Genomic DNA, 88,657 nt, shown 5'->3' with positions numbered 1-88,657 from the left:
TGTAATGCAGGTAATTACAATACCAACTATTGATGCGATTATATTAACCGAAACGAGTACGAATCCAACTTGTCCTGGTGCTGCTAATGGTTCTATAACTGTAACCGCCTCAAGAGAATTTGGTAATGGACATACAAATTTTCAATATGTTTTAAATAATGTTACAGATGGCGTAAGTAGTGCCCCTCAAGATGGTAATGTATTCAACAATTTAAATGAAGGCCATTATAATGTAACAGTTATCGATGGTAGAGGATGTGATGTAGTTTCTGCTTCAATAGATATAATTGACCCTGCAGAGGTAACTGTTGATGCAGCCATTACACAAGAGCCTAGTTGTACACCTAATCAAGGTGAAATTACATTATCTGCAACTGGTGGTTCTGGAGTGTATGAATATAGCATGATTGATCCTGCATCAGGTACTTGGACCTCTAATAATGTGTTCTCTAATTTAGGACCTGGTACGTATGAATTCTTAGCTCGTGATGCTGATCCTTTAAATCTTTGTGAGTCTCCAATTTCTGTAATACGTACCATAAATGTGGTGGATCCTCTAGTAGTTACTGTCGATGCAACTAACACCATTATCAACTGTTTTAGTGAAATGGATGCTGTGCTTATTGCTGAAGCTACTGGTGGTTTAGGTGATTACACTTATGAACTACAAGACGGTTCTGGCACTGTTTTAGTTCCGGCTCAAGCATCAGGTATATTTGAAAACCTAGGTGCAGGTACCTATAGAATTAGAGCTTTAAGTGGAATTGATTGTGTGGATATCTCTGATAACATCAGTATTATTGAACCACCATTATTAAGTGCTACATTATCTGACCATAGAGATGTTCAATGTTTTGGTGAGGCTGACGGTAATGCTACGATAACTGTTACAGGTGGTGTTGCACCTTATAGCTATACCATATCTTCTGAACCTCAAAAAACAGTAGACACCAATTTCTTTGAGAATCTTGATGTAGGTAGTTACACCGTAATTGTACAAGATGCTAATGGTTGTGATGTTGAAATACCTATTGTTATTGATGGTCCTACTGAAGCACTTGCCGTAGCAATTACTAGAGTTGAAGATGAACTATGTTCTAGTGATGATAATGGCCTTATTGAATTGCAAATAACTGGTGGTACAGCACCTTACGAATATAGCTTACAAAACACTAGCGGTTCTTTCAGTCCAGTTGGTGACCCAAGCGCTTTGATTATCGATAACCTAGATGGTGGTGCATACATCGTTTATATTAGAGATGCTAATAGTTGTACAGAAAACATCTTACAAGAAATAGAAGTAGGAGCTGATTTAACAGCTACTTATGAAACAATCTATGAATGTAGGGATGGACAACCAGTGAACATTTCAACAGTAACTGTCCAAGACGAAACTATTGCAAGCGATGTTATGTATGCTTTAAATTCTGAAGATATCAATGCAGCTCAAGATAGTCCTGTGTTTGAGAATATCGTTCCAGGAACACATTATATCAGCATCTTACATTCTGGCGGATGTATTGAGCGACTTGAGAGTATTGTAATTGACGCTCCAAATCCACTAGAATTAACAAGTGAACAAGGTGGTATCAACGAAATTAAAGTTGAAGCAACCGGTGGCGATGGAAGTTATACGTATTATTTTAATGACAATGCTAGTAGTGATGGGTCTTACTTTATTAATCATACCGACACCTATAACGTAAGAGTAGTTGATGGTGCAGGTTGTGAAACTTCAATAGATGTGTACTTAGAATTTATAGATATAGAGATTCCAAACTTCTTTACTCCTGATGGTGATGGAACACGCGATACGTGGGTTATTGGAAACTCAGAAGGATTCCCTAACATGTTGGTAACTATTTTCGATAGGTACGGCCGACAGATAAAACAATACATTGGTGTTGGAGAATGGGATGGAACTTATAAAAAAGAAAACCTTCCAACAGGTGATTATTGGTACGTAATTAAACTAAACGGACCAACTGACGATAGAGAATTTGTCGGGCATATGACCGTTTATAGATAAAAAAAAAGCGCCAATAGGCGCTTTTTTTTATTTCTTTCAATCTATATATACCAACTATTGTTTCAAATGAATGTATACATTTAAATATAAGAGGTTAACCTTTTGCCTTCAGTTTTCATAAAGAGAAGCAAATTAATCTTAAAAGCTTTTAATTATGAAAACTAATATAAAAATTATTGCAAGCGGACTACTTCTAATGTCTTTGATGATGACCTCTTGTCAAAAAGAAGAACATGATAATGATATAAGTGTAGAAGAATCCTTAGAAGAAGGTTTTACCAGTAAAACGGGTCACAATGATTCGGAACTCGTGTCAAGTCTAGAAACATTAACTCCCGTATTATATAAACAATATAGTGGGTCTTTAAGTAGAGAAGATGCAGAAAACTCCTTTCTAGAGGACGTACATAACTTCATGATAGAAGAAAAAAGTACCAGCAAATCAGAAGCTTTCATATATTTTAAGGTTGCTATCAGAACTGATACCGATCCTTACAGTCAAACTGATGGTAATGTCTGGGGTAGGATTAATTTTTTAACTAACAATGGAGATTATCAAGTACCTTGGTTCAGATTAAATGATCCCTCAAGAAATGACTTTGAAAATGGTTCTTGGGACTTTTTCTATTTAAGAGTTCATATACCAAGATCAGATTGGATTGAGGTGAAAAATGCCACCTTAGCCCTACAAGGTACTGATGGATGGAATGTCAAATGGTTTGACGTTCATTTACAAGATGATAGTAGATATTCAAGAGCTTCTGGTAGAACCGATATCTATGATAATCCAGAAGTTTGGTTGGATAATACAACTAATAGTGGGTGGGATTTTTACAATACTGGAAATGCCGGTAGAGGTAGGTTAACCTTCTAATAAATATTCTAAAAACTAAAAACCACGGTTAAAATAAACTGTGGTTTTTAGTTTTAATTTAGTACTATTTCTATGTTTCTACTTCCACTAAAATCGGACAATGGTCACTATGCCTTGCCTCAGGTAAAATCACAGATCGTTTCAATCTGCTTTCAAGAGGTTCTGAAACCATCCCATAATCTAAACGCCAACCTTTATTATTATTTCTGGCATTCGCCCTGTAGCTCCACCAAGTATAATTATCTGGCTCATCATTAAAGTATCTGAAACTATCAATAAATCCACTTTTGATGAAATTACCTATCCACTCACGTTCTACAGGTAAAAATCCTGAAACATTCTTTAATCCTACAGGATTGTGAATATCAATGGCCTCATGACATATATTATAATCTCCAAGTACAATTAAATTTGGTCTTTCTTTTCGCAATTCATTAACGTACTCTTGAATTTCATCCATGTAATTCAACTTAAAATCCAAACGCGCAATATTAGTACCTGATGGTAAATACATGCTCATTATAGAAATATCTCCAAAATCAGCTCTTAAATTTCTTCCTTCAAAATCCATAGTTTCTATTCCTGTCCCAAATTCTATGTGATCTGGTTTAGTTTTGGATAAAATAGCAACACCACTATAACCTTTCTTCTGTGCACTATACCAATAATTATATGGATAACCAGCAGCTTCAAAAATTGATAAATCAAGTTGGTCTTCCTGAGCCTTTATTTCTTGAAGACAAATTACATCCGGATTTACCGACTCCAACCATTCAATAAAGCCTTTTTTTAATGCGGCTCTAATTCCATTAACATTATAGGATACTATTTTCATTGATTTCTAATTTAATTCGAAAATAAAGAATGTTTTAAGGATTAAAAAAGTTTGGAACGCAAATTGATTTAGGAAAAATATAAATACATATGAATATGAAAAAGCTATTATTAATTTTATTCATTACTAGCAGTTTGTTTGTAAATGCGCAAGGGTATCGAGATAGTTACAATAATCATGAACTACGATTTAATATGGGACGTTTTTTAGCCACAACAGCAATTGAAAGTTCGTATGAGTACTACTTTACACCAGACACGAGCATAGGTGGAACCATTTATTTTAATGGTGATGCACATAATAATACTGGTAATTTCGGTATAGGGCCAAATTTAAGAGCCTATTTTGGATATAACCCTAAAAGTGGCATTTTTGCAGAAGCTTTTGGGCTATATTACACAAGTGATATTGATGTTACCAATAATCTAGAGACCAGAAATAATGACTATAATTCAATAGCATTAGGTCTTGGATTAGGTAGAAAATGGTCAACTTTTGGTCAAAAATTAACCTTAGAAATTTCTGCTGGACTTGGCAGAAATATTAATGTAGAAGAATATCAAAATAACTTTATATATCGCGCTGGATTGTCGCTTGGTTTCCGATTTTAAGTTTTATTTTTACGTTTCACGAAATTTACATGAAACACATTTCCCTCCTATTTCTTTTAGGCCTACAATTTATTCAAGCCCAAGACATTACCCAAAAAGACAGTATTACACAACTTGACGAGGTAATTCTTCTTGACGCATTAAAGACAAAAAACACTACTGGCATTACTCAATCTGATATTTTAGGCGCAAAAATTTTTCAAAATTATAGTCCTATTGATATGGTTTCTGCTATCAACCAAATATCTGGAGTATACATTCACTCTGGTGCTTTAAACACCAATAGAATCACTATTCGTGGTATTGGATCAAGAACGCTTTTTGGCACGAATAAATTACGAATGTATTATAATGACATACCTATTACCAATGGATCAGGGACATCTGAAATTGAAGCGTATGATGTAGAAAATATTAGTCAAATTGAAGTAGTAAAAGGACCTAAAGGAACAGCTTTCGGAAGTAATTTAGGAGGAGCAATAATTCTAAATCCAAAACAAGCCTTAGGTAAATCTACAAATCTATTCAATAGTTTTACAGTTGGATCTTTTGGCTTAATAAAGAACAATTTATCATTCAATCATTTTGATGGTAAACTTCGGGTTGGTTTACAATATGGCCATACCGAAACTGATGGATATCGTGACAACAACAATTTCGAACGCGACGGGGTACTTTTGAATACTTCTTATTTAATAAATGAGAAAAACAAAATAAGTTTACTTGTAAATCACATGGATTATTCGGCTCAAATACCGAGTTCATTAGGCGCAACAGCTTTTGCTGAAAACCCAAAACAAGTTACCTATACATGGCGTGTATCCCAAGGTTATGAAGCTAATAATTACACCTTATTAGGACTTAATTATGAACATGCTTTTAGCGATAAACTAAAAAATTCAACTAGTGTTTTTTACAACTATTTAGACCATTACGAGCCTGCCCCTTTTGGAATATTAGATGAATTTACCAACGGTTATGGGGTAAGATCTAGATTCATTGGCAAATTAAATATTTCTGATATTGCTGCAGAATACACATTCGGCGGTGAATTACTTAAGGATGAGTATAATTGGAATCAATTTGAAAATTTATATGAAGACAATAATGGAAATGGTAGTTTACAAGGAAATCAGTATTCCGCAAATAAAGAATATAGAAGGCAATTCAATGGATTTGGCACCTTATTAGTTCCTTTTTCTGAAGCGTTTTCTGCACAATTAGGTCTAAATATCAACAAAACAAATTACGATTATCGAGATCAGTTTAATTCCGGAATCAATAATAAAAGTGCAAAACGTAGCTTTAAAGCTATACTACTTCCTAGTCTTGATTTAAACTATTCTTTTAAAAACGACAACAGTTTATATGCGAATGTAAGCAGAGGGTTTTCAAACCCTAGTTTAGAAGAAACTTTAACTCCTGATGGCGTAATTAACCCAGATATTTCTCAAGAAACTGGTGTAAATTATGAAATTGGTTCGCAACTATATTTCGATGACAAAAAGCTGTCGATAAACATTGCTTTATATCAAATGAACATTAATAATTTATTGGTTGCAGAAAGAGTTAATGACGACCAATATATTGGAAAAAATGCAGGAAAAACAAGGCATCAAGGAATTGAATTAGCTATAAGTTATCATTTAAAACTAGGGGCAAATTTACAGATAACTCCATTTATCAACTATACGCACAATCATCATAAATTTGTTGAATTTATTGACGAAGGTGAAGATTTTTCGGGGAATCCTTTAACTGGTGTTCCAAAAAATAGCGCTACATCTGGGCTTCAAATGCAGTTTTTCAATAATTTCTATTGGAATACAACACACCAATATGTAAGTTCAATTCCATTAACAGATGCGAACTCTTTGTACAGTGATTCGTATAATATTGTGCATACCAAAATCGGATATCAAAAGAAAATAACTCCTAAATTCACTTTAGGCGTAGACTTTGGAATAAACAATCTTTTAGACGCTACATACGCACAATCTGTTCTAATTAACACCCAAGGTTTTGGAGGCAGTGAACCACGCTATTTCTACCCCGGTAATGGCATAAATTATTACGGGGGTGTACGGTTAGGTTATCGGTTATAATCAGTTCTGTTAAACCATTTTCATTAACCAAGACTTCATATCCACTGCTTCATGAATAATCTGTTTTAATGCAGCTATTTCAACACGCTCTTGTTCCATAGAATCTCTATGTCTAATTGTTACTGTTTTATCCTCTAAAGATTGATGATCTACAGTAATACAAAAAGGTGTACCATTAGCATCTTGTCTTCTATATCGACGTCCTACAGCATCTTTTTCATCATATAAAACATTGAAATCCCATTTTAAATCTGCTATAATCTCTTTAGCTAAATCAGGCAACCCATCTTTCTTTACTAACGGGAAAACAGCCGCTTTTGTGGGAGCTAATACAGCAGGAAGTTTTAAAACAGTTCGTGTTGAGCCATTCTCTAGTTGTTCTTCTTTCAAAGAGTTTGAGAAAACTGCCAAAAACATTCGATCTAAACCAATAGAAGTTTCTAATACATAAGGCACATAACTCTCTCTTGTTTCTGGATCAAAATATTGTAGCTTTTTACTAGAAAACTTTTCGTGTTGTGATAAATCGAAATCGGTTCTAGAATGAATTCCTTCCAACTCTTTGAATCCAAAAGGGAAACGAAACTCAATATCGGAAGCTGCATCGGCATAATGCGCTAATTTCTCATGATCATGAAAGCGATAATTATCCTCACCCATGTTTAAAGAAAGGTGCCATTTCATACGATTTTCTTTCCATTTCTCGTACCATTCTTGTTGCGTACCTGGCTTAATGAAATATTGCATTTCCATTTGTTCAAACTCTCGCATTCTAAAGATAAATTGTCGGGCGACAATTTCATTTCTAAATGCTTTACCAGTTTGGGCAATTCCGAACGGAATCTTCATACGCCCCGTTTTTTGTACGTTTAAGAAGTTTACAAAAATACCTTGTGCTGTTTCTGGTCGCAAATACAAGTCCATAGCACTTTCTGCAGAGGCTCCTAATTTTGTACCAAACATTAGATTAAACTGCTTAACATCGGTCCAATTTTTAGACCCTGACATTGGGCAAGCAATTTCCAACTCTTCTATAAGTTTTTTTACATCTGCTAGATCTTCATTTTCCAACGATTTACCCAATCGTTTTAAAATAGAAGTTACCTGTCCTTGATATTCAACTACACGTGGGTTGGTAGCTAAAAACTGTTCTTTATTAAATTTATCACCAAAACGCTTAGAAGCTTTTTTGACATCTCTTTCAATCTTGCTTTCAATTTTAGCTACATAATCTTCAACTAAAACATCTGCTCTATATCGTTTTTTGGAATCTTTATTATCAATTAAGGGGTCATTAAAGGCATCTACATGGCCCGATGCTTTCCAAATGGTAGGGTGCATAAAAATAGCCGAATCAATCCCAACGATATTGTCATTGAGCTGTACCATAGCTTTCCACCAGTACTCCCGTATATTTTTCTTTAATTCAGCACCATTTTGTGCGTAGTCGTACACAGCGCTTAATCCATCATATATTTCACTAGATTGAAATACATATCCGTATTCCTTTGCGTGTGAAATTACCTTTTTAAAATCGTCTTCCTGTTTTGCCATTCGACAAAAATAGAATTTTACAATCTAAGGGAATAAATTATTTTAAACGAAATTCAGTTGATGAGAGAAGTTTATCGTTTTCAAATACATTTAAGGTATAAATTCCACCTTCTAAAGATCCTTTTGGTATGGTAATAAAGTCGCAAACTCTCATTTCTTCGCCACTATATAAAAGTTGTACTCTTTTACTATAAACATTACCATTTACTGTAATCGTGTTGGCGTTATCCTCAACAATACGCATGTTTGAATCTAGAAATTGAAAGTATAGAATTTTTTCTTGCTTTTTAGCTTCACTATCTGCTGATATAGTGATACAACCTCTAAGCTTTTCAACTATTGAAGCCTTGGTGGTGATAATAGCACTTTCATCTCTTACACGTAAGCCTGCTCCTTCAGTTTGTTCTTTATCTAATTCTAAGTATTTCTTTTTCTTCAACTCTTCATTGAGCTCTTTCTGTTTTTGACGTTGTAGCGACTCAACCTTAGTCATTTCATTTCTAGCTTCTTGCAACGAAGCAATTTCTCTTTGACTATTCTCATATTTATCAACTAATAAAGAGCTATTATACTTAAGAAAGTTGTTTTTAAGCTTAAGACTATCATTTTGAGCCTCAAGTCTTCTAAGTTCCGATTTATATTCACGTAACTTTTCAACTGTAAAGTTCAATCTCCCAACAGAATCTTGTAATTGTTGTATCTCATATCTAGACCTTTCGAGCTCAATTTCATCAACTTCATTTCTAGAAGCTAGCCTATCTAAATCAGCTTTCATAAGCGTTAGGTCCTTCACTAGAATTTCCTTTTCATTCTCTAGATACAAAATTTCGCTCTGAGACTGGGTATAACTGTAGTAGTAAGCAATTAAAATCGCTATAATTACAGCTACCAAGGCAGCAAAAATTATTTTATTGTTGAATTTTTTATCTTGGGCGTTCATCAAGTAAAATTATAAGTAGGCAACTTTTTATTAGTTTAAAAATAATGTGTGCAAAACTATCAAATATAGTAAATGATATAAGCAGCATCCTAGTCCCAAGGGTGTGTTTTGGTTGTAATACACATTTATTGGGTGGAGAACACCTTATATGCACATCTTGTAGAAATGATCTACCGCTTACCGATTATACTTTTAACGTAGAAAATACCGTTGACCGTATTTTTTATGGGCGAATTAACGTTAAAAAGGCAAATTCTTTTCTATTCTTCACTGAAAATGGGATTGTACAACAGCTTTTACACCATTTAAAATATAAGAACCAAGAAATAGTAGGAGATTTTATTGGCGAATGGTTCGGAAATACTATAAAAACTAATGGTTTTATCGATGCTATCGACTATGTAGTTCCAGTTCCTTTGCACCGCAAAAAATTACAACGAAGAGGTTATAATCAAGTTACACGATTTGCTAAGCACTTAGCCACTAATTTAAATGCTGAGTTTAGGGACGATATATTACTTAAAACATCCAATTCGAAAACGCAAACCAAAAAAGGGAGATTGGGTCGTTGGTTCGAGAACAAATCACTGTATACGCTATCAAATTCAATGGATTTAGCAAATAAAAATGTTTTATTGGTTGATGACATTATTACTACTGGAGCAACAATAGAACTTTGTGCCAAGGCCTTACAAAAATCTAAAAATATCAACATCTATGTGGCTAGTATGGCAGTAGTTCCTTTACGCGCATAAATGATCAAATCATAAAACCTTCCATTTATTTAATTTAAGTCGTTTCTTTGTTATAGAATTACTTTGAAAATATCCCATGACGAGACGCTTTATCGGTTGTGTTTTTATCTTTTTAATAGCCGCTGCACTGGTTAAATGTGCAAACCGGGGTAGTCCAACTGGTGGGCCTAAAGACACTGAGCCTCCAATTTTATTGAAAGCGGTTCCTCCAAATATGTCCATTGAATTTAAAGCCAAACGAATACGGCTTTACTTTGACGAGTACATAACATTAAAAGATATTCAAGATCAATTAATCGTTTCACCACCTTTAGAATATACACCTACGATAACACCGCAAGGAGGTGCAAGCAAATATGTTGAGATACAAATTAAGGATACGCTTAGAGAAAACACTACGTATACCTTCAATTTTGGTCAGAGTATTGTCGACCATAACGAAGGCAATCCAAGCAGTTTTTTAAGTTATGTTTTTTCTACAGGAACTTATATTGACTCCTTAACCGTATCTGGTGTAGTACGAGATGCATTCAAAAGAAAAGCTGAAGAGTTTATTAGTGTTATGTTGTACGAGATTGACACGGCCTATAACGATTCAACCATCTTTAAAAAACCTCCCAATTATATTACCAATACTTTAGACAGCACGGTAATATTCACTCTCAAAAACATAAAAGCTGGCAAATACAGGTTATTTGCATTAAAAGATGAGGCTAAAAACAACATTTTTGATCAAAACGCCGATAAGATTGCCTTTTCTCAAGATACCCTTAGTTTACCTACAGATAGCACGTATCTACTTACTTTATTTAAAGAAATACAAAATTACAGCATACAGGTACCCAGTTTTGAAGCGACAAACAAAATAGCTTTTGGATATTATGGTTTACGAGAGGATTTTAGAATTGAGAATTTAACAGTTTTGCCAGACTCTGTTAATTATCGACTTTTAAAATTACGAAATAAGGATACACTTAATTTTTGGTTTACTCCAACAGATTTAGATTCCATTGTTTTTCTAGCTATAAATGACAAACTTTCAATAATTGACACATTTTCAGTTAAAAAACGAAAGGTAGAAACAGATTCACTGCAATTAAGTCCAAATCAGTCTGGTGGGTTAAATTTTAATAAAGATTTTGCGATAACGTTAAATACACCTATTTCAAAAATTGATACTACCAAATTTAGTATGATTGATAAAGACTCACTTAAGGTGAATTTTAAGGTCATGATTGATAGTATAGAAAACGAAATTGATTTCGATTTTGAAAAAGAACCTAATCAAAACTACGCCCTTAACCTGATGCCAGGCGCAGTAACCGATTTTTTCAATGAGGTTAATGATACTATAAATTATAGTTTATCTACAAACAGTCCAGCAGATTATGGGAATTTAAGATTGAAGGTACAAACCGATTCTACTTCCTACCCATTAGTAATTCAACTTACTGACCAACAAGGCGAGCTTAAACAAGAAATTTACACAGAAAAGCCCGAAATTCTTGAATTCAACAATGTAGAACCTTCTAAATACTTTTTGAGGGTTATTTTTGATACAAATGGAAATAAAGTTTGGGATACAGGTAATTTTCTAAAAAAATTACAGCCAGAAAGAGTTAGTTATTACCCAGACACGCTAGAAATAAGAGCTAATTGGGAATTAGAAGAGACTTTTATCCTAGATAATTAAACAAATTATTCTTCGTTAAATAGCTTTAAATCAAGCACTAAAATTACTGATTTCAGGAGACATTACTCTTATAAGTATTTTTGGACGGTACTACATACTTTTTAAGTGATTTCTTACGTTTAGTAGTAATAAACTAGAATGTTTTTCTGTAGTACATGACCGATTTAGTAACATCATCTATTTCTTTATTTGTAAAAAGTTCACCAAAGGCGGTAGTCGTTGTGGATACGAATATGCATATAATTGGTTATTCGGATGTGTGGCTGAAGGACATAGCTAAAAGTAAAACTTCATTAATAGGTGAGTCATATTATAATATTTTACCTAACACTTCTGATGAGGCTAGACAAATGCACCTACATTGCCTGCAAGGACAACAGATTGCATCGAAAACATTCAAATCAATTGACACCTTTGGTAGAATAAAGTGGACTAAATGTGCCATTAATTCTTGGAATAATGAAAATGGAATAATCGCTGGTTTATCTATAATTGAAGAAGACATAACTGTTGACCGACATCGTGAAGAAGTACTACTTAAAGCTCAAAAAGTAGCACGGATTGGAGGGTGGGAAGTTGATTTACGTAACGGACAAGTACATTGGACAGCTGTTACTAAAGAAATACACGAAGTACCACTAGATTTCCAACCCGATTTAGAAACCTCCATAAACTTTTACAAGGAAGGAACTTCTAAAGACGAAATTACAAGATGTGTAAGTGAAGCTATAGCAGAGGGTACCAGCTGGGATTTAGAACTTCAAATAGTTACAGCAAAAGGCAAGGAGCTTTGGGTTCGGGCAAAGGGTGAAACAGAAATGTTTAATGGAGAATGTATTCGAGTTTACGGCACTTTCCAAGATATTGACGAGAAGAAAAGGATAGAAATAGATTATCATAAAGTTTCTGACCGGTTGGCAATGGCTACTAGTGCAGCCAAAATTGGTATTTGGAATTATGATTTTGAAGATAATAGTCTCCACTGGGATGATATTACTTTTGACATATATAAAGCAGACAAAAACACTTTTGCAGGATACGAAACATTACGTTCTATTTTACATCCCGACGATTACGATAAAAGTGTAAAAGCAATTAAGTTAGCACTTACCGGTCAAAAAGAATTTAATACAGATTTTAGAATTATATGGCCTGATAATACAATCCGGCATATTAAAGGTAGGGGTGCAATAATTTATGATTCCGAAAACAAGCCAATAAAAATTATAGGTGCTAATTGGGATATAACCGAATTTAAAAACACCAAATTAGAGCTTTTACGCAATAACGAATCTTTTACTGCTATCTTTTCAAATTCCAATGTTGGAATGACCAAAGTTAACCTGAAAGGAACTATGGTTGAAGTTAACGACGCTTTTTGCAAAATGTTAGGTTATACTCGTAAAGAACTACTAAATAGAACAGCATTCGACATTACTTTTCCTGATGACATTAAAAAGTCTCAAACATTTAAAAAAAGATTAGTATCTGGTGAAGTATCGAGCATTCAAGCTGAAAAAAGATTCTATCATAAAAATGGTACCATTATTCATTCAATGATATCAATAACTTCGGTAAATGATATAAATGGTAAAATTTCGCATTTAATTGGTCAAATTGTAAATATGACCTCTAGAATTGAAGCTGAAAAGCGACTAAAAACGCTGGTTGAAGTTACCAAGGGTCAGAATGCTAGTTTAATGAATTTTGCACATATTGTTTCGCATAACCTTAGATCACATTCGAGTAATATGTTGATGTTAACTAGATTTTTAAATCTAGAAAGCGACCATTCCGAAAAACAGAACATTGAAAAAATGTTAGGGAATGCAGCTGAAAGTTTAAATGAAACTGTACATCATTTAAATGAAGTTGTTTTAATTAAAACAGGTGCTCTTGAAACAATGAAGAGCGAAAGTCTATTAAATGCAGTCAATCGTGTAAAGGATACGCTTACTGGTCTAATTCAAGAAAAAAATGCTGTTTATGAATTTAACATCTGTAAAACGCATTTTGTAAATGTGGTACCCGCATATTTAGACAGTATTTTACTTAATCTTTTTTCAAACTCACTTAAATATTCATCACCAGATCGCAAGCCAAAAATTAGTATTTCATCAGAAATTAAAGACGAATTCATTGAAATTAAATTTGCTGATAATGGTCTAGGAATTGATTTAAAGCGGCATGGTAAGAAAATTTTTGGTATGTATAAGACTTTTCATAATAATAAAGATGCCAAAGGAATTGGTCTTTTTATTACCAAAAACCAAATTGAAGCTATGAATGGTAAAATAGAATTAACAAGCGAATTAAATAAGGGAACTATCTTTACCTTAAAATTTAAAAAAGCCTAAATAAAACAAAAAAGTATTATGAAAAAAATTCAAACTTCGTGTATAATTGATGATGATGATATTTTCATTTATGGCACTAAACGAATAATTCAAGAAGTAGATTTCTGTGAAGAAATACTTGTTTTCAATAATGGACAAGACGCGCTTACGGAGTTTATTAATCTAACAGAATCTGGCAAAGAATTACCGTCTATTATCTTTTTAGATTTAAACATGCCAATTATGAATGGTTGGGAATTTTTAGAAGAATTCACCAAAATTGAGAACAATAATAAAGATAAAGTTATGGTATACATAATCAGTTCTTCTGTTGACCCAAGAGATTTAGAAAGAGTTGGAAATTATGAAATAATTCATAACTATATTCTAAAACCATTTTCAGCAAAAGATTTACAAAGTATTCTTGTAAATATTGCTGTATAATAATTTGGCTTATATTATTTGCTATATAAAGGTAATCTTAATTTTTTGCCGTACAAACACCAAGGTAGCGCAAATTAATTTGTGATGGATTTGTTTAGGCTTTAGATGTTAGTGCAACCTAAATAAATTTAAAATCGTCTTTATCTTCTAAAAACATAAGTTTTTTTCGAGTATTTATAAGCTGACTTTTTTCAATAGTGCTATAAATAACCTCTTCTTTTGTTGAAAAGCAAAGTTGATTTCCTAGGGCATCAAAAACTGCCGAATGTCCGGAATATTTCAAACCATTTTCATCTTCCCCAATTCTATTAACACCGACACAATAACTTAGATTTTCGATGGCACGTGCCTTTAAAAGAATATCCCAAGCTGCTATTCGTGGTTCTGGCCAATTGGCAACATAAATTAATACATCATAATCATTTTTAAATCTTGCCCAAACCGGAAAACGTAAATCATAACATATCATTGGACAAATATTAAATCCCTTGTAAGAAACAATAAGTCTTTTTAATCCTGACTGATACACTTTATCTTCACCAGCAAGTGTAAAAGTGTGCTTTTTATCATAATTGTATTTCTCGCCATCTGCAGTAATAAAAAAGAGACGATTGGTGTATTTATTATTTTCATAAAAAGGAATACTACCAACAATTGCCATATTTTTAGTAGCGGCAATTTCTTGCATCCAAGCCACAGTATTTTCACCTTCAGAATCTTCTAAATTTTTAGGATTCATTGTAAAACCTGAAGTAAACATTTCTGGAAGAATTATTAAATCAACATCAGATTTAATAGTATTTAATTTTTGAGAAAGGATTGTTCTATTGGCCTTTGGATTTTCCCAAACAATTGAAGTTTGAACCAATGCAATATTTAATTGTTCATTCATTTATTTTTCTAATAAAGAAATCATATCAGCTCCTCCTTGCATTTTGGCGTGGTCCAGAGCACTATTACCTCTAGCATCTTTAAAAGAAGCATCAGCACCATTCTCAATAAGTAATTTGGCAATTTCTATATGGTTAAAAGTTGCGGCATAAATTAAGCATGTTCCTCCCATGGAATTACGTACATTAACGTCTGCTCCTTTGTTAATAAGATTTTCCGCAATATTAGTAAATCCTTTAAAACAAATTCCCATTAAAGCAGTATTGCCAGAAGAATCTTTAGCATTAATATCAGCACCCTTTTCTAAAAGTAAGTTTACAATTTCTTCATGATTATAATAGGTAGCCAAAATTAGCGGTGTAGACCCCCGCTGATCACGAACATTTAATGCCTCTATATTTTCATCCAATATTGCTTTTACTGCAACAGTATTACCATTCCTTATTTCCGTAAACAAAGCTTCATTTTCCATTCATATAAAATTATAAAAAAACAATTACAATAAATTGTTTTTAGGTCCTTCGTTTAGCTAAAATAAGTAGCATTAAAACATTATAAAAAATATGATATAGATAAAATCGATAGTTTAATAATTTAAATCAAGAAAACATCTATAGCATGTGGTCTGCTTTTTTAATAAATTTACAAGAACAGTAATAAAAAACTTCAAATCATGGACAATAATGAAAACAATCCGCACGGAGAAGCTTTTGACATTAACGACTCAAGCAAGTGCCCTTATTTAGGAGGAACCCTAAAACAAAACGCCGGTGGCGGAACAACAAATCAAGACTGGTGGCCCAACCAATTACGCCTTAATGTACTACGTCAAAATTCTGCATTAACAAATCCTATGGATGATGACTTCAATTATGCTGAAGAATTCAAATCATTAGATTTGGAAGCTGTAAAAAATGACATTAAAAAATCCTTAGTTACTTCACAAGATTGGTGGCCTGCAGATTATGGTCATTATGGACCATTTATGATTCGTATGGCATGGCATAGTGCCGGTACATATAGAATTGGTGATGGACGAGGTGGAGCAAGTTCTGGTTCACAACGTTTTGCACCATTAAATAGTTGGCCAGATAATGGTAATTTGGATAAAGCTCGATTATTACTATGGCCTATAAAGAAAAAATACGGTAAAAAATTATCATGGGCAGACCTAATGATATTAACAGGTAACTGCGCTTTAGAATCGATGGGTTTCCAAACGATTGGTTTTGCGGGAGGTCGCGAAGACATTTGGCAACCTGAAGAAGATATTTACTGGGGTTCTGAGTCTGAATGGATGGGCAATGAAGAACGTTTTTCTGAAGGCGAATACAAATTAGAAGCCAATTTAGGGGCTTCTCATATGGGACTTATTTATGTAAACCCAGAAGGGCCTAATGGGTCACCAAATCCTTTAGGAACAGCTAAACTCTTAAAAGAAACTTTTGGCCGTATGGCTATGAATGATGAAGAAACGGTTGCTTTAGCAGCAGGTGGACATACTTTTGGGAAGGCCCATGGTGCAGCTAACCCAGATGAATATGTAGGAGCAGAACCAGCAGGAGCATCGATTACAGAACAAAGCTTAGGTTGGAAAAATTCATTTGGCACTGGAGTTTTAGATGATGCTATAACCAGTGGTATTGAAGGTGCTTGGACACCAAACCCAACAAAATGGGATCATGATTATTTTGAAGTTTTATTAGGCTATGATTGGGAGTTAACTAAAAGTCCGGGTGGTGCAAACCAATGGAGACCTACGGCTGAATCAGCTGCTAAAAAAGCTCCGACAGCAGGTGATGCAACAAAAACACAAGATTTAATGATGACAGATGCCGATATGGCATTGAAGGTAGACCCGGTGTATTTAGAAATTTCAAAACGATTTCATAAAGATCCTGAAGCTTTTGAAAAGGCTTTCGCGAACGCATGGTTTAAATTAACGCATAGAGATATGGGACCTGCTGCTCGATATTTAGGAGCAGAAGTCCCTAAGGAAGAATTTATTTGGCAAGATCCTATTCCAGCAATAGATTATGAATTAATTAATGAAGCTGATATTGCTGAATTAAAAAAACGCCTCTTAGCTTCTGGTTTATCAATTTCTCAATTAGTTTCTACCGCTTGGGCTTCTGCTTCAACATATAGAGACTCTGACAAGAGAGGTGGTGCTAATGGAGCACGTATTCGTTTTGCACCTCAAAAAGACTGGAAAGTAAATAACCCAGCAGAATTAGCTAACATTCTTGGCACATTAGAAGGAATACAAAAGGAATTTAATGAAGCCCAATCTGGAAACAAAAAAGTTTCATTAGCAGATTTGATCGTTTTAGGAGGTAGTACAGGGATAGAAGAAGCTGCTAAAAAAGGTGGTAATGAAATTAAAGTGCCTTTTACTCCAGGAAGAAATGACGCAACAGAAGAGCAAACGGATGCCTTTGCATTTGAAGCCCTTCAACCCAATGCAGATGGTTTTAGAAACTATAAAAATTCTGATTTTAAATCTCCTGCTGAAGCAATGTTAGTTGATAGAGCTCAGTTATTAAAATTAACTGCACCGGAGATGACCGTTTTAATCGGCGGACTTCGTGTGCTAGATACAAATTTTGACAAATCTCGTCATGGCGTTTTAACTAACCAACGCGAAGTATTAACAAATGATTTCTTTGTAAATCTTTTAGACTTAAGCGTTAAATGGGAAGACACTTCTACTGATGAAAGTGTTTTTGCTGGTCGTGATCGCATTACTGGTGATGTAAAATGGACTGGTACTCGTGTAGATTTAATATTTGGTTCCAATACGGAACTTAGAGCTTATGCAGAAGTATATGCATCAGCTGACTCACAGGAAAAATTCTTAAAAGATTTTGTTGCCGTATGGACAAAAGTGATGAATTTAGACCGTTTCGATTTGGTCTAATTTAGAATAACTTTTTATCGAAAGCCGCCTTAGTTAAAAAGGCGGCTTTTTATTTTCAAGATAATTACAAGTCGTACACTACTTTTCAAAGTCGTTACCTACCTTATATAAAAATAACATAGAAATTAATTTATACAGCATAAAAAATAGGTGCTATCTTTGAACTGTGAAATATATATCGTTTTTACTTGCTATCTATATTTTGGCACTTGCCATAAGGCCTTGTTGTGAAGATAGTAATTGTACTGAAGATGATTCTTATCAAACTACACAAGTAACTGACAATCATTTTAATCAAGACAATGATGAAAACAAAGAGCACAAAGGCATTTGTTCTCCGTTTTATGCTTGTGGCAATTGTGTTGGCTTCACCTTTACAACCGTTAATTTTTCTTTGACACCGGATGAAGTTTTATCGACTAATCTAGTTTCAATATATAATCCTTCCTTCTTTTCAGAATTTCATATTGCTATTTGGCAACCGCCAAAAATAGGTTAATGTATTGTGCCTGTTGCGCAAACTAATTCACCTCGGTGTTTTACATCGTTACATTTTCTTATCACATTAACAAATTTATCAGCAATGAAAAAAATTATCATGCTGTTTATTGCCGTTATCAATATAACAGTGGTATTCAGTCAAAACTCACTTAACAATATTATAAGAGACAGTGAAACAAATGAACCTTTAATGGGTGCTACAGTCATTTTAGAAGGTACTACCAATGGAGTTAGCTCCGATATGGACGGATACACAGTGCTAAAAAATATTCCAAATGGAGAACATATTATCGTGTTTAGCTATATCGGTTACGAAACCAGAAAAAAAACGTTCAATTTTCCAATTTCTGCTACAGAGCCTATTGTAATATTATTAAAAAGTTCTAGTGAACATTTAGAAGAAGTCATAATTCAATCTACGCGAAGTAGTCGTACTATTGACAATGTCGCGACGAGGGTAGAAACTATTTCTGGCGAAGAATTGGAAGAAAAAGGAAATATGAAACCGGGTGACATTAGAATGTTATTAAATGAAAGTACCGGCATACAAACACAACAAACCTCAGCTACAAGTTATAATTCGTCTATTCGAATACAAGGCCTAGACGGAAAATATACTCAAATATTACGAGATGGTCTACCATTGTATTCAGGATTTTCTGGTGGTTTGAGTTTAATGCAGATTGCTCCTTTAGATCTACAACAAGTTGAAGTTATTAAAGGAGCATCCTCCACACTTTATGGTGGTGGTGCTATTTCGGGATTGGTAAATCTTATATCAAAAATGCCAAAAGAAGAACGTGAGATAAGCTTTGTTATAAACGGGACATCGGCATTGGGGCTGGATTTAAGTGGGTTTTATTCGCAAAAGTTCAAAAAGTTTGGAACAACTATTTTCGCATCTTATAATTTGGGTAGTCCTTATGACCCAGCCGATATTGGTTTAACAGCGATTCCAAAATTCAATCGATATACCATAAATCCGAAATTCTATTTTTATTTAAATGATCAAACAACTTTGAATATAGGCTTTAATAACACAGCTGAAGACCGTATTGGGGGTGATATAAAATACATTGAAGGTAATGGTAGTAGTATAAACACTTACTTTGAAGAAAATAAAACCAACCGCTTTAGCACGCAATTTGGTATTAATCGCATTATAGATGAAAAATCGAAATTCGCTTTAAAAAATAGCGTCAGTTATTATGATAGAAATATTGAAATTCCTGATTTTGAATTTTCAGGCATTCAGTTGGCTTCTTTTAGTGAGGCAAACTACAATTACAAAAATGAAAAATTAGAATGGATTGGTGGTTTAAATTTATGGACCGATAAATTCACGCAAAGTAATGTTAGCGCAGTAGATGCCGTAGATTACAATTACACCACTGTTGGTGCTTTTGTTCAAAATACCTGGAACCCAACGGAAAAATTTATACTTGAAACGGGCTTGCGTGGTGATTATCAAAATGAATACGGGTTTTTTCTGCTTCCCCGAATTTCTGCTCTATACAAGCTAAACGAGAAGTTTAGCACACGAATAGGAGGTGGGCTTGGGTATAAAACTCCCACTGTTTTTACCGAAGATGCAGAAAGAATTCAGTTCAATAACGTGCTTCCCCTAGATGTTTCCAACACAAACGCAGAAGAATCTATAGGTACAAATATTGACGTTAACTATAAAACAGCACTTTCAGATAAATCAATATTTACAATTAATGCTTTATTTTTCTACACACAAGTTAAAGACCCAATAGTATTGACTCCTATATTAAATAACGCCTATGAATTTCAGCAACCTGATGGTTATATTGATACCAAAGGCGTGGAAACCAATACAAAAATAACCTACGGAGATTTTAAACTTTTTGTAGGTTATACGTATGCGGATGTAAATCAACATTATAATGGTACTAGTACAACTTTTCCATTGGTAGCAAGACATCGCTTAAATAATGTGTTGATGTATGAAGTAGAAGAAAAATTAAAAATGGGATTAGAAGCATATTATTTCAGTCCGCAAAAACTGAACGATGGAACAACTGGAAAACAATATTGGCTCACTGGCTTTATGGTTGAAAAATTATGGGAGAATTTTTCAATCTTCGTCAATTTTGAGAACTTCATAGATACACGCCAAACTAAGTTCGATTCCATCTATACAGGAACAATCACTAACCCTACATTTCAAGATATTTATGCACCAGTAGACGGTTTCGTAGTAAACGGTGGAATAAAACTCAAATTTTAATGAAAGCTAAATGAAAATGTACAAACACTTATAAACTATACAGGCATAAAGGAGTTAGTGAAATATCGACTCCTTTTATGTTTCTCGATTCAATTAAAATAGTTTAAAAGTTTTTTTACTACCGAACGCCCGGCGTAAAATCGTTAGGAGCATTTTGCGGCATAGCTATAGTACCATTAGCACCTGTATCATTTGTAATAATCCATTCTGTATCATCGAATACTGCATTGCCATAAACAATTTCTAACTTTCGTACCGCACGACCATCTTCAAATTCATGATTTGTATTGGAGCCATCTTCACCAATAACACCAAAGGCATCTATTACCTTATCAAATGGGTCTATTAATTGAAAATTATCATCACCATTAGAGTCAGCCGGACTATTATCTCCCGATTCTAAATTGGGTTCAAAACCGTAGACCATGTTAAATTCTTCAGCATTTGCAGCAAATACAAGTGTACTTTCCGCAAATATTTCTAAACTGGTAAGATCAATACTTGATCCTAATTCTTGATTATCATTGGTGTATCGATTAAATTTCCATCCATTCAAGGAAATCGTTTTTGTACTAGAATTATATAATTCTACAAATCTAGCTCCGGCATTATTATCGGGGTCTGCCAATTCAGAAATAAAAATTTGTTCTGATGAAATCTCTTCTTCCAAACCTTCACAACGGTCTTGATCTAAATCTAAATCATCGGTACTCCTAACAACTAATTGATATTCATTTTTATCGCGTACCAACACACCTGTAATGGATCCATTTTCCGCCGGAAGTTTATCCTTATAGAAATCAGAATATCCACTATTTAACATTACAATTTCATTTCCTTCACAATCCATAAGTGTTCGTTCGGTTTCTTCAGCATCTATAGCAAAAGGGAGTCCAACTTCCTCCTCAATGATTTGTACATTTTTAAATTTCACCAATGTATTTATGGGTTGTTTATCCACATCAGAAATTTCTAAAACGCTAGCTTCAACTACCTTTTTATCTTCACAAGAGATAAATATGTGTTGATCTGCAATTGCAGCTGGTAATCTTCCCACAGATACATTTCCAAAAGAAGTAAAAGCGCCTCCAATTTTATAAACCTCTTTACTTTTACCAACATACAAGCCTTTCATTTTAATACTAATTTTACTTCCTACCTCATAAAACAAATGTAAATCTCGCAAATCTATTTCAATTTGAAACCCTTCTACTGGATTACTTAATTTATCTTGAAAGTGTAATACACTAAAAAAGTTACCTGCTGCATCAGATGAAATAACATAACCTTCAATAACTAAATCTTCCTGAATTTGAACAGCTTCATCAACATATAAATTTTTTACATCACTATATATTGCATTTGCTACTATTGATGAACATGTATTCTCTATAGGCTTAAACTCTCTACTTTTAACGCAGCCTGAAATAATTAATAGTAACACTATTAGCGAACTAGAAATAATAAAATGTTTCTTATTCTTCATTTATATATTTTCAAAAGCTATAGGCTACATTTAAAAAATATGTTCGCCCATAACCATACCAATATTTAGGAGCAAAAGAAGGAGTTCCACTTAAATTATCTTGTTTCAATTGCCCATAATTGCCATTCCGACTTTGTTCATAACCACCAGATCTAAAAACCTGGTCAAAAAGATTATTTACACTTGCAAAAACACTTATATATTTTCCTTTTTTTAACCAAGACTTCCCTCCTACTACATTTAATAGATAAAAATTATCCATTGGCTTTTGTATTAAAAGATCATTCACATTTTCTTCTGTAGCATCAGGAAATGGTAAACCAGTTTCTGGATTTATATAAAAACTAGCAGTTCTGGTAATCGCAGAAATATTCGCATAATTTTTCGCCATATAATTAGTCGTAGCAGCAATCCACCAATATTTCGGATCTCTGTATTCTACCCCAATAGCATATGCTTCTTGAGGACCTTGAGCTAATCTATAATTTTCAATTGAAGACTTTCCCAAGTCTATATTCCCATCAAGGTTAATTAAATCTTCTTCCGCACCAGCTGTATCAAAATTAATAGAGACTAATGGATTACTTGCATAAACATATTTACCAATTGCTGATACAAAAGTTAATTTAACTGCTGATGATAATTGATATTCCATTCCCAATTCAACACCTGCATGTAACTTATCTAAATCAGTTAAAACTTCTTGCACAAAATCTGACCCCACTCCAGCATCAACAAAAAAGAAATTAACGTCAGTAGTGTTTTCAAAACGGGTATAATAAGCTGTTAGCCTACCCGTTAATTTAGGTAAGCGCATAAAGTAATTAAAATCCACTGCTGATAAAGTTTCAGCTTGTAAATCAGATACAGTTTGATTATTCTCTCTGGGATTTATAAAAACATTTTGCAAAACTGGAGGGCGATTTCCGTAGTGCATATTTGTTGTAAGCCAATGCCGACCATTAATTTTATATGAAAATCCACCTTTTGCGGCAAAATTTAAAAAATTTAAACTTTTACTTTTTCCTAATGAATTAGATGCATAGCGTTGATTTTTAAAATAACCCTCTCGTAGATAACTAGTATTGGAAACTTTTCCAGAAATAAAAGAATTCCATTTTTCTTTGTTAATTCTAAATTGAATAAAACTGTTAAATAACGATGCACTATACTTAAAATGATAATTAAAGATATCCGACTCTCCTTTTTGAAGATTTCCATTTGCGTCATTTAAAGTATTTGAAAATGGATCAATATCCTCATGAAATTGAGCATTGAATAAATCTTCTATTTGGGCATAATTTTCAGATTTCAAATTCTTGTATGAAGCCCCAATATCAAGCTGCATTCTGTCATTCAAATTATAATTCACTATCGTATTGAATGAAAACTGTTTGTCTTTTACTACATCGTCATAAAGTACATATGCAGCCTTTTCTTGATCATTTGCAGCATAAATAGCCGACCAATTTAATTGAGGGTTATCTACAAATCCTTGTTTAGCCTGATTAGCACTCACAAAATTGGCGCCTATAGCACTATTAATATAATAGCTAGGCAGATATCGGTAATATGTAGGATCCGGATTTGGAGCATTATAATACCCTAATCTACTTTTGGTATAGTTGCCAAATTGATAAGCCATTCCGGTATTTATATGAAGCTTATCTAATTTATAAAAGTGAGAAAACATTAATATTGGCTCAGCAATTTTTCTTTCTCGAGAATTTCTGATTTTATTATTTTGTTCGCCCCAATAGGGGTTGTATTTATTCCCCACGAGATTATAAACCTCTTCTGTTATTGCCGATGATCTCCCTCTACGATTACTTGCTAAAATACCCGTAAAATTGATACTATTTTTCTCGTTAATTTGATATTCTAATCCCGTAAATAGTGAAAATGAATCGTATAAAGTACCATTAATAAAACCTTGTTTAGCCCATCTTCTAGAGCCCGATACTGTATATGCTAATCCATTTTTTTTAAGTCCGGTATTATAAGTGGCCATCAATCTCCCTGAATAGGTTCTATTTGAAAAAGAAGTTGACAGTCGAGTTCCGGATCTTAATCCAGAAGGTCGAATATCAATATTTGTATTCCCTAAAATACCTCCAAAAGTAAAATCTGAAGGTTGCATTCCGTTTGTAAATTGTTGGTTTCTAATAACATCATTTAATCCTCCCCAATTATTCCATTGTGGTCGACCATCAAATAACTTATTCATTGATATTCCATTAATTAAAACTTGACCCTCCTTAGAGTCATAACCCTTAACTCTAAAAAAAGCCTGACCAAAATCAAAAGCAGCTCTATTTAAAAAAACATCTCTTGTAGCTTGCAATAAAGCTGACGAATTAGAATCTGCTTCTTCATCAAACAACTCAGACTCCGTTAATGTTATTAGATTATCCGTTTGTTCTATTGTGCTATCATCTTCCAAATAAATAATCCCTAAATCCAATACGTCATTTTCTATGATTAAAGGAATTCTTTTGATTATAAAATCTGCGGAAGATACCTGTAGTACCAATTCACCTGCCTTCGATATTTTTAATTCAAAATTGCCGGAACTTGAAGTTTTGGTTACATATTGGCTATTAAAAACACTAACGTCAATTCTTGATAATGGTTTTTTTAAACGCTTACCCAACACTTTTCCTTTAACAAGAAAAGTACGCTGAGCTTTCAGCATAAAACTGCTAAAAACTATCAATAAAACAGTGAGAATTAATCTCATTTTAGGCTAGTGTTCTGGTTAGCAAAGACATACAATATATTGATTAACTTGTTAAGTTTTAAGAAAATACCTTCAAAATATTTACTTTTTTCGCTATTTTACCTTTTTACAATTAAAAATGAAGACAATATTTACCTATATTTTTTTTATAATTCCAATCCTATTTTATGCTCAGAAAGAAAAAGAGTATCGTGTTAGAACTATTGCTTTTTACAATGTTGAAAACCTTTTTGACACTGAAAACGATACATTAATTTTTGATGACGATCGTACACCAGAAGGCAAAGACAATTGGACGACAAATCGGTACAACCATAAACTAAACAACATTGCCAAAGTAATTTCTGAGATTGGGTTAGATGTAACTAATAGTGTTCCAGATATAATTGGTTTAAGTGAAATAGAAAATTATAAGGTAATAGAAGATTTAGTTAATCATGAATTTCTAAAAAGTAAACTTTATGAAATAATTCATTTCGATTCGCCTGATGAACGAGGAATTGATGTGGCATTACTTTATAAAAAATCAGCATTTTTACCTACATCTTTTGAAAGCCATCGCTTATTATTAATTAATGATGATGGCGAACGAAATTACACAAGAGATCAATTGGTTGTTGGGGGTCTATTAGATGATGAACAAATCCATTTTATCGTAAACCATTGGCCATCGAGAAGTGGTGGTGAGGCAAGGAGTAAACCCAATAGAATGAAAGCTGCAAAACTGAATAAAAGAATTATAGATTCTCTTCAGAAGTTAGACACAAATGCTAAAATTATAAGCATGGGCGATTTAAATGATGACCCCACTGATGATAGTTTAAAAAAGATTCTACAAACACATGGTAAAACAAAAAATTTGGATAGCACTGCACTTTTTAACCCCATGGAAAAATTATTCAAAAAAGGAATTGGTTCTTTAGCCTACAGAGATAAATGGAATCTTTTTGATCAAATTTATTTTACTGCAAACCTTGTAAAATCAGAAAACAAATATCGGTTTTGGAAAGCCAACATTTTTACACCAAACTATTTAATAACTAAAAAAGGGCAATACAAGGGTTATCCTTTTCGTACTTATGCAGGCGGCAGTTATGCCGGTGGGTACAGCGATCATTTTCCAGTGTACATTTATTTAATTAAAAAAGTGCAAAATTAGACTTCCAAATTTATATTCTTTTATTAATAACTTAGTCGAAAGTAAAATTCAAAATTATGGTTAGAAAATTTAGCATTTTATTACTCGTAACACTTTCTTATACTAGTTGTGATGATGATGATTATGATGGTGGAGGCTGCGAAGATGGCTACATTAAACAATATGGGGCAGATGGCATGGAGTGGTGCATTGAAGGCTATATAGAAGATGAAGTGAAAGAATACAACTCGGGTGAAAGTTATTTTCATAAAGAACATGGTCTAATTACTTTTACCAATGGTATTTGGGTAAACAAGCACAATCAAGTTATTAAACCATAGTCCACAATCTAGCAATTAAAGACAAGGGGCATTTTTTTCTTTAGTTGTACGAATTCAAACAATAAATTAATGATAGCGAAATCTCTTACAATACTGATCTTCTTCTTATTTACATTCGCTAATGTAAGCGCCCAAGAAAATAAAACCTCCATTGAAGAGCACAATAAAATTACCAATTTAATAGCCAATTATGCCCATGCTCGCGAAACTAAAGATGCTGTTTTACTTAAATCTATTTTAACAGATGATGTAGATCAATTAGTTTCTTCTGGGGTTTGGAGAAAGAATATTACAGAATCTATGAAGGGAATGCTAAAAAGCTCCAAAACTAATCCAGGAACAAGAACTTTAACAGTGGATAACGTTCGTTTATTAAATAGCGAAAATGCAATTGTTGATGCTAAATATCAAATAGAAAATTCTAATGGTTCAACACGTAAAATGTGGAGCACTTTTATAGTTGTAAAAAGAGAAGAAGTTTGGAAGATTGCCGCGATAAGAAATATGCTTCCGGCAAGGCCATAAAAAAACATCTCTCTTAATTTTGAAGAGAGATGTTATATATTCTTATAGTTCGGTAAGTTTAATATTTTTCCAACGAACTTTAATACCACCACCATCATGAATCTGCAGTGCTATTCCGCCTTCGCCTTCACCAATTTTAGCATCAGTAATAGTCATCATTTCGGTACCATTTAACCAAGAAGTAACCGTAGAACCTTCTACACGAATCTTCATAGTATTCCACTCACCCATTTTTAATGCTTTATCTTTTTCTGGTGCCGGTTTAATTAACCAACCTCGACCATATGATTCATAAACACCACCAGTATTATGTCCTGGAGGTGCAACTTCCACCTGCCAGCCACTAACTTTTGTGCCATCAACAGTAGAGCGAATAAATACGCCACTATTTCCATTAGCTTCTTGTTTAAAGTCTAATGTTAATTCAAAATCCTTATAATGTTCGTTAGTTCCAAAGTAACCATAACCTTTATCAGGGCCACTTTCACAAACTAAAAGGCCGTCTTCTACATACCACTTTTCGGTGCCATAGATTGTCCAACCATCTAAATTAGTGCCATTAAAAAGTTCTTTTTGATTTGTTGAATTTGCTACGGTTTGTGCCTTAGATTTACATGATACAAATGCAATTGTAAGTGCCAAAAGAAGTATACCTTTTTTCATTTTAAATTATATATGTTATTAAAAATTTGGAATATGTACTCGGATGTTATTATTAGTAAAAAATTATTGTTTTAATTGAACCATTGACCCCAAGGAATTCTGCTCAATAAAAATATTAAGCCAAGTCCATAAAAAATAGCAATGGATTGAAACTTTTTATTTCCCTCAATAAACTTTTTATGTCGTGACCAACCGATTGTGATTAAAACGATTGCAAGAATATTTATAAATGGATGTTCTACTGCTAATAAACGTGATACAGCATTCATACCACCCATACCAAGTGTTTTAACAGCATAAAAACCTTTAGGAGAAACGAAATAAAGAACAAGACCAACTACTAACATTAAGTGGCTTAAAATCAATCCAAAAAGACTTATTCTAAAATCTTTCTCAGGCGTAAACATTTTATTACTAACAAGGCCAATTATAGCATTAGCTACGGCCAATATTAATACGGCCAGTACAATGTAAGCCAAATAAGAATGTAAGGTTAATAACCAACCATAAGAGAGTTCATATTCTTGCATAGAAATTAAATTTAGAGAATGTTAAAAGTAATGAATTTTGGGCATAAAAAAACCCGCAACAATGCGGGTTTTTCTATAATTATGTAGAAATATTAAAAATCGTAACGAAGGGTAACATTCCATGTTCTACCCCAACCAAAATATCCTTGGTTAGAAACTGCAATACCTTCATATAAAGCTTCACCTGCTTCTGGCAAATTAGCTGTTGTTAAACGAGATAAATACTCTGTATCTAAAACGTTATTAATGTTTCCTCTAATTTTTAATCTTTTTGTTTTGTCAGCACCTACTGGCACTTGAAAAGTAAGACCAGCATCTAAAAGATTGTAAGATGGTAACTCTAAATTTTCTTTAATCGCACCAACATCTGAATATAGCTTGTCGTAATATCTCCAATCAGAATCAATTGAAAACTTTGGGCTAATTCTATAGGCAAATCCTAAACCGCCTGAAAGTTGTGCAGCACCCCCTACTTTACCACCATCAACATCTTCATCTTCAGTACTAATTACATTACGCTCTTCATCGGTTACTTGCGTCACTACTTCCCCTTGGTATATCCAATCGCCAATAGATGCAAAACCATTAATAGAAAAATCAGTAATAGGTCTCAATTTAAAATCTATTTCAATACCAGAGTGTAACTGAGATGTTCCAAAGTTACTTTCAAAAGTAACTACATCATCAATAACATCTGAACTTGTAACTACTCTATCTTTCCAAGACGTTCTATATAAGTTAACATTCGCAGAAAAAACTGAGCTTGTAAAACCATAACCCGCTTCTAAACCAAAAATCTTTTCATTTTCAGTCAACGGATTTACCTGATTCGTAAAATTCAAATAGATATTATCATGATAAGGTTGACGATTGTAATAACCTGTATTAAAATAAAAACTATGCGATTGATTGGGTTTGTAACTAAAACCAGCTTTAGCATTGTATCCTAGGTTATTAACTTTTTCAGAATCAACTCCGTCAGTAATTCCAGCTGGCACTGGCTCATCAGTATTTTGAGATGATGTACCATCTATTAAAGCCTGATCTGCATATTGCCAAAAATCAAATCTTTGGTGATATTGATTTGATAATGATCCTTGGAAAAAGGCAGATAAATTATCTGTAGCATATTCCAATTGTGTAAACAAACCACCGTAAGAAATACGTTCATCATTACTATACGCTATTTTCTGATCCTCATCATAAGTACTAAAAGCAGCTTCCCAACCTGATGGCCTAAAACTCTCTGTAGCAGTAGCAATTTTATATGTGCCAAAACCGCCGTATGCTTCATGATTATTATTTTGATCTATTAAACGAATAGTTTCTGTCCACGATGATAATCCGTGATAATCTGAAACTACTCTAAAGTGCTTACCATAATAAGTTCTTAGATCGAAACCTACGTTCCATGAAAGATTTTCAGAAAGTTTAGTTTCTAAGTTTGTAATTAATCCATACCAACTATGCAAATTCATAGAAGATCGAGTTACATAAGCATCTTCATCTCCAAAATAAACACCTGCTCCATCTGTAACTTGTGAATTTTGCGCATAAATAGCATCGTAATCTATTCTACCATCTTCTGTTCTAATTCTATTACCTCGGTTACCAGTACCACCACCATTACCCCAAGATGCGTAAAGTACAGTAGATAAATTGGTAGACTCATTCATAGTCCAATCCCAGTTTAAATTGGCTACTGGTTTATGATAGAAATTTCTTCTTTCTGTCATATACTCCCCATTATATGTACCCCAGTTATTGTTATAACGCAATCCGTACTCTTGATAATCAGCTATAGATTTCGTAAAGTTCTGATCGTGAAATTGAGGTGCACCAGTAATTAAGAAATTAAATCCATGAGTTTCATTTGGTCTATACCCTAACGAAATAAAATACGTTTGACCTTCACCAAAGTTACCTTCGTTATAACCGTCACCTTGCCAATGCGAAAGCATTGCACTTAATCCCCATCCTTTTTCAGAAATACCAGTATTATAGCCAGCAGAAGTTTTTAGGTAGTTATCATTAGCAACTGTTGAATAAGCAAAACCACCTGGTTGCATTTCCGTAGCCTTAGTAACAAAGTTAACGGTACCACCTACAGACGATATTGCCAATTTAGAAGAACCTAAACCACGTTGTATTTGAACACCAGAAGCGATATCATTTAAACCAGACCAGTTAGACCAGTACATTAATCCATCTTCCATACCGTTAATTGGTTGACCATTTAATAAAAAAGCGGTATTATCTTGATCAAAACCACGTACTCTCATATTGGTATCACCAAATCCACCTGCTTGTCCAGATACATATACCGAAGGAGTATTTACCATAGTCATGGTAATATCTTGAGTACCGATTTTTTCTTGTATCACTTTTACAGGTATTGAAGAAACTGCGATAGGCGTTTGTCTGTCATCTGCAAGGTCAATAATACCTGTACCAATAACAACTACACCTTCTAATTCTTCAGCATCTGGTTCTAAAGTTATTGCCTTAATTGCACCAGGACTAGTAAAGGCTATTTTCTTGGTTACAAAACCAATATAAGAAACAACTAAGTTTCCTGTGTTTTTAGAAACTTCAATAGAGAAGTTTCCGTCAAAATCAGTTGAAGTTCCATTCGTGGTTCCTTCAACAACTACACTAGCTCCTGGTAACGGCGTATTTGAATCTCCGTCCATTACAGTACCAGTAATTGTTCCTTGTGAGAAAGCAACAGTGGTTAATAAAAACGCAACCATTGCGAAGTACATTTTTTTCATTTGTTCTTGTGTTTAGAATTTTTGAATTTGCTGCAAAAGTGACGTTATTTTAGCGTGTCTATATTAAGCGAACGTTAAATTTGCATCTGCAATATTAACACAAAATTGGCAAGAACAATGAACTGGCAGATAATAACTTATGCCATTTAACTAATTATAAGGAAAATGAATGATTAACTCTTAAAATATTTCAATAACTGCAAAGTAGAGCCATCATGATCACCAATTTCGGAAGACTCTATTTCATTAAGAATGGTGGTAGCTAGTTGTTTTCCCAATTCAACACCCCATTGATCATAACTAAAGATGTTCCAAATAACACCTTGCACAAATATTTTATGTTCGTAAAGTGCAATTAAAGCGCCCAAACTTTTCGGTGAAAGCTTATCTATTAAAATGGTATTTGTAGGATTATTACCCTCAAAAACTTTAAATGGTGTAAGAAAATCAATTTCGGTATCAGATAAGTTTTTTGATTCTAATTCTTTTTTAGCCTCAGCTGAAGTTTTACCATTCATTAAGGCCTCGGTCTGCGCAAAGAAATTGGCCATTAATTTATTATGGTGATTCATATCACCATGTAATGATTTCTTGAAACCTATAAAATCGGCAGGAATTAGTTTGGTTCCTTGATGTATTAATTGAAAAAAAGCATGTTGCGAATTTGTACCAGGCTCACCCCATATTATTGTTCCGGTTTCATAATCGGTTTTATTACCATTACGATCTACACTTTTTCCATTACTTTCCATAATACCTTGTTGCAAGTACGCAGAAAAACGACTCAGGTATTGTGTGTAAGGAATAATAGCCTCCGTTTCGGCTTCGTAAAAGTTATTATACCACACACTTAATAGCGCTAGTACAACCGGAATATTCTCTTCAAAATCTGCGGTTTTAAAATGCTCATCCATTTCATTTGCTCCAACGAGCAAATTATCGAAATTTTCAAAACCTACAGATAGTGCTATACTTAAACCAACTGCACTCCATAAAGAGAAACGACCACCAACCCAGTCCCACATCGGAAAAACATTTTCTTCAGAAATACCAAATTCTGCAATTTTTTCCGCATTTGTTGAAACTGCAGCAAAGTGTTTTGCTATATCATTTTGAGAAGCGTGCTGTAAAAACCACTTTTTAATTGTAGTAGCATTACTTAATGTTTCTTGTGTAGTAAATGTTTTAGAAACAATAACAAATAAAGTAGTTTCCGGATCTAATAATTTGATAGTTTCGTTTACATGATCCCCATCAACATTACTAACAAAGTGAAGATTTAAATGGTTTTTATAAAACTTTAATGCTTCAACCACCATTGCAGGACCAAGGTCTGATCCACCAATTCCAATATTTACAACATCTGTAAATTGCTTACCGGTATAACCCTTTTTCTCTCCTGAAATAACGGAATCGCAAAAATTCTTAATTTGTGTTTTTACTTGGTAAACTTCGGGCATTACATTTTCACCCGCTACTACTACCTCATCTGTATCTTTAGCTCGTAAGGCCGTATGTAAAACTGCACGACCTTCAGTTTCATTTATAATATCACCCTTATAATATTTTTGAATAGCGTCTTTCAAATTAACAGTATCTGCTAATTGAAATAACAAACTCATGGTGTCATCAGAAATTCTATTTTTAGAGTAGTCAACTAAAAAATCATTCCACCTCAATGAAAATTTTTCTGCTCTTTTCGCATCTGAAGCAAAAAGATTTTTGAGATGTTCGTTTTTAGTTTTTTCGTAATTAAGCGTAAGTTTTTTCCAAATTTCTGTTGCGGTAGGGTTTGTGTTCTTTAAAGCCATTTATTCTTCGAAGTCAATAGATGTTAATAGGTTCTCTTCTGGTGGATAGATATATTCGATACAATCCAATTGATTTTTCTTGGGATTAATATACTCAAAATAATCCGGTCTTAAAGATTCTGCCAAAGGTTCAGCAAGTGGAAGCTTTTCACGCAACGGATCAACCTGACGACCGTTTTTCCAGAAACGATAGCAAACATGTGGTCCGCCAGTATTACCCGTCATTCCAATCCAACCGATAACGTCACCTTGTTTAACATGCGCACCTCTTTTAACTTTTTGCTTTTTCATATGCAGGTACTGCGTAGAATATGTACCGTTATGGCGAATTTTAACGTACTTGCCATTACCACCTTTTCTTCTAGATTCGGTAACTATACCATCGGCGGTAGCCATAATTGGAGTCCCAATAGGTGCAGCATAATCTGTTCCACGATGCGGTCTAACCTTATTGCCATAATATTTAATTCTTCGCTTTAAATTATATCGCGATGAGATTCTACTGAATTTAACGGGAGCTCTAAGAAAAGTTCTTCTCAAGTTATTTGCTTCTTCATCAAAATAATCAGTTATGCTCTTTAGTGAATCATTTTCATAGGCAAAAGCATAAATAGGACGACCCTCATGCTCAAAATATGCAGCCTCAATAGGTTCTGCACCAGCATAAATACTATCATTTATATATTTCTCTCTATAAATAACTTTAAACTTATCTCCTTTTTGCAATCTAAAAAAGTCGATTGTCCAAGCATATATCTCAGAAAGGTCATTAGTAACATTATAGTCTATACCTTGATCTAAAATAGCTTCGGACAAAGAGGTTTTAATGACACCTGAAGCTTCTCTCTCAACATATTTTACTTCTTTCTTTTCTTTGTATGCCTGTACACTATCTCTTAAATCAATAACAGTATAGTTAATGGGATCATTTTGATAAATAAATACTTCGGCAGTTTCTGTAGTATCTTTTGACTTTAATATTAAATACGGTCTACCAACTCGTATTTTACGAACATCAAATGTATCTTTAAAATTTTCGGATATTTTAGCAATTTTAGGATAATCAACTTTGTTTTGCATCATTAATTCCCCAAAACTATCACCGCGTTTTACGGTATCGTGTTTGACTGTAAATTGGTCGAGGTTAAAACCGTATTCCTTTTTAATTATGACGGGTTTTACTTGCTCCTTAACAACAGCTATTTCATTTTTTGACTCGGTAGCATCTGTTTTATCATCTTTACAAGACAATAAAGCAGCAAACAAAAAAACAAGGCCCCACAATTTTCGCATTTTACTTTTTTAGTTTATCAGGGTTAAAGATATGGTCAACCCACTCTTTTCCCCAATTATTTAACTCTTCTTTTGTATAAATACTCGGAAAGAAAACAACTTTCTGAAAGCTAGGCGGCAAATAGGTTTTCCAATTTGTACCTCCTGTAGCATCAATTTCACCGCTTCCATGGCCAAGATATCTATGAGCAGAACCCATATGCATTAAAGGCCAATTGATATTTGCATTCATATCCAAAGTCTTTAACGCTTTTATTAGGTCTTTATTATTCTTTTTGCTGTCTGGCAATTGCAAGTATTTATCGTAAATAGTAGCATTTTTCACCTGCTTTGCAGTACGTACAAGCCTTGGCGTATAGCGGTATTCAAATTGCTTTAATGTTAAAGTTTTTTCCCCTGTATCAATATCGGTTGCTCCTTTTTTCCAATAAATGTTTTCGTACAAATCTTCGAGCGAATCTTCTCCTGTAAATTTTTCACGAACGGTATGATGTACTAGATTTTCTAATGGTGCCGAATAAATCTCAATCATCCGGTACTGCACAGACTGAAATCCACTAGCAGGCAATAATGCCATTCTAAATTTCAAGAATTGTTCGCGTTCCATTCCTTTTATCATTATGTAAAAGGAAGAAATAAGGGATTCGAAGTAGCTATTCATTCTTCGAATCTTTTCTACAAAAAAATCAATATTTTGAGATTTATCATCAACCAATTGCTTTTGCTCATGAAGTATAAGCTTAAAAAAGAGCTCTGTTATCTGATGATACATTATAAAAATCTCTTCATCAGGAAAATAAGTGCGGGGTACTTGCAAACTAAGCAAGGTATCTAAGTGTATATAATCCCAATAAGTAAGGTAGCGTTGATGAAGAAGACCATCTAGATAGGAATTGACATCCTGACCTGAGTCTTTATACTTCTCTTCAAGTTTCGAAATCTGGGAATCAATGCGATTCTTGTCTTTCATCTTAAATTTTATAATTGCTATAAGAAACCAAATTTAGCAATTAGTAATTTAAGATTAATCCATTATAATTTTAAACTGATGTTTAAGCCCATTATATTGGTCTAAATCTGCTTTAATAGAGCCTACTGCTAAATCAGCTTTAATGCGTATTGGAAGTTTATTCTTGTCTGCAGAAACCCATAAAGAAAGGCTTTCTTGTTCTTTAAACACTCTACCGGATTGCACATACGGTCTAAATTTGAAACATTTCACCTTTCCGAATTTAGTTTTCACAACCTCATCACCTAAATACTTAAGCTTAAAATTGAAGATCCCATCATCATCGTACAACATTTTTAAGGTAATCGACTCGCCCTGTACTAAATCTTTTGGCTCGTAATAGTTTCTTAAGTAATAAAAAGCTGATATAAGATCTTGAATACTATCTTGAAGCTCAAATTCTTTCTTAAACTTATTTTTCTTATCGTTTAAGACTGCTTTATCATTCGTATGGTCAAAATCAATTTCAACATCTTTAGTGTATCCACCTTCATCAATTTTCCGTACAAATTTATAAGGCTTACCTTCTTCTTTATCAAAATAGCTTTCATAACGATCATCTACATTAAAAAAGATACTTGCGAAACCTGAAGTTCGACCCTTACCTACTACATGATATACTGATTTACCATCAATTTCGGCATTTTTCACTTGTAATGTAGCATAGCTTGCATTTAAAAAACCATAATGCAATCTAAATTTCAACCATTCTCCTGGTTTAAATGCAGATTCTTTTTTTTCAAATTTCTTTTTACTAGAAGGTTTATGTTGGCTTGTATTCATAGCCAAATCTCCACCAGAATAACTTTCTTGTGCATTGACCGTTATGCCAACAGCTAATAAAACAAGTAATATATATCTCTTCATAGCCTTAGAAATTAGACTAAAATTAAACAAAGTGTATTAAATTTTAGTATTGTCACTGTTATTAAAACAAAATTTATTCCAAAGTATTGTTCGATTCATTTAAAATTGACTCTTGGGGGATATTTATGATTAGAAAAATGATTTATATAAAAAAAGCCCAGTTTTTTAAACTGGGCTTTTCCTAAATAACCAACCAAACTTTAAATTATGAAAAACCAATACTTAAAGTTGTAAGGGAACCACCCCTTACTCCTACAAATTTACAGCAAAGTTTATTTCAAAAAAGTCTTTTAACTTACTTTAACTAAAGCATTAACATATTTTAGCTCAAATGGATTGAATTTTGGAATTTTTTAAGAAAAACAGGGCCTTAACAGCAAACTTACAAGTAAAAATATATGCCATCTTCACCTTTTATTTATGCATAAAACAATACCAAATGAAGACAATTTACCTAAAGAGCAAAGCACTAACATTGTAAGGTATTATTAATTAGGGTTTAGTGATGTTTTTACAAGAAAAACTAGAACCAATAACCTATACTGAAAAAGAAATTACCCTCATTTTGTTCTGGAGTCCAGGAGTAAAAAACTTGCATGGGCCCAATTAAAGATTCAATACCATATCCCACAGCATAACCAGAATAATTGGGAGCAGTAAACCACTCCCCAGTTCGAAATAAATCATCATCTACATTCGCGAAATTCGCTGCCAACAAAACATGATTCTTCGGAGCTATTTCCAAATCGAAACGACCATATGCTTTCACAAAACTATTTCCTGGTAAGGCTATAAAATCATATCCGAAAAATGGTCTGATATTGTTAATTAAATCAGTACCATACCCCCCTAAAACAAAGTCCATTGCAGTAACTGGCGAGGTACCTAGTTTAAAACCACCTTCAGTTTCAATATTAAAAGATAGATTATCTAAAAGCGGAAATGCAGCTCCAAAACGTGCTTTGGCCACAGAAAACTCTCTAAAATTATTATTGAAATCGGAAGAGAAAAGATACACATGATAATCACCGTCAAAAAGCAATCCTTTTGAAGGAAAGTATTTATCATCATAAGTATCCAATGTAAGCTGACCATATAAACTATAATAATTACTTTTCTCAAAAATAGTTTTACCATCTTCAACAATTAAATCTTCTGTCAGCTCTTCTTCGGTTACTTCACCTATTGTTTTGGTACTAAATTTTAAATATTTATGTTCAGCACCCAAACGAAAAGCAAATTCTTCTTTTACTACTGTTTGCACATAAATTTGATTGGTAAAATCAGTTAAATCCAAACTTATATTATTGATAATTAGTCCAGGACCAACATTAAAGTTCGATTCAATTAATTCATAACTAACATCTTGTTTAAAATCGTTGTAGCGGGAATTAAATCCAAAGCTCCAGTAGGGACCTTTATCAACAAAATAATGAAGATTATAACGAATATTATCCCCAAAAATAAAGTCGAATGAACCTACGTCATCCTTCATAAACAAATTTTTGTGCGAAATATTTATGAGTGCCGATGTTTTATACAAATCATCGTAATGCCCACTTAACCGCAATAATGTTTTTGTTTTATTTTCCCTCAGGTCAATTACAAGGTCAACGCCATCACCATTAGTTAGCAATTCATACCTAATTGTTTTAAAGTTATCTGTAGCAGATAAATTGTTTATGCCCTGTTGTAGTTTTTCAAAAGTAATTTTCTCATTATTCTCAAAACGCAATTTCCCTTTAACATAACCGCTTGTATAACTCTCATTGCCTTTTAGCACTACTTGCTTAACAATTAAACTATCTTTCTCGCTTATGGGCACAAACTTGCTTCTAGTCCATTCCTGCTCATCGGCAATTTTTTCTAATTCGCTTAATTTATCTTGTGCAGCCTGCACGCCGCTATCTATAATATTAGTACTTGAATCAAAATCTACTACCGTATAATTCGTTATTTCAGGTTTAATATATATATCGGTCTTTTCAACTTTATCAACCATATCAACAGCAGACCTATAGTTATTTATTTGAAGTAATATTTCTGTTGCTGACAGGAGTCCTTCTCGATCCGACAAACCTTGTTGCACATCTACGCCAATAATTACATCAGCACCCATTTTACGCACCTCATCAATTGGGTAATTATTTACCACACCGCCATCAATTAATATTTGATCACCTACCGGGGCAGGTTCAAAAAGTGAAGGGAAAGTACCACTAGCCATTATTGCTTCGGGTAAATATCCACGATCCAACAAAACTTCCTCTCCCGTTTCAACATTCGTAGCAATACATAGAAAAGGAATTGGTAATTTACTAAAATCACCTACATCTTTAACATGGTATAAAACTCGAACAAGTTCACTGTAAATATTTTGACCGCCAGAATAGGCCGAAGGAAAAGATAGTTTGAAATTATTAAAAGGTAAGGTTAATGCATATTTTTCAGATGCAGATTTCTCATAAAAAGATTTAGCACCCCTTGGAATTTTATCTTCTATTAAATCTGGAAAATCTAAATTCCGAAATAAAGAGTCCAATTGTTTAGCATTATAACCAGATGCATATAAACCGCCAACTATGGCACCCATACTAGTACCACCGATAAAATCTATTTTAATACCTGCTGCTTCAATTACCTTTAAAGCACCTATATGGGCTAAACCTTTTGCCCCACCGCCACTTAATACAACTCCTACTTTAAGGTCTTTTTTTTCAACAACAGATTGGCCATAATTATGGCTAATAATTAAAAAAAAGAGTATGTAAAATAGTCTCCTAACCATATATTATAAACGTGTAATCTAATGAAAAGTTTTATAAATTTTTTGTGCTTTTGACATACCAACAGTTTTTACTAAATCGTCTAAAGTTGCTTCTTTAATTCGTTTAACAGATTTAAATTGTTTTAAAAGGTCCTGGGCTGTTTTTTCACCTATGCCTTCAATAGCTTCTAAAGACGAGTTTATTGCTGCTTTACTTCGCAATTGCCTATGAAATGTAATTCCAAATCGGTGTGCTTCATTACGTAATTGCTGTATTATTTTTAAACTCTCAGATTTTTTATCGAGATAAAGCGGTATAGGATCTTCAGGAAAATAAATTTCTTCGAGTCTTTTAGCAATACCTACAATTGCAATTTTACCACGCAATCCAAGATTATCCAAACTTTTAACAGCAGATGACAATTGACCTTTACCGCCATCAATTACAATTAATTGTGGAAGATTAGCTTCTTCGTTTAATAATCGTTTATATCTTCTGTAAACAACTTCCTCCATTGATGCGAAATCATCCGGCCCTACAACCGTTTTTATATTAAACTTTCGATACTCTTTTTTTGCTGGTTTTCCATTTATAAACACAACACAAGCAGCAACTGGGTTGGAACCTTGTATATTACTATTATCAAAGCACTCAATATGGCGTGGTTCTTCAGAAAGGCGAAGATCTTTCTTCATTTGAGCCATAATGCGATTAGTATGCCTATCAGGATCAATAATTTTTATTTGCTTAAATCTATCTTGTCTAAAAAATTTAGCATTTCGCTCAGATAATTCTAAAATTCGCTTTTTATCTCCAGTTTTTGGCACACTAATTTTTAATTCAGGATCTACAGCAACCTCAAATGGCAAATACAATACTTTGGAGTGTGAATTAAATCTTTGCCTAATTTCTATAATTGCCATTTGTAATAGTTCATCATCCGTTTCATCAAGTTTCTTTTTCATCTCTAAGGTATGTGAACGAATTATTGCACCATGCGAAATTTGCAAAAAGTTTACATAGGCAAAATCTTCATCAGAAATTATGGTAAAAACGTCTACATTATTAATTTTAGGGTTAACAATGGTAGACTTAACTTGATAATTTTCAAGCACTTCAATCTTCTCTTTTATTTGCTGAGCTTCCTCATACAATCTTTTATCAGCTAGAGCAATCATTTGTTTTTTAAAATAATGCAAAGAAGATTTAAAATTCCCCTTTATAATATCTCGTATATCATTTACTTGTTGTTGGTAATCTTCTTCAGTTTGTAATCCTTCACAAGGACCTTTGCAATTCCCTAAGTGGTACTCCAAACAAACTTTATATTTTCCATCGGCAATCTTTTTCTCCGAAAGATCATAAGTACAAGTTCGTAATGGATAAATGCCTTTTATCAAATCCAATAAAACACGAACAGTATGCATATTTGTAAATGGACCGAAATACTCCGAGCCATCTTTAATATATTTTCGAGTTGGGAATATTCTAGGAAAGCGCTCTTTTTTAATACAAATCCAAGGATAACTCTTATCATCCTTTAGTAAAACATTGTATTTCGGCTGATACTTTTTAATTAAATTATTCTCTAATAATAAAGCATCGGTTTCTGTGGATACAACAATATGCTTTATAGAACATATTTGCTTAACAAGAATTCTTGTCTTACCATTTTCATGATTTTTAGTAAAATATGATGAGACCCGCCTTTTTAAATTCTTGGCTTTTCCAACATAAAGAATTTTATCGTCTTTATTATAAAACTGATAGACTCCAGGAGCATTTGGGAGTACACTTATTTGTATTTTAAGGGAGTCGTCTTGAGGCATGTAGTATAAACAAAATCTCTTTAGCGATATTAATGGTTAAATTACTATGTTTTTTTATTCTCTGAAGGATGTTTACGAGTTTTTAACGCTAAAGCATCCAAAAAAGATTCCATGTAAACTTTTATAAAGCTGCTTTTTAATCTAACTCTATATTCACAAATAAGAATTAACCCCTAATTGACTGAAAAATAACAGTTAAATAAAATATAAAATATGTCTCACAACAATGGTAAAAGTTAATAAAAAATTAAAAGTGTGCATTTCATCGATAAAAAGTTGCAGTTAATAGGGTTTTAACGATTTATTTTATTTACATTTAGCCATATCAATTACAAAAAGCATGGACAAATATTATATCATATTGGGACTTTATTTGGTCTTAATGGTTTGCTTCAAACTTTATTTCTCTTCATCCGTTAAAGAAATAGAGTAGCAAATTTTTACCCCCAAATTTAGCTAGTTTAATCTAAAATCATGAATAAAAAAGATTTAAGATTTAACTTTAAAAATCGCAGAAAAAGTAGTTCTCCTCAATTTTTGGCAAACGCTAGTTTAAGTATTGCCAATAACGCACTTAAAATTCCAATCTGGAATTTTGAATATTATCACATTTTTTTACCTATTTCTGAAAATAAAGAACCAGATACTTCATTTCTACTTTCGGTATTACAGGGAAAGGATAAAAATATAATCCTTCCCAAGGTTTTTGATAATAAATTAAAACACTTTTTACTTACTGATAGTACACGACTAAAAAATAGCAGCCTTAATATTCCAGAACCAGTGGATGGCATTGAAATTTTGCCTGATAAAATCGATGTAGTTTTCGTGCCCTTATTGGCATTCGACAAACTCGGAAATCGTGTAGGATATGGGAAAGGGTTTTATGACGAATTTCTTGCAAGCTGTAAGCCAGAAACTATAAAAGTAGGTCTATCATTTTTTGATCCTGTAGAAAAAATAAGTGATGTTTACGAAAAAGACATTCCGTTAGATTATTGCATTACTCCAAATAAAAATTACTCTTTTGCCGATAAGTAGTCTTCTTCAGAAGTAATTGATGTATCAACCTCTTCATCATGTTCTCCAAAAACTCTTTTATTAAACACAATTAAGATCCCTACACCAGTACTTATTGCGGTGTCTGCGATATTAAAAACGGGTTCAAAAAATCGGAATCTACTACCGCCAAAATAAGGCATCCATTCGGGCCAAGTAGTATCAACCATTGGAAAATATAGCATATCCACTACCTTACCATAAAAAAGACTTCCATAAGGCTCGTCAGAAAAAAGTGTTGCCACATTACCGTTACTAGCATCAAATAAAACACCATAAAATACCGAATCTAGGATATTCCCTAAAGCACCGGCAAAAATTAAACAAACTGCCAGAATATAAGTTCTTGGAGATTGTTTCTTTATTATATCAAATAGCCAATAACCAATTCCTACAATTGCAAATAACCTAAAAATAGTGAGTACAAGTTTTCCGGTATTATCAGAAATTGGCAATATATCGCTTAGTTTAGCACCCCAAGCAGCCCCTTCATTTTCAATAAAAAGAATTTTAAACCAATTATAAACATCTACAGACTCCCCTAAAACAAAATTGGTCTTGATATAGAACTTACTGACTTGGTCAATAATTAATATTAAAATGATAAGCAAAATTGACTTTTTTAGTCCCATATTATTTTATTCTCGGCAAAAATAACTCTTTAATTACAATTTCGAATTATTCACTTTTCATGAAATTAATGTCACCAGTGATAGTTTTTAAATCAAAATAATTGGTACCTACAGGAATAACGTTTTTTTCCACAATACCATATTTACTATTTGCATTTATTTCAGCTTGAAAAGCAGAAATATTAATATCACCACTTTGTGTTAACACCAGTGCATTATGCGAAACCTCCTTTAAATTACAAACACCGTCATTTAAGGTAACTTTTAAAAGCTTAAAAACACCCGTTGCGAAAATATTACAACTTGTACCATTGAGTTGTAAATTATGGTTTTCGGGTACACTTATATCTAAAGAAATTGAAATAACCTTATGCGCACTTAATTTATCATTAGGATTACGAAAATTTGGAGAAAAACCAGTACTTACTATTATATTCGAGTGTTCTTCTTTTAAATTAAGAATTAAATCTTGCTTGTATTCACCATCAATTGTTGCTTGCACCAACATTTCATCTGAATCAGAAGTCTTTAAGTTAATTCTAAAACAATTTTCAGCATCTATTTCAATGGCATCTATTTCATTATTTATTATAGTCTTCCTTACAATCTTTTGAGCACTTAAAAGATTAACAGCTAAAACTATAAAGAGAATTTGTTTATACATATATCAAAAAAACCTGCAAATTACTACTCTGCAGGTTTTAAAATTATGATTGCGTTCTATTTTACTTCTGCATGTTCTTAGCCTCTATGCTTAAGGTAGCATGTGGCACAAGTAAAAGTCGATCCTTATTTATTAATTTACCAGTTACACGACAAATACCATAAGTTTTGTTTTCAATACGTAACAAAGCATTTTTCAAGTCTCTAATAAACTTTTCTTGTCGAATTGCCAATTGGGTATTCGCTTCTTTACTCATTGTTTGTGATCCTTCTTCAAAAGCTTTAAAAGTAGGTGAAGTGTCATCTGTACCATTATTACCATCATTCATGTATGAACTTCTTAAAAGTTCTAGATGGCTTTTAGCTTTTTCAATCTTCTCCTCAATTACAACCCTGAACTCTTCCAAGTTTTTGTCAGAATATCTGACTTTTAAGTCGTCTGCCATTTTTTTAGTGTTTTTCGATAAATAATTTCGTTTTTACTTCATCAAAGGCAATTTCTGTGCCTTCATCCAATTTCTCCTCAAAAATAAGGTCTGCTGTTAAAGTTTCTGTTTTGATATAGTTAATATTACTTTCAACGGCTTTTTCTACAAATCCATCTTTCAATATTTTTACATCAATTTTATCAGTAACTTCATAACCAGAATCTTTTCGAATATTCTGAATTCGATTTACTAATTCCCTTGCAATTCCCTCTTTTCTTAGGTCTTCGTCTATAGTTACATCGAGTGCTACAGTTAAAGCACCAGAGCTAGCAACTAACCAGCCTTCAATATCTTGCGAGGTAATCTCTACATCTTGTAACTGTAAATTAATGACTTTATTTCCAATATTAAGCGATATTTCGCCTTCTTGTTCTATTTTTTGGATATCATCCGGACCAAATGCACTAACACTTTGTGCTATTTGCTTCATTTCTCTCCCATATTTGGGACCTAAGACTTTAAAATTAGGTTTAATTTGCTTTACTAAAATATTTGAGGCGTCATCTAAAAGCTCTATTTCTTTTACATTTACCTCAGACATTATTAATTCTGATACTGCCTCAATATCTTCCTTCTGTTCTTCATTTAATATGGGAATCATAATTCTTTTAAGTGGCTGGCGAACTTTTATTCTTTCTTTCTGACGAATGGATAATACCAAAGAAGAAATAGTTTGTGCCTTTTCCATTTTTCGTTCCAGTGCCACATCAATAAAAGATGTGTCGCATACTGGAAAGTTCGCTAAATGAACACTTTCAAATGCTTCTTGTTCAGTTGCTGCCATTAAATCCTTATATAAACGATCCATAAAAAATGGAGCAACAGGAGCTGACAATTTAGCTACTGTAGTTAAACAGGTATATAATGTCTGATACGCTGATATCTTATCTTCTTGATAATCTCCTTTCCAGAAACGTCTTCTGCACAAGCGTACATACCAATTACTTAAATTTTCTTGCACAAAATTAGAAATAGCCCTAGTAGCTCTTGTTGGTTCATAATCACCATAAGCTTCATCAACATTTCTTATTAAAGTATGAAGTTCTGATAAAATCCATCGATCAATTTCTGGCCTTTTTTCTAAAGAAACATTCTCTTCAGCATACTTAAATTCATCAATATTAGCATACAGCGAAAAGAATGAATAGGTATTATATAATGTGCCGAAGAATTTTCTTTTTACCTCAACAATACCATCAATATCAAATTTCAGGTTATCCCAAGGGTTTGCATTAGAAATCATATACCAACGGGTAGCGTCTGGACCATGAGCGTTCATAGTATCAAAAGGATCTACGGCATTCCCCAATCGTTTAGACATTTTCTTTCCATCTTTATCTAATACGAGTCCGTTAGAAACTACATTTTTATAAGCTACAGAATCGAAAACCATGGTAGCAATAGCATGAAGTGTATAAAACCATCCTCTTGTTTGGTCCACACCTTCTGCTATAAAATTTGCTGGAAACGTTTCACCCTCATCTATTAAATCTCCATTTTCAAACGGATAATGCCATTGTGCATAGGGCATAGATCCACTATCAAACCACACATCAATAAGATCACTTTCTCGTTTCATGGGTTTACCAGCCTCTGAAACCAAAGTAATTTGATCAACAATATTTTTATGCAAATCTATTTTATCGTAATTCGCCTCAGACATATCACCAACGACAAAATCTTCAAAAATATCCTTATCTAAAACTCCTGCTTTAACAGCTTTAGTCATTTCAGTCTTAAGCTCTTCAACCGAACCAATCATTAACTCTTCGGTTCCATCTTCAGTCCTCCAAATTGGCAGCGGAATTCCCCAATAACGCGAACGAGATAAATTCCAATCGTTAGCATTTGCCAACCAATTTCCAAATCTTCCTTCCCCAGTTGCTTTTGGTTTCCAATTTATGGTTTTATTTAAGTCGAACATTTTGTCTTTAACATCCGAAATCTTAATAAACCAAGAATCTAGTGGGTAATACAAAACGGGTTTATCGGTACGCCAGCAATTAGGATAGCTGTGAACATACTTTTCGACCTTAAAGGCCTTATTCTCTTCTTTAAGTCGAATCGCTATCTCCACATCTACAGAGCGGTCTGGAGCCTCACCATCTTCGTAGTATTCATTTTTTACATATTTTCCTGCTAGTTCATCCATTTCCGGACGAAACTTTCCTTTAAGGTCTACTAATGGAACCGGGTTGGCATTTTCATCTAAAACCAAAAGTGGTGGAATTGGCGGCACCGCTTTTTGCGCTACAAACATATCATCTGCACCAAAGGTTGGCGCAGTGTGTACTATTCCAGTTCCGTCTTCAGTAGTAACAAAATCACCTTCAATAATTCTAAATGCATTTTCAGCGGCCTCATAAGGCAGGGCATAATCAAGAAGTTGTTCGTATTTTATTCCAACAAGGTCTTTACCAACGAACTCTTTAACTACGTAATACGGAATTTTTTTATCACCAGAAGCATACGCTAACAAATCAGACTTTTCATCAACCTTTACAAACTTTCCAGCAAATTGTTTTGAAACTAAACTTTTTGCCAAAACAACATTCATTGGTTGAAACGTATATTGGTTATAGGTTTCCACCAACACATAATCAATTTTCGGTCCTACCGTCAAAGCTGTATTTGAAGGAAGTGTCCAAGGAGTCGTCGTCCATGCTAAAAAGAAAATTGTTCCTTCATTCTTAAGAAAATCCGGCAATGATTCTTCAACAGCTTTAAACTGAGCAACTACTGTAGTATCGGTAACATCTTGATAAGTTCCTGGTTGGTTTAATTCATGAGAGCTTAATCCAGTGCCTGCCTTAGGTGAATAAGGCTGAATGGTATACCCTTTATAAATAAGGCCTTTATCGTAAATCTGTTTGAGCAACCACCAAACAGTTTCCATATATTTAGACTTATAGGTAATGTATGGATCATCCATATCTACCCAATAGCCAACTTTTTCTGTCATTTCATTCCAAACATCGGTATAGCGCATAACAGCCTTTTTACAAGCAGCATTATATGCTACAACCGAAATTTTCTTACCAATATCTTCTTTAGTAATTCCAAGTTCTTTTTCTACCCCCAGTTCAATTGGCAATCCATGAGTATCCCATCCAGCTTTACGTTTTACCTGAAAGCCTTTCATAGTCTTATATCTAGGAAATATATCTTTTATAGTACGTGCCATAACATGATGAATGCCCGGCATACCATTTGCGGAAGGTGGTCCTTCATAAAAAACATAACTTTCTTTCCCCTCTCGAGTAGTAACACTTTTTTCAAAAATGTCATTCGTTTTCCAATAACTTAATATTTCATCAGCTATATGGGGTAAATCTAATCCTTTGTATTCCGCGAATTTCATGTTTTTACTACTAAAATTAAGGCTGCAAAATTAGTGATTTTTTAAGGAAGTTAAGCGCAATAAACAAAAAGCACACCCCTTTTCTTATGGGTTTCAGCAAATTATAAATCACATTAAGATTAAAGTGCTAATTGGAAATAATTAATAGCCAATTGTTGTACACTTTACTATGCTAACATATTCAAAATTTTAAGCTGCAAATTTTAACAATTACACATAAATTTCTGTTAAAGAATCTAAAACCGCTTCTATTGCGTATATCCAATGATCATTAACAGTAAAACACTAATAACAAAGCAAATGAAAAAAGTAATTTTAAGTTCGATTTTAATGGTAGCAATGAGCGTATCATTTATTTCTTGTAGAGAAACTGCTGACAAGGCAACCGAAGCAACTGAAGCTGCAGCTGACGCTGCTGAAGAAGCGGGAGAAGCTATTGGCGATGCTGCTGAAGGCGCTATGGATAAAGCTGGAGAAGCAGTAGATGCTGCTAAAGAAGCTGGTTCTGATGCTGTAGATGCTGCGGGTAACGCAGTTGATTCTGCTAAAGATGCTGCTGGTAACGCGGTTGATTCTGCTAAAGACGCTGCTGGCAACGCAGTTGACTCTGCTAAGGATGCTGCTGGAAGTGCTGCAGATAAAGCAAAAGCTGTTGGTTCTGATGCGAAAGCAGCTGCTGGTGATGCAGTTGAAAAAGCTAAAGGAGCTGCAAGCGACTTAAAAAAAGACGCTAAAGATGCTGTGAACTAATTCACACAGCTAAACGTATTGAAAACCCTGACTTTTACGAGTCAGGGTTTTTTTTATATACCTTATCAACCTATTAAAAACTATAACCTAATCCTAAAATTAAATTTCTTCCAGGAGCTACAATACCCGAAGAATAAGTTCGATAGCGTTGATTGGTAATATTCTCAAAATTTAATGAAACCTTCCAATTATTATTAAAATTATACTGCGCTCTAGAATTAAGTGTATACCAAGAAGGAGAAAATGGATTTCCTTGTTCGTCAAGGGCATAGATATAGCTTTTACTTGTCTCAGAGGAGGCCAAATCTTCATTAGCTATTTCTCCATTATAGTTTACAAATAAATCCGTTTGTAATTCTTGGTTTTTCCATAAGATGTGGAAGTCACCAAAAGTTGGAGAAACATGGCGAGCTGGAGTTTCTGTGCCATCAGGCTCTTCTTCAATACCATCTGTAAAAGTTAAATTAGAAGACAAGGAAAGGTTATCCGTTAAAAAAGCTTCGAACCCAAATTCTACACCATATACAAAAGCTTTAGCAGCATTTTGAATAGCTTGAACGTTGCTCAACTCACCATTGTACATTATTTCAGATTGTCCATTAAACTCAAAATCTCTACGCACAAGCGCATCAACTAAGTACGTGTAGTACGTAGCTGCTTTGAAAACAACTTTATCCTTAAAATTCTTTCGCACACCTAATTCTGCATTATAGGCGTATTCTGGTTCTAAATCTAAATTTGGTACAACCACCGAGCCAGGTTCAGAATCAAAAACTTTACCGATATCATCCACATTTGGCGATCTAAAACCTGTAGAACCATTTAGAGTTAATTGCAAATCTGCTTTAGGAAACCAACTAAATCCAATACTACCAGTTAAGGCACCATTATTTAAGCTTGCCTCATCAAATGGAAACGGATAAAAAGTTTTATCAAAAACTGCATTTAGCCAAACATGACTATATCGTAAACCTGTTAATAAAGAAAAATTTGGTTTAGCTTTATGTTCAGCATTTATATAACCAGCCAAGGTTTGCCAACTAGCCCCATCAGGATACCGAGAAGCCGCATCTAACGTGATATTAGTTTCAATATTCCGTTGTTGGCCTTCCGAACCAACTTTATTATAAACATATTCACCTCCGTAATAAATTCTAGATTTTCCAATTTTCTTATTCTCAAAATCTACATTTAAAGAAAAAGCATCCACTTTTTCTTGAGTGCTAAACAATTCTAATTCTTGAAAATTCCTATCGTGCCTACTTTCTTCAAAATGCTGATATGCGGCAGTAAGCTTTAAACCATCGTAAAACCTTCCTTTTCCAATTTGTTTCACCTGAAAGTTACTCATAAACCATTTTTGTGGTCCATAATACCATTCAGATGATCTCAAACTTGTTCCATCTGAAGAAGGGCGAATTAATCTATCATATCTTGAATAATCCGTAGTTTCAGAATAATGAGTACCAAATTTAAAATCCCAATTATTATTTGGTTTAAATTCAATTTTTTGCATCAGATTGAACTGATTATAAGCAGTAGGATTCTGGTTTTTAGGATTACTGTTCGTCACTTCTACATCTTCACCAGCTATTCGTTCAACATAATTAGTTCTTAAATACGACTCAGGACCGTGTTCTCCCATGGCTAAATCTCCATAATTATTATAGGTTAAACTAGTTAAGAAAGCCCATTTCTTCTTACCAAAATTAAAGTCTGCATGTATTGTATTTTCGGTATTTGCGGTTGCGAAGCGGTAGTTCCCATTACCCTGAATTAAAAGACTATCATTCGTTGAAAATTGTGGTGTTTTAGTATAAAAATTCATTACACCTCCAATGGCATCACTTCCATAAATTACAGAGCCGGGTCCAAAAATAATCTCTGTGTTTTTTACTGAAAATGGATCAATAGAAATAACATTCTGAATATTACCGCCACGAAAAATTGCATTATTCATTCGAACACCATCAACAGACAACAAGAGACGATTGGTTGCAAAACCCCTAATCATAGGACTTCCTCCCCCCATTTGACTTTTCTGAACAAATACTTTTCCACTGCTTTGTAGCAAGTCGGCAGCTGTTTGCGGGTTATTAAAATCTATCTGTCTAGCATTGATAGATGTAGTTTTATGCGGAATATCTTTTTTCTGTTGTTCCCATTTAGAGACAGACATTACCACCTCCTCTAACTGTTCTGCTTTCATTACTAATGACACTACGTTGTGTTTACGAAGTATTGCACTTTTAACAATCCGCCTAACTTGATAGCTCAAATGCTTAAACGTAATTCTTTCGTTATTATCGAAAATAGAAAGCTCACATTTTCCATCAATATCGGAAATAGAAGTTTTGGTATGGTCAAAATTATAAACGGCTACATTTGACACAGGTTCGTTAGTATCACTATCTAAAATAGTAATCTCTTGGGCTATTGTAATTTGAAAGCACAAGAAAACAAAAAAGAATAAGGCCTTTTGCATCAACTAAATACTTCATTTAAAACAGCAAGTGATTTTGGCTTACGAAATCCTTGTAAATGGAGCTCAAAATAAAGCACAATTGACTTCAATAATTCTTGCCTGTTGGTTTTTTTCATGGTTATGTCATGAATTGCATCAAAATTTGTGCCTAACAACTGTTTAAATAAGACTAAATTTTCATTTGTAATAAAAGCATTCCCAGAAGGAAAATCAACAAAGACACCATCAACAAGGTCAAAACAATTCATTGAAATATTTTCCGTATCCGGGTAAAAACCTAAATATTTAGTAAGATTCAACAGGAAAATTAAATGGAAATTAGCAATTTTATCATGATTATCTAACCATTGCAAAGATGCTTCTAAAAATTGAAATAATTCGCTATTCGCCTCCTCCTCATGAATAGAGTTTCCTAACATTTCTGCCAAAAACAGTACTACAGAATTCTTCGTCATTTCGGTATGTAACGACTGATAATGATACGTTACTTTTACTTCTTTAATACTTTCTAAAGTGCCTTTATTTTTATGATTTGCATTAATTTCTAATTGCATTAAAGGTTGAAAATATGCCGCTTTAAGTTTTCCTTTTTTAGCCGTTAAAACTCCTTTTAATAAATAAGATTTTAAACCGTCTGAAGCAGTGTATATTCTAGAAATTAAACTTGTATCGCCATACTTTATTGAAGAAAGAACAATGCCTTTGGTAGATACTTGCATAAAAATTATTCGGTTTTTAACAAAGATAACCCCGAAAGTACGAAGTACATGTTTATAATAACAAAGTATCAAAAAGACCCATAGTTTTTATATAAACCATGGGTCTCAAAATATTCAATTTTGCCCTTTAAATCAGGAGCGCTTTATTTATTAGATTACACCCTGCGCCAACATTGCGTCTGCCACCTTAACAAATCCAGCAATATTTGCTCCTTTCACATAATTACAATACCCATCTTTTTCTTTACCAAACTCAATACAAGAAGAATGAATATCCTCCATAATATCTTTTAATCGCTCATCAACTTCTTCGCGAGTCCAGCTAATACGTAAAGAGTTCTGTGACATTTCTAAACCAGAAGTAGCAACGCCACCTGCATTTGATGCTTTACCCGGCGCGAATAATATTTTCGCATTTTGAAATTCGTGAATTGCTTCAGGCGTTGAAGGCATATTTGCCCCCTCTGCCACACAAATACATTTATTTTTAATTAATGTCTTAGCGTTTTTCCCATCCAATTCATTTTGAGTGGCGCATGGCAAAGCCACATCACAATTCACTTCCCATGGGGTTTTACCACTAATAAATTTAGCAGACTTATATTTCTTTGCATATTCTGAAATACGACCTCTTTTGTTATTTTTTAAATCCATAACAAAAGCCAGTTTCTTTTTATCAATTCCATCGCTATCATGTATGTATCCACCAGAATCGGAAAGTGTTACTACTTTACCACCCAAATCAAGCACCTTTTCGGCTGCATATTGAGCCACATTTCCTGAACCTGAAATTACAACGGTTTTATCTTTAAAACTTTCATCGATAGTCTTTAACATACTTTGTGCAAAATAAACAGTCCCATAACCCGTAGCCTCTGGTCTAATTTTAGAACCACCCCACGAAAGTCCTTTACCTGTTAATACACCAGTAAATTCGTTACGCATTTTCTTATACATTCCAAACAAGAAACCAATTTCGCGAGCTCCTACTCCTATGTCACCAGCGGGCACATCAGTATTTGGCCCAATATGTCTGCATAATTCGCTCATAAAAGCATGGCAAAAACGCATAACTTCATCGTCTGACTTACCTTTTGGGTCAAAGTCAGACCCACCTTTACCACCACCCATAGGCAGCGTAGTTAAACTATTTTTAAATACTTGCTCAAAAGCTAAAAACTTTAGAATACTTGCGTTAACGGAAGGGTGAAAACGGAGTCCGCCTTTATATGGGCCAATGGCCGAATTCATTTGAATTCGATATCCTCGGTTCACATGAATTTCTCCTTTATCATCAACCCAAGAAACTCGAAATGAAATTAAACGTTCAGGCTCAACCATACGTAACAAAATATTTTTGCCACTGTATATTTTTTTACGAGCTATATAGGGGATTACTGTTTCGGCAACTTCTTGAACTGCCTGTATGAATTCAGGTTCATGACCATTTCTGACCTTAACCTCATCCATAAATTTATCAATTTTAGATTGCATTTTTGCGTCCATAAATTCTAGTAAATAAATTTACTCAGCATAATAAATGCTAAGTTTAGATTATTGAATTTAAAATTAAACGGCAAAATTATGATATTCCTATATTTTAATGTGTCTTTTTTTAAAAATAATGCAAAAAATCTATCCAATCGCCTGTTCTAAGTCTTCGATTAAATCTGAAGCATCCTCAATTCCAACGCTCAACCTAATTAACGAATCTACAACGCCACTTTTTTCCCGTTCTTCTTTTGGAATACTTGCATGCGTCATACTTGCCGGATGCCCAGCTAAGCTTTCAACACCACCTAGAGATTCGGCCAATGTAAATACATTTAGATGCTCCACTATCTTAATCGCGTCATCATAAGATGCTCCTTTAGGTATAAAGGAAATCATTCCTCCAAAGTCATTCATTTGTTCTTTAGCTACCAAATGGTTTGGGTGTGAGTCTAATCCAGGCCAATATACTTTTTCAATTTTTGGGTGATTTTGAAGAAATTCAGCTATCGCTCTACCATTTTCACTATGGCGTTGCATTCTTACATGCAAGGTTTTAATACCTCGTAAAACAAGAAAACTATCCATAGGTCCGCAAACCGCACCACTAGCGTTTTGAATAAAATATAATTGATCTGCCAATTCTTTATCCTTAACAATTAGTGCGCCTAGTACTACATCCGAATGACCACCTAGATATTTTGTAGCGGAATGCATAACTAAATCAGCTCCCATTTCCAACGGACGTTGTAAATATGGTGTAGCAAATGTATTATCAACAGCCAAAAGCACTTTATGCTGTTTTGCCAATTTTGATACCGCCTTAACATCTATAATATTCATCATAGGATTGGTGGGTGTTTCTACCCAAATCAATCGTGTTTTTGAATTTATTTTCTTTTCAATTTCGTTTACATTTTGCATAGCTACAAAATGAAAAACTATACCATATTTTTCGAATATTTGTTTAAAAATTCGATAGCTGCCACCATATAAATCATTAGTAGAAATAACTTCATCCCCCGGATTTAGTAATTTGATTACAGCATCCATAGCAGCAAGTCCGCTCCCAAAAGCAAGTCCGTAATTACCACTTTCAATACTAGCCAAAGAATTTTCTAGTGCAGTACGCGTTGGATTACCACTTCGCGAATATTCAAAACCTTGATGTCCGCCTGGTGTAGTTTGGGCAAAAGTTGATGTTTGATAAATTGGTGGCATAACCGCCCCATAGGCCTTATCAGGTTTTTGCCCACCATGAATTGTCTTACTGTTGAATTTTAATTTTTTTTGGCTCATAAAATTGTATTAATGTTGCAAATGTATCGTTATCTTTTGTAGGATACAATGATGTATTAGTTATGAAAACCCCAAGTATTTACATAGTAATTTTAGTCTTACTCATTGGTTGTAAAAATGAGGATAAACTTACCTTGGCTCCCCAAATATTTTCTGGTGAAAACTGCGAGGGTTGTCCACAAATTTCCATTAATATTCCACAAGTTCTTGAAGAAACTAGACTTGCAGAAAATATCAATTCGAGTATTTCAAATGAAATTACTTCAATTCTACTTTTTGAAGATACTGATAATAGTCAATCTTATACTATTGAAGAAGGGATTGAGGCTTTTAAAAAGGAACATAGGGAAATAACAAAATTGTACCAAGACGAAGTTGAAACATGGGAAGCCACTATAGAAGGGGACGTATCTTATGAAGATAAAAACATGTTAACAATAATCTTAGCGTCATATTTATATTCAGGTGGTGCGCATGGTTATGAATCGATTCGGTTTTTAAATTTTGAAAAAAAAACTGGTAAAAAATTAAAAAATTACGAGTTATTTAAAGACGAGGAAGCCTTTAAAAATTTGGCAGAAAAGGCATTCCGTAAAGCTGAAGGTATCGCAGAAAATAAGTCTATAAACGCAACTGGATTTATGTTCGAAGGCGAGACATTTTACCTGCCAGAAAATTTGGGTTTCACTAAAGAAGGAATTAAATTACTGTATAACCAATATGAAGTAGCTTCGTATGCAGATGGACCTATAGAAATTATTATTCCTTATGAATCTGCTAAAAGTCATTTAAAAGGAGCGCTTAAAAAAGCACTTGCTACAACAACTTTTGAAGACTAATTATAGCTCCTATGTGCAATCCTTCATGTAAAACGTTAAATGCTATAGCATCTTCTGCATTTCCTAAGGTAACATTTGCACTAGTGGTATAGGCTTTATAATTTTTAAAAATCCCTTTATTATAATCTGCCTTTGTCTTTTCAGCCGTAGCAATCAATAAATCTTTTACTAGTTGTATATCATCATCTGAAGCAGTACCATCCGGCACAGTACCCTTTCGAAATTTATCTACCAAATGCTCTGGTATTTGCAATTCTAATCCACTGAATTTATAAACCAACAACTGTTCAGTAACCAAAACATGAGCAATATTCCACCAGATATTATTGTTATGGCTTGTTGGTATCTTTAAAAGGTCAGCTTTCGAAGTTTCTTCTAAAACTTTATATAATCGGTGACGACTTTTAAGTGTAATATCAAAAATTTTGTTCATGGTAGAAAATGATTTAGCCTCAAATTTAGAGCAATTACTTTAAAAACGGTTTCTTTGTAGTCTTAAAATTTTTTTTCTAAAATACATGAAAATGCATTTTCAGTTTATGTCATTTCAAATGGAAATAAATTGGGTAATACTTTAAATAAATAGCTTCTTTCAAAATGAAAAAAATATACCATTTAGCCTCTTGTTCAACATGCCAACGGATTATTAAAGAATTAGAACCTTTGGATGATTTCATTTTCCAAAATATTAAATCGGAAAGTATAACTGAAAAACAACTTGAGGAAATGAAAAACCTTGCCGGTAGTTATGAAGCTCTATTTAGCAGAAGAGCTATGCTTTTTCGAAAAAGAGGTTTACATGAACAAACACTTACTGAAACCGATTATAAAAATTTAATTCTTGAACATTACACCTTTTTGAGTCGTCCGGTAATTCTATTCAATAATCAAATTTTTGTAGGTAATAGTAAAAAAGTTGTTGAAGCTGCCAAAGCAACAATTCATTCGTGAGCAAAAGAACATTAGCAATATTAGCTGCTATTGCGGCAACAACAATCTATGGATTAAACCACACTATTGCAAAAGGGGTTATGCCTAACCACGTTCAGCCTTTTGCATTTATTATTTTTAGAGTTGGAGGAGCGGCGTTACTTTTTTGGCTTATTTCTTTTTTTGGTCCCAAAGAACGGATTGACAAAAAAGACTATCTACGAATGTTGTTATGTGCCATACTAGGTATGGGCTTTAATATGCTTGTCTTTTTTAAAGGTTTATCATTGTCAACACCAATTAACAGTGCCGTTTTAATAACCATCACACCAATAATCGTATTAATTCTATCCGCTTTATTAATTAAAGAAAAAGTATCAACCCGGAAAATTATTGGAATCGCAACCGGGTTAATTGGTGCTTTAGGACTAATTTTCTTTAGTACAGAAAGTCGACAAGATGCACCAAACATTCCATTAGGAAATTTCTTTATCTTAATGAATTCTGTTTTTTACGGCGCATATTTAATTACAGTTAAACCATTACTTGCTAAATACCATCCCTTTACATTTATGAAATGGCTTTTTACTCTAGGTATTATTATTTGCCTGCCTTTCGGTTATCAGGAATTTACAGAACTAAACTTCTCTAACCTACCTGCCAACGCAATTTGGAGTATTGTTTACGTAGTTCTTGGAACTACATTTTGCACTTATCTATTCAATATTTTTGCACTTACACAATTAAAAGCATCAACGCTTAGCGCATTTGTTTATGTACAACCACTTATTGGCATTCTATTTGCCACTATAACTGGGAAAGACTCCCTAACAACTTTAAAGATAATGGCTGCATCCTTGGTACTCTTAGGAGTATATTTGGCAAGTAGAAAACCTCTTGGACCTAAAAAACAAGCATAATTTCAAACAAGAGAGCGAAGATTTTTACTTTAATTTCTAAAGCTCAATATCTATCGGCACCTTAGCATATTTACGTGTATTTTCTTTGGTCAATACGCGAAAACCTTCTGGACGCTCAACTTTATTAAACAAAGCTAGAAAATCATCAGGCAAACCAATTAGATTTCTCGTTTCAAGACTTATCCAAGCCCCCATCATTTCGCAATGTGCTACATTTCTACCCTTAGCATCGTAAAAATTATGATGAAATTCAAAGAATTTACCATCCTCACTCATTCCCATAACTTCTAAAGAAACTTTTATAGGTTTTCCAGGTAAAACTTCTTTAAAATAATACATGTGTTCATAAAAAACTACTGGACCTATATTATGTATAGCAAGGTTTTTTTGATTTATACCCAATTCTAAAAGAAATGCCATACGCGTATGACTCATATAATTTATATATGCACTATTAGCTAAATGCCTGTTTGCATCAACGTCACTCCATCGAACTTCAAAATCTTTTAAATACATTCTTTATATTTTATTTTTATTATGCATGCATAGGAATGACAAAAATAGTATAGTTTTGAAAAACAACAGAATTTAAGTACATTAATTAATTGTTTAAAAAAACTTAATAATGAGTCAGAAACCCACTTTTATAAAAGACCTCTCCTTACCGGTGATTGCAGCACCCATGTTTTTAATTTCCGGTCCTAAATTGGTTATAGAATGTTGTAAAAATGGTATTGTCGGCACCTTCCCAGCACTCAATCAAAGAACTAGTGAAGGTTTTGAAGAATGGCTTATAGAAATCAAAACTTCGTTACAGAAATTTGAAGAGGAAACAGGCAAAAAAGCAGCACCTTATGGTGTAAATTTAATTGTGCATCCAACCAATCCTCGTTTAGAAGCTGATATTAAACTCTGTATAAAACATAAAGTTCCAATAGTCATAACCTCTTTGGGAGCGGTATCTATGGTTGTTGATGCTATACATAGTTATGGCGGGTTAGTTTTTCATGACATTATAAAAAAGCGTCATGCGGAAAAAGCTCAAGAGGCCGGCGTTGATGGATTAATTTTAGTTGCAGCAGGGGCTGGTGGCCATGGAGGCACTATCAACCCAATGTCTTTAGTTGCGGAAATCAAAAAATTCTTTAAGAAAACTATTATTTTATCAGGATGTATTAGTACGGGTCGCGATATAGCTTCAGCCTTACAAATGGGTGCAGATGTAGCCTATATGGGTACGCGTTTTATTAATACAGCGGAAAGCATGGCTCCTGAAGAATATAGGGAAATGGTTATTGATGCAGGTGCTGGCGATGTAGTTTATACGGCAGCAGTATCTGGAGTTCATGCAAACTTTTTAGGAAAAAGCTTAAAAGCAGCTGGACTTACAGATGAAGATCTTAAAAAGGATACTAAAATCGATTTTGGAAAAGAATTGGATACCGAAGCAAAAGCTTGGAAAACTATTTGGTCTGCAGGTCAAGGTGCAACTATGATAGAGAGTACTTTGCCTATAACAGATCTGGTAGCCAAGTTAAAATCAGAGTTTAAAGCGGCCATTGAAGACCAATATAAAATCTTAGAAAATTATCCAAAGTAGTTTATAAATTTTATTTAAAACTAGTCTAAAATGCCCATTTTAGAATCAACCTATAATCCTCCTTTTTTGTTTAAAAATGGCCACTTTTCGACCATTTATAATGGATTATTTCGAAAAATAGACGATTTTGAGCAAAAAAGAGAAAGAATTGAATTGCCAGATTCTGACTTTTTAGATCTAGATTGGAGTTATTCTAATTCTAAATCTGATAAGGTAATTATTTTACTTCATGGGCTAGAAGGACATGGTCAACGACCTTACATAACAGGTAGCGCCAAAGCATTTAATAGTGTAGGATACGATGCATGTGCAGTAAATTTTAGAGGTTGTAGTGGTGAAACCAATCGATTATTTAGAGCTTATCATTCGGGTGCAACAGAAGATTTAGATGCCGTAGTACAGCATATATTAATTAACAAATCATATTCTAGCATCTGCATAAAAGGAGTTAGCCTTGGCGGAAATATGGCGATGAAATATGTAGGTGAAAATAGAGAACTTCCCAAGGAAATTAAAGGAGTTGTTGGCATTTCAGTTCCCTGCGATTTACATAACTCTTCTGATCAGCTCTTAAAATTAAAAAATAGAGCTTATGCAATTCGTTTTAAGAGACACCTAACTGATAAACTAGTATATAAGGTAGCGCGATTTCCCGATGATATAACTAATAAGGATGTTAGAGCTATAAAAACGCTTAAAGATTTTGATGACATATATACTAGTAGAGCTCATAACTTTAAAAATGCATTAGATTATTACGATAAAAGTAATTGTCTACAATTTCTGCCAAATATTAAAGTCCCTTCGTTGATAATAAATGCAAAAAACGATTCATTTTTAGGGCCAAGTTGCTATCCATATAAAGAGGCAAAGGAAAATCCAAATTTATATTTAGAAACCCCTAAATACGGTGGTCATGTTGGGTTTTACGGCAAAAACAATATAACATATACAGAAAAAAGAGCCATAAAATTCCTTGAAAAAGTAGTTTAAATGGGGTGATTCATTATATTAGTGGCTTAAATTAACTCAAATACTGAACTAGTTTCAGCACAAAAATTAAACATAGATGAAAAAATTTCTATTTGTACTAGCTCTTGGCGGTTTAATGGTCAGTTGTGGCGGAAAAGAAAAGAAAGAAGAAAAGGAAGGTTTTGAAATAAACCGAAAAAAAACGGAGTCAAAGGCAGCTGAAGTAGAAGAAGGTGTACCTGTTGATTTAGACAATAAAGGTGTTGGGCCAATTAAGTCTGTTTCATTTGATGATGCAGTTGATGCAGATTTAGCAGCGAAAGGAGCTCAAACTTTTAATACAATTTGTATTGCTTGCCATGCATTAGACAAAAGAATGATTGGTCCTGCATTATCGGGTGTGTATGAAAGAAGGAGTCCAGAATGGGTAATGAACATGATTCTTAACCCTGATGTGATGTTGAAAGAAGACCCAATTGCTAAGGCCCTTTTAAAAGAATATAACAATGCTGTTATGTTGAATCAGAATTTAAGTGAAGAAGATGCTCGTGCAGTTGCAGAGTTTCTTAGAGATAAATAAAATTTATTTGATAAATTTAAAAAGCTCCTTATCTTTTGAAAGGGAGCTTTTTTTATGTTATTTAGTCGCTTTACTTTTTATTTTGCACCAACGCTATCTACTGCCACTTTATAAGTTGGATCTTCTAAAACATTAACAACGATTATATCATCAGCATTTTTTAAGAGACGAATACAATCTTTACTTAAATGTCGTAAATGAACTTTCTTACCTGCCTTTGCATATCGTTCAGTAATCTTATTTAATGCTTCTATACCAGACATATCAGCAATTCTACTTTCTTTAAAGTCAATTATTATCTCTTCAGGATCTTCTTGTATTTCAAACTTCTCAGCAAAAAGTGTTGTTGAACCAAAGAATAATGGGCCATATATTTCATAATGCTTTACACCGTTTTCATCAACATGCTTTCTTGCGCGTATGCGCTTTGCATTCTCCCAAGAATAAGCCAAGGCTGAAATAATTACCCCTAGTAAAACAGCTACTGCTAAATTATGTGTAATTGCCGTAATCAAAGTAACTAGAACCATTACAATAACATCCGATTTGGGCATTTTTCCAAAAGTCTTAAAGCTTGCCCATTCAAAAGTTCCAATGGCCACCATAAACATTAAACCAACCAATGCTGCCATTGGTAAACGTTCAATAAGGCTTGATCCAAACATAATAAAAACTAGAAGCATAACCGCAGCCGTTATTCCAGAAAGTCGAGCTCTTGCACCCGATGAAGTATTAATTAAACTTTGACCAATCATAGCGCAACCGCCCATACCTGATAAGAATCCTGATAAAATATTGGCAGTACCTTGTGCTACACATTCTTTATTACCACTACCACGTGTATCGGTTATTTCGTCTATTATGTTTAGCGTTAATAAACTTTCAATTAAACCAACACCAGCAACAATTGCGGCATACGGGAAAATGATTTTAAAAGTCTCTAATGTAAATGGTATTTGTGGAATAGATAAAGGTGGGAACCCCCCTTTAATACTTTCTCCTTCACCCATCGTATCTGCAACTGTAAGCGTATCAACTCCAAAACCAATTACTATTGCAGAAACAACTATAATAGCTACTAAAGAGGAAGGAATAGCTTTGGTTAACTTTGGCAAACCCCAAATAATTACCATAGTAAGTATTGTTAAACCTAACATTATTATCATGGGCGTAGCACTTAAAAGACTATCTGTTCCTTTCACATAAAAGTTAGGAAACTGCGCCATGAAGATTATAATAGCCAAACCGTTTACAAATCCAAACATTACGGGGTGCGGCACTAAACGAATGAATTTACCCAGTCTTAAAAACCCAGCTAAAATCTGTAATAGACCTGCTATAATAACCGTTGCAAAAACGTAATTTAAAATTGTCTCTGGTTCTATTCCCGGAAAATTTCGTTTCAACTCGAGGATTAGCCCAACAAAAATTACTGCCACGGCTCCAGTTGCACCAGATATCATTCCAGGTCTACCGCCAAAAATAGCCGTAATTAAACAAAGTATAAATGCTGCATATAAGCCTGTTAACGGAGAAAATCCAGGAATTAACGCAAAGGCAATCGCTTCTGGCACCAATGCCAATGCAACTGTAAGACCTGAAAGAATTTCAGTCTTATAATCTACTTTCTGCTTAAAGTCGAACAAATTAAGATACTTCTTCATACTGCAATGAATTTAAGCGGGCAAAAATACACTTTATTATCTTGATGGCCTGTATATGAGGACATAAATGAAGGTTTGTCCATCTAGAATATTCCAAAAACGACTCTAAATACCTGAAATTTTAAATGGGCTAGTATTTAAACCAATTAAGCTAATAAAACACCAGATTTGGCTGTATTATGTGTCAAAATAATCTATGATGAATATTAAATCAATTTACACAATTTGCATAACGGCTTTATTAATAGCGACTTCTTGCTCTCATCGATTAGTAGGGAATTGGAATGTTAAAAACTTTGACCGCCAAACTCCTGGTGAAGAAGGAATGTCCGTTGAAAATATAGGTACCATCACTTTTGATAGAAATGGTACGGGAACTAAAAACCTAAACTATTCACTTTTAGGAATTTCATCCTTAGACCAAACACCTTTTGAGTGGTCTACTACCGATAATTTCGTCACTATAGATGACAATAATTCTGATTTATCCAAGACATGGATTTACATTGAAAACAAGAATAAATTACAAAAATGGCAGTCAACTGACGGTAATAACCAAATACAAACCTTAGTATTGGAGAAGGAATAAAAAAAACGCCTTGAGTACCATACTCAAGGCGATTTCTAACTAAATAACCAACCAAAAAATTGTTATAAATTGCGCTTAAAGCGCGTATTTATTATGTTCTTAGCGACATTTGCTTTTGTTTACATTTGTCTGAGATAATAACGCAGGTGTTCCTATTTTCATTGCTCGATGAACGGCAAACCCTGTTAAAATTTTAGGTATTTCATCGTTTTTTTAACAAAGTTATGTCGTTCATCGAATAAATATGAAGCCAGCGATTTTGATTACTTTTGATTTCTAATAATTCGATTAATTAGTATAAAATGAATTTTGCTGTTTTAGGAGGTGGAAGTTGGGCGACTGCTATAATAAAAATGTTATGCGAAAATCAATCTAAAGTTGGTTGGTATATGCGTAATACAGAAGCTATTGACTATATAAAACAACATAAGCACAACCCTAACTATCTTACTTCGGTTACATTTGATACTAATAAACTTCAATTAACGGATAATATTAATACAGTAATTAAAAATGCTGATCTATTAATATTTGCGATTCCATCTGCCTTTTTAGGTCCAGAGATGAAAAACTTAGAGGTTTCATTACAAAACAAAATTATTTTCTCTGCTATTAAAGGTATAGTACCCGAAACAGGATTAATCGTCGGTGAGCACTTTAATAAAAAATATGATATTCCATTTGAGAACATAGGTGTAATTACGGGTCCGTGCCATGCTGAAGAGGTAGCCATGGAGCGACTCTCCTACTTAACTATTGCTTGTGCTGATGAAGAAAAAGCTAAAATTGTAGCCAATAATCTTTCATCTGACTATATAAAAACGAAAGTATCTGATGATATTATTGGTACTGAATATGCCGCTATGCTTAAAAATATTTATGCTTTGGCCGCTGGTATCTTTCACGGACTTGGCTACGGTGATAATTTTCAAAGTGTTTTAATGAGTAATGCCATTCGTGAAATGGGACGCTATATTAAACGTGTACATAAAATGAAACGTAATATTAATAACTCTGCATATTTGGGCGACTTACTAGTTACGGGATATTCTACGTTTAGTCGAAATAGAATGTTTGGCACTATGATAGGTAAAGGGTACACTGTAAAAAGTGCTCAAATGGAAATGAAAATGATCGCTGAGGGTTATTATGCTGCAAAAAGCGCTTTCACTATTAAATCAAAATTTAAGAAAAAAGCGAAAACTCCTATAATCGATGCAGTGTACAACGTGCTCTATGAAAATGGGAATGTAAAAAAAGTTTTCAAAGAATTGACTGAGCAGTTAGATTAATATAGACATCTTCACCTATTACTTTAATTCATCAAGCTTATTTCCTGTTAGTTTTTCGACATTTCCAGTAATTTTTTCAATAGGCCAATCCCACCACTTTAGCGAAAGCAAACTTTCAATTTCAGCGTCAGAAAAACGCTTACGAATGAGTTTTCCAGGATTTCCGCCAACAATTGAATACGGTTCCACATCTTTTGTAACTGTTGTGTTACTAGCTATAATTACCCCATCACCTATTTGTACTCCAGGCATTATTGTAACATTATAACCTAACCAAACGTCATTCCCAATTATTGTATCTCCTTTAGTAGGATACGATTTATTATCCATAGCATGTTGCCAATCACCACCAAAAATAGCAAACGGGTATGAAGATATTGCATTTGTTAAATGATTGGCTCCATTCATTATAAAGGTAACATCAGAAGCAATCATACAAAATTTACCTATAATTAGTTTATCACCTATAAAATCGAAATGGTATTTAACGTTCTTCTCAAAATTAGCAACGTCTCCAAAATCATCATAATACGTATAATCACCCACTACAATATTTAGATGTTTAATACTATTTTTAAGAAAACAGAGTCGTTTATAGTTCGCTAAAGGAAAAAGTTTGTTTTTATCAGGAATATTCATATCTAAAAATAGTTACTTTTTTAAACTATCCATTTCACTTTGAAAAAAATTAGAAAGACGATGTGTGCCGTAACGAGGAGCAATTGCATCTTCAGCCATTAAGGTTAGGAAAAATTCGTAAGGCCCATAAGTTTTGGAAGAGGTAAAAGTTCTTAAAAACCAAATAACCAATTTCCTTATCCAATGTGGCAGATGTACTATTTTAATAGGTTTACCACAAACAAGAAGCGCCTTTTTAGCAACTTCAGTATGAGTTAAAATATCTGGACCTCCGATATTAATCTCAGGTTTTATAGCTTCTATGGCTGAAACGCAAACTATGGCCAAATCAGCACCGTGAATGGGATTAAATTTTTGTTCACCACTACCAAAAAGATAGACTTTTCCTTTCTGCGCCATTTCTAAAAAGTCTTTCATATCAGAAAAAAAACCATTGGGGCGAATGATAGTATATTCGATATTTGATGCAATTAAGGCATCTACAAAAGCTTCTTTAGCCTCCAGTATTTTAAGGTTGCGATGCAGATTTCCATTAAGTACAGATACATAAACAAATTTTCGAACTCCACTTTTAACAGCTTCTTTTAGCAAATTAATATTTGCTTGAAAATCAACATCCATATAAGTAAGTCCCTCTTTTTGGCGAGTAATCCCTACCGTAGAAATAACAGTATCCACCCCTTTAAAATGGCCTTTTAAGGTTTCAGAATTTGTAACTTCTGCCTTTATAATTTGAGTATTTTCTGAAGTTAGTTTAGCTGCCTTTTCAATATTTCGTACTAGTATTTTCGTGGAAATTTGCCTTGTTTCCAACTCCTTAGCAATATAGCCACCTAAATAACCAGTTGCTCCAGCCAATAAAACAGTGTTATTTTTCATTTACAAGCTTTTTAAATTCGACAAACTTTTCAGCACCTCCAACACCTGAAGCATAAAAATCACATGCTTTTTTTTATAAGAAGTTTGATTGAAAGTACCCGTTAGGTACACGTCCAATTCAGGGCTGTAATACATAAAAGCTCCGGAAGTCCCTGAATGCCCTATAAGTGAAAGATTCCCAACTAAAGGGTTTAATTTTTTCAATTCAAACTTCCGCAATCCATAACCATACTCGAATCCATAAGATTCCTCAATCCATTCTTGCATTTGCTTTAAACTCTTATTTGTAATTAAAACTTCTTCATTTAATGCCTTATGAAATTGTAAAAGGTCTTGAGATGTAGTTGCCAAACCACCACCAGCCCAATCTGCACTCAGACTTTTAAAAGAACTAATTTCAGCGTCATCTACATACAATTCGGCCAACTTGCCAATGTTATTATTTATAGGTTTTGAACGTAAATGCATGTACGAATTTTTCATTTGTAGCGGACTAAAAATCTTTTCAGCAAGAACATCATGCAACAATTTACCTTCCAATTCCTCGATTAATAATCCCAACAAAACATATTCAGTATCAGAATAATGATAGCTATATCCTGGAGCAAAATGCGGAGTTAATTTTGTTTTAGCGAAATTGATGGTTTCCAATGGTTGCCACATTTTATCCGAGTCTGTAAATAAGAGCTCCATAAAACCCGGACCTTCATTAGGGGCATCTTCAAAATAATCTGGAATTCCTGAAGTATGCTGCAACAATTGGCTTATTGTAACTTCTTTAGAATAATCTACACCTTGGTAAATATGTAATCCATCAATTATTTCTGCAGACAAGTATTCCGAAATTGAATTTTCCACTGCTAATTTTCCTTCTTCTTGCAGCATCATAATTAAAGTGGCTGTAAATGTTTTTGCTATACTTGTAGATAAGAAAGGAGTTTGGTCAGTTACTTCTGTTCCATCTGTAAAACTTCCTTCAGCATAATTCCAATTGATACCAAATTTATCGGAGTAAACTTTTAAGAAACTATTCTTTACATTTTCTTGATCCAGCTGTACTTGAAAAAGGGAATCTACTTTTTTATGTGCGTTCTCCAACTTTTGCGCAAAGGTTGTACTACTTGCACATACCAAAAGAATAAATATTTTTAGGTTCATGATTTTATATTTAAGTGTTAGATAAGGATGTCGTAGTAAATACTCTTTTTTCAAATTACTTTTGACATCCTATCCGTGTCCATTATTTTAATTATCCTCTAAAAAGGCTTGTACGCCTTCAGTAATTTTTTGTTTAACAATTGTCCAATTCTCTTCGTTTTCATAAAATGTTCCATCCATATTAGTCACAACAATAAAACCGTTACTCCCATTTTTGGTTATTTCCATATGAGTAGATAATCCGAGACTATTTCCTCCATGCATCCATTTTCCATTTTTCGTATACCAATACAATCCATGATTTTCAGCAAATTCATTGGGTACAATATTGTCTGCTAATTGTGGAGTAAAAAGCAAGTCGTAGTACGTAGAACCAAATAAAACAGACGACTCACCTTTTAGTCCTCTCGTCATATCCAACAAAAACTTTCCTAAATCTTCATTTGTCGCATGGATACTTCCTTCAGGGTAACCCTGATTTCCATAGAATGGAAACGCTGTATCCTTATTTAAATATGGTGTTGCCATATTATTTAAATCCACTTCTAAAACATTAAAGGTTGATGAACTCATTTGCAAAGGGTCCAAAACATAAGTTTTCACATACTGATCAAATGACATACCGGAAGTAGTTTCAATAATAAAGCCCATTAAATCTGTAGCCGTATTAGAATAAGCCCAAGTACTACCAGGAGCTGCATCAATATAGCTGTCTGTACTATAAAACTCGCCGTCCTCTAAAAAATATTCCCCCATATAATCTGCAAGTGATACAGGGTTAGATGCTTCCATACCTATTGCTTCTTTAAGAATATTTGCACCGTTAGTATTTAAATCTTGACCAGGTAAAAAGAAATAGTCATAAGGAAGGTAAAATTCCATATTATCTACTATACCAGAAGTGTGGGTAACTAAATGCTTTACCTCTATAATCGCCTCCGGTCTTTTTAAATTTATTACTTCTACAGGAAGTAAATCATTAATAGGAGTTTCTAAAGTAAATAGGTCTTGTTCAATTGCTTTCGCTACTGCGGCTCCAACGAAAGTTTTGCTAATAGACGCAATACCATTAATGGTTTGATTGGTATATGGATTCTGATTTTCAATATTGGCAAGACCAATCGCATTTTGATATACAATAGAACCGTCCTCTACAATACTGATAGCCAAACCGGGTAATTCTGTGGATAGGGTTAATTCTTCAAAATATGTCGTTAATTCTGCAGCCGTCATAGCATTTGATGGTGCTGCTGGAAGTGCTACAACATTGTCGTCGTTAGTACATGAGGTTAAGAAAAATAGTGATAATATTATTGAAATAATAATTCTTGCTAATACTGCCATGATTTTTGGTTTTTAAGCCCTTCCTTGATTATTAGAAGGGCATTTGTTGTTTATTGATTGATGATTAAAATTGATGTTAACTTCTTTAATGGCTGTAATTACGATATTCAGCCCAGCGAACTCTTTTACTGTTTTTAAAATTTGAGAATACTCTAAACTCTCTTGATGATGTTGGTGTTTTTCTTGATAATACTTTCATGATTTTATATTTATTTGATTAATTATTCTGATGCAAATATTCAATGAAATGCATCTCCAGTCGTTCGTATTTATGATTCAGTACTTATTAAAAAGGTTCTAGAATTCACACCTCTAATTAAAAGGAAGAGACAAAGTGAAAATTCTCCTAGGTCAGCAGGCAAGGTTAACCATGTTGAAATAGGATTGCTTTCTATTGGAAAAAGGAAATACAGCACTACATCTATTAAATAACCGAAGCAACCCATAATTAGCATAGCTCCAATAATTCTAGGAAACAATGGAGACTGGTTAATTAAAAGTCCTAATGGTAAGAGCCACAACCCAAAAAATATTTGTGCAATGTGGTAACCATCCTTATGCAATTGCAAATACAGTAACACCTGTTTTTGCAAAACTTCGCTACTCATTTCTGTTTGTTCAATAAGTAGGAATGACATGTAGTGGTTAAGCATATTTACACACATTATGGCCACAGCTACCGATACGCTTAAAACCATAATTTGTGCCAGCCAATTATTTGTGTTTTTTAAAATGTGATAAAGAAATAAAGGCAATAGAAAATAAGCCAATTGCATAAGTAGGTCACTTACAAATCCTAATCGGAATAAGAATTCGTTTTGCGAAATATTCTTAATAGTCTGAAGACCATCAGATAAATCGACTAAGTTTAAGCGGACATATTTCTCTGCGAATATTCCACATACAATTACAATTAAGTACAATATGCCCGCTACTCTCGCTGTTATTTTGATTGATTTCATGATGAATAAACTCCAATAGTATTAGTTAAAATCGATTGATGATTGGTTATCGATTTCTTGCCATAAGGTTAAATCTCTTCTCTTAGCTTTAGATAATGGATTTGTTTTCCATTTTTTAGCGAGCAATAAATTCATGTTGAAGTATCGATTGTACATAGCTGTTCCATTCCCCATGTCTACCATACCATAATGGTATCTCATATCTAACAGCAGTCTCGATTTCTTCCATTGAAACCCATATCCCAATCCGAATTGTACTCCAGCATCCCAACGACTATAATCACCTGAATCTGATCCAAATGTCATCCTCGTTTTACTTCCAGGCAAAGTTTCATTAGCTTCTGTTTTAACTCGACCATGCAAATTATAACTCACCACCGGGCCAGCATTTAAATAAAACTTCTTCCAATGCATGCGAGCAAGTATCGGCAAGTCTAAAGTGTTAAAGCGAATACGAGTTTCTTGTCTCGTTAAAGGGTTATTGTTTTCTAATTTTGTGCCTTTCATTACAAAATAAAGTTCCGGAACCAGAGAGAAATAATCTGAAATCCCCATTTGAAAAGAGGCGCCAGCTTGTAAACCCCAATATCCTTTTTTAAAATCCTTTAAATCGTCGTTATTACTACCAAAACTCATAGAGGTTGGGGTATAATTGACAACCACATCTAAGTAGGTTTCTTGACTATTAGCATTGATACCAAACAATGCCATAGTCATAAGAAGTAAAATTTGTTTTTTCATTTTTTGATTGTTTTAAGGTTAATGATGTAACAAAGATGAAAATGATGGGAGTGCTAAACGCTCGTACTTACGTATCCGAACTTCTTAAATGAGATTTAGAACTTTTTTATAATGTCTCGATAATTTAAAACTAGTTTTGCATTCCATTTTAGACCAAAGAGCGGCTTTAAGAAACTTATCCGTCTGATAATAAATTCATAAATAAAGCCACTTATTAAAATCGTGAATATTGTTACTGCAATAAATTGCCATGTAGGATGTATATTCAATGGCAAAAAAAGTGAGGCACCAGCAAATAACACGAACATATGAATTATGTAAACAGGATATACTGCTTTACTTAAATAGCTAAGTGTTGTACTTGGTTTATTCAGATGTTTATATCCAAAACCGAATACAGCTAAAATCCAACATATAGATTCAATAGCCATGAGATAGCTTGGAGCTTCCATATTAAATTCTATGAATCTTAAACCATATAATAGGATTGCTATACTGGTATAAAGCCATCTCCATTTTAATACCGTTTGCCAGAATGCGTTACCACTGTAAACCAATATGTACCCAAAAAAGAAAGCGAGAAATCCATTAAAAAATCCATGCCAAGTTTGGGCGTATAAAGCGAATATTTGAGGTTTTACTATTAGAACCTCAGCAATAAAAAAAAGAGTAATCGTCATAGGTCCGATAGGGTGACTCATTAACCATGACAACCCTTTTTTAAATTTACAACGCTCATACTTTTTTAGGCAAATACAAATTGGCAACAATAAAAACACGTACATAAAAATATTTCCTAGAAACCAAAGGTGACCCACACTCGGAAAATACGTTAATGGCAAATTATAGTACTCCTGAAAAATAAACATATGCAATGGTGTAATAGCCACAAAACCAAAAACAAAGGGCAACAAAATTCTATTTGTTCGCTCGAGTAATAATTGCTTCCAATTCCGTTTTCGCATTGCAAAATAGAATCCCATACCCGACACAAAAAACAATAATGGAATACGCCAAACATTTAGCATGGTCATCGGTTTCCATAACCCTTCCAAAGATTCATTACTCTTAATAAATCCAATAAGCATAGCCCAGGGTTGAAAAATAATGGCAATATGATAAATAAGTAATAAACCAATAGCAATAACCCGTAACCAATCGATATCATGTCTTCTATATGCTTCCATTGCAGTTGTTTTTAAGATACCTATTGAAGCATTATTGCGATTACCGGACGTGTTTTTTCGATTTCATTCAAATCGAGTTGTAACCCAAGAGGTCCCAATTGTTGTTGTAGCATTTCATAAATAGGTTTTACTTCGGCAAAAGAGCCTTGTACAGTCTCTCTTGCTGTAGCCCCAAAATTATTACGCACATTCTTATCGGCTTTAACATCTAGAAGCATTTGAACCATTTCTATACGCCCAAAAAAAGAAGCTACATGTAATGCTGTAGAACCATCATTATTCTTAATATTTAAATCGACATCGGCATTGATAAGCGCTTTCGCAATGTCATTTTTGTTAAAAGTAATGGCAGTGATTAAGGGAGTAGACCCACTCATAGCATCTTTTTTATTTAAATCTGTACCTGCCAAAATATGCTGTTTAACAACATCCACATTTCCTGACAAAACAGCTGTTTGAACATCCATTTTTGGTTTCTCAATAACCATTTTAACCGCATTACTTTTTACGGTATCAGGTTTAGGCTTATTATTTGTCTGAGCGCATGAAGAGGTTAGAAGAGCAATAGCCAACGAAATATTTACTACGCTTTTTAAAGAATTGAATTGAAAATTTTTCATGATTTTAAAATTTATATATGTTTATATTTTTGTTGCCACAAAGATGAGATGACCATGTAAGCAAGGCCTATGAGCTATGCGGAGGATTGTATAAATTTTTCAAATCGATATAAAAACTATGACGCAAGCATATAAATTATGACGCAAATGACTAATTATTCAGTAAATTGGTATCGCTCCCTCCTCAGTATATTTACATAAATATCTACATTCGTTGAAGCAAAAAAAGCATGTCGAACAATCAGAACATTGATTCTAAATTTCTTGAACAAGCAGAGGTTATAATTTCTGAGAATCTCTCTAACGAACAGTTTGGTGTATCAGAATTAGCGGCAGCAATGAATATGAGTCGTTCGAACCTTCTTCGAAAAATCAAAAAACAAACCGAACTTTCTGCAAGTCAATTTATTCGAAAAGTCCGTTTAGAAAAAGGCAAGGAATTACTTAAAACCTCATCTTTAACCATTTCTGAGATATCATATCAAGTTGGTTTCGGTAGCACTTCGTATTTTATAAAATGTTTTCGTGAGCAGTATGGTTACTCACCTGGCGAAATGAGCAAACAAAAACAGGAAGAAGAAACTATCTCAAAACCTTTTACAAATAAGTATTGGAGACCTATAATTGCAGTAGCTACCTTAATTATACTTGCAATAGTATTTGTGAACTACACTAAAAAGAAAATAGAACCAGAACTAAAAGTTGAAAAATCCATTGCTGTATTACCTTTTAAAAATGAAAGTAACGATTCCACCAATCTCTACTTTGTAAACGGGCTAATGGAATCTGCTTTAGGTAATCTACAGAAAATAGAAGATTTACGTGTAATTAGTAGAACCTCGGTAGAGAAATATAGAAATACAGGTGTTGGAATTCCGGAAATAGCTGAAGAGTTAAATGTAAATTATTTAGTAGAAGGCAGTGGGCAAAGGATCGGAAATAAAGTTTTACTTAACATCCAATTAATAGATGCTTCAAGTGACCGACCAATTTGGATGCAACAATATACACGAGAGGTTAAAGATGTATTCGCTTTACAAAATGAAATTGCCAGTAAAATAGCAGTCTCAATTAAGGCTATTGTAACCCCTGCAGAATTAGAACAAATTGAGAAAGTACCCACAGAGAATCTTATCGCTTACGATTATTATCTTAAGGCACTTGAACCATATTATTCAAGAACTAAAGAAGGTCTAGATAAAGCAATACCATTATTTAAAAAAGCTATCGATAACGACCCTAAATTCTCACTTGCCTATGCACATCTTTCAATATCATATTATTATTTAGACGTTTTTCAAAATCAGAAACAATACGAAGAAGAAATAAATAATTATGCGGACAAGGCGCTACTTTACGATTCAAAATCTGATATAAGTCTAATTGCAAAGGCCCTTTATTACATGTATACTAGTGAATATCGATTGGCCCTACCACATCTAGAAAAGGCATTGGAATACAACCCTAATTCGGCATCTGTAATTCAAGTGCTCACTATGATATATTCTAATTATTTACCAGACACTGGAAAACATTTAAAATATGCATTAATGGGAAATCAGATTGATATCGCAGCCAACGACTCTATAGGAAAAAGTTTTATTTACTTAAACCTTAGTAATGCACTTATTCAAAATGGATTTACTGATGAAGCTTACGCCTATATTGAAAAATCACTCGATTATAATCCTAATAACAATTATTCCCCTTATTTGAAAACCATGATTTTATATGCTAAAAATAGGGATCTAAAAGCGACTACAGCACAATTAAAAAATGAATATCAAAAAGACACAACACGTCTAGACATTTTGCAAGAAGTTGCCAAATTTTATTACTACCAAGAAAACTATGAAAAGTCCTATAAGTACTTTAATAAATTTATAACCATAAAGGAAAAAAACGATTTAAATATTTATCCTCATGAAAATATCAAAATAGGAATATCATATAAAAAAATGGGATTTGAAGAAAGGGGAAAGCACTTTTTAAATGCCTATGCTGATTATTGCGCAGAAGATAATTCTATTTACAAAAGTGCTAGCTTGGCTGTAAAATATGCTTATGAGGGTAAAAGAGATAAAGCTATTGAGCAACTAAATATATTTGTAACCAAAGACAACTATCAATATTGGATGTTATTATTTATGAGATTAGATCCGGTAATGAAATCTATAAAAGACCATCCACAATATAACGAAGTAATGGAAAAAATTGAGAATCATTTTAAGGAAAATCAATCTAATTTAAGAAGGACCTTAGAAGCGAAAAATCTTATCTAATAAAAGTTTATACAAATGAATTGGCCTAAGTACTTAACTATTTCTGCGCACCCATTGCTTTGGAGTCATACCAGTTTCTTTTTTAAAAAAAGTATTAAAAACGGTCTTAGAGTTAAAACCGCTATCGTAAGCTAATCCTAAAAGAGTAATATTTTTATTATCTGGATTTACTGAAATTTCTTTGAAATATTCTAGTCGATACGTATTGACAAAATCGTTGAAATTTTGTCCGATTTTATCATTCAGCAACCATGACAATTTATTAGGGTGCAGTTCTAGTTCAGCAGCTAATTCTCTTAATGATATGGTAGGATTAAGAAAAGACTTGTTTGCACTTATATAATCTTTTAAAAATATTAAAAAATGATTTGCATCTTCATTTGAGAGTAAGTTGGACTTATTTTTTTCAGGTTCTTGATAGTTCTGAACGTCAGAAAGTGCAAATATTATTTTAAGCGCATTTTTAAAACGATCTTGAGCATATAAAGGTTTCAACAAAGGATCAACTTTTAATAAAGTCATTAAAGGTTCTTTTCGTTTTATACCTTCATCTATTAAATCTAAAGCCATTTCATATTTATTCAATAGGGTATAAATAAAAATCAGGAAAAAGCGCACACGTTCGCTACTATCAGACCCTAACAACAGTGTTAATTTATCCAAACTAGACTCCATTTTTTCATTAGGATTTTTTGCAGCTGTTGCCAATGTTTTCATTATTAACTGTTCTGTAGCTGCACCCTCAATTTCTGGAATGGTATCAGCAACATCAAATATCAAATCTGGTTTATTTTGATCCACTAAGGCTAACGCATAAATACCATACCCAACGATAAATTTATTGTTAAGTTCAAAGCATTTTTCAAAATAAAAATTTGTCTTTTTATGATTCCGATTCACATAGTTATTATACGCCATAAAGTAATTGTTCAAATCACTTAATGGATCTAAACGCAATGATTCTTTAATATGAAAATCAGCTTTTTTTAAATCACCTTCGAGTATAAGTGTAATAAATAATTTCTGATGTGCATCGGAATAATTTGCCTTTAATTCTAGTGCTTTATTCAAATGATTAACCGCACTTTTAAAATCCCATTTTCTATTTAATTCGTTCCAACCCAATGAATGGTGTACTTCGGGCAACGCCATGTCCAATTCTTGAGCTTTTGCTAAATAAACTTCACCTAAATCAAACGCCTCTTTTACATGCATTAGTCCACCAGCAGCCATACTATTGTATGCATAATGAATATGTATATATGCTAAAGCGAAATTCGGAAAACGATTAATCACCGTTTCCAACAGGGCAATACCCTTTTTAAAATCACTTTTATTAAATTGACTAATAAGTGAGTTTGCCCTAAGAAAATCGTTGTAAGCATCAGTTGAAATATTTGGATTAGACACTAGTGAATCTTGTATTTCAAAATGACCAAAATTCTCGCGAATCTTATCAGCGATGAGTAAACTTATCTCGTCTTGCAATTCGAATATATCTGATAAGTCTCGATCAAAATTCTCCGACCAAATATGAAACCCGTTATCTGTTCTAATTAACTGGGCTGTAATTCGAACACGTTCTTTTATAATACGAGCGCTTCCCTCTAATAAGGTTTCTACACCTAATTCGTTTCCTATATGTCTTGCATCTAAAGGCTTATTCTTATAAAAAAAAGAAGAGGTACGAGCAGTAACTTTTAGACCGTCAATTTTAGTAAGTGCATTTATGATTTCTTCAGTAATTCCATCTGAAAAATATTCGTTTTCCTCTTTTCCAATATTCAGAAATGGAAGTACAGCAATAGACTTGGTATTAAAAGGAGTTAGCATTGGTCCAAATAAAAATTAACTACTTGGGGGATAATAAACTTACTCAAAAAATCCAAATTTTAAAAGAAAATGCAAAATGATGAAATATCAATTCGTAATTGCAAACAATTCTATACTATTTTCTTTCCCTCGTAGTGCCACCTCATTTCCAACACCACTAGCTTTATAGTTAGTATTCGGTTGTAATTCATCATTTAATGCTGCAGAAATAAGTAAATCCGACCCATATTCATTGCATAAGCTTTGAATTCGGGCAGTAGTATTAAGTACATCTCCAGTAAAAATAATTTCTTTTTTTAATGCTCCTATTTCTCCTGTTGTAACTTCTCCATAATGCATTCCTGCTTTAAAAGTAGGGTGCACCCCAAAAGTTCTGGCATACCACGCTTCTTTTTTAGCAAGACTATCTTTCATAGCAAAAAAGCATTGAATACAATTGTTTTTTGCAATACCATTCTTATACTCCCAGGATATTACAATTTCATCTCCTACATATTGATACACCTCTCCATAATGTTGAATAATGGCATTAGAGAAATCGGAGTAATATTCTTTTAATAATTCGAAGTATTTAATATGCCCCAATTCTTCTGCAATTGTGGTTGAAGATTTCATATCTAAAAACATAAAAACCCGCTTCTCTACGGTAGGCTTATGGTATTTTCCAGTGAAAAAATTCATAAGGACTCCATAGCCTAAATTCTCACTTATTTCTGAATAAAAAAGGGATAAAAAGAGACTAAAAGTTAAACTAACTATTGTGCTGTAGAAATCTAAACTTTTTAAAAAGTTTCGAAATTTTTGCCAGACTTCACTGTGTAAAGGGGAAACATCTAACTCGATACTCGCTGCAATTGGGTACAAAAGAAGAATTAACACTAAAAAGAATAGCATATAAAAAAACATTTTATAGATAATATTTTTGAAAAAACTTTTCTTTTTGAGAAGGTTTCGCAACCAGAACATCTCAATGGCACCAACCATAAAACCAACCAAAACTACCGCCACACTTGCAAAAATAAAAACCTCAAAAGTCAGTGAAATTGCAGAACTAGGATTCACATTTACATTGCCTATCGCTGCTTCTTGTGTAAATAAAACAAACCAGCCTACCAACAACCATATAATCCCAAAGGGTGCGATGCGTGAGATATTTCTCTTTGTTTTTGGCTTCATAGCAATAGTATAATTCTATATAAAAGTGATGGAAATAAAGTTAAGGAGATTGTTTGAAACATTTATTTACTATAAACTAAACAATTGATTTTCGGCTACTTTCAATTTTGATTAACTTGTGGCTCCCTCTATTATAAATTAATCCAACGAGTTAAAGCCGTATACCGCCTATGGAGATTGAAAGTAATCCATCGAAAAATACGCTGGTTAACAAATTAATAAAAGAAATTGAGTCTAATTTAAACAATGACCAATTTGGAGTTGATAGTCTCTCCCAAGCCGTTGGTATGAGTCGATCGAGTTTACATCGAAAATTACAGAAATTACTGGGCGTTTCTGCAAGCCAATTTATTCGGGAATATCGTTTAAAAAGAGGATTTGAAATCCTAACCACCGAAGATATTACAGCTTCTGAAGCTTCCTATAGAGTAGGCTTTAGTAGTCCTACTTACTTCAACACTTGCTTTCATAAGTTTTATGGTTTTACGCCCGGTGAAGCAAAATCCAGAATTACAGCAGATGTTAACGATTCATCCGTAGACCAAAAAATCGAAACCAACTCCGGTGCTACTTTAAACAACATACCCAAAAAAGAGAGTACCAAAAAATTAATCTGGGCCACTCTAATAGCATTTTTACTAACAATAATTTATATTTTTTATTACACCAATTCTCAGAAAAACAGCGTTCCAACAAATGTTGTGGAAAAGTTTGAAGAGAAAACTATTGCGGTACTACCTTTGAAGAACTTTACAGGGAATCCTGATTTAGAATATATTTCTGATGGAATGACTGATGCAATTATATCTAGACTTACCAAGATAAAAGCCATTAAAAATGTAATACCATTTACATCAATCCAATCATATAAAAAGTCTGATAAAAGCCTAAAAGACATCACTCAAGAATTAGGAGTAACCAACATTTTACAAGGTAATCTTCAAATCTCTGGTAATCAGATTAGGGTTAATCTGCAATTAATTCATGGTAGTTCTAATTTTCATCTGTGGTCTGAAGAATATACAAAAGAATGGAAAAGCGATGAGATTTTTCAATTACAATCTGAAGTAGTAGAAAATATTGCTTCAAACATGAATGCGGTAATTGCAAAAGAAGAATTAGTCGATATTAAAAGAGTTCCAACGAAAAGTAAAGCTGCTTATTCATATTATCTTCAAGGGGAATTCCAAAGACAAAAAGGAAACGAACTATCTTATTCCAATGCTATAAAACTTTATAAGAATGCTATTGCGTCAGATTCCAGTTTTGTAGAACCCTATATAGACATGGCTAATGTTTGGCATATGGGCGGATCAGTTTGGGGGTTTTACGATGAGCAAATAGCTTGGGGCAATGCAAGAATCTTATTAGAGCAAGCACTAAAATTAGAACCCACAAATTTACGCGTTGAAGAAGAGCTTAATACAGGACGCTTTTTTTATGATTGGAATTTTGAACTTGTTGAGAAATTTTATCAAAAATTAGTAAACAATTCCCTCCTCAACAAACCATCTGTTATTTCTCTTGATTACCCCATAAAAACTGGAAGGCCTGAACACACTCTTAAAACTGTTGAGCATCTTGCGATAAACGATCCCTCCAATGTTTTTTATCCATTCTTTAAAGCAGAGGCTATGTTCTTTTTAGGTTCCAATGATGAGAGTTTAAAAATTTTAAATCAAACTGACCCTCTATTTAATGACAATTGGTTTTATCTGCGGGAATCCACTAAACTATATTTTTATTTAGGCGAATATGATAAATCCAAAATTCAATTAAAAAAAATAATAACTCAATTCCCTGATTACCCTCCAATTTTAATGTGGTTTAATACTGTCTATGCTATAATGGATGGCGATACAGAAAAAGCAAATAAGCATTTAGACGAAATGCAAAACGCGTATAAAAAAGGTTCATCAGGAAGCCCTGCTTGGTTTATAGCGCTGTACTATGCCCATAGTAGCGATTACGAAAAGACCTTCGAATGGTTACAAAAATCATATGATCGTCATGAGGTTGAAATGACATGGCTACGAGAAGAACCCTTATTAGCTCCAATAAGACAAGACCCACGTTATAAAAATTTATATAATAAAATTGGATTCTCTAGTATTGATATACCAATAAAAACGCCTTTAAAAAATTGAACTATTAGGTTGAGATTGAAACAACATTGATACATAAAGCACTTACATTATAGTTATTATTCCATCAATTGAAGCCAATAACACATAATATTTTGCATAACACATAAATATTTACTTATTTTAATTCTTCCCCCCTTGAACATAACTTACTATACAAATTGTCGTAAGTCATAATATATTTTCATTATCGGAGTAAAATCTTCGTAAGAATATTTCATTCTAGTTGTGTAATCAATTTATAAATATGAAATTTCTTTTCACATTCATTTTCTCTCTATTTTTTACCGGAATTTCTTTTTATGCTCAAACTAATGAATTCAACTTTCAAAAAGTAAACATTGAAATTGAAGGAGAGAAAGTTTATAGTGTTTCAGCAATAGCTCAAGATCAGCAAGGATATATTTGGATGTTGTCAAATTTAGGCGTAATAAAATACAATGGTATTGAGGCTAAGACATATAGAGATGACTCTCATATACCTGGTGATAATAATCAAGCTTTATATGTTGACTCTAAAGGCATTCCGTGGGTAGGATCTATATCTATTCTTAGAAAGTATAATCCAGATTGTGATTGTTTTGATAAATTCCCTCCAATCGATTACCATTCAGCATTAACGGATATTATCGCTATAACTGAAGACCAAAATAAAAATATCTGGATTGGCACAAGAAATGGTGGTCTTTTTCAATATGATAAAGAAAATAACAGCTTTACCCAATTATTATATAAACCTTCTGATCCTATATCACTCGATAATAAAAGTATAGACCATCTAATAGTAGATCGAAATAATAATTTATGGATAGGAACAAATTCAGGGCTGATTTGTTTTAGTATCAGTTCGGGGAACGTCACCCAAATTTTACATGACCCTACCAATCCAAATAGTCTGGTAGATAATCGGATTAGTGCACTTTATGAAGACCAAAAAGGTCAAATATTAATCGGTACCTACAAATCTGGGTTTCATTTATATAATCCAACGTCTGCTTTATTGAGTAGAATTAATATTGATGAAAATAAGCCTAACCAAATACATGCACCATATTCAAAAGAGAGTTATAGGAGTAAAGACCCACAGGTCAATCTTATATATCAAGGCAAAAACGGCGATTATTGGATTGGAACCACAGGTAAGGGAATCAATTATTTTAATACCAAAACCAATACTTTCAAAAACTATGATTTGAATCTTATTAGCCCTCAGACCTTATCGGCGATATGTGAAGATAGGCAAGGTACTTTATGGATTGGAGGTGCTATGGGTAGCGGCCTTTTTAAAAAAGATCTTTTTGCATTAAAATACCATTTGAACACCAATTTTATGAACGCCGAAGCGGCCTATGAATCGTCGCTAAATCCGGGAATTTTATGGATTGAAACTGTGGGACATGGGCTAGGCAAAATGAATTTACAAACAAACGAAATCAACTATTATCTGCATAACAAAGATAATACTAAAAGTATAGGACATAGTGTAGTGCGTTCAATCTATCAGGAAAACGAAAGTACACTTTGGGTAGGTCTAGGAAATGGTGATGTTCTTACTCAAGCAGGGGATGGTGGCATCGACCGTATGAATATTGAAACCGGTGTATTTACACATTTTAGATTAACAATAGATGATGAAGGATTGGATAAACTTAGTTATACCCCTTATGGTATCTGTGAAGATAAGGAAGGGTATTTATGGTTAAGTGCAGGCCCGGGTGGATTATTTCGTTCTGATAAGGAAAAGAAGACGTTTAAGCGTTTTAAGATATTAGAAGGTAACCAATTATCCGATGACCTTGTTATAAACAAAGTATTAATTGATTCAAACGGTGATCTTTGGGCATCAGATTTCAAAGATGACGGCACTTTATACTTATATGATCGTCAGCGCGATAAGTTTAATCAATTTCTAAAAGGATTTAAAATGGTTAACCTAATCGTTGATGAAAAAGGATGGTTCTTGATTAGTACATGGGGGAAAGGTTTGATTCGTTTGAACCCTTTAGACAAATCTTATATACAATACACCAAAAAGGATGGACTTCCGAGCAATGATGGACTATATATTACAAAAGGCGATCAAGGTATATATTGGGTTAATACAAAAGTCGGGCCTGCAAAATTTGATATCAAGACTGGTGAGATATCTGCCGTTGGTCTTCCTAAAGCCTATTACCATACAGGTATCATGTTGGCAAGTGATGATCAATTATATGTTGGAGGCGTTAATGGTTTATATTCTTTTCATCCTTCGCAAGTTCAAGGCAATCCTAATCCACCACAGGTAACTATAAGTGATTTATTGATTTCGGAAGAGAATTTTTTAATCAATAAAAATGAATATGATGCCCTTAACTTTATGCATAATCAGAATGATATTTCATTCAAATATATTGGTTTGCATTATAGTAATCCCGAGAAAAACTCTTATCAATATAAACTGGCTCCATTAGATGATGAATGGATAAACGCAGGGAATGAACGTGCAGTTCGATTTGCAAATTTAGCGTCGGGCACTTATAATTTTCAGGTGAAGGCGTCGAATAGTGATGGTGTTTGGAGTGATAAAACAAAATCTATTCAATTTACTATAAAGCCACCATGGTGGACGACCTGGTGGGCTTATCTTATATATGCGGGAATTGCAGTTGCTATTGCAGACCGATTCTATCGTTTTCAACTTTCAAAGAAACTAGCTATTTCTGAAAGCAATAATCTTAGGGAAGTAAGTCAACTAAAAAACAGTCTTTACACAAACATCACCCATGAATTTAGAACACCACTTACGGTTATTAAAGGCATGACAGATGCAATTAAATCTGATTTACAAAACAAAAAACCTGAAGGCGTTCAAAATTCATTAGAAATGATTGAACGTAATAGTAACAACTTACTTCACTTGGTAAATGAGATGTTGGATCTTTCAAAAATCGAAAGTGGCAATATGGAATTACAATTAGTACAGTCCAATGTTATTCCGTTTATAAAATATTTAGGTGAAAGTTTTAGTTCTTTTGCACAAGAAAACGAAATAAATTTAACTATTTACAGTGAAATAGATTCCTTATTAATGGATTTTGACGGTAAAAAACTCACCTCTATTCTAGCTAACTTACTTTCAAATGCCATTAAGTTTACAGAAGAGCAAGGTAAAATTATTGTTCATATCAATAAAATAAATCAGAAAGACCAATCTTATTTATCCATAAAAATAAAGGATAATGGTATTGGTATCGCAAGTCACGAACTACCAAACATATTTAATCGTTTCTATCAAGTAGATGCCTCAACTGTCAGAAAAAATGAAGGCACAGGCATTGGTTTAGCACTTACAAAAGAGCTTGTTGAATTAATGAATGGTACTATAAAAGTTAAAAGTACACTTGGTAAAGGAACAGAGTTTAGTGTTAGAATACCTGTTACTAATAATGCCTCAACAACATCGCAAGTTTCACATTCGTTAGATTCGACCTTTCCAATAATCAAAACCAAATCGAAAAAAGTATCTGTAAATACAGAAACCACTAACGAATTACCTTTGGTACTAATTATTGAGGACAATATGGATGTTGCTCATTACTTAAAAACCTGCCTAGGCAAGACATATAATACTATTCATGCTGCAAACGGAATCGATGGAATTACTATGGCTTTCGAAAGCGTGCCCGATATCATCATCAGTGATGTAATGATGCCTGGCAAAGATGGTTTTGAGGTTTGTAAGACCCTAAAAAATGATGAACGATCAGATCATATTCCTATAATTATATTAACAGCTAAAGCAACTTTCGAGGATAAATTAAAAGGTTTATCGATTGGGGCAGATGCCTATTTAGCAAAACCATTTAATAAAGAAGAACTTTTTACCCGACTAGATCAATTGATTTTAGTACGCAAAAAGCTCATAAACAAATTAGGGAAAGGCGGATTCTCTTCATTGTTGAACGAAGAGTTAGAACATCCGCAAACAAAATTTTTAAAGCATATTATTGAAAGTATTCATAATCATTTAGACGATGCAAATTTTGGCGCAACACAATTAGCAAAAGAATTGAGTTTAAGTGAATCTCAGATCTATCGTAAATTAAAAGCTATTACCGATAAATCTACCGCAATTTTTATCCGATCAGTTCGCTTAGAAAAAGCCAAAGAACTGCTTCAAACCACTTCTAAATCTGTTTCCGAAATAGCATATGCTGTAGGTTTTAACGATACCTCCTGGTTTAGTCGAGCATATAAAGAAGAATTTGGCCATCCACCAAGCGAAGAGACAAAAAATTGATTTATAGTAATTTACACACTCACTATTGCACCGAATGCAATAATAACACACGCATTTTACACCAAATTCACAAATACTACATCTTATTGAAAAAATGGTGAACACCATTTTTATAGAAGTATAATATCATTGTATCATAATACTAAAAACAAATATTATGAAAACAACAATGAAACTTTTCGCATATACTTTAATCCTTTTTTCATTAGCAATTACGTCATGTTCTAAAGATGGCGTAGATGGAGCTGTTGGCCCAGCCGGCACAGCTGGAACAAACGGTACAAACGGAATTGATGGAACCGATGGCGCAGATGGCGCAGATGGTGAAGATGGTACAGATGGAAATGCAGATGTTCTATTATTGGAATATGAATCAGAAACCATTACTAATGGCACTGTTACTTATGCTATGCAAGGTATCTCTCTATCTGATATAGATGAAAATCTAATATTAGGGTTCTATGCTAATATCTATCAAACACCCAATGCTGGGAATTCTTTTATTACTAAAAAACAATGGATTCCTGTTCCAGGGAGAGGAGCCGGCGGTTTATTTGAATCAAGGGTGGCAGTAGACGGAAGCAGTGCTATATTGTCGGGTGGCCCTAGTTCTGATTTTAAGGTAACACTATATCAGCTAGGTAGTCAAATAGCATATACTACAGAAGTAACTTTTGATGAATTCAAAATATTTATAATTCCTCCTTCTTCAATTGTATCTGGTAATAATAATTCTTCTGGAGTTTCCAATAAACATAACATTGATTTTAACAAAATGACTTATGAAGAACTAATAGCTCACTTCGAATTTGAAGAATAGTGCTATTTCCAAATTTGTCTTTTACCCAATCATATAAATGGTCATGTAAAAATGTTACCTAGTTGAAGTTTTGATGCTTTAATACATCCTAATCAAAAGTAGGTCTTCAAGTTTAAGCAGACTTGTATAATTAAGCAATTGTCACATTATTTAAAGGTTCTGCACCATAATTTAAAGGCCCGAGTTAAAGCTTAACAAGAGTGAAACATGTTTGTTAGACATTGTATATGCTTTCTCTTCATCTTTAACGACTATTGGATTTATAGGACCCAAGAGTAAAATTCACTTTCATTATTAAAATAACTAATATGAAGTCTAAGAAAAATAATATCGAGTTTCTGTTAAGTTTCACATTCGCATTTACACTTTTCAATTGTAGTAGCGATGATAATCAAATAACCAAAGAGAAAACAGAAACGCCAATTGAGAAGATTGAAACCCCCAACCGAGCACCTGAAACCTTTGCATTAATAGCGGTTATAGATGAAGCAACTGAAGTAACGGTAACACCTACATTTAGCTGGAATGCCGCTGTCGATCCTGATGGTGACCCAGTAACGTATAAAGTTTTTGTAGATAGCCATAGTAATCCAACTACTACTGTTGCAAGTTCTATAACTGAAACCAGCTTCGCCTTAGAGGAAAGGTTGCCTCTAAACCAAGACTTGTTCTGGAAAGTAGAAGCAGATGATTCAGAAGGGAATACGACTTCTAGTGCGGTTTTTAGTTTTACCACAAGAGATTTGCAAATCTCCGAAACCGCAGTTACCGAAAATGCAGCCTTCTCAAAAAGAAGAAATCATACAACCGTCGTCTTCGATGATAAAATGTGGGTCATTGGCGGTTATGATGGTACATCAACCTTAAATGATGTATGGCAAAGTACCGATGGAGAAACTTGGACTCAAGTTACCGCAGAAGCACCTTTTCATAAAAGAAGGTTTCATGCTACCGTTGTCTTTGATAATAAAATATGGGTAATTGGCGGACATAATGGCGCAGATTCATTAACTGATATTTGGCAAAGTAGTGATGGTGAAAACTGGACCTTAATTAATGGAGCCCTTCCTTTTACTCTAAGTCTTGACCAATCAGTAGTAGTCTATCAAAATAAATTATGGTTCATTGGTAGTCTCTCTGGGCCCGCCAAATCAATGAATACAATTTGGCAAAGTAGTGATGGTGAAACATGGACTAATGTAGATTCTCAAGTACCCTTTTCTGATAGGTATGGCTATGCTACCCAAGTCTTTAATGATAAAATATGGATTATAGGAGGAAGTGATTTCAATGGTCTTTTAAACGATAGCTGGCAAAGTAGCGATGGTAAAACTTGGACCCAGGTTAGTTCTAGTCAACTTTTCTCCAAAAGAAAAGATCATACCACCTTAATTTTTGATAATAAAATATGGCTCATAGGTGGTTATGATGGCTCATCACGCCTAAATGATATATGGCATAGCTCCGATGCTGAGACCTGGACCCAGGTTATTAAAGAAGTCTCGTTTAGGGGGAAATTAGCATATACTGGCATCTCATTTAAAGACAAAATTTGGGTAATTGGTGGGTCAACAGGGACCGATTTATTAAATGATGTATGGTCTATGGATTAAAAAGTATTGCAGATCACTGCACGAACAAGCAATTAATAATCTTTTAAACAAAAATCATGAAAAAAGTACTCATAGTAATTTACGGAATCATCGCTTACCTTATTTTTTTAGTAGCCTTTCTTTACGCAATCGGCTTTGTCGGAAACCTTTTCGTACCAAAATCGATAGATTCTGGGGAAGAAATTTCTCTGATACCTGCGCTTCTTATTAACCTTGGTCTTTTAAGCCTCTTTGCAATTCAACATAGCATTATGGCACGGCCTGCTTTTAAAAAATGGTTCACTAAGATTATTAATCCGGCTATGGAACGCAGTACATATATCTTACTGTCCAGTTTGGCACTATTACTCATTTATTGGAAATGGCAGCCAATGACAGCTATAGTCTGGGAGACCGAAAATGTTACTTCAATTATAGTAATGGCGGTGTTCTTTTTGGGTTGGACAATTGTATTTCTCTCCACTTTTATGATCAATCATTTTGAGCTTTTTGGACTTACCCAGATTTATCAAAATTTTAAAAACGAAACGATAACATCACCGAAATTTCAAGTCAATTGGTTTTATAAATTGGTGCGACATCCATTAATGTTGGGTTTTATAATAGCATTTTGGGCAGCCCCTACTATGACCTATGGCCGATTACTCTTCGCCATGGTTACCACAGCCTATATTCTAATTGCCGTTAAATTTCTAGAAGAAAAAGACTTGAAAAAAATCTTAGGTAAAGATTACGAAGCATATCAGAAACGAGTGCCGATGATTTTCCCGTTTACGAAATTCAAAAAAGGTTAGAAGCGTTAAAGTTTAAGGCATTGAAAATGAAACTTTCGCATATACAAAGGTTTTTATTCATCCTATTTTATATTGGAATAGGGCAAGTTGTACATGCTCAAAACAGCTCGATTACTGGTAAAGTTTATGATGCTAATAACGAACCAATTGTATTTGCGAATATTCTATTACTACAACAAAAAGATTCTGTTTTAATTAAAGGAGTTACGAGTAATGAACAAGGCGACTATTTAATCGAAAATATTTCGGTAGGAAATTATATTCTTAAAATTTCGCTTCTTGGTTTTAAGCCTTATTTCAAAAAGGTACAAATTCAAAATTCGGAAGAACTTTCGTTAGGCAACACCCAATTACAAATACAAAATGAGGAATTAGAAGGAGTAGCAGTTGTGGGTCGAAAATTACTTTTTGAACAAAAAAATGATCGCTTGATATTGAATGTAGGCTCCCTACCAACTTTCAGCGGAAACAACGCACTACAAGTACTTCAAAAAGCACCAGGAGTAATTGTACAAGAAAACTCGAACAGCATAAGTTTGAATAATAAAGGTGAAGTTTTAATCATGGTTAATGATAGAATTTCTCGAGTACCTACCGGAGCCTTAATTCAACAACTAAAAGCCATGCAGGCCGAAAATATAGATCGAATTGAACTTATTCATCAACCCTCTGCAAAATACGATGCTAACAACGCTGCCGGTATTATTCATATCGTAATGAAAGAGAATAATTTATTAGGTTTAAATGGGACTGCAAGTCTAACACTTGGTATAGGAAAAAAGGAAAAAGGGAATGGCAGTATTGACTTAAACTATAGAAATAAAAAATTAAATTTATATGGCACGCTTACTGGTTCTCAAAGTAAATCGCCATTGTGGCAAATAAATCATTATCGAGAATTTGAATATTTAGGAGATCAATATTATTACGAAAACAAATTAAGATTCACTAAGCCTAACAACAATTCTGTTGGATTTACTTTAGGTGCCGATTTTGAAATAGATCAAAACAAAATCGTTGGTGCAATTTTTGGATACACGAAAAGTAATATGTCTGGTCGAGATTACACCAGTAATTCAATAGGTAGTGTGAACAACATAATTAATACTGAATTAAATTATTTACTTAATATCTCCAATCCAAACTCAAATACTTTCGCCAATCTAAACTATTTTTGGCAATTGGCCCCTTCAAGTTCATTAAATGTAGATCTAGATAGAGTATCGTTAGATGTAGTAAATTCTTCACAACTTTCATATTTAGAAGTTCAGGATAACATTGATGCTACAGAAGCAAATCGCGATTCAGCATTCGAAATATATACTATAAAAGGAGATTTTGAATGGAAAAGCAAAAATGAAACTACTATACAAACAGGTCTTAAAGGCACCTTCAACAATTCGAACACCGTCTCAAATATTCACAATAGAGATTCAGGTATTTGGGTTGAAGATGAATCCTTTGGAATGAATGATGACATTAACGAAAAGATTTTGGCCGCCCACGGTTCTGTACAAAAAAAGTGGAATGATAAATGGGAAAGTAACTTAGGAGTCCGTTTAGAGCAGTATAACTATGAACTAAAAGATAGCTCTGGAGACAATGACTACAGTATATCCTACACCAATTTATTCCCAGTTGTTCGAACTAGTTATGCAATAGATTCTATAAAGACCTTAACGCTTTCTTTTAATCGACGAATAGAACGTCCTGCTTTTTGGAATTTAGCCGGTTTCTATTTATTAATGGATCCGAGTTTATTTGTAACCTCAAATACACGTATTAGACCTTCTTTTACAAATGCTGCTAGATTGGCCTTTACTCAAGGTTCTTTTCTAATTGCTTTTGAGGTTAACAGAACAAAAGGTGCAATATCTTTTTACAACACTGTAAATAAGGAACAGAATTTACAAACCAGTATTCCCATAAATTTCGATTATATGGATGGGCTATTGCTAAGTATGAGTTTCCCAATAAAGGTTGGCAAACTATGGAAAATGAACTGGAATCTAGATGGTGCATACAAAAAAGTAAAAGACGCATCAAATCGTCCCCTTCCTTTCGAGAAAGACCTTTTTACAATTACTGCTCAGCTTACCAATGTTTTTGAATTAGGGAATTCTTGGACAGCTAATGTTGATGGACGGTACATGAGTCCGTACTTATCGGGTGATCAAGAGTTATTTAAGAAGCATTATATCAACTTAGGAATTAGTAAAAAATTCATGAATTCGAGTACACTCACATTTAGCATTCAAGACCTTACTGCCACTGCTGGTACCGAAAAATGGGAATACCATCAGCCAGAATTAGGTGTAAGAACCTTTGGCGATAATAATTTATCAGAAAGAGTTTTTCAGGCAACGTATTCTTTTCCTTTTGGAAATCGAAAATTGAAAGAAAAAAGAGATCGTAAAATAGGATCACAAGAAGAACGAAATCGGATGTAATCAAATAGTTATATTGAAAATAGTTTTCTATCTTAGGTAGCCATCAACTAAACCTATGAGATTCTTTTTACTTCTTTTATTTTCAATATTCTTTTTTGCTTGTTCTTCTGATTCAGAGGGGATAATCATAGATGGTATTTTAGAAGTTCCTGAAAATAGAGATAATCCAAATTCTAGGACACTCAATTTAGAATACAAAATTTTAAAAGCAAAAGATACTACCTCTAGAAAAAATCCTATCGTTTATCTGCAAGGAGGACCCGGAGGTGCAACCATAGTAATGGAAGGGTTTTGGAAAAATCATTCACTAAGAAATGATAGAGATATTATTTTAATGGATCAAAGAGGGACAGGGAAATCTGAAGCAAATTGCACCGACATTGGCAAAGCCATGATGACCATTTTAAGAAAAGATTTAAATTCACATCAAGAGATTAAGTTACAAGACTCCATATTATCCATTTGTAAAGAAAATATGAAAAGAAAACGTATAGATCTTGCAGGATACAACAGTAGAGAAAATGCCGCGGATTTTGAAGATTTACGAAAGATATTGGGTTACGAAAAATGGAATCTTTGGGGTGTTTCTTATGGTACTCGACTAGGGCTTACAATTATGCGCGATTATCCTAAAAGAATACGAAGTGCAGTACTTGCGGGAATTTTAGCTCCAGAAACAGCTCACCTAAACAATTCTATAATAGACTTTGAACATTCTCTTTTTTCAGTTTTAAAACGTTGTGAGGAAAATGAAAGTTGTAATGAGCGATACCCAAATTTAAAAGAACGTCTATTAAAAACATTTAAAAATATAAAATCACAACCTTTGCGCTTCAATTATAAAGGAATACCGTTTACACTTAATTATCAAGACGCATTATTAG

At 33.5% G+C, this 88,657-nt stretch carries 69 protein-coding genes; 32 read left to right on the top strand and 37 right to left on the bottom strand.

The window, feature by feature from the left end; genetic code table 11:
- Both ABJF52_RS17515 and ABJF52_RS17510 read left to right on the top strand, forming a co-directional pair.
- A partial coding sequence (locus tag ABJF52_RS17515) for a T9SS type B sorting domain-containing protein (RefSeq protein WP_348153229.1) occupies positions 1-2,029 on the top strand: 2,029 nt, incomplete at its 5' end.
- 154 nt (positions 2,030-2,183) lie between these two features.
- Entirely contained in the window at positions 2,184-2,903 is a 720-nt protein-coding gene (locus ABJF52_RS17510; RefSeq protein ID WP_348153227.1) for a hypothetical protein, read from the top strand.
- 70 nt (positions 2,904-2,973) lie between these two features.
- Here the strand turns inward: ABJF52_RS17510 and ABJF52_RS17505 are convergent, their stop codons facing one another.
- Positions 2,974-3,738 carry an exodeoxyribonuclease III gene (locus ABJF52_RS17505; protein WP_348153225.1) on the bottom strand — a complete coding sequence of 255 codons (765 nt, stop codon included), beginning with the start codon at positions 3,736-3,738 and terminating at the stop codon, positions 2,974-2,976.
- 95 nt (positions 3,739-3,833) lie between these two features.
- Between ABJF52_RS17505 and ABJF52_RS17500 the strand changes: the two genes are divergently transcribed.
- Both ABJF52_RS17500 and ABJF52_RS17495 read left to right on the top strand, forming a co-directional pair.
- Positions 3,834-4,349 (top strand): hypothetical protein, encoded by a 516-nt coding sequence (locus tag ABJF52_RS17500; protein WP_348153223.1) that lies wholly within the window; start codon positions 3,834-3,836, stop codon positions 4,347-4,349.
- Positions 4,350-4,378: 29 nt separating this feature from the next.
- A complete protein-coding gene (locus ABJF52_RS17495; RefSeq protein ID WP_348153222.1) occupies positions 4,379-6,454 on the top strand; it encodes a TonB-dependent receptor in 2,076 nt (691 codons plus the stop codon).
- A 9-nt stretch (positions 6,455-6,463) separates the two neighbouring features.
- Here the strand turns inward: ABJF52_RS17495 and ABJF52_RS17490 are convergent, their stop codons facing one another.
- On the bottom strand, positions 6,464-8,008 hold the full coding sequence (locus ABJF52_RS17490) for a glycine--tRNA ligase (RefSeq protein WP_348153220.1): 1,545 nt from the start codon (positions 8,006-8,008) through the stop codon (positions 6,464-6,466).
- Positions 8,009-8,045: 37 nt separating this feature from the next.
- Positions 8,046-8,948, bottom strand: a complete 903-nt coding sequence (locus ABJF52_RS17485) for a hypothetical protein (protein WP_348153218.1) — start codon at positions 8,946-8,948, stop codon at positions 8,046-8,048.
- A 44-nt stretch (positions 8,949-8,992) separates the two neighbouring features.
- Here ABJF52_RS17485 and ABJF52_RS17480 point away from each other — a divergent pair, with 44 nt between their 5' ends.
- From ABJF52_RS17480 to ABJF52_RS17465, 4 genes are all read left to right on the top strand, one after another.
- A complete protein-coding gene (locus tag ABJF52_RS17480; RefSeq protein WP_348153217.1) occupies positions 8,993-9,703 on the top strand; it encodes a ComF family protein in 711 nt (236 codons plus the stop codon).
- A 76-nt stretch (positions 9,704-9,779) separates the two neighbouring features.
- Entirely contained in the window at positions 9,780-11,396 is a 1,617-nt protein-coding gene (locus ABJF52_RS17475; RefSeq protein ID WP_348153215.1) for an Ig-like domain-containing protein, read from the top strand.
- A gap of 155 nt (positions 11,397-11,551) precedes the next feature.
- On the top strand, positions 11,552-13,753 hold the full coding sequence (locus ABJF52_RS17470) for a PAS domain S-box protein (RefSeq protein ID WP_348153213.1): 2,202 nt from the start codon (positions 11,552-11,554) through the stop codon (positions 13,751-13,753).
- A gap of 18 nt (positions 13,754-13,771) precedes the next feature.
- On the top strand, positions 13,772-14,176 hold the full coding sequence (locus ABJF52_RS17465) for a response regulator (RefSeq protein ID WP_348153212.1): 405 nt from the start codon (positions 13,772-13,774) through the stop codon (positions 14,174-14,176).
- A 118-nt stretch (positions 14,177-14,294) separates the two neighbouring features.
- Here the strand turns inward: ABJF52_RS17465 and ABJF52_RS17460 are convergent, their stop codons facing one another.
- Both ABJF52_RS17460 and ABJF52_RS17455 read right to left on the bottom strand, forming a co-directional pair.
- Positions 14,295-15,068, bottom strand: coding sequence for a nitrilase family protein (locus ABJF52_RS17460; RefSeq protein WP_348153210.1), 774 nt, complete (start codon positions 15,066-15,068; stop codon positions 14,295-14,297).
- Entirely contained in the window at positions 15,069-15,539 is a 471-nt protein-coding gene (locus tag ABJF52_RS17455) for an ankyrin repeat domain-containing protein (protein WP_348153208.1), read from the bottom strand.
- Between the two features lie 201 nt (positions 15,540-15,740).
- Between ABJF52_RS17455 and katG the strand changes: the two genes are divergently transcribed.
- The 3 genes from katG to ABJF52_RS17440 all read left to right on the top strand — a co-directional run bounded on the left by katG (position 15,741) and on the right by ABJF52_RS17440 (position 20,742).
- A complete protein-coding gene (gene katG / locus ABJF52_RS17450; protein WP_348153206.1) occupies positions 15,741-17,987 on the top strand; it encodes a catalase/peroxidase HPI in 2,247 nt (748 codons plus the stop codon).
- A gap of 166 nt (positions 17,988-18,153) precedes the next feature.
- The gene (locus ABJF52_RS17445) at positions 18,154-18,486 is read left to right on the top strand and encodes a DUF6660 family protein (RefSeq protein WP_348153204.1); all 333 of its coding nucleotides are present in this window, start codon (positions 18,154-18,156) and stop codon (positions 18,484-18,486) included.
- 84 nt (positions 18,487-18,570) lie between these two features.
- Positions 18,571-20,742: a TonB-dependent receptor gene (locus tag ABJF52_RS17440; protein WP_348153202.1), complete on the top strand. Its 2,172-nt coding sequence runs from the start codon at positions 18,571-18,573 to the stop codon at positions 20,740-20,742.
- 118 nt (positions 20,743-20,860) lie between these two features.
- Here the strand turns inward: ABJF52_RS17440 and ABJF52_RS17435 are convergent, their stop codons facing one another.
- Both ABJF52_RS17435 and ABJF52_RS17430 read right to left on the bottom strand, forming a co-directional pair.
- Positions 20,861-22,228 (bottom strand): DUF5689 domain-containing protein, encoded by a 1,368-nt coding sequence (locus ABJF52_RS17435; RefSeq protein ID WP_348153200.1) that lies wholly within the window; start codon positions 22,226-22,228, stop codon positions 20,861-20,863.
- Between the two features lie 10 nt (positions 22,229-22,238).
- On the bottom strand, positions 22,239-24,968 hold the full coding sequence (locus tag ABJF52_RS17430) for a TonB-dependent receptor (RefSeq protein WP_348153198.1): 2,730 nt from the start codon (positions 24,966-24,968) through the stop codon (positions 22,239-22,241).
- 118 nt (positions 24,969-25,086) lie between these two features.
- On the opposite strand from ABJF52_RS17430, the gene ABJF52_RS17425 reads away from it, so the two are divergent.
- The 3 genes from ABJF52_RS17425 to ABJF52_RS17415 all read left to right on the top strand — a co-directional run bounded on the left by ABJF52_RS17425 (position 25,087) and on the right by ABJF52_RS17415 (position 26,972).
- Positions 25,087-26,127 carry an endonuclease/exonuclease/phosphatase family protein gene (locus tag ABJF52_RS17425; RefSeq protein WP_348153196.1) on the top strand — a complete coding sequence of 347 codons (1,041 nt, stop codon included), beginning with the start codon at positions 25,087-25,089 and terminating at the stop codon, positions 26,125-26,127.
- Positions 26,128-26,183: 56 nt separating this feature from the next.
- Entirely contained in the window at positions 26,184-26,447 is a 264-nt protein-coding gene (locus ABJF52_RS17420; RefSeq protein WP_348153194.1) for a hypothetical protein, read from the top strand.
- Between the two features lie 69 nt (positions 26,448-26,516).
- On the top strand, positions 26,517-26,972 hold the full coding sequence (locus ABJF52_RS17415; RefSeq protein WP_348153192.1) for an SgcJ/EcaC family oxidoreductase: 456 nt from the start codon (positions 26,517-26,519) through the stop codon (positions 26,970-26,972).
- Positions 26,973-27,014: 42 nt separating this feature from the next.
- Here the strand turns inward: ABJF52_RS17415 and ABJF52_RS17410 are convergent, their stop codons facing one another.
- The 9 genes from ABJF52_RS17410 to uvrC all read right to left on the bottom strand — a co-directional run bounded on the left by ABJF52_RS17410 (position 27,015) and on the right by uvrC (position 40,516).
- Positions 27,015-27,635 carry a DUF1080 domain-containing protein gene (locus ABJF52_RS17410; RefSeq protein ID WP_348153190.1) on the bottom strand — a complete coding sequence of 207 codons (621 nt, stop codon included), beginning with the start codon at positions 27,633-27,635 and terminating at the stop codon, positions 27,015-27,017.
- 71 nt (positions 27,636-27,706) lie between these two features.
- Positions 27,707-28,165: a hypothetical protein gene (locus ABJF52_RS17405; protein WP_348153188.1), complete on the bottom strand. Its 459-nt coding sequence runs from the start codon at positions 28,163-28,165 to the stop codon at positions 27,707-27,709.
- 92 nt (positions 28,166-28,257) lie between these two features.
- Positions 28,258-30,939 carry a TonB-dependent receptor gene (locus ABJF52_RS17400; protein WP_348153186.1) on the bottom strand — a complete coding sequence of 894 codons (2,682 nt, stop codon included), beginning with the start codon at positions 30,937-30,939 and terminating at the stop codon, positions 28,258-28,260.
- Between the two features lie 173 nt (positions 30,940-31,112).
- Positions 31,113-32,750: a glucose-6-phosphate isomerase gene (gene pgi / locus ABJF52_RS17395; protein ID WP_348153184.1), complete on the bottom strand. Its 1,638-nt coding sequence runs from the start codon at positions 32,748-32,750 to the stop codon at positions 31,113-31,115.
- Entirely contained in the window at positions 32,751-34,043 is a 1,293-nt protein-coding gene (locus ABJF52_RS17390; protein WP_348153182.1) for a peptidoglycan DD-metalloendopeptidase family protein, read from the bottom strand. It lies immediately after the preceding gene.
- Position 34,044: 1 nt separating this feature from the next.
- Positions 34,045-35,013: a tryptophan 2,3-dioxygenase family protein gene (locus ABJF52_RS17385; RefSeq protein ID WP_348153180.1), complete on the bottom strand. Its 969-nt coding sequence runs from the start codon at positions 35,011-35,013 to the stop codon at positions 34,045-34,047.
- A gap of 54 nt (positions 35,014-35,067) precedes the next feature.
- Entirely contained in the window at positions 35,068-35,835 is a 768-nt protein-coding gene (locus ABJF52_RS17380) for a DUF3108 domain-containing protein (protein WP_348153233.1), read from the bottom strand.
- Between the two features lie 607 nt (positions 35,836-36,442).
- Positions 36,443-38,707 (bottom strand): patatin-like phospholipase family protein, encoded by a 2,265-nt coding sequence (locus ABJF52_RS17375; protein ID WP_348153178.1) that lies wholly within the window; start codon positions 38,705-38,707, stop codon positions 36,443-36,445.
- Positions 38,708-38,725: 18 nt separating this feature from the next.
- On the bottom strand, positions 38,726-40,516 hold the full coding sequence (gene uvrC, locus ABJF52_RS17370) for an excinuclease ABC subunit UvrC (RefSeq protein ID WP_348153177.1): 1,791 nt from the start codon (positions 40,514-40,516) through the stop codon (positions 38,726-38,728).
- 474 nt (positions 40,517-40,990) lie between these two features.
- On the opposite strand from uvrC, the gene ABJF52_RS17365 reads away from it, so the two are divergent.
- A complete protein-coding gene (locus tag ABJF52_RS17365; RefSeq protein ID WP_348153175.1) occupies positions 40,991-41,557 on the top strand; it encodes a 5-formyltetrahydrofolate cyclo-ligase in 567 nt (188 codons plus the stop codon).
- Here ABJF52_RS17365 and ABJF52_RS17360 read toward each other — a convergent pair.
- The 4 genes from ABJF52_RS17360 to ileS all read right to left on the bottom strand — a co-directional run bounded on the left by ABJF52_RS17360 (position 41,536) and on the right by ileS (position 46,719).
- A complete protein-coding gene (locus tag ABJF52_RS17360) occupies positions 41,536-42,207 on the bottom strand; it encodes a lipoprotein signal peptidase (protein WP_348153173.1) in 672 nt (223 codons plus the stop codon). The two genes, ABJF52_RS17365 and ABJF52_RS17360, sit on opposite strands and share 22 nt — an antisense overlap.
- Positions 42,208-42,253: 46 nt before the next feature.
- Entirely contained in the window at positions 42,254-42,871 is a 618-nt protein-coding gene (locus tag ABJF52_RS17355; RefSeq protein WP_348153172.1) for a DUF4097 family beta strand repeat-containing protein, read from the bottom strand.
- Between the two features lie 61 nt (positions 42,872-42,932).
- Positions 42,933-43,316, bottom strand: a complete 384-nt coding sequence (locus ABJF52_RS17350; RefSeq protein WP_348153170.1) for a TraR/DksA C4-type zinc finger protein — start codon at positions 43,314-43,316, stop codon at positions 42,933-42,935.
- A 4-nt stretch (positions 43,317-43,320) separates the two neighbouring features.
- Positions 43,321-46,719, bottom strand: coding sequence for an isoleucine--tRNA ligase (ileS, locus tag ABJF52_RS17345; RefSeq protein ID WP_348153169.1), 3,399 nt, complete (start codon positions 46,717-46,719; stop codon positions 43,321-43,323).
- Positions 46,720-47,019: 300 nt separating this feature from the next.
- On the opposite strand from ileS, the gene ABJF52_RS17340 reads away from it, so the two are divergent.
- Positions 47,020-47,469, top strand: a complete 450-nt coding sequence (locus ABJF52_RS17340) for a hypothetical protein (protein WP_348153167.1) — start codon at positions 47,020-47,022, stop codon at positions 47,467-47,469.
- Positions 47,470-47,542: 73 nt separating this feature from the next.
- Here the strand turns inward: ABJF52_RS17340 and ABJF52_RS17335 are convergent, their stop codons facing one another.
- The 4 genes from ABJF52_RS17335 to ABJF52_RS17320 all read right to left on the bottom strand — a co-directional run bounded on the left by ABJF52_RS17335 (position 47,543) and on the right by ABJF52_RS17320 (position 53,463).
- Complete coding sequence (locus tag ABJF52_RS17335; protein ID WP_348153165.1) at positions 47,543-49,954, bottom strand: TonB-dependent receptor; 2,412 nt, start codon at positions 49,952-49,954, stop codon at positions 47,543-47,545.
- The gene (gene recO, locus ABJF52_RS17330; RefSeq protein WP_348153164.1) at positions 49,954-50,673 is read right to left on the bottom strand and encodes a DNA repair protein RecO; all 720 of its coding nucleotides are present in this window, start codon (positions 50,671-50,673) and stop codon (positions 49,954-49,956) included. Before recO ends, ABJF52_RS17335 begins: the two co-directional genes overlap by 1 nt.
- Before the next feature lie 150 nt (positions 50,674-50,823).
- Positions 50,824-52,167: an NADP-specific glutamate dehydrogenase gene (gene gdhA, locus ABJF52_RS17325; protein WP_348153231.1), complete on the bottom strand. Its 1,344-nt coding sequence runs from the start codon at positions 52,165-52,167 to the stop codon at positions 50,824-50,826.
- 141 nt (positions 52,168-52,308) lie between these two features.
- Entirely contained in the window at positions 52,309-53,463 is a 1,155-nt protein-coding gene (locus tag ABJF52_RS17320; protein ID WP_348153162.1) for a cystathionine gamma-synthase, read from the bottom strand.
- Positions 53,464-53,525: 62 nt separating this feature from the next.
- On the opposite strand from ABJF52_RS17320, the gene ABJF52_RS17315 reads away from it, so the two are divergent.
- Positions 53,526-54,302: a DUF3298 domain-containing protein gene (locus ABJF52_RS17315; RefSeq protein ID WP_348153160.1), complete on the top strand. Its 777-nt coding sequence runs from the start codon at positions 53,526-53,528 to the stop codon at positions 54,300-54,302.
- Here ABJF52_RS17315 and ABJF52_RS17310 read toward each other — a convergent pair.
- Positions 54,280-54,735, bottom strand: a complete 456-nt coding sequence (locus tag ABJF52_RS17310) for a DinB family protein (RefSeq protein WP_348153158.1) — start codon at positions 54,733-54,735, stop codon at positions 54,280-54,282. The two genes, ABJF52_RS17315 and ABJF52_RS17310, sit on opposite strands and share 23 nt — an antisense overlap.
- A gap of 164 nt (positions 54,736-54,899) precedes the next feature.
- Here ABJF52_RS17310 and ABJF52_RS17305 point away from each other — a divergent pair, with 164 nt between their 5' ends.
- Positions 54,900-55,253, top strand: coding sequence for an ArsC/Spx/MgsR family protein (locus tag ABJF52_RS17305; RefSeq protein ID WP_348153156.1), 354 nt, complete (start codon positions 54,900-54,902; stop codon positions 55,251-55,253).
- Positions 55,250-56,152: an EamA family transporter gene (locus tag ABJF52_RS17300; protein WP_348153154.1), complete on the top strand. Its 903-nt coding sequence runs from the start codon at positions 55,250-55,252 to the stop codon at positions 56,150-56,152. Before ABJF52_RS17305 ends, ABJF52_RS17300 begins: the two co-directional genes overlap by 4 nt.
- Before the next feature lie 36 nt (positions 56,153-56,188).
- On the opposite strand, the gene ABJF52_RS17295 is transcribed toward ABJF52_RS17300, so the two are convergent.
- A complete protein-coding gene (locus ABJF52_RS17295; RefSeq protein ID WP_348153152.1) occupies positions 56,189-56,668 on the bottom strand; it encodes an acyl-CoA thioesterase in 480 nt (159 codons plus the stop codon).
- 109 nt (positions 56,669-56,777) lie between these two features.
- On the opposite strand from ABJF52_RS17295, the gene ABJF52_RS17290 reads away from it, so the two are divergent.
- From ABJF52_RS17290 to ABJF52_RS17280, 3 genes are all read left to right on the top strand, one after another.
- Entirely contained in the window at positions 56,778-57,752 is a 975-nt protein-coding gene (locus ABJF52_RS17290; RefSeq protein WP_348153150.1) for a nitronate monooxygenase, read from the top strand.
- 30 nt (positions 57,753-57,782) lie between these two features.
- Positions 57,783-58,745 (top strand): alpha/beta fold hydrolase, encoded by a 963-nt coding sequence (locus ABJF52_RS17285; RefSeq protein ID WP_348153149.1) that lies wholly within the window; start codon positions 57,783-57,785, stop codon positions 58,743-58,745.
- A 76-nt stretch (positions 58,746-58,821) separates the two neighbouring features.
- On the top strand, positions 58,822-59,304 hold the full coding sequence (locus tag ABJF52_RS17280; protein WP_348153147.1) for a cytochrome c: 483 nt from the start codon (positions 58,822-58,824) through the stop codon (positions 59,302-59,304).
- A 77-nt stretch (positions 59,305-59,381) separates the two neighbouring features.
- On the opposite strand, the gene ABJF52_RS17275 is transcribed toward ABJF52_RS17280, so the two are convergent.
- Positions 59,382-60,968, bottom strand: a complete 1,587-nt coding sequence (locus ABJF52_RS17275; protein ID WP_348153146.1) for a SulP family inorganic anion transporter — start codon at positions 60,966-60,968, stop codon at positions 59,382-59,384.
- A gap of 199 nt (positions 60,969-61,167) precedes the next feature.
- Between ABJF52_RS17275 and ABJF52_RS17270 the strand changes: the two genes are divergently transcribed.
- Positions 61,168-61,557, top strand: a complete 390-nt coding sequence (locus tag ABJF52_RS17270) for a hypothetical protein (protein WP_348153144.1) — start codon at positions 61,168-61,170, stop codon at positions 61,555-61,557.
- Positions 61,558-61,859: 302 nt separating this feature from the next.
- On the top strand, positions 61,860-62,849 hold the full coding sequence (locus tag ABJF52_RS17265; RefSeq protein ID WP_348153142.1) for an NAD(P)H-dependent glycerol-3-phosphate dehydrogenase: 990 nt from the start codon (positions 61,860-61,862) through the stop codon (positions 62,847-62,849).
- An 18-nt stretch (positions 62,850-62,867) separates the two neighbouring features.
- On the opposite strand, the gene ABJF52_RS17260 is transcribed toward ABJF52_RS17265, so the two are convergent.
- From ABJF52_RS17260 to ABJF52_RS17225, 8 genes are all read right to left on the bottom strand, one after another.
- Complete coding sequence (locus ABJF52_RS17260; RefSeq protein ID WP_348153140.1) at positions 62,868-63,488, bottom strand: CatB-related O-acetyltransferase; 621 nt, start codon at positions 63,486-63,488, stop codon at positions 62,868-62,870.
- Positions 63,489-63,500: 12 nt separating this feature from the next.
- Positions 63,501-64,367, bottom strand: a complete 867-nt coding sequence (locus ABJF52_RS17255; protein ID WP_348153138.1) for an SDR family oxidoreductase — start codon at positions 64,365-64,367, stop codon at positions 63,501-63,503.
- Entirely contained in the window at positions 64,368-65,525 is a 1,158-nt protein-coding gene (locus ABJF52_RS17250; RefSeq protein WP_348153136.1) for a serine hydrolase, read from the bottom strand. It abuts the gene before it with no gap.
- 87 nt (positions 65,526-65,612) lie between these two features.
- Positions 65,613-66,869, bottom strand: coding sequence for a serine hydrolase domain-containing protein (locus ABJF52_RS17245; RefSeq protein ID WP_348153134.1), 1,257 nt, complete (start codon positions 66,867-66,869; stop codon positions 65,613-65,615).
- A gap of 269 nt (positions 66,870-67,138) precedes the next feature.
- On the bottom strand, positions 67,139-67,831 hold the full coding sequence (locus ABJF52_RS17240) for a DUF4386 domain-containing protein (RefSeq protein WP_348153132.1): 693 nt from the start codon (positions 67,829-67,831) through the stop codon (positions 67,139-67,141).
- 21 nt (positions 67,832-67,852) lie between these two features.
- Positions 67,853-68,572, bottom strand: a complete 720-nt coding sequence (locus tag ABJF52_RS17235) for a porin family protein (protein ID WP_348153130.1) — start codon at positions 68,570-68,572, stop codon at positions 67,853-67,855.
- A 95-nt stretch (positions 68,573-68,667) separates the two neighbouring features.
- Complete coding sequence (locus ABJF52_RS17230; RefSeq protein WP_348153128.1) at positions 68,668-69,759, bottom strand: acyltransferase family protein; 1,092 nt, start codon at positions 69,757-69,759, stop codon at positions 68,668-68,670.
- Between the two features lie 20 nt (positions 69,760-69,779).
- On the bottom strand, positions 69,780-70,379 hold the full coding sequence (locus tag ABJF52_RS17225; RefSeq protein ID WP_348153126.1) for an ankyrin repeat domain-containing protein: 600 nt from the start codon (positions 70,377-70,379) through the stop codon (positions 69,780-69,782).
- A 230-nt stretch (positions 70,380-70,609) separates the two neighbouring features.
- Between ABJF52_RS17225 and ABJF52_RS17220 the strand changes: the two genes are divergently transcribed.
- Positions 70,610-72,661 (top strand): helix-turn-helix domain-containing protein, encoded by a 2,052-nt coding sequence (locus ABJF52_RS17220; protein WP_348153124.1) that lies wholly within the window; start codon positions 70,610-70,612, stop codon positions 72,659-72,661.
- A 33-nt stretch (positions 72,662-72,694) separates the two neighbouring features.
- On the opposite strand, the gene ABJF52_RS17215 is transcribed toward ABJF52_RS17220, so the two are convergent.
- Together ABJF52_RS17215 and ABJF52_RS17210 are read right to left on the bottom strand one after the other, a co-directional pair.
- Positions 72,695-74,494: a helix-turn-helix domain-containing protein gene (locus ABJF52_RS17215; RefSeq protein ID WP_348153122.1), complete on the bottom strand. Its 1,800-nt coding sequence runs from the start codon at positions 74,492-74,494 to the stop codon at positions 72,695-72,697.
- A gap of 87 nt (positions 74,495-74,581) precedes the next feature.
- Positions 74,582-75,670 carry an adenylate/guanylate cyclase domain-containing protein gene (locus tag ABJF52_RS17210; RefSeq protein ID WP_348153120.1) on the bottom strand — a complete coding sequence of 363 codons (1,089 nt, stop codon included), beginning with the start codon at positions 75,668-75,670 and terminating at the stop codon, positions 74,582-74,584.
- A gap of 170 nt (positions 75,671-75,840) precedes the next feature.
- Here ABJF52_RS17210 and ABJF52_RS17205 point away from each other — a divergent pair, with 170 nt between their 5' ends.
- The 7 genes from ABJF52_RS17205 to ABJF52_RS17175 form a co-directional block, all read left to right on the top strand.
- Complete coding sequence (locus tag ABJF52_RS17205; protein WP_348153119.1) at positions 75,841-77,817, top strand: helix-turn-helix domain-containing protein; 1,977 nt, start codon at positions 75,841-75,843, stop codon at positions 77,815-77,817.
- A 244-nt stretch (positions 77,818-78,061) separates the two neighbouring features.
- A complete protein-coding gene (locus ABJF52_RS17200; protein ID WP_348153117.1) occupies positions 78,062-82,096 on the top strand; it encodes an ATP-binding protein in 4,035 nt (1,344 codons plus the stop codon).
- A 157-nt stretch (positions 82,097-82,253) separates the two neighbouring features.
- Positions 82,254-82,916: a hypothetical protein gene (locus tag ABJF52_RS17195; RefSeq protein WP_348153115.1), complete on the top strand. Its 663-nt coding sequence runs from the start codon at positions 82,254-82,256 to the stop codon at positions 82,914-82,916.
- A gap of 308 nt (positions 82,917-83,224) precedes the next feature.
- Positions 83,225-84,529, top strand: coding sequence for a kelch repeat-containing protein (locus ABJF52_RS17190; protein WP_348153113.1), 1,305 nt, complete (start codon positions 83,225-83,227; stop codon positions 84,527-84,529).
- Between the two features lie 56 nt (positions 84,530-84,585).
- On the top strand, positions 84,586-85,323 hold the full coding sequence (gene mddA / locus ABJF52_RS17185; protein ID WP_348153111.1) for a methanethiol S-methyltransferase: 738 nt from the start codon (positions 84,586-84,588) through the stop codon (positions 85,321-85,323).
- A gap of 26 nt (positions 85,324-85,349) precedes the next feature.
- Positions 85,350-87,773: an outer membrane beta-barrel protein gene (locus tag ABJF52_RS17180; protein WP_348153110.1), complete on the top strand. Its 2,424-nt coding sequence runs from the start codon at positions 85,350-85,352 to the stop codon at positions 87,771-87,773.
- A 55-nt stretch (positions 87,774-87,828) separates the two neighbouring features.
- The coding region (locus ABJF52_RS17175; protein ID WP_348153108.1) for an alpha/beta fold hydrolase at positions 87,829-88,657 on the top strand (829 nt) is incomplete at its 3' end.

Origin of the sequence: Aurantibacter sp., from assembly GCF_039941195.1 — a bacterium.
Lineage (GTDB): Bacteria > Bacteroidota > Bacteroidia > Flavobacteriales > Flavobacteriaceae > Aurantibacter_A.
The sequence above is the reverse complement of the archived record's forward strand: the minus strand, read 5'-3'. Positions and strand labels throughout refer to the sequence as shown.

Coding starts and splice junctions, on each gene's coding strand:
- ABJF52_RS17310 (WP_348153158.1), bottom strand. CDS start 54,735: ATGAACAAAATTTTTGATATTACACTTAAAAGTCGTCACCGATTATAT.
- ABJF52_RS17195 (WP_348153115.1), top strand. CDS start 82,254: ATGAAAACAACAATGAAACTTTTCGCATATACTTTAATCCTTTTTTCA.
- ABJF52_RS17285 (WP_348153149.1), top strand. CDS start 57,783: ATGCCCATTTTAGAATCAACCTATAATCCTCCTTTTTTGTTTAAAAAT.
- uvrC (WP_348153177.1), bottom strand. CDS start 40,516: ATGCCTCAAGACGACTCCCTTAAAATACAAATAAGTGTACTCCCAAAT.
- ABJF52_RS17240 (WP_348153132.1), bottom strand. CDS start 67,831: ATGAAATCAATCAAAATAACAGCGAGAGTAGCGGGCATATTGTACTTA.
- ABJF52_RS17200 (WP_348153117.1), top strand. CDS start 78,062: ATGAAATTTCTTTTCACATTCATTTTCTCTCTATTTTTTACCGGAATT.
- ABJF52_RS17475 (WP_348153215.1), top strand. CDS start 9,780: ATGACGAGACGCTTTATCGGTTGTGTTTTTATCTTTTTAATAGCCGCT.
- ABJF52_RS17235 (WP_348153130.1), bottom strand. CDS start 68,572: ATGAAAAAACAAATTTTACTTCTTATGACTATGGCATTGTTTGGTATC.
- ABJF52_RS17375 (WP_348153178.1), bottom strand. CDS start 38,707: ATGGTTAGGAGACTATTTTACATACTCTTTTTTTTAATTATTAGCCAT.
- ABJF52_RS17415 (WP_348153192.1), top strand. CDS start 26,517: ATGATAGCGAAATCTCTTACAATACTGATCTTCTTCTTATTTACATTC.
- ABJF52_RS17390 (WP_348153182.1), bottom strand. CDS start 34,043: ATGCGAAAATTGTGGGGCCTTGTTTTTTTGTTTGCTGCTTTATTGTCT.
- ABJF52_RS17190 (WP_348153113.1), top strand. CDS start 83,225: ATGAAGTCTAAGAAAAATAATATCGAGTTTCTGTTAAGTTTCACATTC.
- ABJF52_RS17290 (WP_348153150.1), top strand. CDS start 56,778: ATGAGTCAGAAACCCACTTTTATAAAAGACCTCTCCTTACCGGTGATT.
- ABJF52_RS17335 (WP_348153165.1), bottom strand. CDS start 49,954: ATGCAAAAGGCCTTATTCTTTTTTGTTTTCTTGTGCTTTCAAATTACA.
- ABJF52_RS17485 (WP_348153218.1), bottom strand. CDS start 8,948: ATGAACGCCCAAGATAAAAAATTCAACAATAAAATAATTTTTGCTGCC.
- ABJF52_RS17500 (WP_348153223.1), top strand. CDS start 3,834: ATGAAAAAGCTATTATTAATTTTATTCATTACTAGCAGTTTGTTTGTA.
- ABJF52_RS17340 (WP_348153167.1), top strand. CDS start 47,020: ATGAAAAAAGTAATTTTAAGTTCGATTTTAATGGTAGCAATGAGCGTA.
- ABJF52_RS17495 (WP_348153222.1), top strand. CDS start 4,379: ATGAAACACATTTCCCTCCTATTTCTTTTAGGCCTACAATTTATTCAA.
- ABJF52_RS17505 (WP_348153225.1), bottom strand. CDS start 3,738: ATGAAAATAGTATCCTATAATGTTAATGGAATTAGAGCCGCATTAAAA.
- ABJF52_RS17260 (WP_348153140.1), bottom strand. CDS start 63,488: ATGAATATTCCTGATAAAAACAAACTTTTTCCTTTAGCGAACTATAAA.
- ABJF52_RS17360 (WP_348153173.1), bottom strand. CDS start 42,207: ATGGGACTAAAAAAGTCAATTTTGCTTATCATTTTAATATTAATTATT.
- ABJF52_RS17420 (WP_348153194.1), top strand. CDS start 26,184: ATGGTTAGAAAATTTAGCATTTTATTACTCGTAACACTTTCTTATACT.
- ABJF52_RS17430 (WP_348153198.1), bottom strand. CDS start 24,968: ATGAGATTAATTCTCACTGTTTTATTGATAGTTTTTAGCAGTTTTATG.
- ABJF52_RS17270 (WP_348153144.1), top strand. CDS start 61,168: ATGAATATTAAATCAATTTACACAATTTGCATAACGGCTTTATTAATA.
- ABJF52_RS17205 (WP_348153119.1), top strand. CDS start 75,841: ATGGAGATTGAAAGTAATCCATCGAAAAATACGCTGGTTAACAAATTA.
- ABJF52_RS17365 (WP_348153175.1), top strand. CDS start 40,991: ATGAATAAAAAAGATTTAAGATTTAACTTTAAAAATCGCAGAAAAAGT.
- ABJF52_RS17350 (WP_348153170.1), bottom strand. CDS start 43,316: ATGGCAGACGACTTAAAAGTCAGATATTCTGACAAAAACTTGGAAGAG.
- ABJF52_RS17490 (WP_348153220.1), bottom strand. CDS start 8,008: ATGGCAAAACAGGAAGACGATTTTAAAAAGGTAATTTCACACGCAAAG.
- katG (WP_348153206.1), top strand. CDS start 15,741: ATGGACAATAATGAAAACAATCCGCACGGAGAAGCTTTTGACATTAAC.
- ABJF52_RS17305 (WP_348153156.1), top strand. CDS start 54,900: ATGAAAAAAATATACCATTTAGCCTCTTGTTCAACATGCCAACGGATT.
- ABJF52_RS17410 (WP_348153190.1), bottom strand. CDS start 27,635: ATGAAAAAAGGTATACTTCTTTTGGCACTTACAATTGCATTTGTATCA.
- ABJF52_RS17220 (WP_348153124.1), top strand. CDS start 70,610: ATGTCGAACAATCAGAACATTGATTCTAAATTTCTTGAACAAGCAGAG.
- ABJF52_RS17230 (WP_348153128.1), bottom strand. CDS start 69,759: ATGGAAGCATATAGAAGACATGATATCGATTGGTTACGGGTTATTGCT.
- ABJF52_RS17435 (WP_348153200.1), bottom strand. CDS start 22,228: ATGAAGAATAAGAAACATTTTATTATTTCTAGTTCGCTAATAGTGTTA.
- ABJF52_RS17315 (WP_348153160.1), top strand. CDS start 53,526: ATGAAAACCCCAAGTATTTACATAGTAATTTTAGTCTTACTCATTGGT.
- ABJF52_RS17440 (WP_348153202.1), top strand. CDS start 18,571: ATGAAAAAAATTATCATGCTGTTTATTGCCGTTATCAATATAACAGTG.
- ABJF52_RS17510 (WP_348153227.1), top strand. CDS start 2,184: ATGAAAACTAATATAAAAATTATTGCAAGCGGACTACTTCTAATGTCT.
- ABJF52_RS17455 (WP_348153208.1), bottom strand. CDS start 15,539: ATGGAAAATGAAGCTTTGTTTACGGAAATAAGGAATGGTAATACTGTT.
- ABJF52_RS17400 (WP_348153186.1), bottom strand. CDS start 30,939: ATGAAAAAAATGTACTTCGCAATGGTTGCGTTTTTATTAACCACTGTT.
- ileS (WP_348153169.1), bottom strand. CDS start 46,719: ATGAAATTCGCGGAATACAAAGGATTAGATTTACCCCATATAGCTGAT.
- ABJF52_RS17215 (WP_348153122.1), bottom strand. CDS start 74,494: ATGCTAACTCCTTTTAATACCAAGTCTATTGCTGTACTTCCATTTCTG.
- ABJF52_RS17380 (WP_348153233.1), bottom strand. CDS start 35,835: ATGAATACAAGCCAACATAAACCTTCTAGTAAAAAGAAATTTGAAAAA.
- ABJF52_RS17265 (WP_348153142.1), top strand. CDS start 61,860: ATGAATTTTGCTGTTTTAGGAGGTGGAAGTTGGGCGACTGCTATAATA.
- ABJF52_RS17255 (WP_348153138.1), bottom strand. CDS start 64,367: ATGAAAAATAACACTGTTTTATTGGCTGGAGCAACTGGTTATTTAGGT.
- recO (WP_348153164.1), bottom strand. CDS start 50,673: ATGCAAGTATCTACCAAAGGCATTGTTCTTTCTTCAATAAAGTATGGC.
- ABJF52_RS17480 (WP_348153217.1), top strand. CDS start 8,993: ATGTGTGCAAAACTATCAAATATAGTAAATGATATAAGCAGCATCCTA.
- ABJF52_RS17320 (WP_348153162.1), bottom strand. CDS start 53,463: ATGAGCCAAAAAAAATTAAAATTCAACAGTAAGACAATTCATGGTGGG.
- ABJF52_RS17250 (WP_348153136.1), bottom strand. CDS start 65,525: ATGAACCTAAAAATATTTATTCTTTTGGTATGTGCAAGTAGTACAACC.
- ABJF52_RS17425 (WP_348153196.1), top strand. CDS start 25,087: ATGAAGACAATATTTACCTATATTTTTTTTATAATTCCAATCCTATTT.
- ABJF52_RS17405 (WP_348153188.1), bottom strand. CDS start 28,165: ATGCAAGAATATGAACTCTCTTATGGTTGGTTATTAACCTTACATTCT.
- mddA (WP_348153111.1), top strand. CDS start 84,586: ATGAAAAAAGTACTCATAGTAATTTACGGAATCATCGCTTACCTTATT.
- gdhA (WP_348153231.1), bottom strand. CDS start 52,167: ATGCAATCTAAAATTGATAAATTTATGGATGAGGTTAAGGTCAGAAAT.
- ABJF52_RS17460 (WP_348153210.1), bottom strand. CDS start 15,068: ATGAATGAACAATTAAATATTGCATTGGTTCAAACTTCAATTGTTTGG.
- ABJF52_RS17470 (WP_348153213.1), top strand. CDS start 11,552: ATGACCGATTTAGTAACATCATCTATTTCTTTATTTGTAAAAAGTTCA.
- ABJF52_RS17465 (WP_348153212.1), top strand. CDS start 13,772: ATGAAAAAAATTCAAACTTCGTGTATAATTGATGATGATGATATTTTC.
- ABJF52_RS17180 (WP_348153110.1), top strand. CDS start 85,350: ATGAAACTTTCGCATATACAAAGGTTTTTATTCATCCTATTTTATATT.
- ABJF52_RS17355 (WP_348153172.1), bottom strand. CDS start 42,871: ATGTATAAACAAATTCTCTTTATAGTTTTAGCTGTTAATCTTTTAAGT.
- ABJF52_RS17385 (WP_348153180.1), bottom strand. CDS start 35,013: ATGAAAGACAAGAATCGCATTGATTCCCAGATTTCGAAACTTGAAGAG.
- ABJF52_RS17245 (WP_348153134.1), bottom strand. CDS start 66,869: ATGGCAGTATTAGCAAGAATTATTATTTCAATAATATTATCACTATTT.
- ABJF52_RS17225 (WP_348153126.1), bottom strand. CDS start 70,379: ATGAAAAATTTTCAATTCAATTCTTTAAAAAGCGTAGTAAATATTTCG.
- ABJF52_RS17275 (WP_348153146.1), bottom strand. CDS start 60,968: ATGAAGAAGTATCTTAATTTGTTCGACTTTAAGCAGAAAGTAGATTAT.
- ABJF52_RS17210 (WP_348153120.1), bottom strand. CDS start 75,670: ATGAAGCCAAAAACAAAGAGAAATATCTCACGCATCGCACCCTTTGGG.
- ABJF52_RS17280 (WP_348153147.1), top strand. CDS start 58,822: ATGAAAAAATTTCTATTTGTACTAGCTCTTGGCGGTTTAATGGTCAGT.
- pgi (WP_348153184.1), bottom strand. CDS start 32,750: ATGGCTTTAAAGAACACAAACCCTACCGCAACAGAAATTTGGAAAAAA.
- ABJF52_RS17295 (WP_348153152.1), bottom strand. CDS start 56,668: ATGTATTTAAAAGATTTTGAAGTTCGATGGAGTGACGTTGATGCAAAC.